Consider the following 113,733-nt stretch of genomic DNA (forward strand, 5'->3'; position numbering starts at 1 on the left):
CGATCACGTTGGAGACCTGTCATGCGGTCGAGGTGCTGCACGAGGCGTTCACGCGCCATGGCACACCAGAAATTGTGAATACTGATCAAGGTAGCCAGTTTACGGCACAGACATTCGTGCAGGCGGTCAAGGATCGGGGCTGTCACTTCAGCATGGACGGGCGCGGAGCCTGGCGAGACAATGTATTCGTCGAACGCCTGTGGAAATCAGTGAAATACGAGCGGGTGTATTTACATGCCTACGACTCCGTCACGGAAGCCAGGCAGTCGATCATGCAATACTTGGATTGGTACAATCGAGCGAGACCCCATTCGAGCCTGGACCGGCAAACACCGGATGAGGCCTATGCCGTGATGCTGCCGACGGGTAGACTGGCAGCGTGAGAGTCAGCAGAGACTCCACTTAAAAAACTCTGGCTACTGTTCAAACGAATGGGGCCACTTCTGTCGTCCCCTGGAAACGGTCTATCCGATGCTCTATTTCGATTGTCTCTTTGTGAAATCGCGGCATGACGGAGCCGTCAAAACCAAAGCGGTCTATGTGGCGTTGGGCGTCACCTTAGCGGGGGAAAAAGAACTCTTAGGTCTCTGGGTCAGTGAGACCGAAGGCGCCACATTCTGGTTGGCGGTCTTTACGGATCTCCAACACCGAGGTGTCACCGATTGCTTCGTGGCCTGCGTCGATGGGTTAACGGGGTTGCCCGAGACGTTGGAGACAATCTTTCCACGCACCCAGGTGCAGCTCTGCATTGTGCATACAGTCCGACAATCCTTGCGGTATGTGGTGTGGCGCCAGCGGCGTGCCGTGGCCCGGGATCTGCGAGCCATTTATGGAGCGCCGACGGTCACGGAAGCCGAAGCGGCCTTGGAGCGCGTTGCCCTGACGTGGGATGCGCACTATCCTACGATCAGCACGAGTTGGCGGCGAGACTGGGCGCGGCTCACGGTCTTTTTTGACTATCCTCCAGCCATTCGCAAAGTCCTGTTTACCACGAATGCCATTGAATCCTGGATGATTCGTGACGGAACACGTTCAAAAAGCGTGGGGCGCTTCCCACGGATGACGCGATCCTCACAGTCCTTTATCTGGGCCTGCAGCGCATTGCCAAGCAATGGACCGCCCCAATTCTGGAGTGGAAACGGGCACTCAATCAATTTGCATGATCGTAGAAAACCGTGTGCCTACCAGTGATTAACCACAATCAGTTACACGGAAAACTTGACATGCCCCGTTTCGCCGGTTCACGAGGCGGTGACCCACGACGGCCCGACTGCGAATAAAACGAGGATCGGCTCAGGCCCCATTCCTGACAGACCCGGACCACACCATACGGACGCTGCGTGGAAGGCGACGGGGTATGGCTCATCGCGTCGACCTCCCGGTAGCTAAAGGGGCGCCACCTCGCAACCGTTGAACCGCTTCCCGCGACAGTTCCAGCCGCATCGTCAGATCTCCGACTAAGGCCTTCAGCCGCGCGAGTTCGTCGTCGCGGCCATCGGCAGCCCGACTCTTCAAGGCCGCTTGGCCACTCGCGATGAACTGGTCTCGCCACTCCGACAGTTTCGCAGCCGTGATCCCCGCGCCACGGGAGACCAGATCCAGATCGTCACCACGCAGTACGCGGAGCACGACCTCCATCTTCTTGCGCGAGGAAAACCGGCCTCGCTCCGTTTTCGTCTTCGCCATGGACACCTCCGTTCATCAGGGGGCAGTATGCCCCAATGGAGTGTCCAAGGAAATCGTGGGGCGGAGGAAACCACTGTTGCAGACAATGGAGGCGCAGCATGCGTTCGACACCTACCGGCGGACGCCCCGGCCCCCCGGCTTTGGGATAGACCGGCTCGATCACCGCGACCAATTCCCCCCACGGAACCACACAATTCATCTCATTGAGAAACTGCTCACGGCAGGGAGCTTGCGATACTGCTCGAAGGGGACTTTCGCAAAGGTCTGTTGGTGCATGGGCGCATCTCCTGTTCAGTCCTGCGCTACCCTTAGCACATCGCGAAAGAGGAATAAATCAGACCTTCCTTAGGTTCAAGACATCTACATTTTCAAATCGAGCTCACCTTCGACAGTGTCAAAGAAATCAGGTACATCCAAAACAAGTAAAACTAAACGACCACTTACCACATTGTCCGAAGGTACGGGACCCCCTCTGTCTTCGTAAGTCGTTCCCAATGCAAGTCTGAAAAACAAGGACCTTGTGTAGCTTCGGTAAACTTAATCCCATTGTGCTCCGCATTCCACTCCATAATCTTTACGTTCTCCTGATCATCAAGAATAACGTCCCACCCTATACATCGTGCGTACGGCACTCTCTTATGAAGAGTGGTCACAAGCCTACGACAGGCATCGTATGCTGGGATGAACTTCCCCTGAAACTTCACTCCACTTACAGGATGATGCTCAATCTCTAGCCAATCTGTAGTAAAGCCAACGTCATTGAAGGCTCCACTTTTGATGTCTATTGGTATCTTTATATTACTGTCAGACCGAACGTGAGTATCGGTACCGCTACTGAATCTCAAGTAACAAGCCCTAAGCGACGCTGTTCCGTCATCCTCAAGAACGGTCGTCATTCTCAACGTCGCGACGGACTCCTTCACAAACTCTTCAAACACCTTGTGCTGATTTATAACGTACTGAAACAATCCATTACCGAGAAGATAAATCCTCCTGAGATCAAACGACTCTCGGTCGAAAAAGAAAATCCCTTTACCCTTTTCCGAATTGTTGAGTTTGTATACAATCCTCTCTTGCCCAGCAAATAACTTCTCTTTAACAGACTCGGGCCGGAGTACCTGATACTCAGTGTCGAAGAACACACCATTCGAATACGAAAGAATATCAGGAAAATTGTTGTTGGCAAAAATCGTGGAGTGCAATGACTTTAGGCCCGCTACTTTTCCGTACACACCTTTAAGCCTAGGAACTACAACAGAGCCATAGAAGTCATCTGGTATCCACCCCTCTTTAAAGCAACCGGCAATGGCCGAATAAACGTACAGCCACGCTGCAAAGTGACGGTGCCCGAAGACATCTACTGAATAGTCATCGCAATTCTTCACTATTTGCCGAGGCAAAGGCCCCTTAGCTTTCTCTATGCTCTTCAACACCCTCCTCGCCTCTATCGCATGATTATGATAATAGCGATAGCCCAGCAGTGGTCTTAGAGCAGACTGAACCAACGACTCAAGATTGATTGGCATCGAAAATCTCTCAGAACAACCAAGAACTTGGCTTCACCGAGGCTACTATACTGCCAGAATTGCCGGACCCCTCGCGCAGAACCGACCTATACATGGTCAGAATTCGATGCGCTGCTTCCTCTAAGCTAAGATGAATAACCTTCTCACGCCCATTGCTCCTCTGCCTAGTTCGTAAAATATTCACTATGGCTTTTCCGAACTCCTTTGGATCTCGCGAGACTATGGACGACGGATATACACCAGTAAGCCGTTCTGGAACATCACCGACAGGCGTAGAGACCACAGGAAGGTTGCAGGCAAGAGCTTCCTTCACCATATTGGGTGAGCCTTCTGCTATGCTACAACAGAGCGCAACATCAGCTGCCTGATAGAACAAAGGCATTCGTGCTGGGTCCACATTTGATATCACAATGAGTTCTGCGTTTGGGAGATAAGAACGAACAACCCTCATCGATGCCTGAGCTAAATCAATGCCTTTGCGTTTTGCATCATCTCCGGCATTGACTATGTCAATAGGACTCTCCTGGTTCCACCCTAGTTTTTCTCGGGCTTCCCTCTGTGGCCCAGGCACAAATAGGTTGAAATCGATTCCGTTCGGAATGACAACTGCTCGGTTTTTTCGCCACCACAAAGCCTGACGGAGCTGTTCACTCTTACAGATCAAACCATCCGCGCGAAGCGCGGCGATGTTTGAGAGCAGGATACTAAAGAGTTTTCGCAAGGAAACCGCCGAACCTCTCAGCAAGTCACTCCCGCAATAAGAAACGACGGTTGGCTTTCCTGCCGACGCAGCTACGATACCTACAACCGATCCATATTGACCATGAACGAGATCAGGTGCGACTCTGCGGACTTCTCGACGTAGCTCAAACCATTTAGAGAGAACATCAATAGGAGAGTGACTGGCACCTATATCAAATGTACTTATTCGGACCCCCGCTTGTTTCAAAGAAGCAACCTGGCGATCAACAAAGATGCCAAACCAAGGCGAGCGCTTCTTTGCCTCTACGTAGTTAGTCACCATCAGCACATGGAGAGATTCCTTATCACTCTTGAGGTCCGGCATATCTGGTTCCTACATATCTAAGCTACCCGCTCAAACGTTAGCTTAATCCGATTAAGGCTTACTCCGCATGAATTCTTTGAATGATATCCTTTGACACCACGAACATGCCCCACCCACAGAACTCATTGTCTAGAAAAATTTCTTGGCGATGAGTTACTAGTTGCAATCGCACCGGGTATCTTAGACCGGTCCCCAACCATCCCATCTTTCCAGCCTGCAGCCCTGTAGGCGGCCAGTGTTTCTGAGACAAGCCTCTCTAGCGTGAACTCTCGTATCGCGTGTGCTCGAGCAAATGCCCCCATACTCAAGCATAGTTCATTATCACCAAGTAGGAGAGATACACGCTCTGCAAACATCGCCTCATCGTCCTGAGCTACCACAAATCCAGTTTTGCCATCTTCCACAAGATATGGGATCTCACCCGTTCGCATCGCAACGACAGGAAGCCCGCAGGCCATCGCCTCCATCACAACATTGGGGCACCCTTCACTTTCTGAAGTATGAATCAGAAACTTAGCCCCACTCAAGAAGGCCGCTATATCATGAACTGCCCCTCGAAACTCAACGATCCGAGAAACCTCAAGCTCATCTGCGAGTTTGGCGAGAGCAGGACGCAACGGGCCATCGCCAGCAATCTGAAAACGTATATTCTCACCCAAGACACTTTTCAGGTCTCGAGCCACTCTAAGTAGACGGTCCCAACGCTTGACCCGTGTCAACGATCCGATTGCTCCCACATAACCTCTCTTCTCAGTAACTTCACTCACACACTTGAACAAGTTAAGGTCGAGCGCGTTGCGGACGATGACGATGTGCCTGGACGTAAAGAGACTCAAGGCCCGATTTACCGCATCAGCCGATGGGGTACTGTTAATTATATGATAGGCGGGCCACTTTGCATTTAGAAGCCGTTTGACACCTCCACGTCTGTGCCTGTGTGGAGTATATTCGCTGCGTCGAGAGCCTATCGCCAGTGTTTTGGTCGCCCATGCCGCATAGGCTGCAGCAAAGTTGGTATAGAAATCGTACGCATGAATAACTTCCGGCTTTAGTTGCCCCGTCAACACTCTAAGGGCTTTCAATTTAGACAGAGAAGACCACTCGGGAGGAAATCCGTACAGGGGGATTTTCAGTGTTTGGATGTCTTTATAGTACTTGTCGTTGCGATTGAGGTTCCAGACAACGACGGCAGGACAATATCGGACATGATCCAGATTTGAGAGAAGATAATAGAGCTGTCGCTCCAACCCGCCAAGGCTAAGTTGCCCGACGACATACAGCAATCGACAGGGAGTCGGCATCTGTAACTGGGGATTAATTTGGTCTGCCGATGAGTGAATAACCATCGAACCGCTTGCTTTCCTGGCTCTAGCAATTACAGGATACATTCTTATTGAAGATTAACCCATCCTCAATTGCAGATGTGCACACACTAGAGCTAGTTCAGCAAAGTCTGATTCACAGTAACTCTCCGCTTCTGGATCTGCATACAATAAACTCCAGTAAAGAAAGTATCTATCGTTTTGTTAGAACGAGTCATGCCGAATGAGTCCATTCAATGCACCTCTATGAATAGCTTGAGCTATACTCAACGAGGCGATGATGTACGACTACCCTCAACGGCCGACACAACACCAGTCGGCCATATCCATTTCCGAGCACCAACGAATAGGCCAAGGCCACACGCAAACGATTTCTCATAAAAACCATGCGTTGTCAGCAACCATAGACTAAGTGAGACCAGAATCCCAACCAGCGCGAGTGCAAGCTCATCACGTGCACACTGTAATGGAATTGAACGATAGACATTCCAAACGATTAACAGAAACATCAAGAGTCCAAGGATTCCCCAGTAGATCGTGATCTGAAACAGTGAGTTGTGTGCGCCATATACAACCGCAACACCATTATGTTCTTTACTAAACCCCTTCTCAAATCCCCACTTGTTATGGTAATTCCCCGCACCAACTCCACTCACAACATATTCTGGTAGCCGGTTGAGTGCTCGAGTATAAATCCGCGCACGACCCTCCATTTTCCCGTCTTCCGACTGATCAGTTGAGAACGCCATACGCGACCAAACCGCATCAGGAACGATTGCATAAATACCCAAGCTGAGAATGGCAACGAATACTATGGCCGTTCCGTGTTTCGTCCCGCAAGCATGAAGAATCGACGCAAATGACACGAGGCTAATCACTGCAGCCCCTCTTGACATCGGCAAGAACGCCGCAATGAGGCAAAAGATAGCTATTCCCAGCAGTAAGAAACGCCTTGAACTGCCAACTACAGCCATGGCAAAAGCCACAACTGCTCCTTGAGTGCAGGTGAAGGCTAATGAGTTAATATTGGTTTCCAAGCCACTATCGGCAAATGCTGATTCGCGGACGTTTGTGGCCTCCTGGAAGTTTGCTGTTCCCCCCATTTGCTGTATCGCTCCGTACGAGGTCAAGAAGAGGTACAAAGATACCCACAAGGCAGCCGCAATATATCCGTACAGACCAACTGTCAACGCTAGCCGATCTCTGCATAATACCGCCAGACAAACTGCCCCTCCAATCATCTGTGCGAATCGTGTTATACCGCCATAGTTAGATAGTGGGCTCGAAAACTCCAGAAAAGCGCTGACGCCGATGAACACATAAGCCGCAAAAAAACTGGGATGAAGCCATATTTGACCCAAGACACGAGGGCGACTCACAACGGTATAAGCGGCAAGCGCACCAAAGAGAAGAAAGCTAGCACTCATCCCTGCCACTGGAGGAATATTATTCTGCAGTGGTATGAGGACTACCGTGACAAAAATCAATGCCTGTTCTACCCAACTCGTAGGGAGTCTGGGCGAGGTGTGCTGACCCCCAAAAGGCACCTCACTTACTGGCATTCTTTGGTCCCATCCCACGGATCGCTCAATCATAAGACAACAGACAACTCATGTACCACTATCCGTCGACCGATCACAGTGCTGCGTGACAGAGGTAAATGTCATGCATTCTCGGAGCAGGCTGTCGAGTTTTCTTGAAATGACCGCCCATGAACAACCCTCAATATGCATTGGTTTAGGAACCTGTCCTTGAACCACATCATCAAGGAACGGGGCCATCTTTTGAAGTTCGCTCCCCCTAAAACTCTTCACCAATCCGGTGGAGGCAGTAATCGTGATGGCATCACTTCCCATAGAAGCAATAAGAAGAACAGGCGTTGCCAACCCGATAGCTTCAAATATCTTCCCCGTCACAATTCCTTTGTCCTCAAGTGTTTCCTCTTCAGCCACTGATGTAATCACTATCGCAAGGTTCGCTCCTTTGACAGCCGATAGCGCTTGTTCTCTCGTAACTCTTCCGTGAAGAACAATACGATCCGACAAACCAAACCGATCTGCCTGTTCGCGAACATGTTGATCGTTCGCGCCATAGTAGTGAAAATACCACTCTTTTGCATTTCCACGAGGGGATTCTCTGAAGATCTTCAATGCCGCGAAGAATGGTGAAATAGTGCGTTTGGGAGGGTAGAAGATACCCGTATAGACGAAGGCGCAATGCCCAAAATCGTGCGACCTAACTGCGGCCATCTCATCGACGTCGTACCCATTCGTCACGACATGCAGTTTTAAGCCAATACCAAACCGTTGATTCAACGCATCCCCCCAAGAGGGCGAGACGATCGTGACCGCTGCGCAGTCCTCAAGAAGACTTGCCTCCCTTCGGGCAGCACCCAATTGGTGCTCACGATCGGCATGAGGATTTCCAGTCCAAGGATCGCGATAATCAAGCACATAGGGTCTGCTGAGCCGTTCAGAAAGACGCTTAGCTAAACTAAACGCCGAAAATGGCTGACCAGTTGCAAAAATGAGGTCCACGTCATCAGCAGTCAAATCCGAGCAGGCTCGTTCCGCAGGCCTTATCCAGCCAATATGTTTGTCAATCCCTAAGTTCCTTGAAATGACTCGGCAGAGCCCTCCTGCTAACCTACCAAGGTTCCGATCCCAACACTTTAGATAATTTGGTGCGAGACACCGCCATCGGTGGCCTGTCATGATCCGCTTGATACCCTCATGTTCCAACTCAATCACTTTCTCAGGATCTTCCACATTTCGCAATAAGACTGGATCAGGAACTACCACTGTCACATCCCAGCCAAGTCTGGTAAGATGAATTACAATATTCCAGGCTCTGACACTTCCTGGTGTCTTGGCCGGTGGAAACGGAAACGCAAGAAAGAGCAGCTTCGGGCGTCGCCCGGTAGTAACAATATCGCCGTCGAGTTTGTCAGCCGAAGTTGTGCAGTTCTTTCTTCCCATAACGTTGCTCACCGCCACTTTTCCCCGAGCTTGAGGTCCCAGCTGTCCGGCTGCAACTTTATCCCTCCGGCTGCGGGCGTGAAGGTGAGTTCTCCAAAGTATATTTCTCCATCAATGTTGTATAAATCCACGCGCACAAAATCGAACGGTGCCGACAGTCGTGATGCGACGGACTTCATGTCATCAAAATTCTTGGGCTTTGGCATGTGCGGTCGCAGTGCGTCCTCTCGGTAATACAGATCGAGCAAATTCCATTCCGTGTCAAAGAAGGAGTTGATGTTGTCACGTGCATGATTGCCCACTTGAATCACCTCGGGACGCCCGCCAAAACACCAGAATCGATAGTCCAGAGGACATTCACCGTCTTGATTTGTTAGGAATTCCTCGATCAGCACCCTCGGTTTGATGTGATAATATTGATATTCTCGATTCGCCCAGTAGAAATTTGTTTTCAACCATTTTGCCACTCGGTCCCTTATCTCAGTTCGAACAACCGCTCCGTTGACCACAATAACCTGGTGGCAGGCGTGATTGGACTTGATCACATACTCTGTCGGCAGTGAATCAAACGGGATCTCGTTCGGGTCTTCTCCGTGCCACAAGAGCTTGATCAAATACTGCTCCCCTACCTTGTTTGCTACATAGGCTCTCACCGAATACTTATCCGCCAGGGTTGTAAAATCAGGATGTTGTCCTCGGTTTATGGCTATCATTCTTCCCAACAGCTTTTCGGTAAATCTTCGCGGATTCGACCTATCCAAAGGTTTCCCGTGCAAACGAGCGTATTTTCCCAGAAGAAAGGCCTCACCTTCGGAGCGACGCATCAATCTTCGCTTGACGCTTCGTACCTTGTCCAACACATAGTGCACCCAGGTGCCTCGTAACTTGTCTCGGAGAACGGTGACTCCGGTTGGGCTGACAGAATGGTCCATTCCGAATACCTCCTACCTTAAACCACCCCATCCATGCATTAGAACATCGCCATTGCCATACATCTAGCGTGTTCCCATTTTGAGCGCGGCGAATTGTTCTTCGTAGGGAGAGCCAAGTCTATGACAGATCGAACCGGCTATTTTATGGACTAAGATCCCCCAATCGACCTGTTTCGCGATGCTACGTCGCTTTTCGATCTGATCGATCGAGATGGCGTCTGGTGCCAGACAAGCAGCCAGTGCTTGCGACCACTCCTCCGCTGTATCTGCCAGCTTGATGACGTGCGAAAAGTCCAGCAGCGATCGAATCGCTCTTCCTACCACGGGCTTTCCTCCGGCCAGATATTCATGCAGTTTGAGCGGATAGATGTATTTCGTATAATCGTTCATTTTGTATGGGAGCAAGCAGACGTCCATGTGTTGAGGGTAGGCACAGACAATTTCCGTTGGTTTGTGCCCAAGAAAATGCACGTTCGGCAATTTCGACAGTTCATCCACCAGCGGCGCTTCCGCTTTTAGACTATTTCTTGGCCCAACGAAGACAAAGGACCATTCAACATGGCGCGTGGCCAATCCCAGCAGAAGCTTCAAATCCAGCTGGGCCTTGATGACCCCAACATAGCCGACTCTGGGATGGGGAATCGCTCGTAAGTCAGCCGGCTCCTCCTGTTGCGTCGCAAATGCCTGATAGTTCACACCATTGGGAACAAGGAGTGTATTGGGATTAAAGTGCCCTTTGCGCTCCAGCAACGCCGGAGAATGAATAAACACTTGATCCACCCGCTTGATCAGCCTGATTTCTTGATCAGTCAACGGCAGCTCCGACGGTGAAAATGAATACTCGTCAACGATATGATAACAGCTCAGGTCATATGCATCGCTATTCAAGACAGCGTCGAAGTGTGGACGCCAAAGATAGAAGACAATGGTCCTGCAACCCCGAAGACGAAGTACGGTCGCAGCACGACGACCCCGTTCTACCGCGGTCCAGGAGGCCAGCCAGGCAGGTCGGCCGATTTGAGGCAGCCATCTTTCCGGCTGATGCACAGCAAAACCCTGCGGCAAGTCTTTCGGACGATGGAAGGGGTCTATCGATCTTTTTCCACCAACTCCGATCTCTCTCCAGCCAAGGGCAGGTTCCGCCCAGACAACATGAAAATACTCCGAGAGGCGAGTCAGCACCTGGTGCCGTGACAGCCAGGGCCCGCCCCATGCTTCCGGTACAAACGCGACCACACCGACGTCTGGAAAGAGCGGGGAAGATCGCCCTGTTCGCTCTCCTGCATGCTCAATAGCCTGGTAAATAACTTCAGCCATTTATAACTACTTCGAGCTTAGGTACAAGCTCGATGCCCCTTGCTATTTCAGATGAGTCCGGTGCAGACAAAAGACTACGAGGTGAACCACCCCCTGGTCTTATCTATTCCTGAAATTGAATTCATAGGCGACATTCAGGAATCCTCTCACTAAACCTGTCTCCCTGCATCGAAATGATGCCTATCGCTCACATTGGGTTCTCACAGGTGAGGGAATTTATGTAGGTTCCGCGTCAGATATATCGGTGTGTATCCTGAAAGATGAGAAGGTATAGAGTACCCATACTGTTCCGCTTCGGACGCATTCAAACCTCGGAAATTTCCCTAGCCATCGGAGACATGCTCTAATGCCTGCGCTCAAAGACGAAATCGCAGGTTTGGACTGTGAATCTTTTTTACTAGATGATCGACCGTTTTCTTGGGATTGAACAGGTAATCCATGGCCTTAGAACACACCGCCATGGTCAATCTTGATATGCTCAGCGGGTACCCTATGCTTTTCATTTTTTGCCGGTGAAATGCCCAGAACTCCTTTTCTCTGCACGCGAACACCGAGACGGCCAGGTATTGATAGTACATAGCCAAATAACGTTTTAGACAGGCCTCCAGTTCTGCTGGACTCAACACAGCAGGCCCGAACTTCATCAGTCGATCGATACGATTCGGCGCAAAGGTGTTATACCGCTTCGAAACCGTTACTTCTGATCCCTCTCGTTTTCTGATGTAGGTTAAGACTTGGTGAACAAAGCCAAAATCCCACTTACTCAGGATCTTCAGACATACCTCGGAATCACAGTGAGGATTGGACTCGTCGTAAAATGACTCCGAAGCCCGAACAAGATCGGACCGAAATAAGATCGCCGTCGGAGTTCCAAACACATACAGGTTACCTAACAGCGTTTGTCTGCAGATGTCCCGACCTGGTATCACGCTCTCCCTATACGGTATACCATCCCACTTCACGCTGTTCCCAGCCAATCCGTATGCGCCGACGACGGCAACTGTCGGATGGGCTTCGGCCAATTCAACCATTTTCATGATACATTCAGGAAAAATCCAATCATCTGCATACACGACTTTACAATACTTGCTGCTCACGGAAATTTGGCGCATGGCGATATTGCCGTTCGCATCGCAACCGACGAATTCCTGGTTGTTGTGGATCCGGATCCGTTTGTCTCGCTTGGCATAGGATTCGGCGATTTCAAGGGTCCGGTCGGTGCTACAGTTATTGACAATGCAGTATTCCCAATTTTGATAGGTTTGTGCCAATACGCTTTCTATGCACTCGGCGAGAAACTCTTCACAATTATAAACAGGCGTAAGCACGCTCACGAGAGGTTGCAACTCCGGCTTCATATCTTCACCCTTCTATGAACGATGAAAGAGATACACAGGGCAATGGATCTGCTGGAAGCACAGCGGTTCAGACACTCTCAAGCCACCCTATTATCTATGGTTGAGCAGTGGCCAGTTTGGGCTGGTCGCTCTCAGAATTCAACACAGTACTCCAGTCCAAGCGTGGCCTGACGACGCCTCTGAGTTTTCCCGCAAAGTCGACGCGCGCCGAGTCCCCTTCACCACTATCGACGACAGTAAACGCAACGACTTGTTTTTCGTAGAACTGTTTAATCTTCGGTTCAACAGTCTCAAGGTAGGCACTCACGAACATGGTCCCTTCTGCCAGATAATTTCCCGGGATCCAGGCCGTGCTTTTGTAACGACCCTGCGGCCTGACTTGCCCACGCCACCTTGGATCATATTCAATCGAGTCAATAAGGCACACTCCCTCATCATTCCATAACTCCATGGCAGGCAGGAACTTATAGCCAGGCTTGAGCACTTCATACTCCATCTCGAGCCCAACCGGCCTTCGGATATCAAACGCCTCCTCAGACCGACCATCGCTGGTACAAACTCGCACGGCCCGTAATCTAGCCACTTCGCCTCCAGGGGCCTTGAGCGGGTCCGTCCATTCACGAGAGGATATGGTCCCGAGCTCTGAGTGCAAATAGGCATTCACCACCTCGTGGGAATTCCCGTCTTGACATAGCTTCCCATCCTCCAACAAGATCGCTCGCTGGCACAGCCGCGTGACGGCCGGCATATTGTGACTCACGAAGAAAATCGTGCGCCCTTCCTTGGCTACGCCTTCCATTTTTCCTAGGCACTTCCTCTGGAAGGCAGCATCTCCGACCGCCAACACCTCATCGACAATTAGTATTTCCGGGTTCAAATGAGCTGCCACCGCAAACGCCAATCGCAAGGTCATGCCGCTCGAGTACCGCTTCACCGGCGTGTCGAGAAACTGCTCCACTTCGGCAAAGGCGACGATTTCATCCAACTTGCGAGTGATCTCGGCCCGTTTCATCCCCAGAATGGTCCCATTCAGATAAATATTCTCACGTCCGGTGAGTTCGTTGTGAAAACCTGTCCCGACCTCAAGAAGTGCCGCCACGCGCCCATCCAGCTCTATCCGACCGCTAGTCGGTTCCGTAATACGAGACAGCAGTTTGAGTAACGTGCTCTTCCCCGCACCATTACGGCCTACGATTCCAACCGTTTCACCACGTTTCACATCGAACGAAACGTCCTGCAGGGCCCAAAAGAGGTTTGATTCTACCTCCGGCTTAGAAGGTTCCCCTGATCCACCATTCCTCATCTGCGATATATGCCCGTTCCGGCTCCACAACGATTTCAAGCCCGCCATCAGGTGATCACGCAAGGTATTGTGATGCTTTCGCCTAGCACCGATTCTGTACTGTTTTGAGAGTCCCTCGACACGAATTGCGATATCGCTCATAACGTTTACTTTACACTGATGTTAAACGGTCAGGTTGAGATTAAAAGATACGAACCGCATTAGAAAACGGTCCGACGGGGTCTCGAGGACCATCGTACTCGCCTAGATTATGTCCGCAAATTGACGTTCCATTTTTCTGAAATACACTAGACCCGCAGCGATCACCGCAAATAATACGACAATGCTCTCCATCATCACCACTGGATCCGGAGAGGTTCGTCCCAACAGAGCCCAGCGAAAGCCTTCAACGACCCCTACCATCGGATTGAGACCATACAGCCATTTCCACTGGTCCGGTACGAGACTGACCGGGTACACAATCGGTGTCAAATACATCCAAATCTGTATTACGAAGGGAATGGCGTGGCCGACGTCTCGATACTTCACATGCAGAGCGGACGTAAAAAAACATAACCCCATGGCCGTGAACATCGCCAGAAGAATGAAGGCTGGTAGCGTGATCACCTTCCAGGTAAGCGGAATTCCGGCATAGAACAGCAAGCCGAACAACAGTGTCAAGGACAATGCAAAGTCGACCAACGGCGATACGACCGTGGCGAGGGGAAGCCATAACCTTGGGAAATAAATCTTGCCGACTATCCTACCATTTGCAACCACGCTTTTCCCGCGCGGCTCACGGCTTGAGAAAAATACATCCAAGGGAGTAGGGCGGTGAGCGAAAACACCGGATACCATATGCCGTCAGAGGGCACTTTTGCCATTTTCCCAAAGACCGCAGTAAAGATGAGCATCGCAATCAACGGTTGCAGCACCACCCACGCGATGCCGATCGCAGTCTGTTTATAGCGGACTGTGATGTCTCGCCAGATCAGAACGTACCCCAACTCGCGATATTCCCAGAGCTCAGACCAGTTCATATCGAACCGGCTGCTCCGTTTCTCAATAATGAGTTTCCGTCTGGATGGGGCGATGGTCGCTTCTGCTTGAGCCTGTGAACTCACGGTCTACTCCCTGTCATCTAGTCCCATGCTTCTATTTCTAGTGAGTCCAATGCGATCGAGAGCGTCAGCCCTACTTGATGACGCGAGAGTTGGTATTGCAGTTCCGGCCGATCTACATCGATGTTCCTGAATTGATACAAGATCTGGGCGATAATGGTTCTCGTCACCTTATAGCTGAGACCTGACGAGGCAGTAAGAAAACTAAACGAACTATCCGTGTTGGGGAACAGTTCGTTTAAGGCATATCCGACACTCCCTTTGACGCTAAGTCGCTCATAGACCCTGTGGCTGATTCCCACCCGTGCAAGGTTACTGATCATTGCCCCCCCTTGCAAAAACCCGATGGGCCTACCTGCCCGTGAAAGAGTGAGAGCGAGGACAGTGTCTCGTTCGACTTTCGTGCGAGCCTCAAAAGAACCCGAGGGAAATGTCCGTCCGACTGGTTCGGCAAACGTGAGGCCTCCCCGAACAGTGAAACCCCACTCCTGCAATTGCTTGGTATAATCCCCTTCCAACGATATCAGATTCGTACTAACCGTCCTGCCGCCACCAGCAGAACGAGTCTGTGTAAAGAAGGTCTGCCGATATATGGCTGCGATGCTGTCGTTTCTCGTCAGTTGATATCGAGGTCCTCCGAACCACGTGTGCGTGATCGTATTGAACAAATTGCTCTCTAGGACGTCCTGCCCTCCCTGAATTCTACCGAAATGCCTGATTCCGAACGTATAGCCTCCTTCAAGAATGAGATCTCGAGACACAGGATACTTCCCCTCGATCCCCGTCGTATTGATGAATTGGTTGGACCGAAATGAGTTGACGCCTCGAAAGAAAATGTCGTCCTCTTGCAACGCAGCCCTTACCCCACCAAGAACTGCAGGAGGGTCGGGGCTATATCGTAATGATTCGATGACGCGCAAACTTGCTCCTCTGACATACTGATCAACCCATCGATCCAGATTGATGGAACCGCTGATGTTCGTCGCGAAAAAATTGCGAGTTGTATTCTCCACATAAGCATTGAACGTTCCTATCGCCGTGAGAGACGCATCAAAATCGCGACTCTCGTGTAGCACCTGTGCCCCTCCACCTACGATCGTCAGAAAATCATAGAGCTGTAAACCCGGACCTAGCAGGGCGGCCGGCCTATTCCAGATATTGGAATCGTATCGTCCTGTGAGGGTCGCCAAGGGGACAATCTTTGTTTCCGCATCGACCGCCGCTGGTTGCACGGCTCCGAAAATAAGTCCGGCCAGAAAGGTGACCCAACACAATCTTTTAAAATCAGCGCACCTACAGGTCCACACTAGAGTCACCCAATCCCTTCCCAATAAGGCAAGCACACGGAAGACAATCGGCCCCACACCGATCGAACCAACCCGCCGCCTGCCTGAATATTTGAGAAACTAGATCCACCGGTATATCAAACGCTCTGCGCAGCCATGACTCGTTCATCACGGTACGACGAGCGTATCTCCGGAGGTCAAGACAATGTTCCCTGGTTCACCGCGACCGCGGACGAGGTCATCATACCGCAGAGGAATGTGGATCTCTTGACGCTTGTGGCCCGGGCTTTCGATCACTCGCACAACCTGCAATCTATTCTTACTCGCATAGTTTGTAAATCCTCCGGCCATGGAAATAGCCTGGAGCACCGTCACGTAAGACTTGAGCTGATATTTACCAGGTTTCGCGACTTCCCCCAAGACAAACACCGCATAGCTGTTGAGCTCCTTGACATTCACAGATACCGAGGGATTCTGGATATAGCCTTTGAGTCGCTCGGTGATCTGCGCAGCCAACGCTTCAGCTGTGAGCCCTGCCGCCTGAACATCTCCAATAATAGGCATTGATACGTACCCGTCCGGTCGTATCAAGGTGACGCGGGAGAGATCCGGGTTCTTCCACACATTGATCTCTATTTGGTCTTCAGAGCCGAGAAGAAATTCAGTCGGAACGTCGGACGCCTTGTACTCTCTCGACGTCACCGGCCCCATGCACCCCGCTTGAACAATGGCGATGCCTAGTACCAGCCCAAGGGTCACTGTCTTTTTCATCGACAAGGTAAGCATTCTCGCAGAGAGTACCCTGTTTTTCACTGCACTCCTTTCCGGTATCCCCTACCGACCAGGGAAGACCACCATCGACTCGCTTGGCACAACAAGCGTATCCCCAGGCTTGAGCTCAAAATTGTCACCGATCCCGCTCCGGAGCACGATATCGTCATAACTTGCCGTAAACCGTTTCATACCTGGAGCTGTTTCAATAAATCGAAAAATGACGATTTGATTTCGTGCGGCCGTCTCCTTAAAGCCTCCCGCGATGGTGATGCCTTGCAAGAGCGTCGTTTTGCTCTTCAGTGGATACTTCCCCGGATTCGCAACCTCGCCGAGCAAAAAGATATTTGAGCTGTTGACTTGATTCAAGCTGATCGCGACGACGGGGTTTTGAACATATTCTTTTAACTTGACGGTCATTTCATCAGCCAGCTGCGTAGGCGTTTTCCCCACCGCCACGATGTCTCGAATGATCGGCATGGAGATCCTTCCATCAGGACGGACTTGCAGCTGTTTTGAGAGATCCGGATTCCTCCACACAGTAATATCCAACACGTCCTCGGCCCCGATAATGTATTCGTTGCTGACCGCGTTTGACAGCTTCTCGACCAATGGTACGGTCCCCGCTGGCTCCTTACTCACCTGTGCCGCCACTTTTTCCCCTTGATTTGCCGCCACCATAGGAATTGCACTCAGATCATCAGTCGGTTTACCTGGCACTAGAGGGAGACGCGTTTCACACACCCCATAGCTCCAATTGATCCCCAGGGACATTACAAGACCGATTGTGCACAGGGTGCATTTCATAGTGTTGACTCCTTCTCTAGTCGTGGCACCCACGCTACTCATTTACCACACTACTCAACTTTCTATTTTGAATCAACATGGGATCTATTTCAGGCTTCTTGTCGAGCGATCTGCGGGCGATCTTTTCCCCCTTGCCCCGTCCCCACCGCTACCTCGCTGATTTCACCGAGGGAAGAATCGTCAAGTTCACCTCTGGGTGGGGGCTGGTTCCCCGAACTGCTTCAAAATAGCGTTGTTGAATCGCACCAAGTATCGGTGATTTCTCGGATAATGGTAGTCCCTCAATCGATGAGGCTACGGTAATTTCGCATAGTGTTCCACAAAGACCGATCTCATCTGCAATCAACAATTCTGTTCGATCGATGGGTCGTCGGACGAACTTGATGTGCATTGATTGAGCCAACAATTCCACGATATCGAGCGTAATGCTTTCGAGTGCTCCCTCTGTAGCCGGTGGGGTAAAAACGGTCTCGTCCCGCACCATCAGCAAGCACGAACCAGTCGCCTCAGCCACGCGACCGGATTGGTTCAACAATACCATATCCTCATAGCCTAACGGCCTTCCTTCGATTCTTGCCAGACGGGAAACCTGGTAATTGCTACCCGTCTTGATGCGGGCAGGTAAAGCGACATCGCTGCTACGCCTCCAGGTACTCATCCCAAGTCGTATCGCCGACGGCAGCTTTTTCTCCTGGTGATAGGCCGTGACGACAAGATCCGATACGGTATTTTCTCCCCAATGTCCGTCTGTCACAAAAAGCGTCGTACGGGCCCACATATCTTTTTCTGGAGCGGCTAATGCTCCGACCAATTGATCGATCGCTCCAAGATACTCCTCGAAACTGAGCTCAAACGGAATATGAAGTAGGCGAGCAGAGCGCTTCAGTCGCTCATAGTGCTGCCGCACCATGACGATTTTGAATTGTCCATCCGTCTGCCAGTACCCCTTAAGTCCTTCAAACACGTTTAGCCCACGTATCGACGCTTCACATCCGATGTGCAGCGTCGCTTCGTTCCAGGGAACGAGCCTCCTATTCATGAATGCGAATGTGGGCCTCTGCAATTGTGCCACGTTTTCCTCCTCTAGTTTTTCTCTCCAAGAGCATCAGCAAACCGCACCCCAATGTAAAACACGGGACACGCTTGAGAGGCGCCGATAGGTCAAAACGCCAACCTCTCGCTAGGTGTCTACGCTTCGAGTAACGGCACACTCGCGCAAAAGTCCCACCCGCTCCAATTCAATCGCGGCCGCATGAAGATGACGGAATGGAATGTCCGCACGCTCGGCAATATCGAGCAAGGTCGCACTTCCATCCGACCCATTTAGTGTCCATAGCATGGCCAACTCCCTGGACTGTTTCTCCTGGTGCCCTGCCACGGCCCGATACAAACCCCGACGCCCAAGCTGCGGTTCGCACTTCGGGTTCTGATTGACGTACATCCGATTCTCCTCCAACAATTGGAGCGTTTCTAGGCATCGGTCATACGACTCAATCAACGATTCAGCCTTCACAAAATCCAGGTTGTCCGCAGACGAGTGGTATTCCGGATATTCGCCATGCGGAGTCCGCATGAAACACCCGATGGGTAGGTTAAAAGCCGGAGAACAATACTGGCGCTCGTCATACCCATACGGGAAAAAATCTATGATGGTAGATGGCCTTTCAGAATGCTTTAACACATGTGCCATCGCCCGATCGATCTCCGCATCACCTCGACGGCTCTTCTTATACGTGATATGTCCGCCATCGCCCACTCCTGTCAGGACTAATCCGTGCTTAACACGAGATATTCGCTCTTCATTCTGCGCCAGCCACGTAATCGACCCAATTGTCCCTGGAATAAAGAGAAAGCGATATGAATATCGTCTTTGGCAAGCAGCCATCGTTTCCGCAAGCTTCACTGCCACTGTGATACCGGACAAATTGTCGTTACATAGCGAGGGATGGCATACATGACATGAGATGAGAATCTCATCAGGAAGCTCACCTTGTAAATACACCTCGCCATATGTGAGCGAGCCAGGCTGAAGATACGAATCGATGACGACCTCATACTCGCCATCAGGCAATCGTTCCAAATCTGCGTGTCGAAGGCAAAATCCCCAGTTCTCTTTGTAGTAGGATGTTCGATATGGAATCCACTCTGGATGGTCGGGCAGCGTGAATAAATGAGGCTTCAGCTCCGTCAGGGACATCTTTTTTCTCACCGGTGTGCTGTAGCTCATCAGATGTAAATTGTGTTCTTTAAAGTCAATGACTCTCTTTCCTTCCTTGTTCAGGACGTAGGCATCCGATACGTTCCACTCCAAGGGAACCGTCCAATCAAACACATTCGTTCCACTGGAAACCTCTCGCATTTCAAGCGGGATGCACTTTTGGATCAAGCGAAGAGTTTCTCTGACCCCTTCACCCGTGATGCTTCGACATATCGGGTAGAGCGCAGCCATCAGATCATGCATCGTTCGCTCCAATTCTCTCCGTTCTAAAACAGTCTCAGAAGTTAGTGAAAGTCATATCTGGATGGAACATCTACGGTAAATGCTGGCCATGCTCGATCCTTCTCCGACATGACCAGAATGGGTTCAGGCCAGACGATCTGGAACGCGGGATCATCCCATCGAAATCCTCGAGCACTAGCAGGATTATGAAACTCCGACATATGGTATGACACTTCGCTATTGTCTGCGAGCGTGAGAAACCCATGGGCAAACTGTTTTGGGATATAGATTGTCCTATGATTGTCCGCCGACAGGGTAACGCCCACATGCTGACGATACGTCGGTGAGTGCGGTCGTAAGTCCACGATCACATCGTAAATCGCACCCATCGTACACCGGACCAATTTGATTTCTTCGCTCGGGAACGCTTGGTAATGCATCCCCCGGAACGTGCCTCTTCGCCTGTTCACAGAAATGCTCGATTGCACCCAGGTTCCCTCAAGTCCGTTAGCTTCAAACTCCTCCTGGCACCATGTCCTCGCAAACAATCCGCGCTCGTCTCGTATCGGCTCCAGGTCGATGAGAAAGGCCCCCTTCAGCGAGGTTTCGGCGAATATCATGTGTACACTTTGACTTCGGGTATCGGGACGACGAACTTTCCGCCCCACTCGCGAATATGGCTCATTTGCTCCATAATCTCCTCCCGGATATTCCACGGTAAAATCAGTAAATAATCCGGCTGTGCTTCTCGAATCCGTTCGGGACCATAGATTGGAATGCGCACACCAGGGAGAAAGTGTCCTTGCTTGTGCGGGCTGCGATCGACGGTGCAATTGATAAGATCCGTCCGCACACCACAGTAGTTCAGCAGCGTGTTCCCTTTCGCCGGCGCCCCGTAACCGACAACCTGCTTTCCCTCCTGCTTCGCAGAGATCAAGAATGACAGAAGTTTTCGTTTCGTTGCCTCAACCTGAGGACCAAACGAGAGATAATGGTCGAAACGTCCGAACCCTAACGCCTCTTCTCGGGATTTCAACTCCTTCGCACGCTGTCCGATTGGCTTCGAGGCATCGTCCTGATGCGCCGCATAGATACGTAGTGACCCACCATGTGTTGACAACTCCTCCACGTCAAATAGTTTCATCCCATGTCGAGCGAAAACCTGCTCAACCGCCAGGAACGAAAAATAGGAGAAATGCTCGTGATAAATCGTGTCGAATTGATTCTGTTCCATCAACTGAAGCAGATGCGGAAATTCCATCGTGATCAATCCACGAGTCTTCAACAAAAGCTTGAGGCCTCCGACAAAATCATTGAGATCAGGGACATGAGCCAACACATTGTTCCCGATGATCAGATCCGCTGCCCATCCTTCTGCAACGATATCACGCGCTGCTTTCTCCCCAAAGAACGCCACTTTGGTAGTAATTCCATTGGTTTTCGCCACTTCGGCCACGTTCGCCGCGGGCTCGACTCCAAGAGCCGGAATACCCCGAGCCACAAAGTTCTGCAACAGATATCCATCGTTGCTGGCGATCTCAACTACTCTGGAGTCTCGCCCCAACGAGAAGCGTTCGACGATCATGTCGACATACAGCTTCGCATGAGCCAGCCATGAGTCCGAAAAAGAGGAGAAGTATGCATAGTCTGAAAAAATATCGTGTGGGGTCGAGAACTCTTCCAGTTGCACCAGAAGGCACTGTCCACAGACGTACACGTGCAGAGGATAGAACGGTTCCATGCGATTGCGTTGCTCAGACTTGATATAGGAGTTTGCCAACGGAGACATGCCGAGATCAACGAAGGTTTGTTCAAGCGTTGAACCACATGACCGACAGCGCGACCGTCCCATGTACATGCCGTCTTTTCTCATCATTAATCTCCAACGTCCCGATTTCGTTCCAATATGACCACCGGCGCCCCTTTTACAAACCCGTCCGGTCTTCCCATACAAGACTATTTGTCAGTTGCCCGCTTTCCCGCAACCTTTTCAAGGTGACAAGCCGTATATATTCACCTGTCCGAAATTCGGGATCATTAAATTTCATGGCCGTGAGCCCAGTGCGAAGATCCTGCACGGCGGACTCAAGATCTACCTCAGGCAGAAAACCTTGGGCCAGCTTCGAGAACTTGTCAAAACTCACCCGATAGGACCGTTTATCTGGCTGCGCATCTTTATTGATCGACACCGCGACATCCGGAACAACTTTGGCCACTGCCTGGGCCAGATCCCTGACCTGATAGTTCCACCCATCACTTCCCACATTGATCGTCAGATAGGCCCCTCCATCCCGATGGTCGCGCTGTACGGCCCAATCAATCGCGCGAGCCATGTCCTTGACGTGAATCAACGGACGCCACGGTGTCCCATCGCTCAAGATATTGATACGTTTCGACACGATGGCGCTCGCCACGAAATCGTTCAGGACAAGGTCCAATCGCAACCGGTCACTCATCCCGCACGCCGTGGAGAACCGAAGACAAGTGGTCGTGAAGGTCTCTGAGGCAAGTTCGGCAAGGTCTTGCTCGGTTTTCACCTTCGATTTCGCATACGCGGTGAGCGGATTCAGCATGTCCTCTTCACGTCGTGCCCCGCCCTCGGCAAATCCGTATACGCTACAGCTAGATGCAAACACGAATTTGGAAGCCCCTGCCCGCTTAGCCTTTCGAGCCAACTCGATGCTGGCCTTGTAATTGATATCGATCGTGACATCCTCGAAGCTTGCCCCCATGGGATCATTGGAGATCGCACAGAGGTGGACCACCGCATCGACGCCACGCAGAACTTCATCAGGCACGGATCGGATATCCCCGAAAAATTGCACATCGGCTCGGCTCTCAGGGAAGTGCGAGGCACCCGTCAGGCAATGCGCAAAAAACCCTGCGTCGTATCCGACTAACTCTGCAGCCCGATGTGAATGCCGCAGGTGGCGCAACACCACCGGCCCGACATACCCCATATTCCCTGTGATGAGAACCTTCATGATGGCTCCTTTAGCTCAAGATATCCTTGATTCGCTAGCACCCATAGCCGGAGAATGTAATCCTAGAGTTAAAGCCTCGCGATATCCCGTACAGCCTATGCATTGATCATTTATTACTCCTCGGCACGAAATCCATTTCAAGCTTCCGATTTCTGACATCGACAAGTTTGGCTCGACTTCCAGGTTTCCGCCACAGTGAGTTGACCGCCCAAGAATGGATTCTTCAAATCCGGAACAGGATTGATGCTCATTCGAATCGACCCGAACGGCTCACTCGAATAAAAGTACAATCTCTTGGATTAGGAGAATCCTATGCCGGTCGGTAAATCCATAGTCGAGGGCAATACCCTCCGCCTAGAGTCCAAATGCGTTAACGACATAGCCGGCGTGATACGCGCTTTGGGCCGTCGTTACACACCTAATGGATGATCGAAGATATCGGACCCCGCAATGCATTGGAACACCTTCGACGACTGCATCGTTCTTCATTGCCTCCAACATTAACATAAAGATTGCCCGTTGGAATTGCTGGCGAAGACAACGCGCGCGCAGGTGCACGCGCGCGCAGGTGCACGGCCTTTCCTGAGAAGCTCATTGGATCCAGCATTATCGGGCTTATCCTTTCCCACTACCAATTTCCCGCCATTTGTCGACAGAAGAAATGATTCTCCTGTTGCAATACTTAGGTCAGTAGACGGTTTCCACTCCATGCGAACTTTACCTTGAGACTACCGGAGGAATAACAGAACCTGCGCACGAGATACCGCTCTTGCGGGCACCTGCAGACATGCCGCATTCTACTGCTTTTCAACGAGGAGTTACGGAGGCGTTACGACACGTCCGTCGAGGTCCTCTCTCAATATTTACCCCAATTTACACCACCGCCGGTGGTGACAAAACCTGAGACGATAGCACCACTACCACACTTTCCATGGCGCCTTTCCTGACTGCCAGAGATCCTCTAAATAGACTTTTTCCTTCAAAGTATCCATACAGGACCAAAATCGCTCATGCCGATAGCCCGTCAGTTGATTTTCTTTCGTAAGTCGTTCGAGCGGCTCTTTCTCCCACACCGTTTCATCACCTTTGATATATTCAAGAGTCTTACGATCGAGGACATAGAACCCTCCGTTGATCCAGCCTTCATCGCCATGAGGTTTTTCACGAAAAGCGACAATGCGATCATGATCGAACTCCAGCCGTCCAAACCTCGCAGGAGGCAAAACCGTTGTCACCGTAGCCAATCTACCCTGTGACTCATGGAACTTGATCGTAGCCTTGATGTCCACATCTGAGACCCCGTCTCCGTATGTAAACAAGAAGGTCTTATCGTGCTCAAGCCATTTCTTGAGCTGCTTAAGACGGCCCCCTGTCTGAGTATGTAGACCGGTATCCACGAGATGGACCGTCCAATCTTCATGCTGTTTCCCATCATGAATTGTCGTCTTCCCGCTTCCAAGATCGACCGAAATATCTTTATTGAAGGCGTAAAAGTTAAGGAAGTATTCCTTAATCATTTCTCCCTTGTAACCGAGGGCAATAATGAACTCCTTCACGCCCTGGGCTGCATAGATCTTCATGATATGCCACAGAATCGGCTTCCCTCCGATTTCGACCATGGGTTTAGGCCGCAGTGAGGTCTCTTCGGATAGCCGAGTTCCCATTCCTCCTGCAAGAATTACTGCTTTCATGCCGCTTTCTCCCACCTCAGGTCAAAATATCTGACAGAAGCTACTCTTTCAATACCATCGGCTATCTAATGTAGGGCGAGCCGCTAAATATTCGAGAAAACTTGGCTCATGCTGCTAAGTACGGGACAAGCTGGTCAATGTCTACCACAGCTCTCGCCTGGAGGGCGAGAGCATGGAGAAGAACCATAGCTCTTTGGCGCCCTGGCAATTCGCGCATGAAAACGGCTTCAAGCCCTGCTAGCGGCCCCTCTTTGATCTGAACAGGCTGACCACTATTTAATTTTAGTTCCTTCGCTTCATCAATGGCATAAACGCTCGAGTCTGTGATTCTACTTCTAATGGCATCGATTACCGCAGGACTAACCTCCACCGGACCTGAGCCGAACTCCACTATTTTTTGGACTCCCCTAGCATAAGTCACCATACGATAGTGTTCTGACATATTGATTCTAACGAACAAGTATCCAGGAAAGAGAGGCGTAACGACCATTCTTGATTTGCGGCGGATAATCTTTCGTTCTTGTAACAACGGCAAGAAACATCCCACACCTAAGCGGCCAATATTTAGCGAAGCTTGCTTTTCCTGGTTTGGCTTCGTACAAACTACATACCAATGCATCTCGCAGCTACTCAATTTTCCTGAGATGGCATCGTACATGCTAGAGCTCCTCATTATATAATATAACGGAGTGAAACGCTCTCACAGGCTACCGCCATCCTGGTACATACCAGGTTCTCCTCTTGAAAAATTTCATACTCACTTAACCAAGAGACTATATCTATACAGCGTCATTGTCTCGGCTACGACAATGCTGTCTCCACACTCGGACTGACGCTTAGGAGATACTCTGGCGTGGAGTTTGCTTCTCTTCGTAAGGCCTGATACCCATGACGAGTATCTCATCTTTGGATACGCGCTTAATCCTAAGAGGCTTCATGATTCTCAGCGCCACCTGCTTTTCAGTTTTATAAGTACCCCTTCAACTTTACATTCTCCGTTTGATACTGACTTGATATTAAAAATAATAGGACTCAGGAAGGTCTCACCAATCAGCGAATGGTATATTGGTTAGGTATAAAATTCATTGAATCCTTCTACACCTATTGCGAACCAACATCGGCGCGGAAATAAAGTAGATACCTATAACATTACAAAATCAAAACATGAACCTCAGACCGACGAAGTGCATTACATTACCATTTGACTTTCCGAACGGCAGTCTTCTGATCCACCGAACCTCTGCAAGCGTTGGTGTCTCAGCAATTGCTACAGGTGTTGGCACGTGGATTTTCAGCACCTGCTCGATGGCTGGGGTCTGATCCATCAGGATCAACATACCACCGCTACTAATATTCAGTGACAATGCTCTCCCGCCCTTTGCCCTACAACTATTACCACCCTGCTCGGAAGATATCATTTCATACGGGATCGGCCTCAGTAGCGCCACCCGTTCATTGTGATTTTTATGACTATCCCCTATTGCCCATTCCCAATCCGTTGACGTCACGTCGATCCTCCTAACATAAAATAGCTTTGCATTTTCCATGGTTCATCTGGTTCGATTGCCACATAAGCACAACTCAAACCTACGCTTTGCCAGCTTGGACAACAAATTCAGATTCCGTGGTGAATAATATGAGTCGCTATTGGAATCAACAATACCGATGATGTAGGACGCTCTCTCAAAGGTATTATGTTGACTCCCTCGAAAGGGTTAGGTACTATCACGGTATCCTATGAGAAAAGATCCTGGTTGTCCTGATTCAAGTTGCTGATCGATATTCACTCCTGATTCTGCAGCAAGATTATGGGGTAGGCTTAGATATGACCGACTTGCCTAAAGGTATCGACCAAACGGATGCGCTTGCTGATCAGAGAGCAGGGTCGGGTATTGTAGTGCTTTCAGCGTCCATGCAACTTCTGCATATGAATCGGCAAGCTGCAGAGCTTGCGAAGAAGATCAACGCTGCCGAGCATGGCGGTAACACTGCGGTCTCAGCACGAGGAGTTCTCCCAACAGCTATGACTGAACTCTGCGCAGAAATCATCAAGGCCCTTCATATACGAACAGAGGCCAAAGATTGGGAACAATTCGAACTCAAACGCGTAACGGGCGATCCTAATCAGCCAATCCTCCTAAGAGGGTTCGGCTTGCCCGATCGAGGAGGCGTTCAGTACGCCAGGTTGGTAGTTACGATGGAAGAGTTGGGGCGAAAACAAAACTTGAACACGGAACATGCGCGAGAACGGTTCCAGTTAACAAATCGTGAGCAGTCTGTCGTTGAACATTTAGCGAAAGGGTGGACTAATAAAGAGATTGCTAATGCCCTCCAAATCACAGAACAAACCGTAAAGGAACACATCAAACATATCATGCGAAAAACCAACGCCACAACTCGAACAGGGATTCTTGTCCAAATCTTTAACTCGTAGTCCTTAACACAAACACGCTTTCCTACCACACTTCTCCACTTACGCTGACTGTGTCAATAACACGACAGTGAGTCACGATTACCACATTTTTCAAGCAGTAAGCTGATCAGTATATCAATTTTTTTCTTTTAATTTGTGCAGATACATATCTGGCCCATTACTTGCTTTAATACGCCCTCATATTAGGGAGATCGTGATGATAAAACCTACAGTTAATGCCAGAGAATGTCTCGTACACGGGCTACTTGGTGTGGGAATGGCAATACTTGTCGCTGGTTGTACGAGCGGCCTCTCAACCCAAGTTACGGAATCAGCTAATAGTGGGTTTATGTCATTGTGGAACACCTATGCCGATTGCAGGTCAACTTCAGATTTTGGCCAAGCGGTCTCAGACTTGGAACAGCTTCGTTCAGCCAGTGGGGAGGGCCCGGTGGCTCATGAAGGATTCGTCCTTCCTCTGCCCACCCGTCTTGAACGCTTAGTGTCCAATCCAGCCAGTCGGGTCGCTGTTGATGTCGAGGCTATGGTTTCTGCCTGTGCTCTACACGCTGGAGAGCTTGCCCTGGATCAAGGAGATATCGATAGTGCGCGTGACTTCTTTGTTTCGGTTATCACCTTGCACAAAGAAGAAAATTCTTATTACGTGCTAAAGGCCAAGACTCTACTTGGGAAACTTGGCCATGGGGTTAATGTTTCATTTAACACTCACTAGGAGGTTGTCCGGATAGTCATGAAGATCATCTTGATGAATTCCTAGGCGATCAAAATACTGATCATACCGTACGACAAATACCCCCAGCGGGTGTGAGGTTTCCGTAACCGATACAAGCTCCTCTTCGACCGTTATCTCGATCTTCGTCTCCATCACTAAAATTGAGAATCGCATGACCTCTCGGCAAGGATTTTGTGTCGTTTGGCTTCGGTATCTAGGCTATACCAATGTCACACGATGCCTCAACGCAGACAGCTCCATTGCCAATACTGTAACAATATCGGCCAGGCCACCGGTCTTTGCATACGGAACAGCTTCTGAGGTTGCCATCACGATATGCCGCCTCTTCCGCCTTACGATTTCTTTGGACTATCAAGTGATAGTGAGTCCGGGTAGAATTTTAATCGGAAGAACTAGGGCTTGAACGTTTCATCAAGCCTGGTCTTAAACCGGTCTTCATAGGACCAGGCCTTAGCAAGAGCGTGTAACTCCTCAGGCTTGAGTTTTTCCTTGTAGACAAGACGCTCATCGAGAAATACCAGCAGCCATCCACGATCGGGATAGGCGAAATAGACACCTTCGCCAGCATGGACACCAGCTTTCCACCCCTTTGGCGCTTCTCCATGAGCTACACGCGACTGAGGAATTACGCTGAAATCAGGCATCACAAAAAAGTAGGAGAATTCATTATGATAGAGAGGAGGAGTGCCCCACGTGCTGACGACCGCTTCCGTCGTGATTTGATCCAGCACCAGGTTCTCAGCCTGCACGAAACGCTGTTGCTCCTCCAACGTGGGCATACCTGTACATCCGACGAAGAGCACGAGCACCAAGGAACCACAGAGTCTCAACCTCTTTCTCCAGCTGATATCTATAGTTCCCATGCCGTATATCCTCACATAAGCCGTTTGGATTTTGCTTCCACCGGTTTAATCGGTTGACAGACATCGCACTGGCACAGCGTCCTCAGCAAATCATAGGAATAAATACCCGTATCATGGCCGTCACTCCACTTAAATTGGAATGCATACCGGCCGACCGGCTGAATGTCCTGAAGCATGATCAAGAGCGGGACATCTTCAGGTGTCAGACGGCGTGCTCCGGTCCATTCATCGACACAAGCAGCACAGGGGCAACGCTGGCGCAAATAGCGAACCGGGTAAATCCCCTGGTGCCCGTCACTCCACCGAATCCCCAGGACTCCTTTGTCGTGCCATTCCATATCTCGCGGCTCTACTGCGTGAACGGTCATACTTCCCTCTTCGATTATCCTCTCAAGCTCATCCCGGCAAGGCAACGGACAAAAAGTTCACAGGTGGCAGCCGTTTACCAACTACGACCGTCATGTACCCCTCAATCGCCTCCTCAACCTCACGCCTCACCTGCCCCGTAGCCCGCAACCGAGTGAGGATAGCAGGTGTTAGCCGAATGGCTTGTTGAAGAAACGATAGGCCTCCTCGAGAAAGCGCGACACATCGCACACGTTGGTGTGCCGCACAGATCTGACATACAAGCCCTCCAGCACTAGGTGAAAATTGAGGCTCGCCGACCAGATAGCTCTTCCCACAGGTGGCACAACGCTCAGTCTGAGGTCGAAACCCAGTTAATCCCAGCAACCGTATTTGAAAGAGCAAGGCCGTAAAGGAAGGGTCATCGCTTTTCTGAAGCGATACGAGCCCCTGCTCCAGCGTATCAAAGAGAGGAGGGTCCGGATCTCCATCTGGAGTAATAGCCGAAACGACGTTGACCATTCGTGCTGCTGAATCCATTAAGCGAAGATCCTCTCGCAAGCCCTGCGAGGACCTGACAAGGTCGACATGTGAGATTCTGAACAGTGAGTCGCCATTCTTTACAAACAGATTCAAACGACACAGGCTGAATGGTTCAAGGGCAGCGCCGAAGCGGCTCTTCTGACGGCGGGCACCACGAGCGACCCCTCGTATCTTTCCCATGTTCTTGGAATAGCATGTAACGATCCTGTCGGCATCTCCCCACCTTTGACTCTTCAAGATGATCGCCGTCGTTTTTACGAGAGCCACACTGGTTCCCCTACGCTCCAATACGGAAACAGCCTGACCACGTGCATGCCGTCTTTACCGGAGATGCTCCAAGAAAAGTGTGGCCAAGGTTAGATAGATCGTAATTCCGGTAATATCATTGGCCGTCGTGACAAAAGGGCCGGCCGCTATTGCAGGATCGACCCCCATCCGTTTCAAGGCAATCGGCATAATCGTCGCCATACTCGTCGATACCAAAAAGGCAATGATCAGGGACGTTCCGACAACCATACCCAAAAAGCCTTGCTGCAAGACCCACCCAACCAGCGTCAAGGTGACTCCGCAAGCCAGACCCATGACCAAACCAATCTTCGCTTCACGAAAGAAGACCGGCCACACATGGCTAAGTTCAACCGTACCGGTGGCCAACCCCCGAATAATCAGAGTCGAGGACTGCAAGCCAACATTGCCACCCATCGCGGCAATGACAGGAATAAAACTCACGATCGCCACAACTTCCTGGATCGTATACCGGAAATACCAGAGAATGGCGCCGGACAAGAGGCTGCCGATGAGATTCGTGAAAAGCCATGGAAGTCGGAGCTTCGCGGAGCCAAAACTCGACGGCTTCGACGTCGGATCCTCTTCGATCGCGCCGGCCATCTTCAACATATCCTCAGTCGCTTCTTCCCGAATAACGTCGACGACGTCGTCGACGGTAATGATGCCCACGAGCTTGCTGTCCCGCTCGACGACGGGAATGGCCAGCAAGTTATAGCTGGCGACTTGGCGGGCCACCTCCTCTTGGTCCATATCGATCGCAACGCTCATGACCTCACGGGTCATAATATTCTTGAGCGGTGTCGTCGGAGGAACCGTGAGAAGCTGCCGGAGCGAAAGGACACCGACTAGATGATCATCCTTATCCGTCACATAGATATAGAAGACCATTTCCGCATCGGTCGCCTGTTGCAACCGGCGAATAGCTTCCTGCGCCGTCGTATCCTCCGCCAAGGAAAAAAATTCCGTGGTCATGATGGCGCCGGCCGTATCTTTCGGATATTTAAGGATGTCGGCGACTTCGGTCGAATCCTCAGCCTTCATCAAAGCGAGGATTTCATTACTACGGTCTTCTGGGAGAAACCCAAGGATATACGCCACATCGTCAGGGCCAAGATCCTTCAATAACCACGCGATATCAGAATGGAGCAGATCGGCAACCACCTGCTGAATGCTTTCACCGTCGAGCTCACTCAACACTTGGCCCCGCTTACCTTCGCCTCGAACCAGCTCAAAGACCTCTCGCTTTTCCTTGGGCGATGAGAGATGCGTGACGGCTTTTGCGATATCAGCGGGGTGCATGCGCCCCAACATCCTGGAAAGATTCGTGATCGCTCCCCGGCGCAACAACTTCTGGACCGATTGAATCACAATGTCTGACTTCGTCTGCCCACGATCAGACTGATCACGCAAGACTTCCCGCAACACATCGCGCTCAGACACGCGAGTGCGTTGTTCCGGCGTGCGTGGCTGTATCGGTTGTTCCGTCGGCTGCATACTCCCTTAATACCCCAACTGCACCAGCGTCTGTTCATTCTCGCGCCAGGATTTTCGGACTTTCACCCACAACTCAAGAAACACTTTCATGCCGAATACTCGCTCCATATCGATTCGTGCCTGAGTCCCGATCGCCTTCAGTCGCTCTCCTTGTTTTCCGATCAAGATTCCCTTCTGCGTTTCACGCTCCACCAGGATCGAAGCTTGTATCTTGGCCAGCTTCCCCTCCTCAACAAACGAGTCGATCTCGACGGCTACGGCATGCGGAACCTCTTCCTCAGTTTCTTGCAACACCTTCTCCCGAATCATTTCAGCTGCCAGCGTCCTCATGGTCTGGTCGGTCACGACATCGTCGTCATACGCACCGTCTCCCGAAGGAAGATAGGGCACGGTGACAGCAAGTAACCGATCAATATTGTCATCTTTCATTGCCGAAACCGGCACAACCTCAGTCCAGGCGTAGAGCTTGCCGTAACGATCGAGAACCGGAAGCAGCTTGTGCCGATTCACGAGATCAACTTTTGTCACGACTAGGATCACCGGCTTGGACCGTTTGGCCAGAGCCTCTTTCATATACTTGATGGCCGCCATATCTCCTGGCCCCGGCAGACTTGTCGCTTCCATGAGCATGTAGAGGAGATCGGCCTCCTCCAATGTCTCGACGGTGGTTCGCACCATCCGCCGGTTGAGCAAGTGCTCCGGCTTATGCAGACCCGGCGTATCCAGAAAGGCGATTTGTGCCCCCTCAACATGCACGAGCCCCATAATTCTGGTCCTCGTGGTTTGAGGCTTACTCGAGACGATCGATATTTTCTCACCCAACAAATGATTGAGCAGGGTCGACTTCCCCACATTGGACCGTCCAATGATGGCAACTGTTCCGAACTTCATGGTTTAGGATAAGCTCCCGATTTCTTTTCTGAACCTGGCACGAGCTGATACACTGTCTCACCCTTCCGCACATACCCCAATTGCTCCCGAGCCAGCTGCTCAATCTTAGCCGGGTCATGCTGCAAACGGTGGATATCGCTTTGCAGCTCGACGTTTTCTCTACGCAAGGTCGAAAGCTCTTGCTCCAAACCCCTAGCCTGTTCGCGCATAGATAGGTACCGCGTGAGGCCCATTTCTCCTGAAAACAACGCCACCAACAGCCAGACGCAACCGGCAACACCGCCCACCTGAACGATGGTGAGGACACGACGCTGCCACTCCAGCCATTGACGGCCACGATTCCGCTTGATAGTCATCTGGTGATCCACCGATTGAGCAGCAACTACGCTCTGACAGGTACGGCCTCTCGCCCCCGATACAGAGAGGTTGTTCCTAGCTCTTCTTCGATTCGAAGCAACTGGTTATACTTTGCCACACGATCCGTTCGAGATAACGATCCAGTCTTAATCAATCCGCTGTTCGTCGCGACCGCGATGTCCGCGATCGTCGTATCCTCTGTTTCACCAGACCGGTGTGAAATGATCGCCGTGTACCCGGACCGTTTGGCAAGTTCGATGGCGTCCAAGGTTTCAGTCAGTGTCCCGATCTGATTGAGCTTAATCAGAATCGAGTTTCCGATTCCTTCCTTGATGCCTTTGGAAAAAATCTCTACGTTAGTCACAAAGATGTCGTCACCGACCAGCTGTACCCGCTTGCCCAACTTTTCGGTGAGCATCTTCCATCCCTTCCAATCCAGTTCGCTTAACCCATCCTCAATCGAGAGGATCGGATAGCGATCCAGTAACGCACTGTAGTAACTGATCATTTCATCCGACGAACGCTCTGAGTTTTCCTCTGCTTCAAGGACATACCGCCCCTTGTCATAAAACTCGCTTGCTGCGCAGTCCAATGCGAGTGCGATATCACGACCTGGCTTGTAGCCGACCTCCTCGATCGCCTGAGAGATCAAACTCAGCGCCTCTTCATTGGACTGGAGATCCGGGGCAAATCCACCCTCATCTCCTACGGCCGTGTTGAGCCCTTTCTTCTTTAAGAGTGCCTTCAACGAGTGAAAGACTTCGGTCGCCATGCGGAGAGCATCGCTAAATCGACTCGCCCCCACGGGCATGATCATGAACTCTTGGAGATCCAACCGATTGTCGGCATGGGCTCCGCCATTGATGATGTTCATCAGCGGGACCGGAAGTACTCGCGCGTTGGTCCCACCTAAGTAGCGATACAGCGGCTGCCCTGTTTCATTCGCCGAAGCCTTTGCCACAGCCAACGATACCCCTAAAATTGCATTTGCTCCCAGCTTCCCCTTTGTCTTCGTTCCATCCAGCGCAATCATGGCCCGATCGATGCCGGCTTGATCAAACGCTTCTTTTCCCAACAGTTTCGGTGCAATGACCTTGCTGATATTGGCCACCGCCTTAGAGACGCCCTTTCCCATCCAACGCTTCTTATCACCGTCACGGAGTTCAATCGCTTCCTTTTCACCAGTTGAAGCACCGGACGGCACTGCAGCTCGCCCCTTCGCGCCGCTTTCAAGCGTGACCTCCGCTTCAATGGTTGGATTACCCCGCGAATCGATGATTTGTCTGCCTCGAATTTCTCTGATTACGCTCATACCTCTTCTCCCCCTGCATTCATTTGGCTACGCATCCAACCCAGTGCTTTCGTCTACGAGCTTCTTCCTGAGCAACTCATTCACCTTCCCTGGATTCGCCTTCCCTCCGCTCGCCTTCATCACCTGCCCTACCAGAAAACCAAGAACTTGGTGTTTCCCTTCCTTGAACTGGGCGACTTGTGCCGGACTCTTTGCCAACACTTCGTCGATCACCTTCCCCAGTGCCCCTTCGTCGGAAACCTGCGTCAGGCCTTTCTCTTGCACAATCTGCTCCGGCGACATTTCACTTGTATAGAGTTCCGGAAATAGGTCCCGGGCAACTTTTAAACTGATCGTACCCTTGTCTACCAGTTGTAGGAGATCGACAAGTCGTTCAGGGCTCACAGGCGAAGCGGCAATATCTGTCCCAGAGTTATTCAACTCTCTCGTCAGCTCCCCCATCACCCAGTTGCTCACGGTTTTGGGCTGATTGAACTGCGACACGCACGTTTCAAAATAGTCCGCCATCGCCCTCGAGGCCGTCAACACCCCTCCATCGTACTCCGGGAGTCCATACTGCTCGACGAATCGGCGCATGCGTACAACCGGCAATTCCGGCAACGATGATCGACACCCATCAACCCATGCCGGTTCCAACTTCAGCGGTACGAGATCTGGGTCCGGAAAATACCGATAGTCATGGGCTTCTTCCTTGGATCGCATGACCGCAGTTTCACCCCGCTCGATATTCCATAACCTGGTTTCCTGGTAGATTTTCCCACCACCACGTAAGACCTTGGTCTGCCGTTTGATCTCATACTCCACGGCATCCTTCACATACTTGAACGAGTTGATGTTCTTCAGCTCGACTTTTGTGCCAAACTCTTTTTGTCCAACCGGACGGAGCGAGACGTTGGGCTCGCACCGAAAATTTCCCTCTTCCATATTGCCGTCACAGACCTCAAGGTACATCAAGATGTCCCTCAGACCTTTGAGATACGAGACCACCTCGTCAGCCGACCGCATATCGGGTTCTGTCACGATCTCCAACAATGGGGTGCCGGCACGATTCAAATCCACTCGGCTCCCTCCAGCACCCGTCTCATGGACATTTTTCCCGGCATCCTCCTCGAGATGGGCCCGGCGGATGCGAACGCGTTTAGTCCCTTCGGCACCAGTAATTTCAATCCAACCATGTTGGCAGATGGGGGACTCGTACTGGGAGATTTGGTACCCCTTCGGCAAATCAGGATAGAAGTAGTTCTTCCTGGCGAACTGGTTGTTCGCGGTAATCGTGCAGTTCAACGCCAGCCCTGCTCGAACCGCCATTTCCACTGCCATTCGATTGATAACCGGTAGACTCCCAGGTAAACCGAGACACACCGGGCATGTCTGACTGTTGGCTGATAAGCCGAACGTCGTCGCACACCCACAGAACATTTTTGACTTAGTCCGCAGCTGTGCATGCACTTCGACCCCGATTACCGTTTCGTAGGTCACCCTCGTTCTGCTCCTTCATCCTGGGCATGTCCCCGCTCCCGCCTCATCGCCTCTCGCCCGGCATCGAATGCCTCCCGAAGGACTGATCGTTTCGTCTCAACAAAGTCTTTGCCCTGATCGACAACGTCTTCAAACGCCTCACCGGCTCGACCCGCGAGGTCACGAAGATCATGCTCTGCACGGCGCGCATACCTCCGAAGCTGATCACGTGATTCATCCCCGGACTGCGGGGCCAACAGCAATGCAGCCACCGCACCCATCGCCGCCCCGCTTAGAAATGCCAATAACACTGCCGCTGATGTTCCTCGATCATCCGCCATTATGAGTCCCTCCTTCATGTTTCATGCGTTCACGCACGACGTGAGTTGCCGCCTTGAAACCAGCCACCATGCTCGCGACATTGTTGAGCAGCGTCCCGCTCGATCCACGAACGACATTATGAACCTGTTGGACCGATTCACCGACCTCGCCCACTGCATGCAGGAGAACTGCGGCATGGTCGATTCCATCACGAGCCTGATTCGTCACCTCGTTCAAGTTCTGGGTCATCGACCGGAGTTCCGCCACGAGACCCGGCACTTCGACGTTCAACTTTGCAAGCAGCTGTTCGGACTCAGCGACGGTTTTCCGGACTTGCATCAACACCGGCACCAAACACCCGACCAGTACGGCAAAAGCCACGGCCACGAGCAGCACGGCGATCTCAACAGTGGTCATAGTTGGCATTCCTCCTGCTCTCTTCTTTCTTCAGTGCCATTCTTGCGTATCCTCACTCGCTCCGTTTCCTACCGTATTGTAGGCTTCTTCTGATACCATTGTGCCTATTGTTCATAGGCATGTGCCGCCCGGAGCACAGTCTCTTCCTCAAAGGCCCGCCCGATCAGTTGTAACCCGATCGGCAGTCCTGCTCTACTGAACCCGCAGGGTAGTGAAATTGCCGGCAGCCCTGCTAAATTGACGGAAATTGTGAAAATATCAGAGAGATACATCTGCAATGGATCTTCGCTCTTTTCTCCCAGCTTGAATGCCGGCGTTGGTGCTGTCGGGGTGACGATGACATCGACTTCCTTGAACGCGGCTTCAAAATCCTGACAGACTAACGTTCGGACGGCTTGGGCCTTCCCATAGTACGCATCGTAATACCCGGCACTGAGCACATAGGTTCCCAGCATAATCCGCCGCTTCACTTCCGGCCCAAACCCCTCCTGCCTCGTCTTGATGTACAGATCGAGCAGGTCTTTGGTTTCCTTCGCACGAAACCCGAATTTGACGCCGTCGAAACGGGCAAGATTGGAGCTGGCTTCCGCCGTCGCCACCACGTAGTAGACCGCCACAGCAGCATCAGTCCTTGGCAACCGAATCTCCTTCACCTCTGCACCAAGGTGGCTCAACTCCTCGATCGCAGACCGGACCGCACGATCGACCTCCGGATCAAGCCCTTCGGCGAAAAACTCCACCGGCACGCCGACTCTCAGGCGTTTGAGATCCCGTTTCTGCAGCGCCTTCAGATAGTCCGGCACAGGCCGATTAATCGACGTAGAATCTAGTGGATCATGCCCGGCGATGGCTCCAAGCAGGAATGCCGCATCGGATACATTTTTCGTGATCGGTCCGATTTGATCCAATGAGGAGGCAAACGCCACCAACCCATATCGAGACACCCGTCCATAGGTTGGTTTCAATCCTACGACCCCACAGAAAGCTGCAGGCTGTCTAATGGAACCTCCGGTATCCGAACCAAGCGCGGCCACGCATTCCTCTGCCGCAACGGCCGCCGCGGAGCCCCCACTTGATCCACCTGGGACGCACTGGAGATTCCAAGGATTCCGACTAGGACCAAATGCAGAATTTTCCGTCGAGGATCCCATCGCAAACTCATCGAGATTCGTCTTTCCCAATAGCACGTAGTCCTGTGCCCGTAACCTGTTGATGACCGTGGCGTCGTACGGCGGCACAAAGTTCTGCAGCATGCGAGAGCTGCACGTCGTGGGAACTCCGTCCGTGCAAATGTTGTCCTTGACAGCCAAAGGCATCCCGCTGAGCGGCACGGTCCTTCTCCAACCCTTGAGCTTCCGATCTAAGGCCTCAGCTTGTTCAGACGCCGCTTCTCGTGTTTGCGTCACGAAGGCCTTCACCTTCGGCTCTACCTGGCTGATACGAAGAGAATAGGCCCGTACGATCTCCGTCGCCGTGACTTCTCCCGCTGCAAATTTTCGCTGAAGGTCAATGAGGGTTAGTTTATGAAGAGACATGAATCGTTCGCTCTCAACACAGATGGTGAGTGGGGGCAAGACGGACGGTCAAACAACCTTGCCTGGTTCGGTCTATCAGTTCACGGTCACAATTCGGTTTTTCTCATTCACTCTGACGATTTTTGGTGCGTGTTTCTTAATTTCTTCTTCCCCATAATACTCGTAACAGAAGATGATGATTTGGTCTCCCACTGCCGCTTTTCTTGCCGTTGGTCCGTTTAGAATGATCTCTCCCTTTCCTCGTGCCCCGTTGATCGCATACGTCATGAAGCGCTCACCGTTATTCAAATTAGAGCAGACAATCGCTTCGTACGGGAGGATGCCGGCCGCTTCCATCAAATCTTGGTCGATCGTCAAGCTTCCTTCATATTCGAGATGCGCACCCGTGACAGTCGCACGGTGAATTTTTGAACGCAGCATTTGTCGAAACATCGATCCCTCTCGTCATTCGTCAAACTTCGCTTGGCCTTTCGAGGCTTCCATTCGGAAAAACAGTCGTTTGACGGTTAACGCTCCTCTAAAATTTTAGGTACAACGAACCCATCTGCCTCAGATTCCGGCGCATTCGCCAGAGCTTTATCCGAAGGCAGAGACGGGCGTATGACATCTTCGCGAAAAATATTCACTTGCCCCATGACGGTTACGGTCGGCTCGACTCCCGTCGTATCACACTGATTCAACTTGTCGACATGCGTCAGAATCTGACTCAATTGTTGGGCAAAGGTGTCCTTCTCCGCAGACGTCACGGCCAATCGTGCCAATTGCGCCACCTTCTCAACGTCCTGTTGCGTGATCTCCATCGTCGGACTTTCTTACCTCACCTCGCCCCTACTCGACGGTAACACTCTTCGCGAGGTTGCGCGGTTGATCCACATCCGCTCCTCGAAGCACTGCGATATGATAGGCCAAGAGCTGAAGCGGAATCGTAAACAAAATCGGGGAAATCAGTGGATGGGTATCCGGCACAGTGAAGATCGCATCCGCAATCTTGCCCAGCTCTCGCTCCCCCTCGGCTACCAGCGCGATGACCGGCGCATGGCGCGCTTTGACTTCCATCAGATTACTGACCGTCTTGTCGTAGAGCCGATCCCGTGGCACCAACACCACAACCGGCATATCTCTGTCGATCAGCGCGATCGGCCCATGTTTCATTTCTCCAGCCGCATAGCCTTCAGCATGAATATACGAGATTTCTTTCAGCTTCAGTGAACCTTCCAGCGCAATGGGGTAGTTGATGCCACGCCCCAAAAATAGAAAGTTCCGCTTCTTGTAATAGCGCTTGGCGATCGCCACAATCTCCGCCTCTCGCTGGAGCACGCTCTCCACCAATACCGGAAGGCGGACCAACCGGTCCAACCAGGCCTTGCCATCAGCCTCCTTCATCACATTACGAACTCGGGCAAAATGCAAGGCTAATAAATAGAGTGCGGTCAATTGCGCCGTGAAGGCTTTGGTGGACGCGACTCCGATTTCAGGGCCGCAATGGGTGTACAGCACTCCGTCCGACTCACGCGCCAATGTGCTCCCTACCACGTTGACGATGGAGACGACGCGCGCCCCCTTTCCCTTCGCCTCCCGCGCAGCGGCCAAGGTGTCGGCCGTCTCACCGGACTGAGAAATCGTGATGAATAAATCATTCTTCCCAACCAGCGGATCGCGGTACCGAAACTCACTGCCGATGTCGACCTGCACGGGAGTGCGGACCATTTCCTCAAACAAATACTTACCCACCTGCCCCGCATGCCAGGATGTCCCGCAGGCGACGATCCAAATCCGCTCCATCGAAGCGAACTCAGCAGGAGTCAACCCGATATCAGGTAAATCCGCTTCACCGGTTTCATAGGAGTACCGTCCACGCATCGTATCAAGAATCGTCTGAGGTTGTTCGTGAATTTCTTTCAGCATGAAGTGGGGATAGCCGCTCTTCTCTGCCGCCGACGCATCCCACGTGATGGTCGACGACTTGCGCGCAACCGCGTGACCGTCGGCATCGCTGAGGTCTACGCCATACTGAGTCACAACCGCGACATCCCCTTCTTCAAGATAGGTCACGTCTCTTGTATGGGCGAGCATGGCCATGACATCCGATGCAACGTAGGACGCGTCTTTTGTTCGACCGACCACCAGAGGACAACCCGACCGCGCAGCGATCAATGTGCCAGGTTCTCGTTCCGAAATGACGGCCAACGCGTAACTCCCTCGGACATCTTTCGTGGCTAATCGAACCGCCTCGGCCAACGAGCCTCCTCGCTGAAGGTACTTATCGATCAGATGCGCCACGACCTCGGTATCCGTTTCCGACACGAACTTGTATCCATCTTTTTCCAGCTGCTGCTTCAACTGCTGATAGTTCTCAATAATTCCATTGTGAACCAGCACACAGCCTTTCGACCGATGGGGATGGGCATTCTGTTCCGACGGCTTTCCATGCGTTGCCCATCGGGTGTGACCGATACCGACCGTTCCCTTCAACTCGTTGGTCTTGAGCGAATTCTGGAGGTTCACCAGCTTCCCTACACTCCGCCTGACGGCAATCTTCCGGCCCTGCAGAACCGCGACACCCGATGAATCGTACCCGCGGTATTCCAATTTCGACAGACCACCGATCAGGATCGGCACAGCCTCTTGATTCCCAACGTATCCGATGATTCCACACATAGGTCGTCTCTCCGAGATCAGATTGAACGGATAGGCGGACGGGTGGTTCCAACACCCCTCCTACTCACCTTTTCGCTGACTTCGCTCGTCCCTTCTTCGTCCGAGGTACTACCTTCTTAGCTGTCGCCTTCGAGATCTCATCAATACGTGCAGACTTTCCATTCGATGCCCCGATAGCCAGCACGGCACGCCGTTTAGCCACCCATCCGACTCTATTCACTTGCGCCACACGGGCGATCGCCAAGGAATCAGGTGGTACGTCCTGGGTGACTGTCGTTCCCGCCGCCACCACCGATCCCTCTCCGACCGTGACGGGCGCAATGAGCTGCGTATCGCTGCCCAGGAATACATTCTTGCCGATCACCGTTTTATGCTTGCGCATGCCGTCATAGTTACACGTAATGGTACCGGCCCCGATATTGACACCTTCAGCGATCGTGGCATCACCCAAATAACTCAGGTGGTTAGCCTTTGACCCTTCCCCTAATTCAGTCTTCTTCATCTCAACAAAATTGCCCACCTTCGCTTTCCGTCGCACCACGACACCCGGACGGAGATGGACGAATGGCCCGAGATGAGCCTCATCGTCGACATGGGATTCACACAGCACACAATGGTCGAGAATCTCTACGTCATTTCCAATTACACAATCCGAAATACGGACACCGGAACGAATGGTCGTTCCCTCCCCAATCACCGTCTTTCCTTCCAGTGTCACGTTCGGATAGAGCACCGAATCCTTCCCGATGGTCACGCCGGCATCAAGCCATACTGAACGAGGATCTCGCATTGTCACGCCGGCATCAAGCCAGCGCTCGCAAATCTGCTGCCGGACAACCCGTTCGGCAGCCGCCAACTGTTGTCGCGTGTTGACCCCCAAACCTTCATCCGGGTCTTGAAGGGTCACTGCGGCGACACGCCGACCTTGCGCCTCCGCCATGTGCACGATGTCGGTCAAGTAGAACTCCCCCTGTGCATTATCAGGCTCGAGTTTGTCCAGAGCATCGAAAAGAAACTCTCCGGATACGACATACGTGCCCACGTTAATTTCATGTGTGGCTTGCTCATCTGGAGTGGCATCTCGATCTTCGACAATCTTGAGCACATCGGGAGGGGCGACCGAGCCATGAGGGCCATTGGACTCCCGACGAATGACTCGGCCATATCCGGTGGGATCGTCAAGTTTCGCCGTCAGGAGGGTGACCGTCGCATTCTGTGACTGATGAGCCCGCAAGAGCTCGCGTGCAGTCTGTTCCGTTAACAACGGTGTATCACCGTTAAGAATGAGGTACTGCGTCGGCCTTGTGGCTTTCTCATCCACGAACACAGGGCGGCTTTGCATCACGGCATGCCCAGTCCCACGCTGCTTCGCCTGTTCGACAATATGTAGCCGCTCGGCCCCCGGTCTCCCAACCACACCCGCTTCAATGACCTGCTGAACCCGGTCCGCCTGATGCCCGACCACCACCGCAATGCGATGCCCTGCCAGTCGTAATGCCACATCGACCGCATAAAGTACCATCGCCTGCCCCGCGACACGATGGAGAACTTTAGCGTAATTGGAGTTCATCCGCTTGCCCAGACCAGCCGCCATCACAATAACCCCAAGGCCAGGAATAGATTGGGAAGGCTTCTGGTGATTTGTTGCGTGTTTCATGTCACGCTCCCTACGTGAGAATATCTTCGCAAGAACAGGGGGCGACTCAATCAGCCGATCGGCACACCGACATCCGGCTGTTTAATCTGACTCCACTTTGCTTCAGGGTTGAGCGCCGATGCGATGGTGCCAGAGGGCGTATACAGGCCGCCTGAGACGATCAGCTTCATCGCTTCCTCAATGCTGATATCAACGGACGTTACTTCCCGTTCCGGCACGAGCAAAAAATAACCGGACGTCGGATTAGGCGACGTCGGTACATAGACATGGACCAACGCATCTTGCCCCAGCGCCGTGGTTTCGCCCTTCGTCATCCCCGTCACGAATGCGAAGCAATAATGACCGTTCTTAGGGAATTGGATCAAAACCACACGGCGATAGGACCCTCGCTCCGAAAAAGAAAGAATATCCATCATAGACTTGAGAGTAGAATAAATCCCGCGGACGAGAGGCAGCTTGGTAAGCCAATCCTCCCAATGCCCGACAATCTGGCGCCCAATAAAATTCGCCGCAAACAACCCGACAAAAAAGATGAGCAGAATGAGGGTCACGATGCCTAATCCCGGGATGTAGTGGTCCGGGACTAATTCCGCCATGGCATCACCTAAAATGCCATCAAGCGCGGTAAAGAGCGTCTTCAGGATCAGAATCGTACCCCAGATGGGAATGACAACGAGCAGTCCCGTCAGAAAGTACCGTCGTAGAGCGGTCTTAAGCATGAATCACCGACACCCAGCCAATGGGAAGAGATTGGATGTTTCATCTTACAGAGTTCCGGACAGACCTCGCAAGCGTTTTATTGTAATTTTCAATGGGTTAGGAGGTCAGTTCGGCCATGTTTCAAAACGGTATTGGTCTTGCTATTCACAATGGGCTGACATAGGATCGTCGTCATTTTTGAAGGACGCGACGAGGTATTCGTATGCCGAGTGCCGCCCGACAATCACCGGGCATGTTCATTACTCTGGAAGGGGGTGAGGGAAGCGGGAAGACGACACAGGCCCGCAGGCTCTGTGCGTGCCTCACCAACCATGGATACACGGTGCTCCGTACACGCGAACCAGGAGGAACCTTTCTCGCTGAACAAGTTCGCACCATCCTCCTCGACCAGCACAAGGAATCCATCGCTTCGGAAACAGAAGCGTTGCTCATTCTGGCAGCCAGGCGTCAGCATGTCGATCATGTCATCAAGCCTGCCCTCGCACAAGGAAAGACCGTGGTGTGCGATCGATTCTCCGACTCAACGATGGCCTACCAGGGGTACGGGCGTGGGTTGGACCTACGAATCCTCCGCACGATGAATCATTGGGCGACCGGAGGGTTGGTCCCCCATCTCACCTTGCTCTTCGACGTTTCCGTTCCCGTGGGACTGCGGAGAAGGCGAGGCCAAAGCTCCACGCAAAATCGATTGGATCGAGAAGCCGAACGGTTCCACAGGAAGGTCCGCGCAGGATTTCAGACGCTCGCGAAAAAAGAGCATCGGCGGATCAGACTGATTGACGCATCCTCCTCGATTGAATCGGTCGAACGTACAGTCGAAGATCTCGTTACCAACTGGCTAAAAACCCATCGTTTCCCAAAACCACATCGCCCTTAGGATACATGCCCTTCGCTGAGATCATAGGACACGAACACCCCATCAGCATACTCCAGGCAAGTATGCGTAATGGGCGCCTGGCCCATGCCTATCTCTTCCACGGCGAGGCCCGGATCGGAAAGTGGATGACTGCCCTACGGCTAGCCCAGGCCTTGAACTGTGAAGAACCGAGCACCCTGGACAATTCCGACAGCTGTGGCCACTGTCGATCCTGCTTGCAAATCGCGACTCGGACTCACCCTGACTGTTTCGTGATCGAACCGGACCCCGAATCATCAACACCGCAAATCAAAATTGAGCAGGTCCGAGAGATCGAACAGCAATTCATCTATCGACCACTCCTCGGGGAACGGAAGATCTGTCTGATCGACGAAGCCGATCGTTTGACCATCGGTGCAGCCAATGCACTGCTCAAGACTTTGGAAGAACCACCTGGGCATGGACTTTTTATCCTTGTGACCAGCCGACCACATGCACTTCCGATCACCATCCGATCACGCTGTCACGCACTCCGCTTTACCGCCCCGGCCCTGACACAAGTCGAAGCGGCAGTGATACTCACACGTGAGCTTCCGCCGAGTGATGCCCATTTCCTGGCCGTCCTTGCTGATGGACGCATAGGAGAAGCGCTCAAAACCAACGTTGCCGAGGTTCGGACACGACAACACGAATGGCTCACATTGGTGAAGCCACAGTCTTTGGCATCAAGCACGGCTATCCTCTTAGCAGCCGAGAGTCTAGCCAAGTCCGACCGCGGAGAGGAAACGCTCATCTGGCTCACGCGATGGATCCGCGATCTTGCCATCCTCATCATCGGTGGAGACCGAGACCAGATTCTTCATCTCGACCAGCTCGCCGACTTGCAGCACTACGCCCAGCGGGCGGACATCGACCAGCTTGTGACTCTTTTGAGTGACATCGAGCGAACCCGGCAGCAAGCCACGCGGCATCTGAATATGCAGATGGCTCTCGAAACGACCCTTCTTCGTTTGCGTGAAGCGCTCGGCCTCGTCTCAACCGGTGTCTCCGCCTAGAAATCGACGTACTCAACCTGATATCTTGCCCTCGCAATGGCGAAGGACAACAATTTTTACATCACGACGCCGATCTACTATGTGAACGACGTTCCGCATATCGGCCACGCCTACACCACAGTGGCAGCCGACGTGCTGGCTCGTTATTGGCGGCTGCGCGGACGCGAGGTATTCTTTCTCACCGGCCTTGATGAACATGGCCAAAAGGTCCAGCAAGCGGCAACCAAGGCCGGTATCGATCCGCAGACACACTGCGACAAATTGGCACCGCAATTTGAGAACCTCTGGAAGAAGCTGACTATCTCGAATAGTGCCTTTATCCGAACAACAGACCCGCAACACGAATCCGTTGTTCAGCGATACCTAAAACAACTCTATGACCAGAACCTGATCTACAAAGATTCCTATACCGGCTGGTACTGCACATTCGACGAACGGTTCTGGACTGAAAAAGATGTCGAGAACGGAGTCTGTCCCGACTGCAAACGCCCCGTCGAGCAGCTCAGCGAACACAATTACTTCTTCAAGATGGGGCAATACCAAGACCAACTGCTCGACCATATTAAGAAAAACCCATCGTTCATCAGGCCTGAATCACGCCGAAATGAAGTCCTAGGATTTCTGCAAACTCAGAAACTCGGTGACCTTTCGATCTCGAGACCGAAATCGCGACTCTCCTGGGGTATCGAACTACCATTTGATACCAACTATGTGACCTATGTTTGGTTCGACGCGCTCGCGAACTACATCTCTGCCCTCGAGTACAAATTGGCCACTCCATCCGTTGAACAGTATTGGCCTGCTTCCGTCCATCTCGTCGGCAAAGACATTCTCACAACCCATGCTGTCTATTGGTCTGCCATGCTAATGGCACTCAAGCTCCCACTTCCGGAGAAGATCTTTGCCCACGGCTGGTGGACGGTCGACGGCGAGAAGATGTCGAAAAGCCGCGGCAACGTTGTCGATCCGAACAAAATAGTCGACGAATTCGGCGCGGATGCATTTCGATATTTCTTATTGCGCGAAGTGCCGTTTGGCCAAGATGGGGATTTCTCACAGGGCGCCATGATCACCCGCGTCAATAGCGACCTTGCCAATGGGTTGGGTAATCTCCTCAGCCGGACGCTGACGCTGATTGAACGAACCCAGGCAGGACAAGTACCAGCCCCTGAGACAATCGGGCCACTAGAGCAAGAGTTGCAGGGGGCTGCAGTGGGACTCTTGAACGAAACACTCCCGCACTATTTCGAACAGCTGGAGTTCAATCGAGCCCTCGAATCGATTTGGCAAGTTGTCCAGCTGGCGAATCAGTACGTCGACAAGACCGCACCATGGACGTTGGCAAAGACTGATCGCGATGCCGCACAACTCAAAACCGTCCTCTACACCATGGCAGAGACACTCCGCTGCCTCAGCTTGGCAGCCTATCCCATTATCCCCAAGAGCGTGCAATCACTCTGTACCCAACTTGGCCTCTCCGTTGATTTCGCCAACCCGTTACTAAAACACAAGATTGAATGGGGCGGCCTGAAACCAGGCACCACCATCCACAAAGGCCAGTCACTTTTCCCACGTATTGAAAAACAACCAGGAGCGAGACCCGTGACCGAACTATCTGTTCCTTCACAGCCGACGGCTGCTACTCCTACGCCCTCAGCACCCCAAGTACCGTCCGCTACACCACAGATCACCATCGACGAATTCATAAAGATTCAGCTCAAGACGGCAAAGGTACTCTCCGCCGAACGGGTGCCGAAGTCGGAGAAGTTGATTAAGTTGCAGGTCTCCGTCGGCACAGAGCAACGCCAGATCGTCGCCGGAATCGGAAAGAAGTACGAGCTGGATGCGCTGATCGGCAAGACAATCGTGATTGTGGCGAATCTGAGGCCGGCCAAGCTCATGGGTATCGAATCACAGGGGATGGTACTTGCAGCAGGAGACGCTGACGTCCGAGGGCTGCTCACCGTCTTGGAAGAAGTCGATCCAGGCACGAAGGTGAAATGACGCGATTATCCCCCCTCTCACGTACACTCATCCTCTCACTCTTTCAGTTTTCCAGCCTTCTGACTCCAGCCAACAGCCAAATACTTCCCCACATACCCCTCAACGGGCCTCAACCAACGACAGTCGTTGTCCGCGTCGTCGCTCACGGAGCCATGGTGTTGGGACAAGAGGTCGGCGGAGCACGTATCACCATCACCGATGTAGAAACTGGCTCAATTTTAGCAACTGGTTTGCAACAGGGGGAGGCTGGTGATCAGAATCAAGTCATGCGTACTCCTCGCGTGATGGAAGAACCCATCTATAGCTCTCGTCCCTCCGCCGCTTTTACCACCACCTTGCAGCTACAAAAACCGACAGTGGTGGAAATTGCGGCCGAAGGGCCCTTGGCTTACCCCGCCTCATCGCAACGCACCAGCAAGACCCTCCTCTTGGTACCAGGTGAGGACCTCGCCAACGACGGTATTGTCCTCCACCTCTATGGCTATCTCGTCCATATTGAACACCCTACCCCACACAAGCCATTGATTGCCAAAGACGATGTCAAGCTGCGGGTATCGATCAGAACTCTGTCCGGTTCCCTCATCCGTCCCTATGGCGATTGGGACTCCAGGAAGATACGAATTTATGGAGAGGTGTTGATCGGTGACCGAGTCATAGAACGACTGCAGATGTTCTACGATGAGAGGAGTCGAACGTTTGAAGCACCCTTCTTTGTGCCACCATCAGGAGACGCTCCCGGCAGCCTCACGCTGCGCGTCATCGCAGCCGACCTCTCAACCGGCAATTCAGGAATGGACCAGGCCAACTATCCCGTGTTGAGCGAACGCGTTTCTTCAACGCCGTCGCGGTGAGCAATATCCTCACATTATCATCCTATGTCCTCGATTCAGTGATCGATTCCACCAGGAAACCGATTTATGGAACGGATTTAGCATGACGTCCATAAATGGCTCTCGACAGTGAGTCCAGCTTTATCGACTCTGGTGCATTCTCAGCTGTATCGAGGCACTGTGGCTCATTGGTTATCGTTACTGGTCGACCGGATGGGACGAAACTGAACGGGATACCATCGCGTCCGGACAGTGGATACCCGTTCTCATTTCCTTACGTCTTCATGGAGAGTCCACATGAGCCGACAGGATCCTCACCAGGTCATTCGCACATGATGGGAAAGGACTGTGATGGGGCCACTCTATTTGTCCACAGAAGGAATGCCGGATGCAGAACAGATGTTGCTCTCTATGATTTTCTCATTTGCCAGCGACCGGCTGACACGAGATTGGACCATACGGCAAGGTAGTGACAGCCATGTCGTGATTTACGATTTCACCAATCCTCGGGCTCGGTTAGCTTGGGAACGAAACCGAGCCTCGACACATCCCATTCCTGTGGTACTTTCAGAAGACCCCATCCCGAATCTGCAGTGGGTTCTCCAAAAGCCCCTTCGAACGCAAAGTCTTGTTCCGTTCCTCAACCAGCTATCTGAATGGATGGACAGCCAGGGTATCCAGCAGTCTGAGGCATCGTCTACATCTCCGCCTCAAGATGACACATTCAGCTCGCTGAAGAAACGCCTGGTACAGGTTGTTTCTTCCCGCTTCTCTCAAGGAGGCAATCTCCACGACTTGAAACTCATCATTGTCGGCAATGTGGCCGCAGGAAAATCTACCGCCATACGCACGATCAGTGACATTCGGCCGGTCAATACCGACGTGTCCGCTTCAGACTCGGTCTCGATCTTGAAGCCCAGGACAACGGTAGCAATGGATTATGGTGAGCTGTCCATCGGGGGAGGGAGAACGCTTCGACTGTACGGCACACCCGGCCAACGGCGGTTTGATTTCATGAGCAAGATCCTCTGCCGCGGAGCATTAGGCCTCGTCGTGTTGATCGATAATCGTGTAAAAGCTCCACTGGCTGAGCTAGATTACTACTCGGCTCTATTCTCCGACTTGGTCGATCAATCAGCGATGGTGGTTGGTGTAACCCATCGCGACCAAGCCCCGGAACCCGGATTAGATCGGTATGAATGGCGTCTTAAAGCCTTCCACAAGCCATGGCCGGTATTCTCCGTTGATCCACGAAACAAATCCGATGTCATCACACTACTTGATGCATTAGTCACAATGCTCGAATATCCACAAGGACGAATGTGGGAGGACTTCAGCCATGAGCATTCTCATCGTCGATGACTCATTGATCGATCGAAGCTTGACGGAAGGGATTCTCCACAAGTCCGGATATCCTGATACGATCACCATGGATTCCGCACATGCTGCATACGCGTACTTGGAGCAGGAATCGCGTCATCCGGAGTCGCCCACGGTCGACCTGATTCTCATGGACATCATGATGCCGAGAATCAACGGGCTTGCAGCTTGTCGATCGATCAAGGCTGATCCACGACTGGCGGATATCCCTTTGGTCATGGTGACCGCCAACACGGACGAGGAGAGTCTGCGACAGGCATTTGCCGCAGGTGCAATCGACTACATCAGAAAGCCGATCCTGGCCGTTGAACTGGTTGCGCGCGTCTTCACGATTCTGACGATGCAAACCGAGATGACCATGCGGAAACGCCGGGAGCGGGACCTGGCAGCAGCCATGCAAGAGATCAAAGCGTTGCGCGGCTGTGCGCCCATCTGCGCTTCATGCAAACGCATTCAGGGTCCAGGGGGAAAATGGGAAACCCTTGAAGAGTTTGTGAAGACCCATTCCGATTTCCGCATCGATGACGCACTGTGTCAGTATTGTGTCGAACACTGGCAACACGATCACACAGCAGCCTAGCCGCCACTGTGCGATCTCGACGCTGTCACCTGATTGATCTCCCTACCCACCAAGATAAGCTCCTGACCACACCCTGCGTTGAGATAGTGAACTAGCATACCCTGGTTTTTCCTCCTCTCTCTCCACTCGCCATGCGGACTTCCCAGAATATAAACATTCGGCAAGGCTTGCCGCGTCGCATGGCCCATGCGAAACTGTCAGCCATGACGGCCTTGCCCTCATATTCACATCTCCGATCACGGCTTCAACTTGCCCTCGCCATCAATGCCGTGATCATCACGGCCGAATTTTTCGGAGGTTGGCTGCTTGACAGTATCAGCCTCATGAGCGATGCGAGTCACAATCTCGTCGACCAGGGTTCGCTGTTCCTCGCCCTTTATGCTCATCTCCTGACGGCGCGCCCTGCTTCTGAAACCCGAACCTTCGGCTATCACCGCGCCGGCATCCTTGCCGCATTTCTCAACAGCTTCATCCTGTTGTTAACCGCGGTTGGGATTGCCATCGTCGGCATGAAGCGACTTCTGCACCCGGTTCCTGTCGACGGCACATGGGTTATGGCCGTGGCCGCCGTCAGTTTTGTGGCCAATCTCGGCATCGCCCTGCTGCTCCAGCATGGAGCGAAGGACGATCTGAATATCCGAGGTGCATTCTGGCACATGCTGGGAGACGCCTGGGTGTCGCTCGGAGTCATCATCAGCGGCGGGGCGATTCTCCTCACAGGCTGGACTATTCTGGACCCGCTCATCAGCTTGCTGATCGTCGGGGTCATTCTCCGAGGAGCTTGGCCGATCTTTAAAGAATCGATGGATGTCCTGTTGGAATCGACTCCTCCAGGTATCAGCGTCTCTCACATCGCAACGACCATGGAGTCGATTCCCGGCGTCAAGAACGTACATGATCTCCACATCTGGGCTGTCGAGCCTCGCCTCGTCATGTTGACCAGCCATGTCATGATCGAACCGCATTGCACTCCACTCGAGCTACTGCAACTGATCCAAAACCGGATCACCACAGACTTCGGCATCAAACACATGACCATTCAACTGGAAACCGAATGCAGTGAGACCGACGACATACACTGCGACCTGCGGAAACTGACAGAACAGCACAAGGACGCTCATTCCCTCGTACACCATCACTAGCCTCTTCTGATTTCGATTGGTGATCGCAAAGGACGGAGATAGACACCTTCGGCGGACCGCCGAGGAGTGTCGCCGTCCGACCGATGTGGCACGACAATGTTTCGCAAAAGAGAACCGAGGCAGGGTTCAATTCGAAGCGTTTACTGATGGACAGCGTCTGAGGAAGGATTACCAGAACCGGAAAGGACCGGAGTCTAAATGCACGAACCTCGAACGCTTATAAAAGCCAACCCCTCCGTATCGTAATTCCAATGCTGCCTGACGAAGCTGCTTCGGGTGCACACCTTCGATCATCAGATCAATAGCCTGCCCCTGCATATGGAGGCTGTTTCTGGCAGCATGCCCACCTTTCCGCACGAGGATGGCATTGTATTCGGGAGACCGGAAACCTGAAATAAAATGGATGTCCCTTTTAGTCCCAAGTTGTTTCTGCACCAAATTCACATGCTCCAACACACGGACGTCGATAGCCCCGACCTCGCCCGAGTGATGACAGCGCATCAGATAATTCACATCGTCCAGCGCCTCAAGGTCGTAGTTACCCGCCTCGTCGCGATAGGTCACGTCCAACCATTCGTCCGTCCACGCATTCACCAATGTCAGCCGTCCCTCGGGAAGCTCACGTGCCTGAACCGGCGGTGGACCAATGAACCGTCCGCTGAGCAGCAAGCTTCCTACCACAGACGCCTGCAGAAATGCGCGGCGAGTCCAGACCCATTTGGACCTATCGGCACTATTCACAGGAACACTCCTTACTTGGGTGGAGAAAGTTCACCACGGTGGGTGGTGTCGGTCTGACGCTTGTAACAAAAAAACAATTATGGGGTCAACCCAAAATTCTTTCTTCCATCCGGCGTTCACAGCCCCCGTCGCATTCCCAAAAGATGTCGAGACGGCTTCCGTTGCCTGGACTCAAGACAAAAAAGACTCCGAGGTACTACGTCATGGATGGAGCTGATCGGCCCCATCCTGCATTCATCGTTTGTACGTACCACTAGATATCCTTTATTGCTAGACAGTATCGAGCCCCATCGGTATGATCAACGCGTATCCTTAGAAGAACTATGGCAACTATTCTAGTCATTGATGATGAACCATCCATCCGAGGACTTCTCAAAGAGGTCCTAGAAAAGGCGGGGCACCGCGTGCTTCAGGCTGAGGATGGGCGCAAAGGATTGACGCTCTATCAGCAGGAACCGGTCGATCTTGTCATCATGGATTTGTTGATGCCTGAGACCGACGGCCTGGAAGCCACCCTGCAGCTCACCCGGGAATATCTCGACGCCAAAGTGATTGCGATTACAGGCGCTCAAGGCGACCAGAACTTCTTGGATGTCGCCAAACTCTTCGGCGCTCGACGCGCGTTTGAAAAGCCGTTCGACATCAACAAGCTGCTTGAAGCAGTAGAAGAAGAACTCGCTGCTTAGACACCTGGAAGTCGTTCACTCCCCTGTCTCAGCCTATTCATCGACGCCAGCTTAGGCCAGATTGTATCCGCTGAAACATCCTGCCGTGACTCTCGGCGGCCGACTTGATACCAACACCGATCCCGGATGTGATCCAGGATATATTGGCTCGATCACGCTCTCTGTGCGATGATCGTACATGGACCGTAATTCACCACAAAGGATCGCACTCTTCACAGGACTAAAACAAGACAAGCGCATACTGATCTGGTTTGGGATTTTCGTCCTCGCGCTCGCACCCATGTTCCCTGTGAGTAATTTCGTCGGACACGCGCACTGGGAGCACGTCCGGTGGATTCCCTTTCAGGGTTTCTCCTGGTCCAAAAACATGCTCAAGGACATTATCACCAACACCCTGTGGTTCATGCCGTTCGGGTACCTGCTCCACAACCAACTGAATTGGAATTCACGCTCTCGTTGGACTATTGCTGCAATTATCACCATCGCAGGCGGCGTCTCACTTTCCAACGAACTCTTCCAAGTCTTCTGCCACAGTCGCTACCCATCGATGACGGATGTCGCGTGTAATGTGGCTGGCGCGGGTCTTGGTAGCTACTGTGCCGTGAAATGGCCGTATGAGAAGTGCTACGGAGCCGTGAGCAGCTATTTCACGAGCCGTTCAGAGCTCTCCTAACCGTTCGATCAACTCCAACCACTGGACACATCGGAAATCTGGTTCGTTCAGGAGCGCCTCTCTCCCGTTCCCGGTCTTGTGTTCAGTGTTTTTCGAGCCAGCCCCCGCATCATGGTTGGGTCAGCATACCCCACCTCACTCAGCGCATCCATGAGGTGAATCCCTTTTGACGCCACCAATTCCTTCGCCTTTGCAGAGTTCTTCACACTGAATCGTGCAACAGCCGGCTGACTATTCACGATCTGGCACGCCAACAGCTCTCCGTTGACATCGAGGGTACCACCCTGTTCGATCAACATCTTGGCCTGCGTGACTGTGATGCCATGGAGCTCAGCGAACTCCTGTAACCCTCCGGTTTCGACCAGCCGGCCATCCGGCATGATACAAAGTCGTTTAAAATGCGGGGACCAGTCCTTGCGAAAATCGATGTACTTGATGTCGCCACCCTTGGCGACGGCGTGATCTAACGTCCGATAGTCCAACCCCAAATTCTTCTGCTCAAGCTTAGCCTTCAGCTCACCGGGCAATGTTTTGCGAAAGACCTCCAGCGCGGCATCAAGAAAAGGAACGACTTTGGTTCGTACCACTTGTTCAGCCTCTGCAAATTGTATGAGATCTAACGTCCATGTTTGTTTAGGCGCTTGGCCGGAGGAATCCATCCAGCAAGCAAACAATCCCCGAGTGAGCAGCCCTCCGACCTCTGGATACACATACGTCCCACCCTCGGTCAGCAACGCCGTCATCGTCTCGAGCGGCACCTCATAACTTTCTGAAAGAATCTTGGCGTGGGCCGGGAGATCCTCCGGCTCCGTCATCGCACAGACCGTCACATTCCCTGGAGCATCAAACTCAGAATAATCTTCGACGATGTTGTAGAGCACCGTTCGCTTGGGCTTGTCGTTCTTCTTTTTAATCTTAAACATACGCGCAATCCGTCGTTCGTATCCCGTCGCAGGAAACGTTCAGCCAAAAACCTCTTCCGCTTCATGCTTCATGAAGGGCGCTTCACGTGGTGATACGGCGGCAACAGTTGCAGTCTTTGATCTTCGACCGGTCCGCCGATCGTGAAATGATAGAGCGATTGAAGAGCGCTATTCGTAATACCAACGATTTCGTGGACTGGATCGTCGAAGAAACAACCGATCCCCGTTGCTCGAACCCGCGCTTCCTCGGCCTCCAAGTACAACACCTGTCCGAGCAAGCCCGCTTCCCAAAACATGCGTGGATACCACCAAGCACCTTGTTCCCGCAAGGTGCCCTCAAACTCAGCCAACATCCCGAGCGAAAACGCACTGTCACCGGCAATGTCTTGATGGCAACTCACCTGTGCCGCTATTTTTCTCGCATCGCCTTCGAGCAGCCAATAGAGGGGAAGCCCTTCCGGGCAACCAGGTGCGATCGTCCAATTGAGTTCTGGATTCATGGCCTGCTGAACGAACGCAACTTTCTTATAATTTCGCACAAAGCAGTACAACCCGGGCGTCAACCCATCCACACGGTGAACGAAAATCAGGAGATGAATCGCTGGATCATAGGGCCAGACATCCCACGGCATCGGACGTTCCGGCTGTGGCAGGTCGGCTCGTGGCATGACCCGCTCCATCATGTGAAAAAAGGTGGCTGCAGAAATTGATGTCTTGCCGTCAAACGCCACAGCGCTTCGGCGCTGGCGAATAATCTGGCCGGCCGATGGGCCGGCATCGATTGTCGCTCGTGAAGCGTGAAGCGTATCGGGTTCAGAAAAGGCCTGTGGGGGAAGGAAAATCATTCCTGTATCAGCCTGTCGTTTCCATGAAGCCTCGGCCGCCGCATCGATGATGTTCCAATGCACGCCATGCTCCTGACTTAATTGATTCGCCTTCCCATGCCAGGTTCCGCAGGCCAATTCTTTGACAATGGCCGAATCAATGAACAACGGCATCTTTGAATATTCGCGCTTCACGAACGACGCTTCACACTTCACGTTGTCAGATGGCCAGACCACCGCCAAACAGTCCGGATGCTCCAACTCAGCTTCTCCAAAGTCTTCCTTGCGATCGGTCCCAAGTAACATCGCCACCGTGTCTTGATCCACTCCATCCAACAACGCCATGTTCCAACCCAGCGTGGCGGCTGCGAATCGAGATGATCCGATTGCATGACCGACATCGTGGTTGCAGTAGCGAAACGCTCGCTCACCATATTTCCAGGCTTCGCGCCAATGAACCGAGGTGAGTCCGAAGAGAAAGGCCCCAGGAGGAAATGGAGCCAGCAAATGAGCAACTGCTTCTTCTGAAAACTCGGCACGCAATTCCAACCCATGTTCTTTCGGCGCATAATGATAGAGACCTGTTGCCAGGTTGAGTCCATCGATCTTTGGCACAACAATGTAGCCTTCCGTCGGATGGAGATTGCCGGACGACGGATTACTCCTGAGTGCCCATTCCGATTCACCCGCCTTCTTCCAGGCTGATAAGGCAAGGGCGAATTCGAAGAAACGGGACAACGTGCTCAAGCTGACAGGCTGACAGGGAACGGCTCCTCGTTCATAAATCTCGTCGTAAGCGGGGGTCAGCGGCGCTTCATCCAACTTGAGTAGTGGAAGTGGGAAAAGCTCAGCTCCCTCAAACCGCCGAAACGGATCAGGTTGATTCGCCCAATCAAGATACCCCAGTGAACGGGCATAACGATTGAAATGATGCTTGGTCCTCATATGGTAGTGGATGACTTTGTCAACCGGATCGATGGAAGCTGTTTGAGCAGGGACATCTGAGGCTGGTGTTTTGTTTTCCATAACAAGAGCCGCAGTCTACAGATCAGCGGAGAGGAAAGTAAATGCGGTGAATACGGTAACTATTGTTTAAATTCGAGCAACTAGATACTGTCTGCCTATGGCCTCAACGACCTCCAGCAAGAAACGATTCATAGACATTCACGTAAGCGGCTGCGTACGAAAACATCAAAAACTGCCTCGCAAGCTTCTTTTGGGCTCGACAGTGCGTGATGCGATAAAGAAAGCTGGTGGGTTCCGAAAAGAGCCATATCCTCCATCAGGAATTATTTCTATTAGGAGCAAGAGACTACGAGACGGGAAGTACTACTGCAGGAGGAGATTCAACTATAAAAGATGGCCCAAACTTCTCTCTTTGACGCTAATGGAGGGAGACATGGTAGTTGTACAGTACGATGTTTCACTCGGCGGGAATCGGGTCATTCCTACTGGATTATTTATTTGATGGAAGTCGCTCGATTGCCTTGTTGGGATTATATTAAACAGCTTATGCGCTTTGACCCCACCCTTGCCGCGCAAGAAGCCAAAGCCACATTACGTACCAGTAAAAGAAGCCTTGGGCGAAACCTGCTCAACTGATGTACAATTTGACCTATTGATGGAGGCACCCCATGAGTGAAGTCGAGCAACTTGAACAGCGGGTTTCTAATCTTCGTCCCAAAGATTTGGCGCAATTCCGGGCGTGGTTCCTGGAGTTCGATGCCCACATGTGGGACGAGCAAATCGAGGCTGATCTCAAAGCCGGCAAGCTGGACGCACTAATTGCCGAAGGCCGTGCTGAATTCAAGCGAGGCAACTCCCAGACTTTGTGAAACATTACGCCTCGTCACGGTTCTGGACCGCATACCATGCTCTTCCTCAAGATGCTCGCGCCTTGGCAGATAAGAACTTCGCGCTCCTAAAAGAAAATTCTCGGCATCCTTCTCTACACCTATAAACGCATCGGCGAATTGTGGTCGGTACGAGTCGGCGACCACTATCGAGCCCTAGGCTTGGACGCTCCGGATGGGATACAGTGGATCTGGATCGGAACCCATGCCGACTACGACAAGATGCTTGACCGAAGTTGATACCTCTTATGCGCTTTGATCCTGCCCTTGCTGCTCAAGAAGCGTTTTACCAAGCTGAGGCTGAACTCGGCTCGGACTGGGACCACGCCGTTGAGCTCGAAGAAACATTTTCTTCCAATGCCGGTGCGACCGCGCGTGAAGCCTACGAAGGTCTGCTTGCCCTTGCCCAACAGTATCCCAACGCCCATTCCTTCCAGGCTTTCTGCATCTACATTACCTGGCAGCAGGTGACGGAGGAGACGATCGCACGGCACTTTGAGACAGGCCTGAAGCTGTGTGAGGCCTATCTCGTGAATCGTGAAGCGCGAACCGAGCGAGATGTTGGACAGATCGAAGAGCTGTACGGATCTTTTCGGGCTGGGTTAGGCCTGGAAGAACAAGATGAGCTACAGATTGAATTTAAGCGTGACACGCCAAAGGGCGGCGACTGACCCAAGCCATATCTCGTGATGCGTCGTTCGTCTCTCGCTCATGAGTTCCAAGTTTCACGTTCAACGTTTCAAGTTGTGCAGAAACCCAAAATCTCAAACATGAAACTTGAAACCGCTGACCGATACGCTTCACGCTCGCCTCGCTGAGGCGAAGCGGGCTTCACGGACAACAAATCCCATGTCGGACGACGATAAACATCGGGCCAGGATTTTTCTTCATCGCGGAGACCTCGTTCAGGCCCGCGCTGCCTGGGAAGCGGCGGTGGCCGATGATCGAACAGTCGTCAATCAGCATGCGCTTTCGGCTTCCCTTGGAAACCTCGGCAATACCTACGCGCTCATGAATGAGTTTTCCCGTGCGGAAGACTGCTATCGAGAAGTGCTCCAGATCCAACGGACTGAGCACAACCTCACGGCCGTAGCCCACACCCTGGTCAACCTCGGCAATCTTCATATCGCGTCCGATCATCCCGAAAAAGCGCATCCCTACTATCTTGAAGCCATGGATCTTTTGCGCCAGCTCCAAGACAACCGAGGACTCGGGATTCTTTACAATAACCTCGCACTTCAAGAGGCCCGAGACGGCCAATGGGACCAGGCTGTGGCATCATTTAAACAGGCCCTCGATCATCATCGCACGGTGGGCAACGAAGAAGGACTGGCCGTCACATATAGCCAACTCGGCAAGTGCTATCTCGATCAAGAAGATCTCCTCAGAGCCGAGCGTTGCCTCAACAACGCCTCTGAACACTACATCAAGCTCGGCAACGAACCGGCTGAAGCCGCAGTCCTCCGCCTCCTCACAACAATCTACGAGACACGTCAGGATTACACTTCTGCGCTACGATGTCTCGAGCGTGTGGTTGCGCTCGATCAGCGCTATGCGTTGCCTGAGTTGCAGGCTGATTCAGACCATCTCTCACACCTCAAGTCCAGCAAATAGCCTGGCCTTCAATTGCCCCCGATCCTTCTCCCACAGGCATTTCCTAGAATCTCCGCGAACTCCTGGACAGAATTTCGTCCTCTGCTACGCTTTGAAGCATCGCGTCTGGACAGCTCTTGATCAAGTTTCACCCGACATGAGCCGACAAGGTAGTGACGTGGAGACAGCATGGACTATTGCGTTCGCATCTTCGCTGCCATAGCGCTCGGCACCGTTCTGACAGTATCCAGCGTCCAGGCCGGGGATGTCGTCCCGACCATTACGGTCGGGACACAAGAGGTTGGCATCACGGCCGGCTATATGTTCTCGCACCGGCTCACAGAACTGCATAAGACCAAACAGCACGGACCGGCCGTCATGCCGTCGTGGATGATGACGATCACCGATCCCATCGGCGACAGCTGGTATCGTGGACAAGTCTCGCTCGGAGCGGAGATGGTGTACTTAGAGTTTCGAGAGCCGCTGGTGACGCATGGCATCGGATTCACACCGAGGATCAAATATACGTTCGTCGCTTTGGGGCGTCTTCGACCCTATATGGAATTCGCCGGTGGGCCGTTCTGGACGGATCTTGGCGGGCGCATTCGTGAACAAGCCAATGAGTTCAACTTCGTGCTCCTCGGGGGAGTCGGCGTATCATGGTTTCTGACCCCGCAACTTGCCGTCAACGCCGGCTACCGCTTCCATCATATCTCCAACGCCGGGACGGCATTCCCGAATCTTGGGCTGAATGCAAGCCTGCCATTTGGTGGCTTCTCATTTTATTTCTGAGGAGACAACAATCATGACGAGATACACCTTTCGCTGGGCGATCATAGGCTTCATGGGAGTCGTCTTGGGTCTGTCGATCGGATGCGCTCGATCAATCGAGGTGGCGCCCGCCTCTATGGAATCACAAGCCGCTATCACCCACTCCCTCCCCAGCAACGAGCGGGTTCCCTTGGTCATGAATTCGTTTCACCTCTCGCGAAACGGAGCACCGCAAGATCCCTCGACCGAAGCAGAGCGTCGCATTCTCAACAGAATGCAGGATACCAGTCTCTTTTCGACACTGATTCCACTCGGCGGACAGTCTGATTCGCTCGGCGAGAAAACCGTCTCTGCGCGCATCACGATGAACGAAGCCATCGAGCCGCACCCCTGGATGGCCGCGTTCAAAGGCATCATCATCGGCGGCTCCATGTTTCTCCTTTCACCTTTCATCGATCTTGAATATGATTATGCAGCCACTGTCGGTCTTGAGCTTGCGCGGTGGGACGGCCAGGTCACACGGTATGAAGCCAACTCTTCCGGTACAGTCCGGTATAATTTGTTCGGCGCCACCCCGGTTATGATCGATGAGCTGAAGGGACATGTCATCGAGGCCTGTCTCACTGACTTAACCAGCCAACTCGTTCGGGACACCACGCAATACATGGCCAGCAGCGCCCCAGCCCCACAGTCCGGCATCCGCACAGTAACCGTGAAATCGCGGAGGCCATCGACCACACAGCCTACTCTGTCCATTGTTCCCACGACCACGCCAAGACCCTAGACAATCTTACACCCCCGATCCGACTCTCCCATCTGGCCGATCCCGCTGCTCCAATGCTATAGTACCGTTCAAACATCGGAGTCATGCATCATGAACATTGACGCTTTTCGCCAGATGGTTGCCAAAAATCCGAAAGGTTTCCTGGGGCGCTATGGGCTTGGCAACAAGATCCTTCAAGAGAATGGGAGTGTGGAAGAGGCCATTGAGCATCTGACGGTCGCCACGCAACTGGATCCGACCCATGCGGCTTCTCATCTGGCCCTGGGACGGGCATTGGTCCAACTAGGACGAAACGCCGATGCCAAACCGGTTCTGACCGCCGGGATCGATGCCGTCCTTTCGGGACGATCCAATGGAGGGAAGGATCTCGTGCCGGACATGCAGGAGCTGTTGCGCTCCCTTGGGTGAAGAATTCACTATGGAGAGTAAGGAGTGACCACGTGAACCTCGACGATGCCAGAAAACGTATTGAATCAGCCGTCACGCAATATGGGCAACATGCGGCTCCAGCCATTGACCTCGTCATGGCCGAAGTTCGTTCTGATATGGGGGCCGGCGCCTTCAACGAACTGGTGGATGAGTTTGATCTTGAGTTGATGTATAACATCGCCCCCATGGAATCAGACCACTCCACTAGTTGAGTAGATTTTCTCTGCACCCGTTGTCATTCGTGGCCTCCACACACTTCTCACTATGCCGTTGATCTGGGCTGCCGTCTCAGGACATGGATTCGGCCACGCCGCACAAGTCGTACCGGTACTCAATGCATTAGGCCGTCTCGTTCCGAATCTTCGCGTTCTCCTTCGGACCACTGTCCCTGCCTCATTCTTCACGGATCGTCTCACGATGCCCTGGGAAATGAGTGCTGCGCAGCAGGACATCGGTTGCATTCAAAACGGCCCCATGACGATCGACGTGGAAGCGACCTGGCACGAACATGAGCGATTCCACAAGACCTGGAACGGTCGCCTTCAAACTGAGGTTGACGCCATGCGGGCCGCCGCTCCGGATCTTGTCTTGGCCGATACTCCGTACTTGGCTCTGGCAGCGGGAAAGACCGCCGGCATTGCCACCGTCGCACTCGTCAGTCTGACGTGGGACCTGGTCCTATCCGAGTACGAGCCTCCTCCATCGATCGACGGACGGGCACTCATCCAGTCGATCCGACAAGCCTATCGTGAGGCTGATCTCGCACTACGAATTACGCCGGCTCCTACCATGACGGTCTTCAACAAGTTGATCGACATTGGCCCGATCGCCGAGCCGGCTCCTTCAGCGCGTGAACAACTCACCGAGCTGCTGAAGCTGAGGCCCGGAGAACGCGCGGTCCTCATCGGATTCGGAGGAATTCCCCTTGATGCGCTCCCATTTGAAACAGTGGAATCACTTCCCGGCTACCGCTTCCTCTTCGACGGCTCCATCCCATCGACAAGCAGGCGATTCGTCTCTACCAAGTCCTTGCCGTTTTCGTTTAAAACCTTGCTGGCCTCCGTCGATATCGTCATGACCAAACCGGGCTACGGGACATTGGTGGAAGCGGTGGCACTGCAGACACCTCTGGTCTATGTGCGACGGTACAACTTTGCCGATGAACAACCGCTGGTGGATTATCTGCGCCAGTATGGACGAGGAGTAGAACTGTCGATGCCCAATTTCGAATCAGGCCAATGGGATCTGACACTTATCAAGGCCATCGAGATGCCTGCGCTTCAGACCGATCCACCTCCGCCCACTGGGGCAACAGAAGCCGCAGGCCGTATCGCACCATACTTTCTGGATGGTAGGAAATAAGATGTGCGTATCCTAATTCTCTGCATCAGAATCTTTGACGGCATCAGTACCCGCATCATCACATTTCTGTTTCGTATTCAGCAGCTGCTGACCGGTGTGCTCCCGGCCGTCGCGTCCCCCGACGAGCTCACTCGTTATCTTCAGGCCCACTATGGGCACACCTATCACAATGCGCCGGCTCAATACCCAGAGTACTCCCCTATCTGGGCACTCGAACCATGGGAAGAAGACGTATTGGCCCACCATATGGGCAGGCCTGGCATGGTCTTAGTTCTAGGGACCGGTGTGGGACGCGAATCCATCGCCATTGCGCAACAAGGCTATCGTGTGGTGGGCCTCGAACTGCATTTCGAGGCCTTGCACTGGGCCATCCAGCGAGCAACTGCGCGGAGTGCGTCTGTCTGGTTTGTTCAGGCCAGTTTCTTGGCTATACCGGTGAGAGCCGGCAGTGTCGACTACGTCCTGTTGCCAAGTGTCATGTACAGCGCGATCCCTGGAAAACGTCAACGACAAACCTGGCTACAAAACATACGCACTTCCCTCAAGCCACAGGGACGGGCCATTTTGAACTTCATGGTTGATCGGGAGCCCGAAACGACGACCTACCGAGCGACGCTCGCGCTGGCCAGACAGATCATGAAGCTGCCCGGAGCCAACAAGAGTTACCAGCCGGGTGATACCTGCCATCAAAGTCATTTCCTTCATATCTTCAGAACCGAAGAAGAGCTCCGTTCGGAAGCGACCGAGACCGGCGCCACCATTCATGCACTCAACTGGGCCAATGGTTTCGTCATTTTGAGTTGGCCCACGTCTATCGATCCCCAATCCTGATCCCGTTCCGGGGTGCGACCACGAGCACGAAGAAAACCCCTGGAAGGTAGGCGATATATTTGGTATCCTCCCGACGATGTCGTCTTCTCCGGTCTACACGAAGCACTCCGATTTCGTCCAGCGAGAGGTCGCAGGCGAATGTATCCTCGTTCCAATCCGCCGGAAGCTGGCAGAGGCCAACAGCATCTACGTCCTGAACGAGACCGGTGCCGCCTTCTGGAATTCCATCGATGGGATACGCTCAACGCTGTCCATTGAACAGGAAATCGGTGACATCTACGATGTCGCTATGGAACAGCTGCATCACGACTTCGAGACCTTATTGGCAGATCTGCGCATGATCGGGGCTATTCAGGAGGTACCCACCCACGATGGTTCAGCGACGTAAGCTGGATCACCTGCCTGATCGCTTCCCCCTCGCCTGTCAATGGGAAGTCACCTGTCGTTGTAATCTGCATTGCATCATGTGCTACACGGACTGCTTCAATGAACCGGAGCGGATCCGACAAGAGCTGTCGACCGTCGAGGTGCTTCGCATTATGGAGGAACTCGCCGAAGCCGGCTGCCTGGAACTTTGCCTGACCGGCGGTGAACCGCTCGCACGTCCCGACTTTTTCCAGATCTATGAACGAGCGATCACACGAGGATTTCTGGTGACGCTGTTTACCAATGGGACCTTGATCACCGAGTCGATCGCCGACCGCTTGGCGGCGCTCCCTCCTCACCGAGTCGAAATCAGCTTACACGGGATAACGGAAACCACCTTCGAACAAGTCACGTTGGGGCGAGGATCGTTCCAGCGGTGTCGGCAAGCAATCGGCTGGTTGACCGAGCGGCGAATTCCTCTGACGCTCAAGTCGACAGCCTTGACGTTGAACCAACACGAGATTCTCCCCATCAAGCGCTATGTCGACACCATCGAATCCGTAGGCTACAAACTTGGTGAAGAGATTCGACCGGCACTTGATGGGTCCGGTGCTCCCTTTCAGTTTGCGCTTGCACCGGAGGCTCTCGACGAACTCCATCGTCAGGATACGCAGCTCTTACGCGAGGCCTGCCAAAAACAAGTCCCGGACACACGCCCCTGCCGCAGCGGGGTGCGACGATTTCACATCGACGCGTACGGCGTTCTCCAACTATGCTCAGGAAACCGTGCTCAGGGCTATGATCTGCGGAAGGGATCGTTCCAGGAAGGATTTTACGGCCACCTACCTTCCTTCGGCTGTCGATGGAAACACGAAGCCACGACCGATCTCCTCCGCCCCGAGGTCACGCATGTCTGATGCACGTAAGCTCCCCGCTATGGCCTACGGCGAATTCAGCCGACGGATACATACTCACGCCACAGACGCCCATCACGTCACGAACGCGCAGCTCGAATTGACATACCGATGCAACCTCCATTGCCGCCACTGCTATACCGATCCCTACAACAACAAGGACTGGATCGCTCAAGAGCTGTCCCTCTCCGAAATCACTCGACTGATCGATGACATGGCTCAACTCGGAATTCTCTGGTTGAACTTGACGGGAGGTGAGGTGTTTCAGCACCCTCGGTTTTGGGACATCTATGACCACGCCTATCACCGCGGGTTCCTGCTCCAACTCTATACCAACGGTACCCTGTTTACCGAGGCGATGGTGGCACGACTTCAGAATCGGCCTCCGTTTACGATCGACATTTCCTGCCATTCCATCGACGAATCCTCCTTCGATTGGTTCACGCAAGTACCTGGCTCCTTTCGAGCGTTTCGGCGCGGGCTGGAACTCCTTCGAACAGCCGATCTCCCCTTTACCCTAAAGACGAAAGGAATGAATTGGAACCGACAGGAGTTACCGGCGATCAAAGATTTTGTCGAGTCTTTCGGGCAACCGTTCAGTCTCACCACAGCGCTGTCACCCCGGCTCGACGGGGATCTGTCTTCCTTGTCGCACCGATTGACTCCCTCCGATGTAGCCATGGTGCAGGTGGAATTGATGGGAGGGGAGCCCTCCGAAGAGGAATGCCGGGTAGCCACGGAACTATTACAACGGCCCCCGGATCGACTCTACCGCTGCGGCTGCGGCACGAACACGATTCATATTAATGCGCGAGGAGAACTCGGCACCTGCACCATGCAGTATGAACGACGCTATTCGCTGCGGACCTATTCCCTTCGCGACGCGATCGAACGGCTCTTTACGGATATTGCATCCTTACGCTATCACCAGGACGTTCCCTGCAAAACCTGCGAGCTTCAGTCTTTCTGCGACAAGAAGCCGACAGAGGCACGTTGGGAATGCGGAAATCCCGAGTCACCGGTTCCTTACAATTGCGACGTCGCCTTAGCCCGTGCAGAAATGGCAACACAACAGACGCTGCTTCACCCCCTTGGTGTCTCTCGTGGTTGAACATCTAGCTGCTCTTTCTTCAGGAGGAATCTCGATATGAACGGCAAGAAACCCTATACGCCACCACAGCTCTACGAAGTCGTGCTGGACCAAGAGCAAGCTATTTTGGCCACCTGTAGCCTAGCCACCATGTCCATATCGGCCGCAGCAATGACGGGCTGCCGCCCTCCAACCGGATGTAGCAACTTCCCTGGTGCAACTCCGGCCGGCTGCAAGCGTTCACGTCTGCCGGTCATGTTCATGGGAAGGACATGCCACGACTCCGGTCCTCGGGCGTCGTAGGAGCACCATGGATCTGACTGTTCAGATTGGCGGCTACACGGTGCATGTTCACGAACCGGACAATCATCCCTGCCTCACTTGGCCGCTTCGCCCATTCGATAGATTTCTTACCCCTTCGATTCCGTCCCCGGATATGCAGGTCGACGTGACGGTGGTCTCTCCGCTCCCCGATCTTCCGGCAGGAGAGCTTCAATTCGATTCGTCGCACGGCTGTTGGACGCTCTTTGAATCGAAGACTGGACTGCTGTTCGAATCCCTTGACCCTAAAATTCTCCAACCACGGGTGCGGGCCTGTATTTCAGACGACTACCGTTCAGTGCAAGCATGGATTCTCCCCAATCTCTCGGATGGGCAGGTCGGATGGAGCCCTATGCAGCTCTTTAACCCACTCATCGAAGTCTGTTTATTGTCGCGCCTCGCTCGTGAAGGAGGATTTCTCTTGCATGCATCGGGCCTCTCATTGTGCGGGCAGGGCTATGTGTTCACCGGCCCGTCAGGGGCCGGCAAATCAACCATTGCGGAACTGTTCGCCGACCGAGGCGCCACGGTCCTGAGCGATGAGCGAGTTATTGTACGGATGCGGGACGACGGTTTTGTCCTGTTTGGCACGCCGTGGGTTGGGTCAGGGCAGTACGCCACGAACGCATCGGCGCCGATGACGGCGCTCTATTGTATTCAGCATGGGCAGGAGCGACACCGGATCGAGCCACTGACACCGTCCACGGTGGTGACCCGAATGCTCCAACAAGCGTTCCTTCCCCACTGGGATCGCTCCGGTGTAGAGACCACGCTGGATGTACTGACCTCGTTGACCACGGCCATGCCCTGCCGAAGCCTGGCCTTTCTGAACCAGCTCGACATCGTCGACTTCTTGCTCAGTTGCTCATCGGAGCTTCACACGGCCACCACATGAAACAGCTCGACGCCGACACATTCTTGGCCGAGTTATCCTGGAAGGCGCAACAACGACGCCATCCGGACAGCGTGACCTTTGAACTCACCTACGGCTGCAATTTGCGCTGCGTTCATTGCTTCAACCCGACCCATCGCGCCCTGTCGCATGAACTCACCACCCGAGAGATCCGAACAATCCTTGATCAATTGGCTGAACTCGGCATACTCACCGTAACGTTTACCGGTGGCGAGCTTGGCACTCGTCCGGACTTTCAGGAGATTTTCGGCCACACCCGACAGCTAGGGCTGGTGATTCAAATACTCACCAATGCCACACGGGTGACGTCCGAGTTCGTGCGCTTACTCCATGACGTCGGCACCGAACAGGCCTGCGTATCGATATACGGCGCGACGGCCGCCACGTATGAACGGATGACGGCCGTTGTGGGATCGTATGCCGCGTTTCGTCGTGGGCTCGCTCTTCTAGCCTCAAGCGCTGTCCCAATCGTCGTGCGCATGCCGGTCACCTCCCTCAACTACGAGGAGATTCACCTGTGCCGATCCATCGCCGAAGAATTGAGATGCAAATTTCAGTATACGTTTGATCTGACGCCGACCGTAACCGGAGACCTCACGCCACTCCAATACCGGCTTTCCGCCGAAACAAAGATCCGGCTTGATCAAGCCATGCTCCCTCAGTGGGGATCAGCGCCTGTCGAAGAATCCTGCCTGGCTGCCGACGGATTCATCGAATGCGCCTGTGGCCACACTCGGTTTGCCATTACACCCTACGGCGAGATGAATCTGTGCACAGCCTTTCCAATCCCTCAGTACGATCTGAAAACCGGTACGGTCAAGGAAGGATGGGAATACCTCAAACGAACCGTCGACGAGGCTCACCCGAATGATCGGTACGAATGTCCGACCTGTGATGTCAGATCCTACTGCCGGCAGGGACGGAACGATGCGTGGCTGGAAACCGGCGATATGAGCGTCTGCCTGCCCCACTATCAGGAATGGGCGAAACTGGAGCAGCGTACCCATGCCCTCCTCGACCCTCGACGACCTGCTTGAGGCCTATACTCAGGTCAGCATCAGAAATCGGGCGATCCTGGAAGAATTCACGCTGATCGCTCAACGGTTTCATCAACAAGAAATCGCCTTCATCGTCCTGAAAGGCGCGGATGTTCTTTCACGTCTCTACGGAGTCCGAGGGGCTCGCCCCCTCTCAGATGTCGACCTACTGGTCCACGAATCTGATTTGCCCGCCATCGACCGAGCACTTCGTCATCTCGGCTTCACCCAACAGATCGATGGTAATCCAGCCTATGCGTCAGCGGACGGAGCGCTTTCCCTCGATCTGATCACAACCCTGTGGTACCTCGATCAGCAAGAACTCGATTCAGTCTGGAGGCGTGCGCAGGTGAGATCCCTCGACGCCACGACTATTTCCTGCCTCGATACTGCCGATCTGCTGATCTATCTGACTGCGTACAGCGTCATCCATCGGGGGCATCTGTCCGCCTCCTTCGTGCATGACATGAAACTGCTCATCGAGAAGGAGAGGCCTGATTGGCCGGTGATCGTGGCACGAACCAGGCAGGCCACACTGCATGTATCTCTCTTTCATGGGCTGTCGCATGTCGTAAAAATCTTCCCCGCACTCCCCATTCCTGATAGCGTTCTGACGATGCTGGGTCCCACAAAGAGACAGGAGCGGATACTGGCCTGGCTGCTTCGGAGGCTGGTGACGACGGAGCCACTGCCTGAGGTCGGTCACCTTCTGTTATTTCTTACACAACCCCACAGCAATAAGATGGCTTGGCTCAAGCGTCGGCTATTCCCTTCAGCAACTTTCCTCTCCTACCGGTATGGTCCGGCAGGACAAATCCTACCCTGGAAGACGAGGCTCTCGCACTTCTATCACCTAACAACCGCTGCGCTTGATCTGATTCGACGGGTGCTTCATCGGCTCACCACCACACCAACCCGCGGTTCACGATGATCTCTCGCCTCCTCAGCCCATCACCAACCTCCACCCGTTTCTCAGCAGAGCGGTTACCTGAAGCCGTACACAGACTTGTCCTGCGGGAAGTGATGGCACCGATCATACAATCGGAAAGTATGGCTCCGACGATTCAAACGGGCGACGGCCTTGAACTTGAAGATGCGACCGACCTGCAGATCGGCGATGTTGTCGTGTACCGCCATGACCGGCTATTTATTTGCCACCGCATCCATGGCATCGAAGGCCATCGGCTTTTTCTGCGAGGAGACGCCGTTACCGGCGCTGACGAAGAGATCGACGTTCAGCAGGTCGTCGGACGGGTTGATTGTGTCGTCCGCAATGGGAAGCGTCTGGATGTTCGCCGGTCTCGTTTCTCACCCATGGGAAACCAGAATGATTCTGTATGGAGTGTGGCATGGACATGGAGTTCACAACGGGCAAGAGCTCCCATCTTGTTGTCCATCAATCGGATCGCTGGAGTTCCTGGCATCAATGGCCTGTTCCGTTTCATCCTACGCAGGCTGATGACCATCACCATTATGGAGCGAGTGGCGCTGCAGTCCCTCGACGGATATGTGGCAGGAGCCCGCGTTCATCTCGATCAACTTAGACACCACTTGTTGCATCCCATTGGCAGCGACACCCTACTTGTGATTCATATCGGTCCAGCCTATATTGGAATCTGTACGTTGGATCCCTGGCGTATGCAGATCCGCCCATTCCTGCACCCATTCACCACTGCGCTTGTCGTGGAAACGATTGCATCGTGCCATCCGGTCCAGCTCTCACCTCACTCGATCCGACGCGCAACAACGGCCGCTGAAAATCAATAACAATTCTTTTTTCGTACTCGTACGAACACGCCTTCTTTTTCGCGATTTCTTCGTGGCGCGCATTGAGGGTGCTATAGTTGTGACCTGTCATTGAACAACCGGGTCGATCGTCACCACTACCATTGCCATGGACTCAACTCTTTCGCACGCCGCATCTGCTATCGATCCGAAAATCGCCGCTCGAGCCGGCAAAGGCGATCACCTCGCCTTCAGCCGGCTCTACGACCAATCGAGCACCGTGCTCTTTAGCCTGGCTGTGCGAATCCTGGGGAACGGAGAAGATGCGGCAGAAGTCTTCCAAAGCGTGTACCTCGATGTATGGAGAAAAACCGTTCGGTATGACGTCGGACGAGGAACACCGATCGCCTGGCTGTTGACCCTGACGCGTAGTCGAGCCATCGAGCGATTGCGGACATCTCCATCCCGTGTTCGTCGTCAGGTCGGCTCCACTGATGAGGCACAGAGTGAGATAACGACCGGGCAGTTCGAATCGCCAGCCGATCAGGCGCTACGAACCGTGATCAGCACAACCTTGGCGGACCTGCCGCTGGCGCAACGGCACGCCATTGAATTGTCGTACTACGAAGGCCTCACGCCGGTAGAGATTGCCACGAGACTCGGTCAGCCACTAGACGCCGTCTCGGCCCGTATTAGACTGGGTATGTCGAAGCTACGCGAGTCATTACACACATACTGGGAACAGGACAAGTCGGCATGACGCATGAAGATCTAGAGGAAACTGTTCCGCTCTATGCGATCGGCGCATTAGAAAAAGCTGAACGGCAAGCCCTGGAAGCTCATCTGTTGTCTGGATGTATGCCTTGCCGTACCGCGCTCAAGGAGGTTCAAACGGTCACAATCTCTCTCCCATTTGCGCTGAACCTCGTCCCGCCTCCCCGCGCGTTGAAGACCAAGATCATGGGAGCACGCACTCAGGCGCCTCCGACCGAGACGGCTACTCACCCATCCGCCACACCCAGCCTGGAACCTGGCGAATGGATGAAACACCTCTTTCCTCCCACCTCCACCGCCACGACCTCGTTCGGCTTGGCGCTGGGGCTGGTTTTTGCTGGAATTCTTGGTCTGCTGATGTTTCAGGGTTGGAATTCACCCCCGCGCGTGACCGAAGATACAAGGACATTGACGGAACTGCAGATTCAGGTGGATACGGCCAATGCCCAGGTCACCACGCTCCAACAACAACTCGGCGAGCGAGAAGAATTACTGACGCAGACTCGGGAAGAGCTTCAGCGCCGAACGGAAGAGTTGGCAGAGGTCAAAGACCAGCTGATTCAACGTGAAGCGGAAGTGGATGATTTAAAGGCTCAGCTGGCTCAACCCAGTGGGCGTTCATCCCAGCTGCCATAAGCTCGTAGCCAGCTTGGCTTCCAACGACATCTTTCCCGACAACTCATGCGCCTTGGCCATGGCTCCTCCTGTCCCTGCCTCCAGCTCCTGTGCTAGCATACGGTGTGATCGTTACAGACTCCACACCATCTGATTCACTGCCACAGAACAACCAGGATGCTCCTTATATGGAGCTGGCCCTCCAACAGGCTAGGCTCGCTCCGCTGCTAGGAGAAGTCCCGATCGGCGCGGTACTGGTGCACCAGAACGAAGTGATCGCCGCTGCTCACAATTACCGGGAGCTATCACAAGACCCAACCGCCCATGCGGAGATGATCGTCATCCGCAAGGCTGCGGAGCAATTAAGGACATGGCGTCTCACCGACACGACTCTCTATGTAACGCTGGAGCCTTGTCCTATGTGCGCCGGAGCGATCATACAAGCTCGCATCACTCGGCTCGTGTTCGGCGCTTGGGATCCCAAAGCCGGGGCATGCGGATCGATCCTGAATATTCCGGCTGAACGTCGATTCAACCATCGCGTACAGGTAGCCGGAGGGTTATTCGAACAGGAGAGCCGAGCCCTCTTGCAGGAGTTTTTTCGCGCCAAAAGAAATAACGCGTCGGAGAAGCAGCGTCCACCAAATCCGATCACCTAAGATCACACACAATCGCAAAAATGGCACGTAAAAAGGGGACAGGCTACTTTTGTTGATGATGGCGTGGCCGACCGCGCGATCGCAGCGTGGACTCAAGCCCCATTGACGCCGCTATCCTGGCGATCCAATCAGCCGTGCCAAATGGTCGTTGACGGTTGACGCAGGTACGGAGCAGGTCCAGCTCGTCATGGTGCAGAGGATGCCCCAGCCACTGTGGGAGGTCGGCACGTTCTGAATCCGGCAATGGGGCTAGGAGTTTCGGATACCGGAGACTGGACCACAGCCACTCCCCTGCTTGCTCGACCAGTTTGGCCCGTACCGGATTGTTGAGCACATAGCGCAGCACCGTCAACAGATGCCCATCCTGCTGAATGGGAAAACTCTTGAAGCGGCCTTGCCACACATGCCCAAGACTCTTGTAATGCCGATGATAGCGGCGGACGTGACTGGTCATCCACCACTGCATAAAGGAACTGAGACCATCAACGGTCGTGGGTGCCACAACCACATGAAAATGATTCGGCATGAGGCAAAAGCCAAATAGGTCGATGGAGTGTCTCGCCTTAGCGGTGCCGAGCAGCTCAATGAAGGCGGCATAATCGGCATCCTTATGAAATACGGTGGCGCCCCCGTTTCCCCGGTTCAAGATGTGATAGGCATAGCCGATACTGTAGCCGCGAGGAATGCGAGGCATGGTCGCAACATGGTATGGCAAACGGGATGCGGGAGGCAATTAAAAGTAGCCTGTCCCCTTTTCTTCTCCCAGCAAGGAGATTGCTAGCTTGAGTTTCTTTAGCATTAAAAAGCGAGACGTAATTATTATTGTGGTTTTGATCACTGCGCTTTTCTCAGGATTACGCTTCTTTACCATCCAAAGCAACGCATACCAGAAAGCTGAGCAGTTTGCGAAGTCTAACTCGGACGTTCTCGAACTTGTTGGGCCGGTTTCGGAAGTGAACTGGAAGTTTTGGAGCGGATTTGATGTTAACTATGCAGGAAGTGGTGGTGAAGCTAGTTTTGTGTTTGAGCTGAAAGGCAGAAAAAGTGACGCAGTGTTGGATGTACGGATGAAACGCAAGGCTAACTCATGGAATGTTACTGAAGCATATGTCACCACGGATGCGCAGAAAGTTGTGTCAATCAAAGGAGAACAAACGGAGTGATTCTGTGTTCAAGAAGAGGAAATGGGGACAGCAACCGTCTTTGATGTCAAGAGTCGAGTTCAAAAGAAAGTAGGGACAGCTGAGTTGTCGATGACGGTCATGGATGAAAGAGAAATGGTGGGTGTGGTGGGAAGGTCGCATACGACCGAGCAGAGTGTGACCACGGATGCCAGCGGCAATTTTGTGTTCACCAATCCGCCCACGGGATCGCAAGTTCTGCTCATCGATGGGCCTTCGGCGCTCTATCCCGCCGACATGCCGGTGCAGATGACGATTCAGCCCGGCGTGGCGAACGTGGTGCCCTATCAGGTGTATCTCCACGAAGTGAGTCAGAACTATTTCCCGATTACGCCCGGCGCGCAGACCGTCATTTCGCCACCGGAGATTCCGGATTTGACCATGATCATCCCGGCCGGGACGACCATCATGGGGTGGGACGGCCAGCCCAATACAAAAGTCTCGATTACCCCGGTCCCGGTGGATCGCATCCCCGTGACCCCACCGCCGGCCCATCATCATGTCACGCAAACCTACATGTTCAACTTCGGTAAGCCGGGCGGGGGCTATCCCAGCCGACCGATTCCCGTCCTCGCCCCGAACGACCTGGGCGGCCTGCCGGGCGAGCGGGCCGAGTTCTGGTACTTCGACGAGTCGCCGACGCCCGATCCGAATGCCAATCAATGGAAGAAGTATGGCGAGCGGAATGAAAAGGGGACAGGCTACTTTTCCGTGAGAGTTTGAGTGCAATGTGGCCATAGCGGGATGTGCGAGTGAGTGGTGAGTGGCGATGAAAGATTGGTGATGAAGCCGATGATACTATCCAAACTTCTGACGGCTGTGGTCTGTGTGCTGATGCTCGGTGCTGTTGTGCCGACGCAGGCCGTTGCCGACCAGGCGCAATACATCTACGACGACGCGGGCCGCCTACGCGCCGTCATCGATCCCGCGAGTGATACCGCCATCTACGCCTACCTCTGACAATGTCAACCTGGTTGAACGCGTTGTCTGTCACGAGTCTCCGGTTCAGAGTCGGACGCACGGCGGGCGCGTCGTGGGTGACGGTGCGCGACATCGAGACTGGTGACAAACTGATGGACGGCTGGGTCGATCGCCAGGACACGTGCTTCCGCCATCGGAATCGGGCTGAGCACTGGCAGCCCTTCCTGCCGATAGACCGTCGCGAGCGCCGGGATGCCCCGAGATCGCTGCCCGGTGCCATAGGCTGGGGCGCGGGGAGTACCCGGGGCTGGGCCACTGCGGCGCCGTTCGCCCGTGGCGCGCCGCCGGAGGCGGGCGAGTTTTTCTTGGGTCGCGCGCGGGAGCGCATAGCGATAGGGGGCCCCGGTGCGGAGCACGTGCCAGGCGAGCGTGACGAGCTTACGGGCGGCCGCCACGATCGCAATACTCCGATTCTTGCGGCGCTGAAGTTTGCGGACAAAGGCCCCAAGGGGGCCGGGATGTCGGTCAAGATGTTGGGCCGCTTGGACCAGGAGCCACCGGACATGGCTAGCCCCCTGTTTCGTGATGTGGCCGGTATAACAGTGGTGCGCCGACTGCCGCACGGACGGAACCAGGCCCAGATAAGCGGCCAACTGTGCCGGAGTGGGAAAGCGGCTCACCTCCCCGATCGCCGCCAGCAGCGCGGTGGCGACCGCGACATCGATTCCGGGCAGCGTGAGCAAGAGCCGGACGCGAGGATCTTCTCCTGCCGCTTCGACTTGGGTCTGCTCCAGCGCGGTGAGTTCCTGGTCGACGGCGGCGAGCAGGCGACAATCGGCGTCCACCGCGGCGCGCTCGGCAGCGGGGAGCTCCACCGCCGCCAACCAGGCCACGCCGGCGCGGGAAAAGAGATCGGTGACGGGACAGGGCAGCAACAGCTGATGGAGCACACTGTGCAGGCGATTCTTCAGGCGCGTCCGTTCGGCCACCAGCACCGTGCGACGGGTGGTCAGTCGGCGGGCGGCCAACGTGGCCGGATCCGGAATCCACACCGGGGGCAGATAGGCACAGCGCAGCAACTGGGCCAAGACTTCGGCATCGACCCGATCCGTCTTGATCTTGGCCGTAGCGATCGCCCGCGTGCGAAGGGGGTTACTCACCACCAGCCGCGCTGGGGTCTGTTGCAGGATCGCGATGACCGCCCAGGTATTGGTGGTCGCTTCGACCGCGACGGCATCCTCGGCGGTGAGCTGGCTGGCCCAAGCCGTGAGGGTGGTGCGGGTCAACGGAAAGCGCTGGCGGCGACAAACGGTCCCGTGGGCATCCACCGTACACCCCACCACGACCGTCTTATGAATATCCAACCCAATAAACTGTGGCATCGGTCCTCCTTCCGGTATGAGCGCAGGCGACAGCATAGGGGTCCACTCGGCAACTACCTCTCCGGCCTCGCAGGCCACTCGGGTGGGCCGCAGGGGCGGTCAGATACGATCGCGAGCTCGCAGCTCATAGGCATACACGACCGGCCCCACGCGACGTGGTCCCCGCGCTCGCGTCGCCACCTCGCGTGCCCCAAACCCGATCCTACGTCTGTACGCGCGACCACGGTGCGTGGCAAGTGGGTGACTCCGTCGTCCTGTTGTCATACCCGATATGACGCTGTCTGGAATCTGCTCTCCATCACCCGCAACACGGGTGGCGTAGGCGCTCCGACCATCACGGCCTTCACGCCGAAAACCGGCAACGCGGGAACATCCGTCAACGTCTCACTGACTGGCACGAATCTCACTGGCGCCTCGCTCGCCACGAGTAATCCTGGCATCCTCGTCCGCAATGTGTGGCCACACCGACTTCACTCACCGCGATGTTCCAGATTTCGTATAGTGCTGCGTCCGGTGCTGCAGCCGCCACCGTGACGACGACCGGTTCGGCCACGACTTTGTTCTCCGTCAATGCCTCGGCACCGGTCCTCTCGACCCGGTCACCCGCATGGTGACGATGACCGGCAATGGCTTCAGCACGACCGCAGGCTTAAATCAAATCCGCTTCAACAGCGTGACTGCCACGACCTTATCAGCCACGGCCACCACGCTGACGACCCAAGTACCGAGTTGAGCCACGACTGGCCCAGTGACCGTGACAGTGGGTGGGTTGGTCTCGAATGGCGTGAATTTCACCGCGGCCGCTGCTGGTCCACCACCCACATTGACTTCAGTCTCACCGAATGTCGGCTCCGTCCAGGGAGGCCAACAATCGATCTTGACCGGCATGAACTTCGTGTCCGGGACCACGGTGAAGATCGGGAACAAATCAGCCAGCGTGCTGACACTGGTCTCCGCGACGACCATGATCGTCCAGGTGCCGGCCTCGGTACCAGGTCCGACCGATGCGGCAGTGACAAATCCCAACGGCGATGTGGTCATTCAGAACGGCTATATCTATCTCTCCGGCGTGCCGCTCGATGGCCCCTTCACCGGCTCATTTACGACCGGCAGCGGGAGCGATACAGTCTCGCTGACGGTGATGATCACCCCAGTCAACGGCGCGAACAACCTGCCGTTCAATACCTCGATCGTCCTGACCTTCTCCGATCCGATCAATCCGAACACGGTCAATGCAGCGACTGGGATCAGCGCGAGGGCCACGATCACGGCGACCTTCAGTGAATCGGTGAATCCGAACACAATCACGCCCACGACGTTCCAAGTCACTAGCGGCGGGGCCCCGATCGCCGGAGCCTATGCCTTCTCGATCAGACGATTTGTTGGACATGTCCAACACATCTGGGTACCGGGACAGGCACCGGCTGCGCCTGAGCCAGTCCCCTAGTCGCAAGTTGTTGCGACATATCCAACAGAGCATCGTCACGCTATGTAATTTGACCACCATCTACCTGGCAGGTTGTTGGACATGTCCAACAACCTGCCAAACTGAACTGTGCTACGACTAGGACAGGATAGAATGGAAGAATCTTGATCGTGGGAGATTCGAGAATGTTGGAGCTGGAGATCGCCTACTGTGTGGCCATGAAATAAGGCTGCCCCCTCCCCATCTGTGTCTGGAGAGGGGGTCACGACGGGAGATTACTGAAAAATGATCTGCTCGATCTGGCACTCCCGTGCCGGCACTTCTTCCTGTTTGCCATCTGCAAATTGCACGATCACATGATTAGACCGTTGTGGTGCATGCCGTAAATCAATCGTTCCGGATCGTTGCTGAAAGATGACGATCAACGACGGCATCGCCGTGACCGGTTTTGACTTTCTCTCCTGGTTTCCACTCTCACCTTGCGCATCGATGACATTCTCTTTTTGTAGACCCTTGAGCTCCGACGCTAAAGCCGACACGGTGGCTCTGGTGATGTCCTGCGCCTTGCCGCTCCACTGCTCAACTTCTTTGGGAAAGTCTTTGTGCAGGTTCCGTAAGTCGTAGAGGGTCTTGGCTGAGACACATTTCCCCGTCGCATAAATCTCTTCCATGCAGGCCGGCATATCGATCAATGCCAAATGGTTCGTGACCATGGATCGATTCACTCCAAGAATTTCTGCAATCTTGGCTTGTTTTTCCCCTTCGTCCATCTTCTTCTTGATAAATATCGCCAGCTCACGCGGCTTCAGATCTTCCCGTTGCAAGTTCTCGATGACCTGCTGATAATCGGTATGCGATCGATCGATGAAAGCAGGAATCGTGGTCTTGCCGACGGCCTTTGAAGCTCTGAGCCGGCGCGCCCCAAAATTCAAAATCCAGCGCTTCTGCTCGGTGGGATGGGGCCGGATCGAGATGGGCGTTTTCACGCCGTGGACTCTGACGCTCTGCTCTAATTCGTCCATGCTCGCCGCATCGAATTCTTGGCGAGGCTGAGCTGGATCCTCTTCAATGTCCTTGACTGGAATTTGAAGCGGCCGCCCTAAGACCTCAGCCGTCACCGTCCGTTCTTTGGCAACCGGATCTGGGGCTGGTGCGGTCCGATCAAGCGCGGTGAGATCCAACGTCGCGATCAGTGGTTTTTTCATTCCATCACCCCCATCGTATGAGCGACCTTTTGAAAGATCGGTTTGAGATGTAACCAGGCCTCGCGTGAGCTGGTTTTTTGTAGGGTCCAGATCGGCGCTCCCATGGCCTGGGCTTCAGCCATGGCCGTTCGCGACGGAATGGCGGCCATCCGCCCATCCTCGAGTCGAATGAACAACGAGGCAAAGGCCGTGCAGAGTTGATCGAAATTGGCTCGCTGAAACGGAGTCGGCTCCACCAGATTCGGCAGGAGCCCGATGAATCGAAGATCCTTGTTCAACGTACTTTGGATCTTCAAGACCTGCGCCCGCAGCGCGGCGATGCCGTCGACGGCTTCTTGATTCAGTTGAATCGGCGACAGCACGAAGTCCCCCACCACGAGTGAGGCGAGCACCCGGATATCCGGGTTGGGATTCGTATCGATGATGGCCACATCAAATCGGTCGTCCATCTCGTTAAGGAAGTGTTGGAGATTGTTCGCAAACTGGTTGTGATCTTCTTCCCGCCGCTCAAGTTTGAGCAGATCAGCATGGGACGGAATCACCACAAAGGTCCCGCCTTCAATGGTGGTGACCGGCTCGGTCAACAATTGATCTGCGGTGACGGCCGAGATGGTGGCCAGCTTTGAGGTGCCGATGTTTTTCGATGTGTTGCCCTGATGGTCCAAGTCGATGATCAAGACCCGTTTCTTGAGCATCTCCACGAGAAAGTACCCCAGTTGGCACGCGATCGCCGTTTTCCCGACGCCACCCTTCTGATTTGCCAACACTAACGTCTTCATCAACACCTCTCCTTCTTCACGAGCCCGTGAGTCCGCCTTTCTGCTGCTGAGATACTAAAATGTGGATACCGAACTTTGAGTAGAATGGAGTGTCTCATCGAGTAGGTTTTGGAAAGTTGTGACATCCTGCGTGTTTGAATGGAGCAGTATCCTAGGTGATGACAATTGTCAATCGTCTTGCTCCGAAGGTCCTGAAAATTTTCCCACTCGAGCCGTTCCGAACCTGGTTGTACCATCCTTCAGCGGTTGGGGACCTCGCTTGATGGATGGTGGCCATTGACATCTGCTCCGACACGGTATAATCAGCCTCCTGAGTTTCTACGAAATCACGGAGGTGTCAGGGATGAACCGTTGGAGGCTGAGCTAACCGTGAGATGGTTCGGACCATCTGTCCTCGTGGTCACAAGTTTCCTTCTTCTCAACTGTTCACTCGTGGAGTCGCCTAGAGAAGGACTCCCTTCAGGCTCCGCTCCCCCTGCCGAATCGGTACGTGCGGCGGTTGTGAGCACGGGCAATTACCTGGAAACGTGCCGAGAAAAAGGCGTCCCAATTCCACCCGATTGGACCATCTCCTCCTCAGAATGGAAAGGCCATGGCAACCTGCACACAATATTATTAACGCCGAACTCGCTCGATCAGACTCCGGTGGATGACACTTCGTTCGCGCGTGTCTGGTCCTATGCGTCACCGGATGTGCGAGGGGCCTGCATTGCCTTGGGAAGAAGTAGCGGGACGTTTCAGGTCATCTGTCAGAGTGCCATGACGGGACACGCCTGTTTTTTGAGCAACGACCCGAGCTCGCCGAGTACGAGGTGGAATCCTGAGACGGCTGAGGTTCCCATCGCTTCCCTCCGAGATCCGGTTCAGGGCTTTGCTCCTGACACCGTGGCCTGCACCGAATGCCATCGTGGCAATAACGCGTTTCTCTATGCACCCGACGATCCCACTTGGGCGACGGTACTGCGACCGGAACAACCCCGTCCGACTTTTACGACCAGAGTCGAGCAATCGTCTCATCAAGGACAACTCACGTTCGGATCCACTACCATGACCTATCCGCGCTTTATCCCCATCGGAGGGACCTCCATGGTGCTCACGAATCCGCGACCACCAGGTCCCGCATGTTCGGGCTCCTGCCATGAGTTGCACGGTACGATCTTGCGAAAGAACCATACGACAGAAGGCTACGTGAAGGCTCCGCGGCCTATGGGCCCTCAGTGCGCGGCCAATTCACCAGATGATGATCCGACGAGGAATTGCTATCAGCGGTAACTTATTGTTATCTAAGCATGAATTGATCTTTCGTTTGAAGCGCATGTAGAGTGAATCCATGCCGTCTTCCAGATCCAGCGCTCCTAAGAATTGGCGTCTGAACGCCATCATTGCGCGGTCGGTCGGTATTGTGGCTATCGCGCTCGGGTTCGTACTCGGCATGTACGGGCTGGATCATCCCGATTCCCATTGGCTCCGAACCGCCTTGGGGTTACTGGTGACCGGTATGGTGGCTCAAGGGTATGCGCTCTACTGTTCCATCAAGGTGATGCGGGAGCGGAACTCCTGACGTCTGATTCACCTGACTTTATTTTTCCTGTCGGCTGAATATCGTCACGAGATTGCGTTAGCGGAGGAAATGGCCAATTGATGGCGGTGGGTATCGACGCCGTGCTTGAATCGTGACACGAGCCCCTGCGCATTGAATCGCCACACGTGGATCTCGTCTGTTTCAACGACCTGTGCTCCCGTCGCACGAACCGTAAACTCCACATCGAGCAACACCACGACAACCTGTCCACCGTCGAGAAAGGTGTGCGGAAGGAAGCGCTTCATATCGATGGCGGCCAAACTTTGAAAAAACGCCGCGACGTTTTGGCGTCCCGTTCTTGGCTGCAGCCAGGGAACAGAGGTTGAGGAGTTCGAATACTCCCATTCCACATCCTCGGACAGCTTGGATAGGATCGCCTCGATTCGGCCCTCTCCAAATGAGGCGTATATCTCCTTGACCGTATCAAGCGGAGTCACCGCTTTCGCTCCCATGACATCTTCCACTTCGACATGATCAGAACGACGCATTCACGAATCCAGAAGCCGACAACCCATCGTGAGCCTCATTCCTTCACTGGCTTCTCGGATTTTGCAGCGGAGGAGAATTGGACTTCCGTGGCTGTGAACTTGCCGTCTTTCTCCGTTACATCGACCGCAACTCGATCGCCCACCTTCGGGATGTTCTCTTCACCCTCCTTTCCTCTATTTTTATATTTTGTCTCAGCGACGGTGCCGATTGAGACTGTTTGTCCTTCTTTTGTCAGCACCTGAATCTCAGCCGTGTCGAAGGCCGTAATCGTACCAAAGACATGCTTCGCTTTCCCATGCGCAGCGGCGATCCCAGGCACAAGTAAGGTCAGCAGCAGAACCAGTGTTCCTATTCCCTTTACGATGTTGGTCAACGTTCCACCTCGGTTAATGTTAATGATGGTGTGCGGAAGATGGCGGATCAGGCTCTTCTCCTTGCAGAAAACGATCGATCTGCTCCTGTTCTTCCAGCGCCATTGGACTCACGGGATTATACCTCTCCATCTCCTCAAGTTCCTGGCCGGCAATACGTGGGAGATGACGAATAAAGTGTACCAGTTTCCAACTATCGAGATCCGCTTCGGGACGATCCTTCCCCCACGCAGGCATGCCGGTAAATCGAATGCCGTTTTGGATCATGTAGAACAATTCTCCATCGGAAAAGGACTGCGTTTCAGGTTGAGTCAAATCAGGTGTTCTTGGATAAAAATTCTGACCGATCTGGGTCACGCCTCTTCCATCATTCCCATGACAGATTGCACAGTGGTCCGCGAAGTGAACCCGAGCTTCTGCGAGGACCTCATCCGAAGCGGGAACGGGGTTCGCCATCTGCCTCTGATCGTTAGGGATGGCCAGGTGTCTAAGCTGTCGCGCGATCATCACTTCCAGCTCCATCGGTTCTTCTTTCGCACTAAAATGTGATTGCAGGAGGAACCAGAGCAACACAACATTTCCGATCACGACGAGCATTGCCGTCGCGAACACCACCCAGACACCTTTGGTCATTATCGACGCTCCACCATTGCCTCTTCCTGCAAGAGTAAATCCCCTGATCTCTCTAAGTCTACCTCATGGCTGAGAGAAACCTAAGGAGTGAGATCTAGCTCCTACCTCCCGTGGCCTCAAACAAATGAAGACGAGGCAACTTTCACACGGGATGTCAGATGCTCTCTATCACCTACTGACCTCACCATAGGAAAGCACTCACGGTCTAGCACTGAACGGGTACGAGCCCTGGCACACAATAAGACACAGCACGAGGAGGCTCGCAGCCACAAGCCCCATCATGCACGTCTGCTCTATCGGTTAGACTAAACCTCGGTTGCGCACAACGTCAAGGAAGCGAATGAGGCCGTGTCAAAACTCCACATCGCGCCTCCTTTCCGTAGATACAATGTTCGTCAAACTCAGGAACGGAACGCTGAACTTGGAAGGAACCTTTCCGAGGGGATCAGAGTGGCAGGCGCTTCTTTCCTCTACCAAATTGGTCTGGGTACACGGTCCGACGTGAGGACAGAGACTTCACGACGCGACGACTGGAATGCGCTCTACGCTGATTCACAGGTCTTTTCCGGACCTCCGGGTCGGCCTGACCAGAAATTGGAGCAGCTCACCGTCCGTCGTTTTGGTCATTACCGTATGAGATCCTGACGAGGCTCGACGGCGCTGCCTCCACCCCTTGTACAAGAAGGCCGCGACCATCGTCGTCACCATCCCGCTGGCTACCCACCATGCGATCATGCACCCTCCTCAAGTTTCAGGCTCAATGCACCCCTCGCATCCCAATGATCCACGGATACGGGGTCTTACCATACACCAGATCGATGTGACACCGTCCTGTCCGAACGGATAGAGCCTATTGGACCGGATCAATGCTGCAACATGCTCACAGAGAAGAACCGCACCCCGAATCCGTTTATGTCACGAGAGGCCGACACCATCATGCTTTGACGCCTTCCACGATGCTCAGCGGACATTTCGTCGGGACAATTCGGGTGAGTTTCAGTCCAGCCGACGCAAACAACGCCGCGAATTCTTGTTTGGTGCGCTCACGGCCTCCGATAATCAGCATTTGTATGTCGAGCAACTTGCCCCAGCTTGGGTCGTTCCCGGCTGATACGACGTTGTCGACGACCAGGACTTTCCCCTTCTCATTCATCGCGGCTCGACAATTGGCGAGAATCTTGACGCACTCTTCATCGCTCCAATCATGAAGAATGTACTTCATGATGTAGGCGTCTCCCCCTTTAGGGACGTCTTCAAAGAAGTCCCCTGATTCAAGTCGACATCGTGAGGCGATACCTTTTGCGGTGATGTGCTTGTCGTTCTCGGCACGGGCAATGACAGCACTTTGATCGAACAAGATTCCCTTCACCGAAGGATTCGCCTTCAAGATCGCCGCAAGGAGACTGCCATGCCCGCCGCCGATGTCGACCACAGTCCGACCTTTAGGGAATTTATACGCGGTCGTGATCGCCGGATTTTCCGCCTGAGAAAGACTGGACATCGATTCACCAAACACCTCAAGATCCTCAGGATGGCGCTCAAGATACTGGAAGATCGGCATGCCATGTGCTTTCTGAAACGGCATGTCACCAGTCTTGACCCCCGAAAGTAACTCTTTCCAGCTATCCCACATCCAGGATTCGTTGATCATCACGGCCCAGGCATGCATGGAATGTGGCACGCCGGTTCGCAGCGTAGCGGCAAGCGGCGTAAGCTTGAATCGCCGACCTTTCGTTTCTGCAAAGATACCGAGGCTGGCAAGTGCACGAAGAAGGCGATAGAGGGATCCCGGCTGCACACCGGCGGCCGATGCCAAATCTTCGATACTCCGGGAACCGCCTTTTAGTAGATCAGCCAATCGAAGCTTTGCCGCAACATGCACGAGGCGAGACGCCCAATAGCCAATGGCGAGATTCCTCATGAGTTCAGGTGGTGACGGCTTCCTGGGCATACAGCGCTCCTTCAATTGTCTCGATCAGGTCCCATCTGATTCAGCATGTTCGGCCTACAACCTACCGGCCATACCTTCCTCGTGATTCGAAATCATGAAGGCGTAGCGAATCATGCTGGAGGAAGAGCACGGTGTCAAGACAGAACACGGTTCGGATGTAACCCGTTTTTGAGGAAAGGCTTGGCATGGCGATAGCACGAGATGCGTAACGTGGGAAGATGCGATCGCCTGTGGCTCACTTGAGTACAGGTAGTGAGTGATCTTCACTTCTAGAACGGCAACACGTTTTTCACGTCCTGCTGCAACCTGACTAGATCATATTTCAGAAGAAAATTGATCCTGAACCCCTCTCCCGACACATCGTTCTTGTTGACTCGCTGCCCCCACAGAAATCCTCCGCCGATCGTGATTCCTTCTGCGGGGCTATACATGAGATTACAATCGAGATACTGCGTTCTCTTGTAAGTATCAGCTGGAGACCCTTCCGTCGTATTGATCTGAAGAAACCCATAGGTCACGGTGGATCGCCACTGATCATTCCAGAAGTGTTGAATGGCCGCGTAGCCTCCGTACGCCGGCTGGGCGTTGAGAACTCCTGACGAGTCATAGCCTGCATCGAGGTTGAGATTCTTGGGGTCGATAAAATACCGTGAGATTCCCTCACCATAGACCGCCTGAAAGACGATATTGTCCCTGCCCCATACTCTCAGCAAGCCTGATGCCATCACCCCGTATCCGAACACATGGTCCGATTGCCCTGAACTCGTCACACCACCGACACGACGAAACAGTCCCGCCGTATTGAAGTGATAATCATCGGTTTCATACCGATAGCGCACCACAAAATCAGGGAGAGGGCTCGTCGAAGAAACAGGCTGAGTTGTTACGGGATTCACCGATGGAATGCCTGACGAAGGTTGTTCGGCTGACACAGATACGGTGTGACCAGTAGCCAGACGGTGCGTATATCGCACCTGCGGATTAAACTGGAAGATCCAGGAGTTCGGACCGTTGAAGTCTACGGTCTCAGGGATGACATCCGAATCGTGGAACGTCGTCCACGCTTGCCCGACCAGAATATTTCTCAGCTGGGCGTAGAAATGACGCAGACGAAACTCGGTGCGATTGCCGGGGCCGACGAAGTCGATCTCAACATAGGTCCGCAAGACATCCCATTGGGTATCGGTCCGAAATTCAAGACTGAGTCGAGAGGCCCGTGCGGCCATATTGTAATTTGACACGTCCAGGTTCGGCGTCGGTATCGACTCGGGGCGAAACTGGTTGACATTACCGAGTTGGCTGAAATCGTATATTGCATCGGTTCTGAGATAGCCTCCCATCCGCATCATGGTGTGAGAACCGAGGATGCGGAAGAATCCTCGAAAAGCTGGATCAAATGGAGCATTGTCCAGTCGAGCATCTGCGTATGCATCTTCCGTTACCAGCTCTCGTTCCCGGTCGATGGCAGGAACGACCGTGTTGGTCCCCGATGAGAGCGGCTCCGCAGGCTTCGATTCTTTTTGCTTGATGTCCTCGACTGATTGTTCCAGATGCTTGACCTTGGCTTTCAATGCCTCTATCTCCAACTGTTGCGGAGACGGTTCTGGACCGTGAACCTCGCCACGATGGTCCTGCGCCAACACCGAAGCCGACATGCAGATTGTGGCGAAGACGATGACGATCGCCTGTGTGATCAGCGATTGCCGGAAAAAGAGGTTCTGGCCTCCGATAAGATCATGTTTCACCATCGCCACGTTTTGCCGTTCACTGCCCATCGTGCTCTTCGCGCGAAAATTTCAGGAACTTCAAATATTTTCAGGTGCAAGCCAAGCGTTTGCTATCAAGAAACGCCGACCACTCACTCGCGCTTGCCCCGTTGGAGCATACAACAAATTGACCCGTGCAGGGCCGTCACCGAATGAGACAACGTCCTCATAATCTATCCAAGTCTTGTTCCGGATCACGGCTGTAGAGGGGATTTTTGCCACCGGGGAATCATTTTGCTGAACCAAGGTATCTTCCTAGTTCATGTATGCCCCTTCGTGGTTCATCATGAGTATGAAAGAAACAGAATGGATATGAGTTGATATTCCGTCTTCACCACCAAGGAGGACACGATGGACAAGGTTTGGCTGTATATCGGAGGGATGCTCATTGGCGCGGCCGCTATCGGCTACCTGGTTATCACTTTCGTACACAACACAGTTCCCCCTTATGCCTTTTAAGAAGATCACAGTAGCTGATCTCGTTGACTGATTCAGGCAACCGGTCCAGTGGAACGATCGGAAGGGCAAGATGCCAAGCTTTATGGCACGATCCTCCACACTCCAGATCCCCTGGAATTCTGCATGCAAGAGAGTGTATCGGAGCAAATGCAGAGAGAGGGGTAAGGAGGGTGTGTTCTTTGATACAACTACCGTGAATCTAACTGAATTCATGAGGCATGATGGAAACCGGGAAGTCTCCGGTTAGACATGTGCAAGAGAATATGACCCCGTCACGTGCCCATGCCCTATCTTACCCTGCATAAATTCTCGACACCTCCCGACCAGGAGCGGATCGCTCGCGACTGGAAACAGCGCGGCTACTCCTGCGATCTCTTCACCGATCCTCCCGACCGAGAGTGGAATGATTTCGTTCACACGACGAACGAACTCGTCACCGTCGTGGTTGGGAAGCTACGGCTGACCATCGGCGATGAAGAAATCGTTGCCGAGCCAGGCGACGAAGTGTTTATCCCGAACAACGTCCGCCACTCCGTGAAGAATATCGCGTCCTCTACGACACAGTGGCTCTATGGCTATGACTGAGGTGGAACCTTGGACGACGGAGCGCAGGTATTGATTCCGAACAACATGAACAACGGACAAAACCCCACCGCTCCGGTAAGCAGCAGGATGCCCCCGACGGCAAGAGCCGCATCTGCCATACCAGTCGAAAGACCCGCAAAGAGGCCGATCAAGATCGCCACTATTCCGATTCCGATCCGTATAGGCCGTTCAACTCCACCCACATTACACTTCATGATGACACCTCATTTTTAAACGGTTCTGACCGCAGAAGGGACTCCCCACAGACCTGCTCGTTGTCGAGCTATGCATCGCAACGATTTCATGACGTGATCTTTGCGGCAAGCACATCGACCTGTTCGATCTTCGGCGGTTCGGCCAACAGGTCGGCAGCCTTCGCCATCAGAGCCGCCGCAATTTGTCCACCAAGATGAGCCTTTCGACCTGCCTCATCGGCAAATGCATCGAAGATGCCGAATGTCGCCGGTCCCAACCGCAACGCGAACCAGACCACCGTCGCAGTCTCCTGATTGGCTAATGCCAGTCCACTTTCAAGAAAGCCGGCAACCTCGGCTTCCTTTCCCGGTTTCGCCTGCAATCGCACCAACAGTCCAACTTTGACCATGATATGCCTCCTGTTCAGAATGTGTGAGTCGTACCGTGCGCATTCTAGCGTCGCCATCCTGTAATGAGCTAGTGGCAGGAATGACAATTATGATACAGTTCTCGCCATGCGTCTTTGTATCCTGACGCTTCATGACGTCTTCGATACCGGATTGGCCGCCCTGCTCGACACCTTCAGCACGGCGAACACATTGGCGGAGTCCACCGGGACATCGCCGACGCGCTTCGAGGTGACGATCATCGGCGTCCGACCTCGCGTGCGCACAAGTCAAGGGCTGGCCGTACCAGTCCGGGCTGTGACACGACTTACGCGCCCTGATGTCGTCCTTGTCCCGGCCATCGGAGCGAAGATGCCGGAGACATTAGGCGTGGCATTGGAACGGCGAGACACGGCAGACGCACAAGCCCTGTTGCGCGATTGGTCTGCCGCCGGCACGCTCGTCGGGGCGGCCTGCACGAGCACGTTTATCCTTGCCGGGTCGTCCCTCCTCGACGGCCATCATGCCACGACGTCCTGGTGGCTCGCCCCGTTCTTCCGTGAGCGGTATCCGCGTGTCGTGCTCGACGAATCACGGATGATCGTTCCTGCCTCACGTTTAGTCACTGCCGGCGCTGCGCTGGCACACCTCGACCTGGCCTTATGGATCATACGTCGTCGCAGCCCGGCCCTGGCCACACTGACGGCTCGCTACCTCGTCGTTGACCCACGGCCATCGCAGGCAGCATTTGCCATCCCTGATCATCTCGCCCATGCCGATCCGTTTGTCGAGCGGTTCGAGCGGTGGGCACGTCGTCGGTTGGCCGACGGGTTTTCTCTCGATGATGCCGCTCGTGCCGTCGCCACGAGCCCACGGACGCTGACACGCCGCCTGCAATCCGTGATGGGGAAATCCCCGCTCGCATACTTTCAAGATCTTCGTGTCGAACGCGCGGTTCATCTTTTGAAGACAAGCAACAAGAGTGTTGATCAAATTGCCGTTCAGGTCGGCTACGCCAATGGGATCACGCTGCGAACACTCATCCGGCGCAAGGTCGGCCGTGGAGTACGTGAGCTGAGGGCAGGGACATGATCATACTCCGGATCAGCAAACAGCCTCATAGGGCACTTGTCGTGCGACCAACCCAGGTGTAGCCTTCTGTTTGGAATGATTCACGGATGAAAGAGAAGAAACGCCTTCCCACCGACGGTGGGCCAATCAAGTGGGCCAGCCCATTCGCTGAGCTGAATCGCGTGCCCCTGCCGGCGGCTTCGCCCAAGCCACCTGTTCCCGCTTCGAATACTCCAGTGTCGTCCACACCGAAGAAGAATCGCGGGCGCGTGGATATCCTTCGCCAGACGGCGCACCGTGGAGGCAAGACGGTTACGGTGGTCACGGGGTTCGTGGGAATCGGCCAGGCGGAAAAAGAAGCCCTTGCCCAACGGATGCAGAAAGCCTGTGGGGCAGGCGGAACGGTCAAGGAGGGACGGATCGAGGTCCAAGGCGATCAGCGTGAGACGGTCGCTCGTATTCTCACCGATGCGGGATTTCGCCCCGTCTTCGCCGGCGGATAAGGTTCACGAGTTCCCAAGCGGCGTGATACATCCTCCTGCTCTTCATGTTCCAAGACGATCCCGGTACAATGCCTCGTACGTGGTTAAGGAGACGTATGACTTCATCGCCTGTTCCCTTCTATATTCTCTGCGGCTCCCTCGGTGCCGGCAAGACCACATTGTTGATGCGGCTGCTGGAACATTGGAAAGCCCAAGGCCGACGAGCCGGCGTGCTGATGAACGAGGCCGGATCGGTCAGTATTGATGGTCCTCGCGCCGGGACACTCGCTGAGCAGGTGATGAACCTCGCCGGTGGCTGCGTCTGTTGCGATACCAAAGAAGATCTCTCGTGGGGCATTGCCCAGCTGGTGCGTGATCATGGATCAGATGTCTTGATTCTGGAATGTTCAGGGCTGGCCGACCCTGCTGAAGTGGTCGATGCGGTAACCGATGCATACACCGCGCGGTTGGCGGTTCTCGAACGGGTCATCGCGCTCTTGCATCCGGTCTCGACAGAAGAAAGCCACTCCAGCGCCTATGTGACGACACAAGCCATCCGGTGCGCCGACGAACTTATTCTGAATAAGCGAGACCTGTACGTCCCGGGTCACTGGGAGGGATTCCGTTCATCGATCATCGAGCAAAACCCCTATGCGCGGCTGTGGGAAACCTCCCACGCGCGACTCGATGCCGCTGCGTTATTGGCTCCACACTCCTCGATAAAGCCGACGGCTCCGACGAACGTGATGTTCGGGACGACGCGACCAACTTCCGTGCAACGGGCTGCCTACCATCCCATCGCGACCACCGTTCCGTTGCCAGGTCCGCTGAATCGCCGGCGTTTCTTGGCATGGATGAAGACGATCCCGAAACAACTGGAACGGGCAAAAGGATATTTCCGATTCGGTAAGGAACCGGAGCTGCAGGAATTCCAATACGCTTTACCAGGACAGTCTACGATTACACCGGTAACATTGTTGGATGAGCCCACGTCTGCGCTCGTGCTGATTGGTCGGGGATACGATGTCGATCGATTGCGAGGCGGCCTGTTAGCGACACTGGAGGAACCATCACCGCCGGAGTAAATCTCACGATCTGGCTTCAACTTTTCCAATAGGCGTGACGACCGACTCCAACTTCTTCCGGAACCTCGGCCATTGCAGCAGGGCCCACGCCGCTCCTCCGCCGATCACTCCTCCGAGCATCCACCCACCGAGGACGTCCGTCACATAATGCGCGCCGATAAACACGCGGGAGAAACCGACGAATGCCACAATGGGCCAGGTGATCCAGCCCGACCTGGGGTATAAGACGTGGAGGAATGCTGCGAGCGCTGCGGTATTGGCGGCGTGGTTCGATGGGAAACTGAACAACCCCCCACAGCCGCTCGCCTCGATCTTCACCGCGTCGGTGAGCGCCCGACAGGGTCGAACTCGTTCAAAGATCCATTTGAGCTGTCCACCAACGAAATCGGTGAGCCCGACGGCTGCTCCCAGAACCGGACCGCCCAACAGCGCCTCTCGTCGGTTGCTCCAGATCCAATAGGCGATGGCACAAGCACCCGGAAGATAGAGCGTGCTGCGATGTCCCAGTTGCAGGAAAAAGTCGTCCACGGCCGCTGACTGGCCTGCCAATCCGTTAATCGCCAGGAAGAGCGTTTCGTCCAGACTCATGCATGCGACGATACGGCCTTACTCCGCACGCGTCAAGCGTCAACTGATCTCTTACTCCTACCCCCACAAGACTTTATAACGACTGAGCAAGAGCTCTGAGTGTCGCTGAGGAAACAGAAGCAACCTACAAGTCTATCCGGAGTCCCCGTCCGTACCGATGATGATTTCCATTGTCCCTTCCGCTACCGATGGATCATGCACGAGCGAAGGATCAAATCCGATTGAATCGAACGCTCTCGCCATTTGCAGAGCGAACACCGGAACCTTCTCACGGTCTCGAACTCGGATTTCGAACCCATCGATGCCTCCGCTGAACACCCCACGATTCAGATGGATATCGATCCATCCGGCGTCTTTGAGAACACTCGACACTTCCTTTGCAAACTTTCCAGCTTCCTCATCACCCAGCACGGCGATGATTTTTACCGGCCCCTTGTGAATTGGTTTCAACGCTTGGTGTAACCGGGTGCGCTGCTGGTCCGAAATGGCCCTTCGCTCTTTGACTTTCATCAGTGCAATTTCCGCTTGAGCGGCACGCTCGTTCGCCGCCTTCATATCAGTCAATGCCTTGGCTGTATTCTTACGCACCAGTGCAGTCTCTTTCTTCGCTTCCTCCGACTGAGCCTCTGCGACTTTCACCAAGTCTTCTGCGCGAGCTGCTCGTTCACGAAAACCTGCCGCTTCAACTTCCAGTTTACCGGTACGCTCGTTTGCTACCGCCAAATCAGCCAGTGCTGATGCATAGTCCGATTCAACCCGCATCCGGGCTTCTTCTTTCGCATCACTGACCGTGAGCAACACCCACCAAGACACGCAGCCAAACAACGCACCAGCCGCGATACAAGCGACAGCCGTCTTTCTGATCCAATCCACAGATCGTGTTCGATGGGAGATCGCGTCGGAGAACGTTTCGGCTTTTGGCTCCTCTGCCGATCCCATCTCATTGTTCAAAGAATCGCCCTTGAAGGAGCGCCAACGCAACAAGCACCCCAGCAAGGCACCGGCCACAGTCATCCCTACAGCAACGACTCCTGCCCAGAATGCCCACGATTCGAGTGTGAACAGATCTATCTCACTCTGCATGGTTCTCGCCTTACCACTTCAACGATGAGACAGCCTTGCTCATGATAATCGTTGTGCGAGTAGATTACAAAGGTCCGTCTGAGGCGCCGGAACAGTGAAGGAACGTATGCGTGACCAGGCATACGCAGTCTAGAGGTCTTGGTGACAGGCAAGAATGACTGGGCGAATGGATCGCCTTCCCCTGGCTTTGATGATCGCGGCCAGGGTTACCGCGTGCGGAAATGAATTCTGACGGTCAGCTCGCCGTCCACCGGATCATCGCCGCTCATTTGTGGATCGAAGGTCCATTTGCCGAGTGCATGAACCCCAGCAGCGGTCAACTCACGATGCTTGCAGGGCTCCAGCACAACCACGCTGACCTTCGCCTGTTTGGACACCAAGAGACGAACCTTCATCCAATCATCGATCTCTTGACCATTGAGGGACGCAGGAATACCGGGCCAAGGCGTCGACTTGGCAACCGGGCCTAATTGCTGGTCCTTATTGAGCGTGAGTCCGTGAACATGTACCTCAGGCAGCTCAAGTACATCCTCCTCGTGATCGCTCTCATGCGTGGCCTCATCCCCCGCCGCTGCGAATGCAGCGGCGGGGCTCAGTAGCACACACAGCGCACAGACCGACACCATCTGTCTGATATTCAAAGGCATGGTCCCGTCCAATAGATTCATGAAGACACTGTATATATCAGAAGAACCATTGCCCGCGAAAGAAAAAGGACCGCGGCATGCCGGCATGGGACACACCGAGCCCAATACTCCCTTCGCCCTGGTTGATGAAATACTTTTGGTCCAACGCATTCACGATATCGAACCCGATCAAGAACTTCTGACCATGCCATGGCAATGGGATGACATGGCTGATCGAAAAGTTATAGATCGTGTAGGTCGGACTATGACTCGAGTTGGTCTTGGCGCCTTCTTCTGCCGTCCGCAGTCCTGACGCAAACAACACTTGCCCGGTAAGGGTGGTCCGCTCGAGCAACCGATAACTCAGGATTCCTGAGGCCGTCAGCGTCTGCTGGTGATCGCAATGGACACCGCTGCGGGAATTGATATCCACAAGTTCCTCTTCGTGCACCAGATTGTGCCCGGACTGCAAGCCATACCCCTTGCACTGTCCCCAGGCAATATTGGCACGACCCGTCAGATTTTCCATGAACCAGACTTTGAGGGCGGCGTCGGCACCCCTGGTCCACCCCCGTTCAAAAGCAATATAGTTCAGCAAGGGAGTCGAGCCTAACTGGTGTGCGTCCGAGAGATAATTGGCAAGCTTATAATACCCCGTGAGCTGGAGGGTCGCCCAATCCGTGAGGGCATGAACGCTGCCGATTTGAAAGTAATGGGCCCGCTCAGCCCGCGGAAGATTGTCGGTGGTCTCTTCCGGATGCGCTTTCGTGCCCTCTGTATTCAAGCCGGCCAAGGCAAGCCTCTCGAGATTCGGGGGGGTAAACATGCGTCCATAAAACGCGTGGAACGCATGGGCTGGATTATAGCGGTACGTGACACCGACTCGTGGGCTGATCTGCCCCTCGTTACGCTGATACTGGACGACATCGGCGCGAACACCGAGATTGAAAGTCCAGTGTTCGTTCGGCGTCCACTGATCCTGAATCCAGAACTCCTGTCGCCACCCGATAAGCCGATTGTCGCCGCCGGCGTTGATGACGCCTCCGGTCGGGTTTCCTATGCCATCATCGAGAAAGGTAAACAATCTCGTCTTGTTGATCGCCTGGGTCCGATCGATCTGGAACCCGGCCTTGATCAAGTGTTCCTTGCTGTGGACATAGGTGTAATCCATGCGCACGCCACCTGAATAGCCGATACGATCTTGGCTCCCGGCCGAGAAGGGTTCTTCTACCTCCGGCACATAGGCGAGAACATTCAACGGATCTGTCCGAAATGTCGCTCTGGTGTGACGGAAATACCCTGCCAAGCTGAAAAAGTTTCGGGTGTTGATATCGTGCCGCCACACCAGGTGGCCATATTGGTTATTTTCCTTCTGATTCTCATCTACCATTTGCGACGGCACCGGCGTAAATCCTCCGGGTAACAAGCCGAGAATCGTCGGATTCACTTCCAGTCCAGGGGACGTCGGAATCTGATATTTTGCGATGGAGTTCAAGAACAACAGGGTAATGTTATTGTTATTGTCGTACTGATAGTCGCCACGAAACATCGTCTGGTTTCGCTCACTCTGCCCGTGAAAAATGGAATGTCCAAGAGTCGGCGGCTCAATCCCTCGATTCGTCGCCGTATGGCTGTTGAAAAAATAATAGCGAAACTTCTCGCCGATCGTGCCTCCATACTCGAACGACGGGTTGATCGTTTTATTCGACCCGCCGAACATTTGGACCGACCCAAATCCAGGCTTCGTGCCGCTCTTCGTCGTGATGTCGATGAGCGCAGCCGTTTTATTTCCCACATTGGCCTCCATCCCCCCCAACACAATGTCGGCTCGCTCCCACGCCCGTGGCGAAATCACATCAGAAAACGTCGAGGAGACCGTGTCAGGAATCGGCACCCCATCGATCCTGAGCTGGAGATTCGCATGGTCCTGCCTGACATGGACCTGCTTCAACGATCCATAGGCCGCACCTGGGATCGTCAGTAGCACGTCGTGTAAGTCATTATTGTTGCCTCGCGGAAGAATATCGATGTCCTTCCGGCTGAGTGAGTAGGTCTCGCTGGACGCCTTGGTTTGAATAGGCGGTAAGGGAGACACCACTTCAAGCGACACCTCCTTCGTCAATGACAGCGTCAGTATCACCGGCTTGGGTGACTCCTCCCCCAGGGTCAACACAATGTATTCACTCCGATAGGTCTCTTGCACCGCGCTCACTGAATATGTCCCGCTCTCCGGCACTGAGAGCTTGAATTCACCGGCTTCATTTGAGACCGCGGATGACACAAGGTCACCGTCTTGATTTTTCACTTCGATCACGGCTTGCGGGACTCGCCGAAGATCTTGATTTTGGACAATCCCTGTGATCACTGGCGGCTGATCATTCGCTTGCGCCTGCGCGTCCAAATAGGCCACCCAAGCAGCGACGCAGGCGATCACGACAATTGCCTTCCGTAACAGACCCTTCACAAACGGGTACCTCATACTCATCCTCCTTCACAAGGCCGCAAGAAGAAAAAAGGCGGAAAGGACTAGACGCGCCCATACAGAGCGGCCTATTCCCCTATATCGATGCGTGGATGTGCGAGCTATCGAGAAGGGGGGGCACGGGAAGGACCGACCAGAGAAGGAGCTGCCGACAATATGATGGAATCACAAGGAAGTTGCTGTTCGCAGACCGACTCGCTAACGACCAATGTAGGAACATCATAATCAACCGAACCGGCCGTATGATGCTGGACCCATTGGCAGATATCCGTATCGGAGTGTTCATGGCCGTCCGAGTCAGCTGCAGCTAACTCGTGATGGACATCCTGAGCCACGGCAAACGGTGCCAAGCCGAGCATGGCAGAGATGAGCCCACTCACCACGCCCAAGCGGATCCATGAAGCCGCACGCTTAGAATCGGTCCCGAACAACCACATGGCGTTAGGATAAGAACCCATGTGTAAAATTGCAAGAACCCTCTGCCTTGGTATTAAATTCCTCCTGATTAACCATGACGTTAACTGGTCTGGACTTTTCTGCTATGATTCGTTAGATTAACTCCCCCTTCGGGCCGGTTCATTGTAGAACCATCCGTTGCGTGACCGTTCATGAATAGACCGATCGACAATCAACACGTTATTGAGATTAAGGCGCTCCCCTCCCCTCGCGCCATCAAGACGAAACTGCCTATCACGGATCAGGCCGGTGCCCTCGTTGTTGAAACCAGAGAAGCGATTCGCCGGATCCTCCATGGCCAAGACCGAGACCGACTCCTTGTCATCGTGGGCCCTTGCTCTATCCATGACCCCGAGGCCGCCTATGAATATGCCGCCAAGCTGAAGCCTGTTGCTGATGCCTTGCGCGACCGCTTTTTGATCGTGATGAGGACCTACTTTGAAAAACCGCGAACCACGGTTGGGTGGAAAGGTCTCATCAACGACCCTCGTCTTGATGGAACCTGTGACATCGCGACCGGGGTCGAATTAGCGAGGGCAATTCTCCTCAAGATCAATCAATCGGGGCTTCCCTGTGGAACGGAGTTGCTTGATCCCATCAGTCCTCAATACGTCGCCGACCTCATCAGTTGGGCGGCAATCGGTGCCCGAACCACTGAGAGTCAGACGCATCGAGAAATGGCCAGCGGTGTCTCCATGCCCGTCGGGTTCAAGAATGGGACCGAAGGCAGCTTTCAGGTGGCCGTCAATGCCATGATTTCTGCCCGTGCTCCCCATCACTTTGTCGGCATCAATGCCGACGGCCAAACGGCGATCATCAAGACCATGGGGAATCCTGATCGTCATATTGTGCTTCGCGGTGGAGGAGGGAGAACCAACTACGAAGCCGAACACGTGGCCCGAGCGGAGGCCGCCGTCGCCTGCGAAGGCATCGCACGACCGATCATGGTCGACTGTTCGCACGACAATTCTAGTAAGGATCATACCCGCCAAAGCTTGGTCGCCCATGAGGTTCTCCGACAGTTCCGCGAAGGCCGTCAGACCATCATGGGATTGATGCTTGAAAGCAACCTGAACCCCGGCAAACAGGCGTGGAAAGAAGGGGTGGCCCTTCAGCATGGTGTCTCCATTACCGATGCCTGTCTCGGCTGGAACGAAACCGAACAGTTATTGAATGAACTCGCCGCTGCCATCACACCCAAGCCCGTCTCTTAAACTTAATCCTCACCGACCATCAGATCCCTGTTCATTTCCACAGCGGTGACGACATGACTCCACGATTGGTGGACCATCAGGATGATGATGCCCGCACCCCAGATCACCGAGTCCGCCACCGAACATGTTCTTTAACGTGGCCGGTGGGGCCAGTGAATCCGCAGGCAGATCCGATAGGCCCGCCATATGCGCGGCCAGGTCAACTCCCGCCGAAAAAGACGACAGAATCCGCCTCAGTTCCGTTCCACAACGAGGACATGCCTCAACCGGAGGAGCATTCATCGATTGCCGAAATGCAAACCGTTTCGGACAGTACAGCGACTCCACGCAATACTCGGCCACATATTCATAGATGGGCATGACTCGCGTCCCTTCTCATCCTTGGCACCAAACTGAGATCCTCCTGTCTCTCTTCAGGACATTCTACGAACTCAACTTGTATTGAATCGGAATCCGCAGAACGATTCGCTCCCGCCCTAGCGGCTGGGAGAGGGTCAGAGGGCAGGATTCCTTTATGGCTTCAAGAGCGGCAAGATCCAGCACCTCATATCCGGACCCCATTGCCACAGAGGCATCAAGCAATTGGCCCTGTGCATTGATCACAGCCCGCACGATCACGCGTCCCTCCCACTGATTCATTCGAGCCTCATGCGGATAGCGCTTCATTTCTGACACACGACTCCAGAGCATCCGCATCAACCAGTTAAAATCAGCCCTTGCCTCTAATGTGCTTGCATTCGCGACGATTGAGGATTGCAACTTGGCTTGAGTGAACGGATCTGATGAACCGTCAACAAGGTGATCATCTGCACCGGCTGATTGAACATGGGAGGATTGAGGTTCTTGAGCCTCATCACCTACAGCGTTCTGTGATTCTTCTACGGTCTGAGGAAGCGACACCCTGTCACTCTTAGACGCTGCGGGGGGATCCTCTGCATCGCTCGGATTCGGCACAGGCACTACAACTTCAGATTGGGTTGTTCCGGGTCCTGCTTCAGATAGAACCGGCTCCCTGGCAGCTTCTGTCCTGGGAGTCACCGACTGAACAGACGGTGCAACTGCAGCAGACGTACCTATCGAGGTGGTAATTGCTGAACGTATTTGATTATCGGGCTGTGGCGACGCATCGATCGAGGTTAGGTCGCTCTTTGATGGCTGAGATTGGCTGACCAGGGAGACCTCCCACTGAAAGATCGGCTGCGACACGATCGCCGGCTGCGAAATCAGCCATAAACTTAGTCCCCAGAGAGCCGCATGCAGTGCGATGGAGAAACCCCAGCTCTGTATTATGGCCCCTGAATCGATTCTCTCCACTCCCCTGTTCATCACTACCGAGCCTTCATATCCAAACGGACAAGCCCCATCCACACCCCGGATCCGGCCAATCCGGCTCCAAACAGACACCAGAGAGACATCAACACCCGACGCAGATCGCAATGCTGTGAGAACCAGGCCACATCCCATCGATGCAACCCATCGAAGAGTCGGTGATAGAGTCGGCGGCTGAAATCCAGGCGTTCTACAACGGCACCAGTCCATACGTTGACCAGCACTCCTTTCGATTCAGGACCACTGGTCTCTACCTGCAGAAACGGTGACGCGGCTTCATCATCAGTCTTAGAACAGCTATTGAAATCGATTTCGACAGGCCTTGTGACTCTCAGTACCCCATCACCGAGTAGAGGGCTGGCCGCTGCCTTCACCACCTCATCCTGAAATGCTTCCCGCGGACTCTCATCTGGCTCCGCCATCGACAATATGGCTTGATGCGAGGGAGACGTGCGGGCCACAAGGTGGACGATGCCGTCCATCTTGATCAGTCGAATCTCTTTGACGGTCTCGTCCGCCAACCTCGCGGAGAAATCCGCCATGCTCTCAATATCACTCCGACTGAACCGCCCACCCATGAATCGCTCACGATCTTCTGCGTCGACCTTTCCATCAGAAAACCAGCGCCCATGGTCCATCGACAACCACCCACTCGCCATCCAGCAGCAAGCTGAAATGCCAGCGATCACACCCAGCACTCGATGAACCTTCCATCGGCCGGTGAAGAGACCAGACCAACCCTGTTTCACCCACTCTCGACCAAGGATCAGACCTCCAGCCACCACCGTCACTGTTCCGATCGCACTCGCCCACCAGACGACGTGGTCCCACCAGGCCCAGTGACGCCTGAGCCATGGCCAATACCACCAATGAATAACTGCTCCTATAAGATTCCACCGCCGCTCCTCTGCTGTCGTGTCTTGCACGACATCGCCGGTCACGCTTGAGACATACAGGACAGCACGGCGTTCTCCGGACAGCTGCACTTTCCATAATGGGCGATAGGGATCGAATCGCTGATGCACGGTCCAGACATCATGATCGATGAGCTCGACCACGTCGATCACGCGTCCGCCGGAAAATGGCTGCACGATGCGCTCGATCCCTTCCTGAGTAAACGGGGCGAGCAGGTCACCGCTGTCGGCAGAGAATGCCGTCAATAATCCATTGAGACTCTGCGCGACCACGACAGGCCGATCACCAACCAGCCGAAGCCTGAGAGACTCGATCCCATCAGGCCGCTCTAATTTCTCGACGAGGGAGGTAAATGAGACACAGCACTCTCTCGTGGGTAGCTCTCCGGCCGAGGAAAACCACTCCCCTTCTGTCAAACTCGGATAAGGCATCCATAGGAGGACCGCTCCTGAGAGAAACCAGAGCAGCAGCGCCGGTCCCAACACGAGGCCGAGCCATCGATGCACCATCCTAATTACCCCAACCTTTGCCATCGCCTAGAAGCGCGCGGTCAGCATGACTTCCATGGTCCGTGGCGCACCGAGCAGCACCTGACTCGGGTAGAACGGATCCGCCCAAATCGCATAGATCTTGTCCGCCAGATTCCGCCCACGGATGGTGAGGGTGAAATTCTTATAGGGAATCGAGACCCACACATCCGCGGTGGTGTAGCTGTGCAAACGCACCGCATTGGCGTTGTCTGCGAAACGCGGGCCCACATAGCGGAACGCCGCCCCCAGGTCGAACGGGATCACGAACGGGATCCGGTACTGACTCCAGAGATTTGCCACCGTCTGGGGGACGTTCGGCGGCCGATTGCCATCATGCGAGACCAGATTGCCGCCGGTCTGCTCGGAGAAGGCCTCAAACTCGGCCGACAGAAACGTCAGGTTCCCCTGGATCCGCCACGCGTCGGTCGGACGCACGGCGGCGCTCAACTCGAAGCCTTTCGAGGTTTGCCGCCCGACATTCTCCGCAGCCAGCAACGACGTTTGCGTCAGGATATTCTTGCGGAAGATGTCAAAGTAGGCCACGGTCCACTCGGCGCGATTGTTCCAGAGACTTTGCTTCAGGCCCACCTCCCACTGTGCTCCGGTGGCCAAATCGAAGTTCTCCGCCGCTCGTACAATGAAGAGGTTCGTGCCGACCGGATCCGCCGCCGTCGCATAGTGCCCGTACAACGTCAGCGTCGGGAGCAGGTCATACACAGCGCCGACTCGCCAGGTCACCGGCTGGAAATCTCGCTCAAAACTGGCCGCCTGGTTGAACACCCCCGCGTTGTTGAACAGCTTCCGATTGAGATCGATATGGTCGAACCGCATCCCACCGACCAGTTTCAACGAGTCCGTCACACTGAACTGGTTTTCGGCGAAGATGGCGCTCGTGGTGATGGTGGAGCGCTGTTCCGCCGAGACGATCGACCCAAACGAGCCGGACGGAAGCGCCAACGGATCAACACTGTCTCCTGAGCTGAAGAAACTCGGGCGATTCAGATGCAGGTGGCTGAAATCCACCCCGACGACGAACCGATTTTTGTGATCGAGGATCGGCTCGTTGACTTGCAGTTCCAGCCGATCGCCGAGAATATACTGGTCATGCTGGACAAAGAACCGATCCCGATCGATCAACTGCGTACCGATATTGAATTGGTACGTTTCGGCATTCTGCCAGTCTCGCCCGGCCCAATAGTAGTAGCCCTGGTTGCGGATCTGGATCGTGTCGGTCGGTTGCCAGTTTGCTTTCAGCTTGGCCCAGTAGGTCGTCGAACTCATGTTGGCATCGACGACATTGAAATTCTGACGGAAGAACCGCGCATCAGTGGTTTGGCCTGTTCGCGTGCTCACTACGTCAGGAATGGCTGAAGCACCGGCAAAGCTGCCGGGGACCAGCGGCGTGCCCCAATAGGGGACGCTGCGGTCATGACTGACGTCGAACGACACCTCGAAATTCAAGCGTGGCGTGACGTCATACAGCAGGGCGCTGGTCATATTCCAATAGGTGTACGGCGTGCGTTGAATGCCACTGAAGCTATCGGAAGTCTGGTAGCTCAGATCGACGCGATAGTGCAGGTTGTCCCAGCGCAGCGGTCCGCCACTGCCCGCCGCTGCGCGCAGTGTATTGAACGTGCCGTACGACAACAACGCGTCGACCGTGACCTGATCACTCCGCATCGGTCGCTTGGTCACGAAGTTGATCGCGCCGCCGAGCGCGCCTTCGCCGTAGAGAACCGAGGCAGGACCTTTGAGAATCTCAATGCGCTCGAGATTCCAGGTGTCGCGAGGGCGAGACGTCATCGACGCCGGTCCGGTCATTAGTCCGTCGTAGAGCAACCGGAGCTGATTATTGGTGAAGCCTCGCATGGAGAAATTGGCCGGATTGCCCGGGGAATCCCCCACGGTCACGCCGGTGGCGCCCTCCACCGCTTCGGAGATCGTTCGTAAGCCCCGCTCCTGCAACAACGTCTGATCCACGATTTCCACGCTGGCGGGGATTTCTCGAATCGACAACCCCAGCCGACTCGCCGACGGACTCGCTTGCTCTAAATGCAACGTGCCGGTGCCAGTAGTCTTAATCGCCTGATCACGAACCTCAACGACCGGCACTTCGACTTCCTGCGCGACTTCCTGCTCTATTTCAGTAGCCTCTGATATTTCAGCCCCCACAAGGGCGCTCGCAACGATGACTCCCACAACAAGGCCCCACAGACCAATACGACGCAACTGACCCACAGCAATCCTCCTTACACTCCGAGTAGTGATCCTGTGCTTCGCTCAGTAAACGGCTGCTGATAGAGTGCAGAAACCACTCTGCCGAACATCCGATTCCGACCAGCTGTGATACCTAGAAGAACGGATCTGGGGGACCACGGACAGAGGGCGTGAGAACAGCTGATGACTCGAAATACAATGGAGGGGATAGAGTGAAGGCAGCCGCAACATCGACAGGAACGACTTCGGTCTCACATGAAGCGAGCCCGGCTCCGGCCGCATGATCCAGCCAAGCATGGTCATCGAAGGTTGTATGGGCAGGATCGCCGGTCAGAATCCCCCACTCGTGATCGAGCAGCACGAATGGCAGCGGGAGCGCCAGCGCCAGATACGAGAGCAAGGCTCCGATGAACAGGATGCGATGGAGGCGTGCAGATATCACAAATGTGTTACCGTTTTTCCTTGTGCACCGCATGCTTCCGGCAGAAAGAACAATATTTCTTCACTTCGATCCGATCCGGATCATTTTTCTTATTCTTCGTCGTCCAATAGACCGACTTGCCCGGCGATTCGCAGCCAATACAGGCGACGGCAATCACTTCACGCATGATCAACCTCCTCGCTCCTCGCTAAATCTTTTCTCCGGCCGCCCGCATGTCTGAAAGCACTCGGGCCAGGCCTCGTTTGTCGATGATCTTCATGCCATGCGCAGAGACCGAGAGCGTGATCCAGCGGTTTTCATCCGGGAGAAAGTAGCGCTTCCGCTGCAGATTCGGCAGAAATCGCCGTCTCGTCTTGTTGTTGGCATGGCTCACGTTGTTTCCCGATACCGGCTTCTTCCCGGTCACCTGACAATAGTGTCCCATCCTTCCTCCTTGCAGTTGATCCGTTCCACCCGTTGTCCGTTAGGCGCTGGGGAGGTCGTCCACGCCGCCGCTCTCCCAGAGGGACAAGGCGATCTGGCAGCATCGACAGAGTTGCCAGATCTCTCCCGTCACCGCGCGCCGTTCCAAATCGTCCATCACTCGAATGCGGGCGATGACGTCACGGCCTTCACCTTGTTCGCGCAGATTGCAGAGCTCACAACCCAGCCCATCCGCTGCGTGAATCTCTTCGAGATCAAGCATCGGCTCAACCCTCTTCCTCCGGCAACAAGTCGTGCCGCTCTGAGCGTATGTGCCGCTTTTCCCACGTCAGCTTCTTGAATGGATCGCGAAAGGCACGCCACAGCTCTTCGTCCAGAGTAAGCTCCGCTCTGGTCAACAGGCAGGCATCCAGACGCAATTTCAAGTCGACGCGATCGATCTCTTCGCCGATGAAAGCCAGTTCAATCCGGCGATCCCCGAACTCGAGGTCCCACACCTTGCGCAGTTCTTGGAGCGCGGCTTCCTCCTTCGGCCAATGGTGATCTGCAATCGCCATCCACCACCGGCCCAACCGTTCATAGAGGCAGTTGGCACCGGCCTGCGACCACATGTAACAAGTCTTCGGTTGTGAGGCGACCCAGAAATAGCCTTTGGATCGCTGGACACCCGACCATTCCTCTTGCATCAACATCCAGAAGCGAAACGGATGGAACGGTCGTTTCGCCCGATAGACGAACGTTCCATCTTCATGCTCGTCTTCTGGCAGCCAGGCGCCGCTCAACAGATGCATCCACCCCGGTTGTAGGTCTTGTGCCGCACCTACGCGAGGACAGGAGGCCTTCAGGGACAAGGGATCGAGCCGGCCCTGAGCAGCCGTCACGCACATCGCATCGGGGTTGACCCGCCGAAGAAACCGCTCAAGACGCTGCCGCTCCGCCGGCGTCACGCGATCGCACTTGTTCAGCACGAGCGTCGTGCTGCATTCCAGTTGATCCGCAAGCAGTTCGGCGATGGTTCGCGCATCGTCTGGCCCCGTCCCAAGGCCACGCTCGTGGAGATTGTCTCCGGATTCGTAATCCTCCCAGAACCGCTCCGCATCGACGACCGTCACCAAATGGTCGAGACGCGCGACGGCCGACACAGCAGCCCCTTCGGCCCCATCCGCATCGAAGACATTGGTGATCAACAGCGGATCCGCACTACCGGAGTTTTCAATCACGATGGTGTCGTACCGCCCAAGTCCGGACAGGCGCACGATGGCTTCCGCGACATGCTGGCGCAACGAACAGCGGGGACACTCAGCCATTAACTCGACGAGTGCTTCGCCTCGAAGATAGTGCTTTCCGCCAAACAGATCGACCCCAGCCGTTAATCCACTCAGGTCGTTCGTGATGACCGCCGTCCGGGCCGGATTCAATTCTCTCGCGAGGCGATTCACAACGGTGGTCTTGCCCGACCCGAAGAAACCCGACACCGCGATAACGCTCAGCTTAGCCATCATCCACCCCCCCTGTAGTCCCCAGTCCATACATCGTGCGGAATACCTCAGGCCATCACAGCCGACTTCTGTCAGCATCCACATATCGGAGGATGATCGATTGCCTCTTGAACGGATGCAGTGGGATCAAGCCATTGGTGCTTGTGGCCTGCCCCGCACCCACACAGTGGAGATCGATCAATGCCGCCACCGTCTGACTAAAGATTCTCAAGCTGCCGGCGCCCAAGCGCGTACCGCCCAGACGTCCAGCCTCAACCCAGCGATACACCGTCCAGCGGCTCACATTCAGAATCTTCGCGGCTTCGTCCACGCGAAGCAGTCTCTCTGGCCGCAAATCGCCCATCGTATCCATGCTCAATCCTTCCTAATCCGCTGCGCTCGAATCTCTTAGGCGAATCCTACGTGATTGAATTTGTCCGAGCACTTCCCGATCTGGTTCGTGTTCGATATTTCTTATTGAATTTCTCGACTCGCCCTTCGGTGTCGATGATGCGCTGCGTCCCTGTGTACAACGGATGCGAGTACATCGAGGTTTCGACTTTGTAGATCGGATAGGTTCGGCCGTCTTCCCATACCGCCGTCTGATCAGTTTGCACCGTCGACATCATCATCCAACGTTTGTCGATCGCAACATCGTGAAAGATAACCGGGCGATAGCCCGTCGGATGGATACCAGGTTTCATCGCGCCTCCTTCCACTTCGCCACACAGACCTCCTACCAGCTTGACTTTCGCACCCCGGGAATCTGCCCCGTCAGCGCAAGTAGACGAAACTCGACCCGCGACAGGTCAAACTTCCCCATGTAGCCTCGGACCCGACCTGATATCGCGCAGCGATTGCGGACCCGGACCGGCGAAGAATTCCTCGGCAACTTCTGCAGCGCCTGCTGCGCTTCGTGTTTCTCCTCTTCACTGCTTGCTGCACTCTTGATCACCGCCTTCAACGACGCACGCCGTTCGGCATACTGCGCGACCAAGCGCTTGCGCTTTTCATTTCTCAATTGACTGCTGAGTTTCGCCATACACTCACCTCCCTAACTTCAAAAAATGGAGTTGTCTGTCTTGGCTACGTCACCATTCAGACTGCCGACCGAACGGCAACAGCGCCATGTGTCGTGCGCGCTTAATCGCTCGCGCGATCTCCCGCTGCCGCTGCTGACTATTCCCCGTCATGCGACGAGGCAAGATTCGCCCATTCTCCGTGATGAACCGGCACAACCATTCGACATTCTTCCAATCCACCGGTGTGGTAACGTCGATCACGCGACGCCGTCGCTCCTCAAACATACCTGGCTCCTTCGTTGACTTGACTCAGACCTGCTCTGTCGGTAGCGCCCAAACTCTTCGCCTGATCGTGACGCGTACCACGTGACGACACCGGACACTGAAGAGTCCGCGTACCTACGGAATCAGCACGATGGAATGAGATCAACCGAGAGCAGGTGGACCGCGAGACTGCAGAGCGGAATCCAGGAAAACCGAGAAGATTTGCGGCAATGAAATTGTTCGTGAACGTGACGGGACCAACACAGACGGCAGGACAGGCACCGTCCCAGACAGTCCTGAACTGGCGGCCCACTCCAACCACGCATGAATGTCGACATCGGAGTGATTCGTATCGCCTGCCTGTATGGCGGAGTAGTGGTCGATGAGGAGATAGGGCAGGGGCAGGGCCACCAGCACGTACAGCATCGTGACGGCGGCAATGAACATCACTCGAGTCAATTGGACCTGCATCCGTCTTGCCACTTCACTACACCAATCCATAACGCGCCTCGCATTTCAGCGCGCTCTCGTCGAATGCTTGTGATCCTAAGCCGACCCACTTCCCCTGTTGAACCGTGAAACATTGCGCACAGGTCTGGTCATAGAACGGCGATAGACCCATGATCCAATCTCGCGAAAACTCTCCTTGGTACTCCTTGGGAAGGAAGGCCATGAAGCCGGATGGTGGTGTCGAACCCTCAGACATCTCGACTCCTATTGATTCATCGACGGACCTGAGACGGTTCCCTTCAGTTCACGCACCTTCTCTGCCAAGCGCATGATGTGATGCGGCGTAATGTCGCGGAAGGACAGCATCGCATCCTCATGGCCAGCCTGCGCGCACATCGCCATCGTATAGCAATTCGTCCCGCCACGAACAATCTTCAAGGTTAGATTCGCCTGATGACAATGGACGCCGATGAAGAGACACGCATCGATCCGGTTGTGCCAGATCGTCAAGTTCGGATGGTTCGGATTGATTTCGACCTCCGGATTGATCTTCGGATACTTAGGTCGATAATCGGGCATGGGAATCAACATCGGTTTCTGATTCGGTCCCACACTCTCTTTCAACGTATTGAAGAGGTGGCGAATCGCTTTCGCCTTTTTCTCGGCCGTGGGCGTCCATGCCCATAACACCAGCGGCCCCGGAAAGATCGTCGGCACCTTGGCGATCAAGAATCGGCGGGCCGCCTCCTCCATCGCCTGCTCTTCGGGCACGATATACCCATGCACAATCGCTTCGCCTGGATTCGGCAATCGAATGCCCATACTGGCGGCTGCCGGCGGCAAAAAATGCTCAGGACCGGGGCGAACTTCGTATCTCATGTGGTCTTGTTCTCCAGCTATCTAATCGCAAATGATTTGCACTTACGGATCGCATAATACCCTGACCTACAGACAGTTGCAAGTCTCGTTTACAGCTTACGGCACATGGCGTGTACGACCGCTTGAGATCCGCTGTTCCATCGACTGGTACCTGTTACGCCGATTCCGGGCATGTCCGGTCCCTACTCCTTACGGCAGTCGACTGTGGTGAATGGCATGGGTTGCCCCTCAACGATCGGCATGGAAAAACTGGCGGCATGTTGATGGCCGCCGCCTCCATGGGCCTGCGCAATCCGCGAAACATCGGCGCCATCATCTCGAGAACGGAGGCTGACATACCACCGCCCCTCACGCTCGTACCACACGAGACAAAAAGGATAATCCAAAGCCAAGCGTTCGCCCAACTCGCTGCGGAGGATTGGACTGTGGACAGCCGGGACCGTCTCGCCTTCGAAGCGCACCATCACAGCAGTCCGTAGCAGTTTGTCGATAAACTGCTCCTGTGCTCGGAGAATCGCCCGTCCTTCCGTGACCAAACAGTCCTGCTGCAGCTCGCTCCACACATCAAAGTCAAACGAGTAGGATTCGATCGCCGCATTGATGGCCCGACTCTCTGGCAATTGCCAGTGATGCAGATCTTTATCCTGCACATACTGCAAGAGCCAAGGAGCAGACGTCCGATGCGCCCATTCCCATGCGAGCACGGCACCGGACTTGTCTTGTTCGTAATGCGTATAGGGCAAATCACCGAGCGCCTGTTTCGCCGAGACGTGATGATCGAGAATCGCCAATGCCGACGCCGTACGAGCCAATTGTTCGATGGTCGGACGAGCGTAGCTGAAATCGAGAATCACCAATCGTTTTCCCGCCAGACCATCAGGAGGGGGCTGACCATGCCGAGCCGTCACAAACCGAGCCGTCGAGCAACGCCTCCAGACCGCCCAGGCTGCGCCAAATCCATCAGGACAATCGGCATGGTAGAGAACCACCTCCGGTTCGAAAAACGGCAGCATGTCCTCTTGACCGGCTTTCATGACATGGTTACCCCTTTGGTTCGAAAACAGGTGGACCAGAAGCCAACAGCCTCGCGGCATCGAGCGCACCGTACGTCACAATCAAATCGGCACCGGCTCGGTGTATGGCACTGAGCGATTCCAACAACGCCTCTTCGTAGCTGAACAGACCGACTGCCGCGGCAGCCCTGAGCATGGCGTGCTCCCCGCTCACGTGATAGACCGCGACCGGAAGAGCAGAATGGCTCCGAACGAGAGACACAATGTCCAGATACGGCAAGCCAGGCTTTACCATCAGCCAATCAACACCCTCTGCTTCATCGAGCGCGATTTCCCGCAGAGCTTCTCGGTGATTTCCTGGGTCCATCTGATAGGTCCGTTTATCACCGATACGCGGCGCGCTCTCCAAGGCTTCGCGAAACGGTCCATAAAATGCCGAGGCATACTTCACGGCATAGCTGCAGATGCCGACCTGTGGATAACCGGCCCCATCCAACGCACGACGGATCACACCAACCCGCCCATCCATCATGTCTGAGGGAGCCACCAGATCCGCTCCGGCCTGCGCTTGGACCACGGCCATCTCCGCCAATAACGGAAGGGTCGCATCATTGTCGATCCGTCCATCAATCACCACCCCGTCATGCCCATCCGACGAATAGGGATCGAGCGCCACATCACTGAGGATCAGCAGATCCGGAGCCGCAGCCTTCAGGGCGCGGATCGCCCTCGCCATCAACCCGTCCCGGTTGCGACTCTCTTGCCCTCGCGGGTCCTTGAGGTGATCCGGCACCACCGGAAACAACGCGATACCGGCGAGGCCGGCGCACGCGGCTTCTGCAACCTGCTCGAGCGCCCGGTCGACCGAGACTCGTGCGCAGCCCGGCATGGAGGCTATCGGCGTCATCTGATCGACTCCCTCTTGCACAAACAGAGGCCATATCAGATGCTGTGTAGCGAGCCTATCGGCTGATCGCCTTGCCCGGAGCGCCGCTCGTGTACGATGGATCGGGGAGGATTCGCAGAGCGCTAGTGGAATCGGGTGAAGGCTCATCCCCAAGACTCCTTCACCAGCTGCATCAGACAGTCGACTGCCCCGGTCGTGAGCGGTTGGCCTTCCATCACGTTCGACCAGACTGCTTCCCACCGAATGACCGCCGGAGAAATCGTCAATCCCTTACTCTCCACGGCAGCCCGCATAGCCGATGTCGGCCACTCAACGACTTGATTCCATAACACCCGCATGGCCGGATTGATCCCTTCACCCCCAAGCATCGCGTGCAAAGCCGCCATACCCTCCAACGCCCAAATGTCGGGAAAGGATGGGCGAACCGGCACAAACACCCGATCGGCATCCCGCAGAATGCTCGTCGTCATGTCGGAGAGCGTCGGTGGCCCATCGACGACCATCCACTCGAATCTCGGTGCAAATCTGGCAACCTGGTCGTGCACGATCGGCTGAATCTGAGAGCGGGCCACGACGCGGAACTGTTCTCCCCAGCGGCTCGCCCATTCGCTTGCCGTGCCTTGCACATCCGCATCCAGCAACAGCACGCGAGCTCCCTGCTCCGCCAACGCCATCGCGGTCGCAATCGCCAGTGTCGTCTTTCCCGTGCCGCCCTTTTGGTGGAGAAACGCGACCGTGCGCATGGATCCCGCTCACGCGGCGCGTGGCCACCGATGTCGAATCCGTCCCCCGACGACGGTCATCATCACCCGCCCACGCAAACGCCATCCAGCAAACGGTGTATTCCGCCCTTTCGAGTAGAACTGGTCTGGCTCAACCACCCATTCACAGGCACGATCCACGAGGATAATGTCGGCTGATACCCCTGGCGCTAGCGTGCCACCCGGCAATCCCAACAAGCCGGCCGGTTTGCTGGTCAAACATTGCACGGCACGCTCCAGAGACAAGAGGCCCTGCTCGACGAGCCGTAGGGTCAGCGCCAGCGCCGTCTCCAATCCCACGATCCCGAACGGGGCACGCTCCATGCCCCACTGTTTTTCATACTCCGCGTGCGGGGCATGATCCGTGGCAATGATATCGATTGTGCCATCCGCCAATCCCTCAATCACCGCCGCACGATCCCGCTCACCCCGCAGCGGCGGATTCATCTTGGCATTCGGTCCTGATCGTCGCACGGCTTCGTCGGTCAGCGTAAAGTGATGTGGACAGGCCTCCGCCGTGACCGACCATCCCTCGGCCTTTGCACGGCGAATCGCTTCGATCGTGCCGACCGAACTCACATGCGCCACATGCAATCTGGCTCCGGTCTCCCCAGCCAAACGAATATCTCGTTCGACCATCCTGGTTTCAGACCGAGAAGGAATGGCCGGCCATCCCAGGGCGCGTGAGACCGGGCCTTCGTTCATACAGCCACAACCGGACAGACTGAGATCTTCACAATGATCAATGACCGGTAGATCGACCGCTGCCGCTCGCTCCATCGCCTGTCGCATCACCCCATCATCCATCACCGGTCGCCCGTCGTCTGACACCGCGACACAGCCCGCCTCTTTCAAGGCGCGGAATTCGGTCACCTCACGTCCAACCGACCCCTTGGTAATGGCTCCGATGGGATACACCTTGGCACGATCGGCTTCTCCGGACTTCTGCTTGATCAACTGCGTGACCGTCGGCTCATCGTTCACCGGCTTCGTGTTCGGCATGCAGCAGATCGAGGTGAAGCCCCCCGCCACGGCCGCCGCCGTGCCGGTGGCGATCGTTTCCTTATATTCAAAGCCTGGCTCGCGCAGATGGACATGGAGATCGATGAGTCCCGGCAACACCAGCAACCCCGTCACATCCAGGCACGCTGCCTCCCGGGGAGGAGACACATCCGGTGAGACCACCGCATCGATTACTCCATTTTTGATCCACACATCTGCTTCGCCGTCCCACCGACCCGGATCGAAGACCCAACCGCCTGCTAGGACAAGGACGACGGGTTCATCCGCCGTGTTTTGTTTATTGACCATCCGTCACCATCAGCACTAGACTGGGAGTATGAAATCAAAGCTATCCTTGCTCACGAAAGGAGTCCCGCGATGAATGCCCACCCCATCCATGAGCATCACGCCCACCAGCACGGAGCGAACTGCGGGCATCCGGCTATCGCCCATGACGACCACACCGATTATCTCCATGACGGCCATCTTCACCATCTGCATGGCGACCATGTCGATGAACATGTCCTGGCCGTCAGCTCAACGAACCCAGCTGCCTGCACACCGGCCCACGCCTGCGGCAGTCATGATTCCAGCCACCGGCACGGTGCCGGCTGCGGCCATGAGGCCGTGCCCCATGGCGATCACGTCGACTACTTCGTCGGCGGGCACCTGCATTTCGCCCATGGCGCGCATTGTGATGACCATGGGGTCTTACAACTCGCCTAGAAACTACTCGTCGCTACCGGTGTGGGGCGCCTGACTCAACGGCGTCCCGGGCACTCCGCTCAGCCGTAGCAGAAACCCGTCCACCTCTGCCGGTCGCATCTGATCGTGCGGGATTTCGACTTCGAGAAAAACCCCGTCCCGCAACGCGAAGAGCTCATGCGCGATGCGGTGATGGTCACCTACGCCAACTCCAAACGCCAACACAAAGGCCTCGAGACTATTCGGATCCGCACAACAGAGGGAGTAGCCTGAGGCTGGAACATTCGGATGGAAACGATCGACTTCCCGCCAATGCTCCTCGTGGTCCGCCGAGACGTGAACGATCCTCCATTCCGGAAGCTGCTCATGGCCACGCTCCTCAAGCTCCACAATCTGCGCAAGGTAGGCATGTTTTTGAATGTTTGGCAATGTCGAGACCACGACTAGACCTCGACGAAGTTCGTCGGCCGTGAGCGGCTTGTCGGCCAGCCTGGCGGCTGGAATGACGAACTCGGCGGTCAATCGCTCTCCGCGACGAGGCACGTGGCCCAGCAAGTGAATCCGATCGCTGCCGAGTTGCACGGTTCTCATCCTGTCATCCCTCGACTCCATTCCCTATTTTGAACCGTTTCCTCTTGCAGGCTGTTCAAAAATTTCGTCCCGCAAAGCTCATCGTGTGTCTCGTTGAGCCTCTCGTGTATTTCGCAATCGACGAGCGCTTCACGCGCAGGAGAGCGACACGATCGGTCTGCGCATAGCCGCTCCGGCAAAGACAGAAAATGCAGCTGACAGCATGATTAATGCGGCAACATGGTCAACATCGCGATAGTCACCATCCCCGCGATCATCATGGCAAACTGCCAGACCCCCTTGGCTGCCCCCATCCGCCCATGCAAACCAGGCACGAGGTCGGCCAAGCCGATATAGAGAAAGCTCGCAGCCGCCACACTGAGGGCATAGGGGACGATGGCCTCCGCATAGGCGAGGCCGCCGTAAGCAGCGACGACACCAACCAATGTCCCCATCCCCGAGAGCGTATTCCAGAAAAACGCTTTCCAGCGAGAGAAGCCACTTGACAGGAGAATCGTGAAATCGCTCAATTCTTGTGGTACTTCGTGCCCCAATACCGCGAGCGTTGTGACGAGACCAAGTCCTGGGGACGCCACACAGGCCGCGCCGATGGCGACGCCGTCCGCCATGTTGTGGACGGCGTCGCCGATCAAGATCAACATGCCAGCCTTTTTCTCCATCCCGTGGGCATGGTCGTGTTCATGGGGGTGATGGTGGTCTTCCGGAAACTCCCCGTGCGAATGTCGCCAGATCACCGTCCACTCCAGCACAAAAAACAGGATGAGACCAGCCAAGATCGACAACCCCACTTCGTAGATTGGAATATGTTCCAACGCTTCGGGGATCAGTCCAATGATCGCGGTGGCCAACATCGTACCCGTGGCATAACTCAGCAGATACGGCATCGCCCGATGCCGCCAGCCGTCGGGAATAAATAAGACGACGGCAGCGGGGAGCAGAGCCCCGAGGCTTCCGAGTAGACCCATCAGAATGACGAATCCCCAGGATGATTCGGCAGGAAGAGCCATCACGAGCGTTTCTTTTCCCGATAATCTGCATATCGCTGTTCACAGGAAGTACCCGAGGGATCTCCCAGGAACCGTGACCACTCACTATGGGTGGAAACATCGACACCCTCGGCTCGAGCTTCCCGCTGAAGGACAACCTGAAGGTCAAGGAGTAGGTCAGACTCGTCGATGTCGGCTCCTGAATCGGTCCGCAACTGGGAGAACAGCGCTTGGTAGATGCGCTTGAGTTCATCAAGTGAACAATCGAGGGCAAAGCGGCTCTGCTGTTTGGTGATGTGTGATTCCAACGGAGACATAGCGCTCCTCGATCTCTCTGTCTGTCCGTTCGTGCGCGATCGCGACCTGTCAGGCTGACAGCAGACAGGTCCGGAGTGTTCGATGACAGTGCGCGTGATTGTAATTTCGGCCGATCAATATCAGGGCCGGATCTGGTTCCTGTCGAAACCGAACCACGCCGATCCACCGTGTGACCGGGGAGGCATACTGAATCTCGTATAGCTCCTGCTCACCAGAAAACCGGCAGACCCCTTTGACCCGATCAAGGCCGACCGGAAGGTGGTCGAACCACTCGGTAAATCGACCTCGATGCAGCGGCCCGGCCAGGGGAATCGTCGTCACCATCGGATGCGCACGCGTCGATCCAAACGCCACATTTCCGACTCGTCGTTTGGGTCGCTGTTCGTACGGTCGGAGCAGCGACTTAGGGTCCACGGCCGCCTGCGACACCTGCCACAGCCTGGCGTGCCCCCTATCACGAACGATCGCCGTTCGAAATCGCTCCTGTTCCACAGCGGAGTAGAGATCTTGCTTGTTCACGATCACTTCGTCCGCATATTGCACCAAAGCTGTATAGCGTGAGCCAATGGGACGCCCGTCAGACGGAACGATCGGTTCGATGACCGCGATCACTTTCTCCAGCCGTACCAAAGCGAGACACACTGAGTCGGTCACGGCCTCGATGACTTCTTCGATGGCTGCGATTCCCGAGCACTCAAGCACCACCACATCGACCTCCTGTTGCTCTACAAGCTCGGCCAGGCCCTCTCCAATCCCGTCACGGGCATCGCAACAGACACAGCCTCCGGTGATGTTTCGGACTGCAGCGGCTGACCCGTCTGCATGAGCGCCATCCAGACTGATCGCACCGGCCTCGTTCATCAGGACGCCGACCCGCTTACCGGCACCGCACCAGAACGCGAGCAGCCGCATCAGCAACGTCGTCTTGCCAGCCCCCAGCGGACCGCAGATTACGTAGAGCGGGACCATGAGGGACCTCATCCTTGCAATACGACAAGATCTCTCCGGAAGCACCTTCCCACCGTTGTACAGCTGCTGGACTTTGGACGAAGCTTGCACTGCACGGTCATGATTCCATCCAGGTCTATCGAACTGTTTGGCATCGTAGAAAACGGAGATGCACCCCTGGCGGCTGCTTCGGCATGAACCGTCGCAGCCGCCAGCGACTCGGATGAACTAGTACGTAGTCCTTCCTGTGAACCGATTAAACGATCAGAATGAGGCCGCCATCTTGCGACGTGCCAAGCTCGCCAATCCAATTGGGCCACTGCCGAATAGCCATGCGGCAGCCGGCAGGGGCACTGGCGCAAAGTCCATATGAAAGGTTCCGGAGTTTTTCAGTGTTCCGTTCAAATCGATCAAGCGAAAGGCAGCGGAGTACCGCTCCTCCGTATCGTCCATGGTGAAGAATCCTGGCTGAAATGACAGGAGGTTCCCATCACCCAACTCATAGGTCTCTCCGATCGTCGAGAGAATAGACGTTCCTGTGTCATCCGCTACTTGAAGCCCGGGCGTCACCTCTACCAACTCCAAGGCCACATTGGTGTTGTCCAGCGCTCCCGCCCACCGATTGCCCGAACTCGTGAACAAAAAGTGTTCGAGCGTTCCCGGGCTGGCCGAGCTCAAGCTTTGCGTCGACTCCCATTGCAGATCGCTGTATTCCAACCCTGGCACAGCTTGACTGACCCATTTGCTGGCTTCCGCCCCCTGACCCGGGAATAAGGGCAACGGAGCCTGATTCGTGAAGGTCTCCGGAATGCGATTGTTCGTATTAGTGTTATTCACGGTTGGCGAGGCAGCCGGGCCGGAATAGCTCCAGGCCCCGATCCCATGATAGTGACTGTTGGCCGGATTGGTTTCGTCGGGATGCGCAAACAGAAACGTCAGTCGACCAAAGTTTGGATTTGAAAGACCGGCGTACGTGCCGCTCGAAATCGTCTCTTGACGATCAACCCCGATGTAGAACTCCACCAGGCTAGCCTGGGCCATACCGGCCCAACTGACCGTCGCACTGAGCACAGCTGTCCAGACCCATCTGATCGGCCACTGCTTCCATCTCACTCCCGTACCCTCTGATCTATCCATCGTATCCTCCAGGGTTGTTCTGAATAGCCCGACGAGCCCCATGCTTGTGGGTGTCAGCCCGCATTGAGCCAACCTCATGATGTAACTGACTACTCGTTTTTCACGCGTGATAACAGTTCCGTCAGATTGCACGGTTTATGGTTAATATCGAGCTGCGGAAGGATGATCTTCTCCACCCCTAACCGGCAGGCGCCTGTGCTGCCGGGAAGGAGAAACACGATCGTGTCGCCACAGACGCCGGCATCCGCCCTTGACTGGATCGTTGACGTACCAATCTCGCTGAAACTTAACCAACGAAAGAGTTCGCCAAATCCTGGGATGGGTTTGGTATACAGAGACCGAACAGCATCCGGTGTCACATCGCGCTGCGTCACGCCGGTTCCACCCGTCACGATGACGAATTCGACTTTTGGATCGGCAACCCAGCCGGCAATGATGCGACGAATGGTCTCATAGTCGTCCTTGCATAATTTACGATCAGCCAACCGGTGGCCAGCCAGGAGGATCCGCTCGACGATCAGATCGCCACTGCTATCGGTTTCAGGCGTTCGACTATCGGAGACTGTCAGCACCGCTACGGCCACCGAAACATCAGCCTTTGCCGTCATCGTTAGACCTCATGCTCCGATAGCTCGATCACCCGCGTTTTCACCAAACCCCGTTCGCCGAATGAGACGCGCCGACGCCAGGGAAG

General features: G+C 54.4%; 135 protein-coding genes (1 of these 135 only partly in view). 45 read left to right on the forward strand and 90 right to left on the reverse strand.

The genetic code is table 11. The features are described from left to right. Both IPM58_16920 and IPM58_16925 read left to right on the forward strand, forming a co-directional pair. Positions 1–383, forward strand: a 383-nt coding sequence (locus IPM58_16920) for a transposase family protein (protein ID MBK9308719.1), incomplete at its 5' end; no start/stop codon positions are given. Between the two features lie 88 nt (positions 384–471). Continuing rightward, on the forward strand, positions 472–1,191 hold the full coding sequence (locus tag IPM58_16925; GenBank protein ID MBK9308720.1) for an IS256 family transposase: 720 nt from the start codon (positions 472–474) through the stop codon (positions 1,189–1,191). 171 nt (positions 1,192–1,362) lie between these two features. Here the strand turns inward: IPM58_16925 and IPM58_16930 are convergent, their stop codons facing one another. The 23 genes from IPM58_16930 to IPM58_17040 all read right to left on the reverse strand — a co-directional run bounded on the left by IPM58_16930 (position 1,363) and on the right by IPM58_17040 (position 26,075). Beyond that, the gene (locus IPM58_16930) at positions 1,363–1,686 is read right to left on the reverse strand and encodes a helix-turn-helix domain-containing protein (protein MBK9308721.1); all 324 of its coding nucleotides are present in this window, start codon (positions 1,684–1,686) and stop codon (positions 1,363–1,365) included. Between the two features lie 440 nt (positions 1,687–2,126). Continuing rightward, positions 2,127–3,212 (reverse strand): hypothetical protein, encoded by a 1,086-nt coding sequence (locus IPM58_16935; GenBank protein ID MBK9308722.1) that lies wholly within the window; start codon positions 3,210–3,212, stop codon positions 2,127–2,129. Positions 3,213–3,222: 10 nt separating this feature from the next. Beyond that, on the reverse strand, positions 3,223–4,278 hold the full coding sequence (locus tag IPM58_16940) for a glycosyltransferase (protein ID MBK9308723.1): 1,056 nt from the start codon (positions 4,276–4,278) through the stop codon (positions 3,223–3,225). 122 nt (positions 4,279–4,400) lie between these two features. Continuing rightward, a complete protein-coding gene (locus IPM58_16945; protein MBK9308724.1) occupies positions 4,401–5,624 on the reverse strand; it encodes a glycosyltransferase family 4 protein in 1,224 nt (407 codons plus the stop codon). 242 nt (positions 5,625–5,866) lie between these two features. After that, complete coding sequence (locus IPM58_16950) at positions 5,867–7,195, reverse strand: O-antigen ligase family protein (GenBank protein ID MBK9308725.1); 1,329 nt, start codon at positions 7,193–7,195, stop codon at positions 5,867–5,869. 15 nt (positions 7,196–7,210) lie between these two features. Next, a complete protein-coding gene (locus tag IPM58_16955; protein ID MBK9308726.1) occupies positions 7,211–8,578 on the reverse strand; it encodes a glycosyltransferase in 1,368 nt (455 codons plus the stop codon). 8 nt (positions 8,579–8,586) lie between these two features. Next, positions 8,587–9,510 (reverse strand): hypothetical protein, encoded by a 924-nt coding sequence (locus tag IPM58_16960; GenBank protein MBK9308727.1) that lies wholly within the window; start codon positions 9,508–9,510, stop codon positions 8,587–8,589. Positions 9,511–9,573: 63 nt separating this feature from the next. After that, positions 9,574–10,827: a glycosyltransferase gene (locus tag IPM58_16965; GenBank protein MBK9308728.1), complete on the reverse strand. Its 1,254-nt coding sequence runs from the start codon at positions 10,825–10,827 to the stop codon at positions 9,574–9,576. A 356-nt stretch (positions 10,828–11,183) separates the two neighbouring features. Beyond that, complete coding sequence (locus tag IPM58_16970; protein MBK9308729.1) at positions 11,184–12,185, reverse strand: glycosyltransferase family 2 protein; 1,002 nt, start codon at positions 12,183–12,185, stop codon at positions 11,184–11,186. Positions 12,186–12,279: 94 nt separating this feature from the next. Continuing rightward, entirely contained in the window at positions 12,280–13,629 is a 1,350-nt protein-coding gene (locus tag IPM58_16975; GenBank protein MBK9308730.1) for an ATP-binding cassette domain-containing protein, read from the reverse strand. Positions 13,630–13,731: 102 nt separating this feature from the next. Then, complete coding sequence (locus tag IPM58_16980; GenBank protein MBK9308731.1) at positions 13,732–14,247, reverse strand: ABC transporter permease; 516 nt, start codon at positions 14,245–14,247, stop codon at positions 13,732–13,734. After that, positions 14,226–14,591, reverse strand: coding sequence for an ABC transporter permease (locus IPM58_16985; protein MBK9308732.1), 366 nt, complete (start codon positions 14,589–14,591; stop codon positions 14,226–14,228). Before IPM58_16985 ends, IPM58_16980 begins: the two co-directional genes overlap by 22 nt. 17 nt (positions 14,592–14,608) lie before the next feature. Then, positions 14,609–15,820, reverse strand: coding sequence for an outer membrane beta-barrel protein (locus IPM58_16990; GenBank protein ID MBK9308733.1), 1,212 nt, complete (start codon positions 15,818–15,820; stop codon positions 14,609–14,611). Between the two features lie 222 nt (positions 15,821–16,042). Beyond that, complete coding sequence (locus IPM58_16995) at positions 16,043–16,645, reverse strand: polysaccharide biosynthesis/export family protein (GenBank protein MBK9308734.1); 603 nt, start codon at positions 16,643–16,645, stop codon at positions 16,043–16,045. Between the two features lie 63 nt (positions 16,646–16,708). Further along, complete coding sequence (locus tag IPM58_17000; GenBank protein MBK9308735.1) at positions 16,709–17,452, reverse strand: polysaccharide biosynthesis/export family protein; 744 nt, start codon at positions 17,450–17,452, stop codon at positions 16,709–16,711. 148 nt (positions 17,453–17,600) lie between these two features. Next, positions 17,601–18,524 (reverse strand): aminotransferase class IV, encoded by a 924-nt coding sequence (locus IPM58_17005; protein ID MBK9308736.1) that lies wholly within the window; start codon positions 18,522–18,524, stop codon positions 17,601–17,603. A 108-nt stretch (positions 18,525–18,632) separates the two neighbouring features. Further along, the gene (locus IPM58_17010) at positions 18,633–19,913 is read right to left on the reverse strand and encodes a DUF4910 domain-containing protein (protein MBK9308737.1); all 1,281 of its coding nucleotides are present in this window, start codon (positions 19,911–19,913) and stop codon (positions 18,633–18,635) included. A 41-nt stretch (positions 19,914–19,954) separates the two neighbouring features. Then, positions 19,955–20,512, reverse strand: a complete 558-nt coding sequence (gene rfbC, locus IPM58_17015; GenBank protein MBK9308738.1) for a dTDP-4-dehydrorhamnose 3,5-epimerase — start codon at positions 20,510–20,512, stop codon at positions 19,955–19,957. Beyond that, complete coding sequence (locus IPM58_17020) at positions 20,509–21,744, reverse strand: class I SAM-dependent methyltransferase (GenBank protein ID MBK9308739.1); 1,236 nt, start codon at positions 21,742–21,744, stop codon at positions 20,509–20,511. The genes rfbC and IPM58_17020 overlap by 4 nt, the downstream gene beginning before the upstream one ends. A gap of 73 nt (positions 21,745–21,817) precedes the next feature. Further along, positions 21,818–22,876, reverse strand: coding sequence for an SDR family oxidoreductase (locus IPM58_17025; GenBank protein ID MBK9308740.1), 1,059 nt, complete (start codon positions 22,874–22,876; stop codon positions 21,818–21,820). A gap of 917 nt (positions 22,877–23,793) precedes the next feature. After that, positions 23,794–24,567, reverse strand: a complete 774-nt coding sequence (gene rfbF / locus IPM58_17030) for a glucose-1-phosphate cytidylyltransferase (GenBank protein MBK9308741.1) — start codon at positions 24,565–24,567, stop codon at positions 23,794–23,796. Positions 24,568–24,673: 106 nt separating this feature from the next. Further along, a complete protein-coding gene (locus IPM58_17035) occupies positions 24,674–25,225 on the reverse strand; it encodes a hypothetical protein (GenBank protein MBK9308742.1) in 552 nt (183 codons plus the stop codon). Positions 25,226–25,724: 499 nt separating this feature from the next. Beyond that, positions 25,725–26,075 carry a PilZ domain-containing protein gene (locus tag IPM58_17040; protein ID MBK9308743.1) on the reverse strand — a complete coding sequence of 117 codons (351 nt, stop codon included), beginning with the start codon at positions 26,073–26,075 and terminating at the stop codon, positions 25,725–25,727. 317 nt (positions 26,076–26,392) lie between these two features. Between IPM58_17040 and IPM58_17045 the strand changes: the two genes are divergently transcribed. Both IPM58_17045 and IPM58_17050 read left to right on the forward strand, forming a co-directional pair. Next, positions 26,393–27,001, forward strand: a complete 609-nt coding sequence (locus IPM58_17045) for a response regulator transcription factor (GenBank protein ID MBK9308744.1) — start codon at positions 26,393–26,395, stop codon at positions 26,999–27,001. Between the two features lie 196 nt (positions 27,002–27,197). Beyond that, positions 27,198–27,713, forward strand: coding sequence for a hypothetical protein (locus IPM58_17050; GenBank protein MBK9308745.1), 516 nt, complete (start codon positions 27,198–27,200; stop codon positions 27,711–27,713). On the opposite strand, the gene IPM58_17055 is transcribed toward IPM58_17050, so the two are convergent. The 18 genes from IPM58_17055 to IPM58_17140 all read right to left on the reverse strand — a co-directional run bounded on the left by IPM58_17055 (position 27,696) and on the right by IPM58_17140 (position 42,592). Beyond that, entirely contained in the window at positions 27,696–27,887 is a 192-nt protein-coding gene (locus IPM58_17055) for a hypothetical protein (protein ID MBK9308746.1), read from the reverse strand. The genes IPM58_17050 and IPM58_17055 overlap by 18 nt on opposite strands. Positions 27,888–27,932: 45 nt before the next feature. Further along, positions 27,933–28,043: a glycogen/starch synthase gene (locus IPM58_17060; GenBank protein ID MBK9308747.1), complete on the reverse strand. Its 111-nt coding sequence runs from the start codon at positions 28,041–28,043 to the stop codon at positions 27,933–27,935. 83 nt (positions 28,044–28,126) lie between these two features. Further along, positions 28,127–28,513, reverse strand: coding sequence for a hypothetical protein (locus IPM58_17065; protein ID MBK9308748.1), 387 nt, complete (start codon positions 28,511–28,513; stop codon positions 28,127–28,129). A gap of 95 nt (positions 28,514–28,608) precedes the next feature. Continuing rightward, positions 28,609–28,965, reverse strand: coding sequence for a DUF971 domain-containing protein (locus tag IPM58_17070; protein ID MBK9308749.1), 357 nt, complete (start codon positions 28,963–28,965; stop codon positions 28,609–28,611). Between the two features lie 28 nt (positions 28,966–28,993). Further along, entirely contained in the window at positions 28,994–29,752 is a 759-nt protein-coding gene (recO, locus tag IPM58_17075) for a DNA repair protein RecO (GenBank protein ID MBK9308750.1), read from the reverse strand. A 54-nt stretch (positions 29,753–29,806) separates the two neighbouring features. Continuing rightward, on the reverse strand, positions 29,807–31,144 hold the full coding sequence (gene mgtE / locus IPM58_17080) for a magnesium transporter (protein ID MBK9308751.1): 1,338 nt from the start codon (positions 31,142–31,144) through the stop codon (positions 29,807–29,809). Positions 31,145–31,273: 129 nt separating this feature from the next. After that, positions 31,274–32,158 carry a GTPase Era gene (era, locus tag IPM58_17085; protein MBK9308752.1) on the reverse strand — a complete coding sequence of 295 codons (885 nt, stop codon included), beginning with the start codon at positions 32,156–32,158 and terminating at the stop codon, positions 31,274–31,276. Next, positions 32,155–32,514, reverse strand: a complete 360-nt coding sequence (locus IPM58_17090; protein ID MBK9308753.1) for a septum formation initiator family protein — start codon at positions 32,512–32,514, stop codon at positions 32,155–32,157. The genes era and IPM58_17090 overlap by 4 nt, the downstream gene beginning before the upstream one ends. Before the next feature lie 26 nt (positions 32,515–32,540). Then, positions 32,541–33,827, reverse strand: a complete 1,287-nt coding sequence (gene eno, locus IPM58_17095) for a phosphopyruvate hydratase (protein MBK9308754.1) — start codon at positions 33,825–33,827, stop codon at positions 32,541–32,543. 27 nt (positions 33,828–33,854) lie between these two features. Continuing rightward, positions 33,855–35,306 (reverse strand): Asp-tRNA(Asn)/Glu-tRNA(Gln) amidotransferase subunit GatB, encoded by a 1,452-nt coding sequence (gatB, locus tag IPM58_17100; protein MBK9308755.1) that lies wholly within the window; start codon positions 35,304–35,306, stop codon positions 33,855–33,857. After that, entirely contained in the window at positions 35,303–35,626 is a 324-nt protein-coding gene (locus tag IPM58_17105) for a YtxH domain-containing protein (protein ID MBK9308756.1), read from the reverse strand. Before IPM58_17105 ends, gatB begins: the two co-directional genes overlap by 4 nt. Next, entirely contained in the window at positions 35,616–36,023 is a 408-nt protein-coding gene (locus tag IPM58_17110) for a DUF948 domain-containing protein (protein ID MBK9308757.1), read from the reverse strand. The genes IPM58_17105 and IPM58_17110 overlap by 11 nt, the downstream gene beginning before the upstream one ends. 104 nt (positions 36,024–36,127) lie before the next feature. Further along, entirely contained in the window at positions 36,128–37,558 is a 1,431-nt protein-coding gene (gene gatA / locus IPM58_17115) for an Asp-tRNA(Asn)/Glu-tRNA(Gln) amidotransferase subunit GatA (protein ID MBK9308758.1), read from the reverse strand. 75 nt (positions 37,559–37,633) lie between these two features. Next, positions 37,634–37,990, reverse strand: coding sequence for an aspartate 1-decarboxylase (locus tag IPM58_17120; protein MBK9308759.1), 357 nt, complete (start codon positions 37,988–37,990; stop codon positions 37,634–37,636). Between the two features lie 74 nt (positions 37,991–38,064). After that, the gene (gene gatC / locus IPM58_17125; GenBank protein ID MBK9308760.1) at positions 38,065–38,358 is read right to left on the reverse strand and encodes an Asp-tRNA(Asn)/Glu-tRNA(Gln) amidotransferase subunit GatC; all 294 of its coding nucleotides are present in this window, start codon (positions 38,356–38,358) and stop codon (positions 38,065–38,067) included. Between the two features lie 28 nt (positions 38,359–38,386). Continuing rightward, positions 38,387–40,216: a glutamine--fructose-6-phosphate transaminase (isomerizing) gene (glmS, locus tag IPM58_17130; protein ID MBK9308761.1), complete on the reverse strand. Its 1,830-nt coding sequence runs from the start codon at positions 40,214–40,216 to the stop codon at positions 38,387–38,389. Positions 40,217–40,280: 64 nt separating this feature from the next. After that, positions 40,281–41,873, reverse strand: coding sequence for a bifunctional UDP-N-acetylglucosamine diphosphorylase/glucosamine-1-phosphate N-acetyltransferase GlmU (gene glmU, locus IPM58_17135; GenBank protein ID MBK9308762.1), 1,593 nt, complete (start codon positions 41,871–41,873; stop codon positions 40,281–40,283). A 50-nt stretch (positions 41,874–41,923) separates the two neighbouring features. Continuing rightward, positions 41,924–42,592, reverse strand: a complete 669-nt coding sequence (locus tag IPM58_17140) for a DUF502 domain-containing protein (GenBank protein ID MBK9308763.1) — start codon at positions 42,590–42,592, stop codon at positions 41,924–41,926. A gap of 233 nt (positions 42,593–42,825) precedes the next feature. Between IPM58_17140 and IPM58_17145 the strand changes: the two genes are divergently transcribed. The 7 genes from IPM58_17145 (at position 42,826) to IPM58_17175 (ending at position 50,440) form a co-directional block, all read left to right on the forward strand. Further along, positions 42,826–43,470: a dTMP kinase gene (locus tag IPM58_17145; protein ID MBK9308764.1), complete on the forward strand. Its 645-nt coding sequence runs from the start codon at positions 42,826–42,828 to the stop codon at positions 43,468–43,470. A 62-nt stretch (positions 43,471–43,532) separates the two neighbouring features. Beyond that, the gene (gene holB / locus IPM58_17150; GenBank protein MBK9308765.1) at positions 43,533–44,504 is read left to right on the forward strand and encodes a DNA polymerase III subunit delta'; all 972 of its coding nucleotides are present in this window, start codon (positions 43,533–43,535) and stop codon (positions 44,502–44,504) included. 36 nt (positions 44,505–44,540) lie between these two features. Next, positions 44,541–46,508, forward strand: coding sequence for a methionine--tRNA ligase (gene metG, locus IPM58_17155; GenBank protein MBK9308766.1), 1,968 nt, complete (start codon positions 44,541–44,543; stop codon positions 46,506–46,508). Beyond that, a complete protein-coding gene (locus IPM58_17160; GenBank protein MBK9308767.1) occupies positions 46,505–47,359 on the forward strand; it encodes a hypothetical protein in 855 nt (284 codons plus the stop codon). Before metG ends, IPM58_17160 begins: the two co-directional genes overlap by 4 nt. A gap of 639 nt (positions 47,360–47,998) precedes the next feature. Beyond that, the gene (locus IPM58_17165; GenBank protein MBK9308768.1) at positions 47,999–48,700 is read left to right on the forward strand and encodes an ATP/GTP-binding protein; all 702 of its coding nucleotides are present in this window, start codon (positions 47,999–48,001) and stop codon (positions 48,698–48,700) included. Next, positions 48,678–49,298, forward strand: a complete 621-nt coding sequence (locus IPM58_17170) for a response regulator (GenBank protein MBK9308769.1) — start codon at positions 48,678–48,680, stop codon at positions 49,296–49,298. Before IPM58_17165 ends, IPM58_17170 begins: the two co-directional genes overlap by 23 nt. 179 nt (positions 49,299–49,477) lie before the next feature. Continuing rightward, a complete protein-coding gene (locus IPM58_17175; GenBank protein ID MBK9308770.1) occupies positions 49,478–50,440 on the forward strand; it encodes a cation transporter in 963 nt (320 codons plus the stop codon). A 168-nt stretch (positions 50,441–50,608) separates the two neighbouring features. Here IPM58_17175 and IPM58_17180 read toward each other — a convergent pair whose 3' ends face one another. Further along, on the reverse strand, positions 50,609–51,181 hold the full coding sequence (locus tag IPM58_17180; GenBank protein ID MBK9308771.1) for a DUF882 domain-containing protein: 573 nt from the start codon (positions 51,179–51,181) through the stop codon (positions 50,609–50,611). A gap of 323 nt (positions 51,182–51,504) precedes the next feature. Here IPM58_17180 and IPM58_17185 point away from each other — a divergent pair, with 323 nt between their 5' ends. Both IPM58_17185 and IPM58_17190 read left to right on the forward strand, forming a co-directional pair. Further along, positions 51,505–51,867, forward strand: a complete 363-nt coding sequence (locus tag IPM58_17185; GenBank protein MBK9308772.1) for a response regulator — start codon at positions 51,505–51,507, stop codon at positions 51,865–51,867. A gap of 178 nt (positions 51,868–52,045) precedes the next feature. After that, positions 52,046–52,540 carry a VanZ family protein gene (locus tag IPM58_17190; GenBank protein ID MBK9308773.1) on the forward strand — a complete coding sequence of 165 codons (495 nt, stop codon included), beginning with the start codon at positions 52,046–52,048 and terminating at the stop codon, positions 52,538–52,540. Between the two features lie 47 nt (positions 52,541–52,587). On the opposite strand, the gene IPM58_17195 is transcribed toward IPM58_17190, so the two are convergent. Together IPM58_17195 and IPM58_17200 are read right to left on the reverse strand one after the other, a co-directional pair. Continuing rightward, positions 52,588–53,463, reverse strand: coding sequence for a hypothetical protein (locus IPM58_17195; GenBank protein MBK9308774.1), 876 nt, complete (start codon positions 53,461–53,463; stop codon positions 52,588–52,590). A 68-nt stretch (positions 53,464–53,531) separates the two neighbouring features. Beyond that, the gene (locus IPM58_17200) at positions 53,532–55,313 is read right to left on the reverse strand and encodes a SagB/ThcOx family dehydrogenase (protein ID MBK9308775.1); all 1,782 of its coding nucleotides are present in this window, start codon (positions 55,311–55,313) and stop codon (positions 53,532–53,534) included. A gap of 608 nt (positions 55,314–55,921) precedes the next feature. On the opposite strand from IPM58_17200, the gene IPM58_17205 reads away from it, so the two are divergent. From IPM58_17205 to IPM58_17300, 20 genes are all read left to right on the forward strand, one after another. Further along, positions 55,922–56,122 carry a hypothetical protein gene (locus IPM58_17205; protein MBK9308776.1) on the forward strand — a complete coding sequence of 67 codons (201 nt, stop codon included), beginning with the start codon at positions 55,922–55,924 and terminating at the stop codon, positions 56,120–56,122. A 266-nt stretch (positions 56,123–56,388) separates the two neighbouring features. Next, positions 56,389–56,811 (forward strand): hypothetical protein, encoded by a 423-nt coding sequence (locus IPM58_17210; GenBank protein ID MBK9308777.1) that lies wholly within the window; start codon positions 56,389–56,391, stop codon positions 56,809–56,811. A gap of 178 nt (positions 56,812–56,989) precedes the next feature. Continuing rightward, positions 56,990–57,754, forward strand: a complete 765-nt coding sequence (locus IPM58_17215) for a tetratricopeptide repeat protein (protein MBK9308778.1) — start codon at positions 56,990–56,992, stop codon at positions 57,752–57,754. A gap of 168 nt (positions 57,755–57,922) precedes the next feature. Then, complete coding sequence (locus IPM58_17220) at positions 57,923–58,525, forward strand: acyloxyacyl hydrolase (protein ID MBK9308779.1); 603 nt, start codon at positions 57,923–57,925, stop codon at positions 58,523–58,525. Between the two features lie 13 nt (positions 58,526–58,538). Next, entirely contained in the window at positions 58,539–59,288 is a 750-nt protein-coding gene (locus IPM58_17225; protein MBK9308780.1) for a hypothetical protein, read from the forward strand. A 90-nt stretch (positions 59,289–59,378) separates the two neighbouring features. After that, positions 59,379–59,696 carry a tetratricopeptide repeat protein gene (locus IPM58_17230; GenBank protein ID MBK9308781.1) on the forward strand — a complete coding sequence of 106 codons (318 nt, stop codon included), beginning with the start codon at positions 59,379–59,381 and terminating at the stop codon, positions 59,694–59,696. A gap of 32 nt (positions 59,697–59,728) precedes the next feature. Beyond that, a complete protein-coding gene (locus tag IPM58_17235; GenBank protein MBK9308782.1) occupies positions 59,729–59,929 on the forward strand; it encodes a hypothetical protein in 201 nt (66 codons plus the stop codon). Between the two features lie 52 nt (positions 59,930–59,981). Further along, entirely contained in the window at positions 59,982–61,079 is a 1,098-nt protein-coding gene (locus tag IPM58_17240; protein MBK9308783.1) for a hypothetical protein, read from the forward strand. Between the two features lie 3 nt (positions 61,080–61,082). After that, entirely contained in the window at positions 61,083–61,910 is an 828-nt protein-coding gene (locus IPM58_17245; GenBank protein MBK9308784.1) for a class I SAM-dependent methyltransferase, read from the forward strand. A gap of 76 nt (positions 61,911–61,986) precedes the next feature. After that, positions 61,987–62,298 (forward strand): PqqD family protein, encoded by a 312-nt coding sequence (locus IPM58_17250; GenBank protein MBK9308785.1) that lies wholly within the window; start codon positions 61,987–61,989, stop codon positions 62,296–62,298. Next, positions 62,282–63,193, forward strand: a complete 912-nt coding sequence (locus tag IPM58_17255; protein ID MBK9308786.1) for a radical SAM protein — start codon at positions 62,282–62,284, stop codon at positions 63,191–63,193. Before IPM58_17250 ends, IPM58_17255 begins: the two co-directional genes overlap by 17 nt. Further along, on the forward strand, positions 63,186–64,301 hold the full coding sequence (locus IPM58_17260) for a radical SAM protein (GenBank protein ID MBK9308787.1): 1,116 nt from the start codon (positions 63,186–63,188) through the stop codon (positions 64,299–64,301). The genes IPM58_17255 and IPM58_17260 overlap by 8 nt, the downstream gene beginning before the upstream one ends. A 36-nt stretch (positions 64,302–64,337) precedes the next feature. Next, the gene (locus IPM58_17265) at positions 64,338–64,583 is read left to right on the forward strand and encodes a hypothetical protein (protein ID MBK9308788.1); all 246 of its coding nucleotides are present in this window, start codon (positions 64,338–64,340) and stop codon (positions 64,581–64,583) included. A 7-nt stretch (positions 64,584–64,590) separates the two neighbouring features. Further along, positions 64,591–65,496, forward strand: coding sequence for a hypothetical protein (locus tag IPM58_17270; protein MBK9308789.1), 906 nt, complete (start codon positions 64,591–64,593; stop codon positions 65,494–65,496). After that, positions 65,493–66,551 carry a radical SAM protein gene (locus IPM58_17275; GenBank protein ID MBK9308790.1) on the forward strand — a complete coding sequence of 353 codons (1,059 nt, stop codon included), beginning with the start codon at positions 65,493–65,495 and terminating at the stop codon, positions 66,549–66,551. Before IPM58_17270 ends, IPM58_17275 begins: the two co-directional genes overlap by 4 nt. Then, positions 66,520–67,482, forward strand: a complete 963-nt coding sequence (locus IPM58_17280) for a nucleotidyltransferase family protein (GenBank protein ID MBK9308791.1) — start codon at positions 66,520–66,522, stop codon at positions 67,480–67,482. The genes IPM58_17275 and IPM58_17280 overlap by 32 nt, the downstream gene beginning before the upstream one ends. Positions 67,483–67,574: 92 nt before the next feature. Further along, positions 67,575–68,318, forward strand: coding sequence for a S24/S26 family peptidase (locus IPM58_17285; GenBank protein MBK9308792.1), 744 nt, complete (start codon positions 67,575–67,577; stop codon positions 68,316–68,318). A gap of 127 nt (positions 68,319–68,445) precedes the next feature. Next, entirely contained in the window at positions 68,446–69,036 is a 591-nt protein-coding gene (locus IPM58_17290) for a sigma-70 family RNA polymerase sigma factor (protein MBK9308793.1), read from the forward strand. Then, the gene (locus IPM58_17295; protein ID MBK9308794.1) at positions 69,033–69,686 is read left to right on the forward strand and encodes a hypothetical protein; all 654 of its coding nucleotides are present in this window, start codon (positions 69,033–69,035) and stop codon (positions 69,684–69,686) included. Before IPM58_17290 ends, IPM58_17295 begins: the two co-directional genes overlap by 4 nt. A gap of 167 nt (positions 69,687–69,853) precedes the next feature. After that, the gene (locus IPM58_17300) at positions 69,854–70,324 is read left to right on the forward strand and encodes a nucleoside deaminase (protein MBK9308795.1); all 471 of its coding nucleotides are present in this window, start codon (positions 69,854–69,856) and stop codon (positions 70,322–70,324) included. Positions 70,325–70,367: 43 nt separating this feature from the next. Here the strand turns inward: IPM58_17300 and IPM58_17305 are convergent, their stop codons facing one another. Further along, positions 70,368–71,018 (reverse strand): transposase, encoded by a 651-nt coding sequence (locus IPM58_17305; protein MBK9308796.1) that lies wholly within the window; start codon positions 71,016–71,018, stop codon positions 70,368–70,370. An 88-nt stretch (positions 71,019–71,106) separates the two neighbouring features. On the opposite strand from IPM58_17305, the gene IPM58_17310 reads away from it, so the two are divergent. Genes IPM58_17310 through IPM58_17320 form a run of 3 tightly spaced genes read left to right on the forward strand, consistent with a single transcriptional unit; the run spans position 71,107 to position 72,465 of the window. After that, positions 71,107–71,487 carry a hypothetical protein gene (locus IPM58_17310; protein ID MBK9308797.1) on the forward strand — a complete coding sequence of 127 codons (381 nt, stop codon included), beginning with the start codon at positions 71,107–71,109 and terminating at the stop codon, positions 71,485–71,487. 21 nt (positions 71,488–71,508) lie between these two features. After that, on the forward strand, positions 71,509–72,228 hold the full coding sequence (locus tag IPM58_17315; protein ID MBK9308798.1) for a hypothetical protein: 720 nt from the start codon (positions 71,509–71,511) through the stop codon (positions 72,226–72,228). A gap of 60 nt (positions 72,229–72,288) precedes the next feature. Continuing rightward, positions 72,289–72,465, forward strand: a complete 177-nt coding sequence (locus tag IPM58_17320; protein ID MBK9308799.1) for an RHS repeat protein — start codon at positions 72,289–72,291, stop codon at positions 72,463–72,465. A gap of 5 nt (positions 72,466–72,470) precedes the next feature. Here IPM58_17320 and IPM58_17325 read toward each other — a convergent pair whose 3' ends face one another. The 3 genes from IPM58_17325 to IPM58_17335 all read right to left on the reverse strand — a co-directional run bounded on the left by IPM58_17325 (position 72,471) and on the right by IPM58_17335 (position 74,603). Further along, complete coding sequence (locus tag IPM58_17325) at positions 72,471–73,808, reverse strand: IS110 family transposase (protein ID MBK9308800.1); 1,338 nt, start codon at positions 73,806–73,808, stop codon at positions 72,471–72,473. Between the two features lie 403 nt (positions 73,809–74,211). After that, positions 74,212–74,361 carry a hypothetical protein gene (locus IPM58_17330; GenBank protein ID MBK9308801.1) on the reverse strand — a complete coding sequence of 50 codons (150 nt, stop codon included), beginning with the start codon at positions 74,359–74,361 and terminating at the stop codon, positions 74,212–74,214. Positions 74,362–74,462: 101 nt separating this feature from the next. Next, positions 74,463–74,603, reverse strand: a complete 141-nt coding sequence (locus tag IPM58_17335) for a hypothetical protein (GenBank protein MBK9308802.1) — start codon at positions 74,601–74,603, stop codon at positions 74,463–74,465. Here IPM58_17335 and IPM58_17340 point away from each other — a divergent pair. Next, positions 74,593–75,255 (forward strand): IPT/TIG domain-containing protein, encoded by a 663-nt coding sequence (locus tag IPM58_17340; protein MBK9308803.1) that lies wholly within the window; start codon positions 74,593–74,595, stop codon positions 75,253–75,255. The genes IPM58_17335 and IPM58_17340 overlap by 11 nt on opposite strands. Before the next feature lie 254 nt (positions 75,256–75,509). Here the strand turns inward: IPM58_17340 and IPM58_17345 are convergent, their stop codons facing one another. Next, a complete protein-coding gene (locus IPM58_17345) occupies positions 75,510–76,439 on the reverse strand; it encodes a ParB/RepB/Spo0J family partition protein (protein MBK9308804.1) in 930 nt (309 codons plus the stop codon). Then, complete coding sequence (locus tag IPM58_17350; protein ID MBK9308805.1) at positions 76,436–77,218, reverse strand: ParA family protein; 783 nt, start codon at positions 77,216–77,218, stop codon at positions 76,436–76,438. The genes IPM58_17345 and IPM58_17350 overlap by 4 nt, the downstream gene beginning before the upstream one ends. Positions 77,219–77,719: 501 nt before the next feature. Here IPM58_17350 and IPM58_17355 point away from each other — a divergent pair. Both IPM58_17355 and IPM58_17360 read left to right on the forward strand, forming a co-directional pair. Continuing rightward, positions 77,720–78,490: a hypothetical protein gene (locus IPM58_17355; protein ID MBK9308806.1), complete on the forward strand. Its 771-nt coding sequence runs from the start codon at positions 77,720–77,722 to the stop codon at positions 78,488–78,490. Positions 78,491–78,548: 58 nt separating this feature from the next. After that, on the forward strand, positions 78,549–78,779 hold the full coding sequence (locus IPM58_17360) for a hypothetical protein (GenBank protein MBK9308807.1): 231 nt from the start codon (positions 78,549–78,551) through the stop codon (positions 78,777–78,779). A gap of 44 nt (positions 78,780–78,823) precedes the next feature. On the opposite strand, the gene IPM58_17365 is transcribed toward IPM58_17360, so the two are convergent. The 6 genes from IPM58_17365 to IPM58_17390 form a co-directional block, all read right to left on the reverse strand. Then, a complete protein-coding gene (locus IPM58_17365; GenBank protein ID MBK9308808.1) occupies positions 78,824–79,288 on the reverse strand; it encodes a nuclear transport factor 2 family protein in 465 nt (154 codons plus the stop codon). A gap of 35 nt (positions 79,289–79,323) precedes the next feature. Then, entirely contained in the window at positions 79,324–79,662 is a 339-nt protein-coding gene (locus IPM58_17370; protein ID MBK9308809.1) for a hypothetical protein, read from the reverse strand. 19 nt (positions 79,663–79,681) lie between these two features. Beyond that, a complete protein-coding gene (locus tag IPM58_17375; protein MBK9308810.1) occupies positions 79,682–80,293 on the reverse strand; it encodes a c-type cytochrome in 612 nt (203 codons plus the stop codon). A 552-nt stretch (positions 80,294–80,845) separates the two neighbouring features. Beyond that, entirely contained in the window at positions 80,846–81,028 is a 183-nt protein-coding gene (locus tag IPM58_17380) for a hypothetical protein (protein MBK9308811.1), read from the reverse strand. A gap of 199 nt (positions 81,029–81,227) precedes the next feature. After that, positions 81,228–82,244, reverse strand: coding sequence for a methyltransferase (locus tag IPM58_17385; protein ID MBK9308812.1), 1,017 nt, complete (start codon positions 82,242–82,244; stop codon positions 81,228–81,230). 269 nt (positions 82,245–82,513) lie between these two features. Continuing rightward, positions 82,514–84,019, reverse strand: a complete 1,506-nt coding sequence (locus IPM58_17390) for a porin (GenBank protein ID MBK9308813.1) — start codon at positions 84,017–84,019, stop codon at positions 82,514–82,516. A 732-nt stretch (positions 84,020–84,751) separates the two neighbouring features. Here IPM58_17390 and IPM58_17395 point away from each other — a divergent pair. Beyond that, a complete protein-coding gene (locus tag IPM58_17395) occupies positions 84,752–85,054 on the forward strand; it encodes a cupin domain-containing protein (GenBank protein MBK9308814.1) in 303 nt (100 codons plus the stop codon). On the opposite strand, the gene IPM58_17400 is transcribed toward IPM58_17395, so the two are convergent. Continuing rightward, entirely contained in the window at positions 85,045–85,269 is a 225-nt protein-coding gene (locus tag IPM58_17400) for a DUF2892 domain-containing protein (GenBank protein MBK9308815.1), read from the reverse strand. The two genes, IPM58_17395 and IPM58_17400, sit on opposite strands and share 10 nt — an antisense overlap. A gap of 86 nt (positions 85,270–85,355) precedes the next feature. Beyond that, positions 85,356–85,658, reverse strand: coding sequence for an antibiotic biosynthesis monooxygenase (locus tag IPM58_17405; protein MBK9308816.1), 303 nt, complete (start codon positions 85,656–85,658; stop codon positions 85,356–85,358). A gap of 106 nt (positions 85,659–85,764) precedes the next feature. Here IPM58_17405 and IPM58_17410 point away from each other — a divergent pair, with 106 nt between their 5' ends. From IPM58_17410 to IPM58_17420, 3 genes are all read left to right on the forward strand, one after another. Then, on the forward strand, positions 85,765–86,727 hold the full coding sequence (locus tag IPM58_17410; GenBank protein MBK9308817.1) for a helix-turn-helix domain-containing protein: 963 nt from the start codon (positions 85,765–85,767) through the stop codon (positions 86,725–86,727). An 86-nt stretch (positions 86,728–86,813) separates the two neighbouring features. Next, positions 86,814–87,209: a translation initiation factor gene (locus IPM58_17415; GenBank protein MBK9308818.1), complete on the forward strand. Its 396-nt coding sequence runs from the start codon at positions 86,814–86,816 to the stop codon at positions 87,207–87,209. Positions 87,210–87,304: 95 nt separating this feature from the next. Then, positions 87,305–88,273, forward strand: a complete 969-nt coding sequence (locus IPM58_17420) for a GTP-binding protein (protein MBK9308819.1) — start codon at positions 87,305–87,307, stop codon at positions 88,271–88,273. A 3-nt stretch (positions 88,274–88,276) separates the two neighbouring features. Here IPM58_17420 and IPM58_17425 read toward each other — a convergent pair whose 3' ends face one another. The 5 genes from IPM58_17425 to IPM58_17445 form a co-directional block, all read right to left on the reverse strand. Further along, a complete protein-coding gene (locus IPM58_17425; GenBank protein ID MBK9308820.1) occupies positions 88,277–88,861 on the reverse strand; it encodes a phosphatase PAP2 family protein in 585 nt (194 codons plus the stop codon). Positions 88,862–88,993: 132 nt separating this feature from the next. Next, on the reverse strand, positions 88,994–89,944 hold the full coding sequence (locus IPM58_17430) for a hypothetical protein (protein MBK9308821.1): 951 nt from the start codon (positions 89,942–89,944) through the stop codon (positions 88,994–88,996). A 206-nt stretch (positions 89,945–90,150) separates the two neighbouring features. Next, entirely contained in the window at positions 90,151–90,612 is a 462-nt protein-coding gene (locus IPM58_17435; GenBank protein ID MBK9308822.1) for an energy transducer TonB, read from the reverse strand. A 16-nt stretch (positions 90,613–90,628) separates the two neighbouring features. Continuing rightward, positions 90,629–93,049: a TonB-dependent receptor gene (locus IPM58_17440; protein ID MBK9308823.1), complete on the reverse strand. Its 2,421-nt coding sequence runs from the start codon at positions 93,047–93,049 to the stop codon at positions 90,629–90,631. A 104-nt stretch (positions 93,050–93,153) separates the two neighbouring features. Continuing rightward, the gene (locus IPM58_17445) at positions 93,154–93,510 is read right to left on the reverse strand and encodes a hypothetical protein (protein ID MBK9308824.1); all 357 of its coding nucleotides are present in this window, start codon (positions 93,508–93,510) and stop codon (positions 93,154–93,156) included. Between the two features lie 150 nt (positions 93,511–93,660). On the opposite strand from IPM58_17445, the gene IPM58_17450 reads away from it, so the two are divergent. Next, positions 93,661–94,722, forward strand: a complete 1,062-nt coding sequence (locus tag IPM58_17450) for a 3-deoxy-7-phosphoheptulonate synthase (GenBank protein ID MBK9308825.1) — start codon at positions 93,661–93,663, stop codon at positions 94,720–94,722. A gap of 9 nt (positions 94,723–94,731) precedes the next feature. On the opposite strand, the gene IPM58_17455 is transcribed toward IPM58_17450, so the two are convergent. The 20 genes from IPM58_17455 to IPM58_17550 form a co-directional block, all read right to left on the reverse strand. After that, positions 94,732–95,082, reverse strand: coding sequence for a zinc ribbon domain-containing protein (locus IPM58_17455; GenBank protein ID MBK9308826.1), 351 nt, complete (start codon positions 95,080–95,082; stop codon positions 94,732–94,734). Between the two features lie 63 nt (positions 95,083–95,145). Then, positions 95,146–95,622 (reverse strand): energy transducer TonB, encoded by a 477-nt coding sequence (locus tag IPM58_17460; protein MBK9308827.1) that lies wholly within the window; start codon positions 95,620–95,622, stop codon positions 95,146–95,148. Positions 95,623–96,050: 428 nt separating this feature from the next. Further along, entirely contained in the window at positions 96,051–97,475 is a 1,425-nt protein-coding gene (locus tag IPM58_17465) for a hypothetical protein (GenBank protein MBK9308828.1), read from the reverse strand. A 27-nt stretch (positions 97,476–97,502) separates the two neighbouring features. Further along, positions 97,503–99,734 (reverse strand): TonB-dependent receptor, encoded by a 2,232-nt coding sequence (locus IPM58_17470; protein MBK9308829.1) that lies wholly within the window; start codon positions 99,732–99,734, stop codon positions 97,503–97,505. Between the two features lie 112 nt (positions 99,735–99,846). Continuing rightward, positions 99,847–100,155, reverse strand: a complete 309-nt coding sequence (locus IPM58_17475; protein MBK9308830.1) for a hypothetical protein — start codon at positions 100,153–100,155, stop codon at positions 99,847–99,849. A 7-nt stretch (positions 100,156–100,162) separates the two neighbouring features. Next, complete coding sequence (rpmG, locus tag IPM58_17480; protein MBK9308831.1) at positions 100,163–100,321, reverse strand: 50S ribosomal protein L33; 159 nt, start codon at positions 100,319–100,321, stop codon at positions 100,163–100,165. Positions 100,322–100,342: 21 nt separating this feature from the next. Further along, positions 100,343–100,579: a 50S ribosomal protein L28 gene (gene rpmB, locus IPM58_17485; GenBank protein MBK9308832.1), complete on the reverse strand. Its 237-nt coding sequence runs from the start codon at positions 100,577–100,579 to the stop codon at positions 100,343–100,345. Positions 100,580–100,618: 39 nt separating this feature from the next. Further along, positions 100,619–100,840: a hypothetical protein gene (locus IPM58_17490; protein MBK9308833.1), complete on the reverse strand. Its 222-nt coding sequence runs from the start codon at positions 100,838–100,840 to the stop codon at positions 100,619–100,621. A gap of 4 nt (positions 100,841–100,844) precedes the next feature. Continuing rightward, positions 100,845–102,080 (reverse strand): GTP-binding protein, encoded by a 1,236-nt coding sequence (locus IPM58_17495; protein ID MBK9308834.1) that lies wholly within the window; start codon positions 102,078–102,080, stop codon positions 100,845–100,847. 52 nt (positions 102,081–102,132) lie between these two features. Continuing rightward, the gene (locus IPM58_17500) at positions 102,133–102,420 is read right to left on the reverse strand and encodes a helix-turn-helix domain-containing protein (protein MBK9308835.1); all 288 of its coding nucleotides are present in this window, start codon (positions 102,418–102,420) and stop codon (positions 102,133–102,135) included. Positions 102,421–102,475: 55 nt separating this feature from the next. After that, entirely contained in the window at positions 102,476–102,760 is a 285-nt protein-coding gene (locus IPM58_17505; protein ID MBK9308836.1) for a type B 50S ribosomal protein L31, read from the reverse strand. 32 nt (positions 102,761–102,792) lie between these two features. Continuing rightward, the gene (rpsN, locus tag IPM58_17510; GenBank protein ID MBK9308837.1) at positions 102,793–103,098 is read right to left on the reverse strand and encodes a 30S ribosomal protein S14; all 306 of its coding nucleotides are present in this window, start codon (positions 103,096–103,098) and stop codon (positions 102,793–102,795) included. A 49-nt stretch (positions 103,099–103,147) separates the two neighbouring features. Continuing rightward, complete coding sequence (locus IPM58_17515) at positions 103,148–103,363, reverse strand: 30S ribosomal protein S18 (protein ID MBK9308838.1); 216 nt, start codon at positions 103,361–103,363, stop codon at positions 103,148–103,150. A gap of 141 nt (positions 103,364–103,504) precedes the next feature. Continuing rightward, positions 103,505–103,843: a hypothetical protein gene (locus IPM58_17520; GenBank protein MBK9308839.1), complete on the reverse strand. Its 339-nt coding sequence runs from the start codon at positions 103,841–103,843 to the stop codon at positions 103,505–103,507. After that, positions 103,830–104,048 (reverse strand): hypothetical protein, encoded by a 219-nt coding sequence (locus IPM58_17525; protein ID MBK9308840.1) that lies wholly within the window; start codon positions 104,046–104,048, stop codon positions 103,830–103,832. The genes IPM58_17520 and IPM58_17525 overlap by 14 nt, the downstream gene beginning before the upstream one ends. Positions 104,049–104,056: 8 nt before the next feature. After that, positions 104,057–104,614: a carbon monoxide dehydrogenase gene (locus IPM58_17530; GenBank protein MBK9308841.1), complete on the reverse strand. Its 558-nt coding sequence runs from the start codon at positions 104,612–104,614 to the stop codon at positions 104,057–104,059. A 239-nt stretch (positions 104,615–104,853) separates the two neighbouring features. Continuing rightward, a complete protein-coding gene (locus IPM58_17535) occupies positions 104,854–105,705 on the reverse strand; it encodes a phosphoesterase (protein ID MBK9308842.1) in 852 nt (283 codons plus the stop codon). Between the two features lie 7 nt (positions 105,706–105,712). After that, positions 105,713–106,738, reverse strand: a complete 1,026-nt coding sequence (hemB, locus tag IPM58_17540; GenBank protein MBK9308843.1) for a porphobilinogen synthase — start codon at positions 106,736–106,738, stop codon at positions 105,713–105,715. Then, entirely contained in the window at positions 106,735–107,334 is a 600-nt protein-coding gene (locus IPM58_17545; GenBank protein ID MBK9308844.1) for a ParA family protein, read from the reverse strand. The genes hemB and IPM58_17545 overlap by 4 nt, the downstream gene beginning before the upstream one ends. Positions 107,335–107,343: 9 nt before the next feature. Next, positions 107,344–108,663 carry a dihydroorotase gene (locus tag IPM58_17550; GenBank protein ID MBK9308845.1) on the reverse strand — a complete coding sequence of 440 codons (1,320 nt, stop codon included), beginning with the start codon at positions 108,661–108,663 and terminating at the stop codon, positions 107,344–107,346. A 69-nt stretch (positions 108,664–108,732) separates the two neighbouring features. Between IPM58_17550 and IPM58_17555 the strand changes: the two genes are divergently transcribed. Next, on the forward strand, positions 108,733–109,080 hold the full coding sequence (locus IPM58_17555) for a hypothetical protein (protein MBK9308846.1): 348 nt from the start codon (positions 108,733–108,735) through the stop codon (positions 109,078–109,080). Between the two features lie 3 nt (positions 109,081–109,083). Here IPM58_17555 and IPM58_17560 read toward each other — a convergent pair whose 3' ends face one another. The 7 genes from IPM58_17560 to IPM58_17590 form a co-directional block, all read right to left on the reverse strand. Then, positions 109,084–109,650 carry a hypothetical protein gene (locus IPM58_17560; protein ID MBK9308847.1) on the reverse strand — a complete coding sequence of 189 codons (567 nt, stop codon included), beginning with the start codon at positions 109,648–109,650 and terminating at the stop codon, positions 109,084–109,086. Positions 109,651–109,856: 206 nt separating this feature from the next. Continuing rightward, a complete protein-coding gene (locus IPM58_17565) occupies positions 109,857–110,657 on the reverse strand; it encodes a ZIP family metal transporter (protein ID MBK9308848.1) in 801 nt (266 codons plus the stop codon). Beyond that, positions 110,657–110,953 (reverse strand): hypothetical protein, encoded by a 297-nt coding sequence (locus IPM58_17570; GenBank protein ID MBK9308849.1) that lies wholly within the window; start codon positions 110,951–110,953, stop codon positions 110,657–110,659. Before IPM58_17570 ends, IPM58_17565 begins: the two co-directional genes overlap by 1 nt. Positions 110,954–111,002: 49 nt before the next feature. Beyond that, positions 111,003–111,923, reverse strand: a complete 921-nt coding sequence (locus tag IPM58_17575; GenBank protein ID MBK9308850.1) for a GTP-binding protein — start codon at positions 111,921–111,923, stop codon at positions 111,003–111,005. Between the two features lie 243 nt (positions 111,924–112,166). Further along, on the reverse strand, positions 112,167–113,039 hold the full coding sequence (locus tag IPM58_17580) for a VPLPA-CTERM sorting domain-containing protein (GenBank protein MBK9308851.1): 873 nt from the start codon (positions 113,037–113,039) through the stop codon (positions 112,167–112,169). Between the two features lie 89 nt (positions 113,040–113,128). Continuing rightward, positions 113,129–113,647 (reverse strand): molybdenum cofactor biosynthesis protein B, encoded by a 519-nt coding sequence (moaB, locus tag IPM58_17585; protein MBK9308852.1) that lies wholly within the window; start codon positions 113,645–113,647, stop codon positions 113,129–113,131. A gap of 2 nt (positions 113,648–113,649) precedes the next feature. Then, positions 113,650–113,733: the final stretch of a DUF3386 family protein gene (locus tag IPM58_17590; protein ID MBK9308853.1), read on the reverse strand. 624 nt of this gene lie beyond the right edge of the window; 84 of the gene's 708 nt are visible here — the last part of the coding sequence; its start codon lies off the right edge, out of view; the stop codon is at positions 113,650–113,652.

This window comes from Nitrospira sp. (assembly GCA_016715825.1).
Taxonomy (GTDB): domain Bacteria; phylum Nitrospirota; class Nitrospiria; order Nitrospirales; family Nitrospiraceae; genus Nitrospira_D.

Bases quoted from the DNA above. Each gene is read 5' to 3' on its own strand.
- IPM58_16925 (MBK9308720.1), top strand. From the start codon at position 472: ATGCTCTATTTCGATTGTCTCTTTGTGAAATCGCGGCATGACGGAGCC.
- IPM58_16930 (MBK9308721.1), bottom strand. From the start codon at position 1,686: ATGGCGAAGACGAAAACGGAGCGAGGCCGGTTTTCCTCGCGCAAGAAG.
- IPM58_16935 (MBK9308722.1), bottom strand. From the start codon at position 3,212: ATGCCAATCAATCTTGAGTCGTTGGTTCAGTCTGCTCTAAGACCACTG.
- IPM58_16940 (MBK9308723.1), bottom strand. From the start codon at position 4,278: ATGCCGGACCTCAAGAGTGATAAGGAATCTCTCCATGTGCTGATGGTG.
- IPM58_16945 (MBK9308724.1), bottom strand. From the start codon at position 5,624: ATGGTTATTCACTCATCGGCAGACCAAATTAATCCCCAGTTACAGATG.
- IPM58_16950 (MBK9308725.1), bottom strand. From the start codon at position 7,195: ATGATTGAGCGATCCGTGGGATGGGACCAAAGAATGCCAGTAAGTGAG.
- IPM58_16955 (MBK9308726.1), bottom strand. From the start codon at position 8,578: ATGGGAAGAAAGAACTGCACAACTTCGGCTGACAAACTCGACGGCGAT.
- IPM58_16960 (MBK9308727.1), bottom strand. From the start codon at position 9,510: ATGGACCATTCTGTCAGCCCAACCGGAGTCACCGTTCTCCGAGACAAG.
- IPM58_16965 (MBK9308728.1), bottom strand. From the start codon at position 10,827: ATGGCTGAAGTTATTTACCAGGCTATTGAGCATGCAGGAGAGCGAACA.
- IPM58_16970 (MBK9308729.1), bottom strand. From the start codon at position 12,185: ATGAAGCCGGAGTTGCAACCTCTCGTGAGCGTGCTTACGCCTGTTTAT.
- IPM58_16975 (MBK9308730.1), bottom strand. From the start codon at position 13,629: ATGAGCGATATCGCAATTCGTGTCGAGGGACTCTCAAAACAGTACAGA.
- IPM58_16995 (MBK9308734.1), bottom strand. From the start codon at position 16,645: ATGAAAAAGACAGTGACCCTTGGGCTGGTACTAGGCATCGCCATTGTT.
- IPM58_17000 (MBK9308735.1), bottom strand. From the start codon at position 17,452: ATGAAATGCACCCTGTGCACAATCGGTCTTGTAATGTCCCTGGGGATC.
- IPM58_17010 (MBK9308737.1), bottom strand. From the start codon at position 19,913: ATGCATGATCTGATGGCTGCGCTCTACCCGATATGTCGAAGCATCACG.
- rfbC (MBK9308738.1), bottom strand. From the start codon at position 20,512: ATGATATTCGCCGAAACCTCGCTGAAGGGGGCCTTTCTCATCGACCTG.
- IPM58_17020 (MBK9308739.1), bottom strand. From the start codon at position 21,744: ATGGGACGGTCGCGCTGTCGGTCATGTGGTTCAACGCTTGAACAAACC.
- IPM58_17025 (MBK9308740.1), bottom strand. From the start codon at position 22,876: ATGAAGGTTCTCATCACAGGGAATATGGGGTATGTCGGGCCGGTGGTG.
- rfbF (MBK9308741.1), bottom strand. From the start codon at position 24,567: ATGAAAGCAGTAATTCTTGCAGGAGGAATGGGAACTCGGCTATCCGAA.
- IPM58_17035 (MBK9308742.1), bottom strand. From the start codon at position 25,225: ATGTACGATGCCATCTCAGGAAAATTGAGTAGCTGCGAGATGCATTGG.
- IPM58_17045 (MBK9308744.1), top strand. From the start codon at position 26,393: ATGACCGACTTGCCTAAAGGTATCGACCAAACGGATGCGCTTGCTGAT.
- IPM58_17050 (MBK9308745.1), top strand. From the start codon at position 27,198: ATGATAAAACCTACAGTTAATGCCAGAGAATGTCTCGTACACGGGCTA.
- IPM58_17055 (MBK9308746.1), bottom strand. From the start codon at position 27,887: ATGCGATTCTCAATTTTAGTGATGGAGACGAAGATCGAGATAACGGTC.
- IPM58_17060 (MBK9308747.1), bottom strand. From the start codon at position 28,043: ATGGCAACCTCAGAAGCTGTTCCGTATGCAAAGACCGGTGGCCTGGCC.
- IPM58_17065 (MBK9308748.1), bottom strand. From the start codon at position 28,513: ATGCCCACGTTGGAGGAGCAACAGCGTTTCGTGCAGGCTGAGAACCTG.
- IPM58_17070 (MBK9308749.1), bottom strand. From the start codon at position 28,965: ATGACCGTTCACGCAGTAGAGCCGCGAGATATGGAATGGCACGACAAA.
- era (MBK9308752.1), bottom strand. From the start codon at position 32,158: ATGAAGTTCGGAACAGTTGCCATCATTGGACGGTCCAATGTGGGGAAG.
- IPM58_17090 (MBK9308753.1), bottom strand. From the start codon at position 32,514: ATGACTATCAAGCGGAATCGTGGCCGTCAATGGCTGGAGTGGCAGCGT.
- eno (MBK9308754.1), bottom strand. From the start codon at position 33,827: ATGAGCGTAATCAGAGAAATTCGAGGCAGACAAATCATCGATTCGCGG.
- IPM58_17105 (MBK9308756.1), bottom strand. From the start codon at position 35,626: ATGGCGGATGATCGAGGAACATCAGCGGCAGTGTTATTGGCATTTCTA.
- IPM58_17110 (MBK9308757.1), bottom strand. From the start codon at position 36,023: ATGACCACTGTTGAGATCGCCGTGCTGCTCGTGGCCGTGGCTTTTGCC.
- gatA (MBK9308758.1), bottom strand. From the start codon at position 37,558: ATGTCTCTTCATAAACTAACCCTCATTGACCTTCAGCGAAAATTTGCA.
- IPM58_17120 (MBK9308759.1), bottom strand. From the start codon at position 37,990: ATGTTTCGACAAATGCTGCGTTCAAAAATTCACCGTGCGACTGTCACG.
- gatC (MBK9308760.1), bottom strand. From the start codon at position 38,358: ATGGAGATCACGCAACAGGACGTTGAGAAGGTGGCGCAATTGGCACGA.
- glmS (MBK9308761.1), bottom strand. From the start codon at position 40,216: ATGTGTGGAATCATCGGATACGTTGGGAATCAAGAGGCTGTGCCGATC.
- glmU (MBK9308762.1), bottom strand. From the start codon at position 41,873: ATGAAACACGCAACAAATCACCAGAAGCCTTCCCAATCTATTCCTGGC.
- IPM58_17140 (MBK9308763.1), bottom strand. From the start codon at position 42,592: ATGCTTAAGACCGCTCTACGACGGTACTTTCTGACGGGACTGCTCGTT.
- IPM58_17145 (MBK9308764.1), top strand. From the start codon at position 42,826: ATGTTCATTACTCTGGAAGGGGGTGAGGGAAGCGGGAAGACGACACAG.
- holB (MBK9308765.1), top strand. From the start codon at position 43,533: ATGCGTAATGGGCGCCTGGCCCATGCCTATCTCTTCCACGGCGAGGCC.
- metG (MBK9308766.1), top strand. From the start codon at position 44,541: ATGGCGAAGGACAACAATTTTTACATCACGACGCCGATCTACTATGTG.
- IPM58_17160 (MBK9308767.1), top strand. From the start codon at position 46,505: ATGACGCGATTATCCCCCCTCTCACGTACACTCATCCTCTCACTCTTT.
- IPM58_17165 (MBK9308768.1), top strand. From the start codon at position 47,999: ATGGACAGCCAGGGTATCCAGCAGTCTGAGGCATCGTCTACATCTCCG.
- IPM58_17170 (MBK9308769.1), top strand. From the start codon at position 48,678: ATGAGCATTCTCATCGTCGATGACTCATTGATCGATCGAAGCTTGACG.
- IPM58_17175 (MBK9308770.1), top strand. From the start codon at position 49,478: ATGGCCCATGCGAAACTGTCAGCCATGACGGCCTTGCCCTCATATTCA.
- IPM58_17185 (MBK9308772.1), top strand. From the start codon at position 51,505: ATGGCAACTATTCTAGTCATTGATGATGAACCATCCATCCGAGGACTT.
- IPM58_17190 (MBK9308773.1), top strand. From the start codon at position 52,046: ATGGACCGTAATTCACCACAAAGGATCGCACTCTTCACAGGACTAAAA.
- IPM58_17195 (MBK9308774.1), bottom strand. From the start codon at position 53,463: ATGTTTAAGATTAAAAAGAAGAACGACAAGCCCAAGCGAACGGTGCTC.
- IPM58_17200 (MBK9308775.1), bottom strand. From the start codon at position 55,313: ATGGAAAACAAAACACCAGCCTCAGATGTCCCTGCTCAAACAGCTTCC.
- IPM58_17205 (MBK9308776.1), top strand. From the start codon at position 55,922: ATGAGTGAAGTCGAGCAACTTGAACAGCGGGTTTCTAATCTTCGTCCC.
- IPM58_17210 (MBK9308777.1), top strand. From the start codon at position 56,389: ATGCGCTTTGATCCTGCCCTTGCTGCTCAAGAAGCGTTTTACCAAGCT.
- IPM58_17215 (MBK9308778.1), top strand. From the start codon at position 56,990: ATGTCGGACGACGATAAACATCGGGCCAGGATTTTTCTTCATCGCGGA.
- IPM58_17220 (MBK9308779.1), top strand. From the start codon at position 57,923: ATGGACTATTGCGTTCGCATCTTCGCTGCCATAGCGCTCGGCACCGTT.
- IPM58_17225 (MBK9308780.1), top strand. From the start codon at position 58,539: ATGACGAGATACACCTTTCGCTGGGCGATCATAGGCTTCATGGGAGTC.
- IPM58_17230 (MBK9308781.1), top strand. From the start codon at position 59,379: ATGAACATTGACGCTTTTCGCCAGATGGTTGCCAAAAATCCGAAAGGT.
- IPM58_17240 (MBK9308783.1), top strand. From the start codon at position 59,982: ATGCCGTTGATCTGGGCTGCCGTCTCAGGACATGGATTCGGCCACGCC.
- IPM58_17250 (MBK9308785.1), top strand. From the start codon at position 61,987: ATGTCGTCTTCTCCGGTCTACACGAAGCACTCCGATTTCGTCCAGCGA.
- IPM58_17255 (MBK9308786.1), top strand. From the start codon at position 62,282: ATGGTTCAGCGACGTAAGCTGGATCACCTGCCTGATCGCTTCCCCCTC.
- IPM58_17260 (MBK9308787.1), top strand. From the start codon at position 63,186: ATGTCTGATGCACGTAAGCTCCCCGCTATGGCCTACGGCGAATTCAGC.
- IPM58_17265 (MBK9308788.1), top strand. From the start codon at position 64,338: ATGAACGGCAAGAAACCCTATACGCCACCACAGCTCTACGAAGTCGTG.
- IPM58_17270 (MBK9308789.1), top strand. From the start codon at position 64,591: ATGGATCTGACTGTTCAGATTGGCGGCTACACGGTGCATGTTCACGAA.
- IPM58_17275 (MBK9308790.1), top strand. From the start codon at position 65,493: ATGAAACAGCTCGACGCCGACACATTCTTGGCCGAGTTATCCTGGAAG.
- IPM58_17280 (MBK9308791.1), top strand. From the start codon at position 66,520: ATGCCCTCCTCGACCCTCGACGACCTGCTTGAGGCCTATACTCAGGTC.
- IPM58_17285 (MBK9308792.1), top strand. From the start codon at position 67,575: ATGGCACCGATCATACAATCGGAAAGTATGGCTCCGACGATTCAAACG.
- IPM58_17290 (MBK9308793.1), top strand. From the start codon at position 68,446: ATGGACTCAACTCTTTCGCACGCCGCATCTGCTATCGATCCGAAAATC.
- IPM58_17295 (MBK9308794.1), top strand. From the start codon at position 69,033: ATGACGCATGAAGATCTAGAGGAAACTGTTCCGCTCTATGCGATCGGC.
- IPM58_17300 (MBK9308795.1), top strand. From the start codon at position 69,854: ATGGAGCTGGCCCTCCAACAGGCTAGGCTCGCTCCGCTGCTAGGAGAA.
- IPM58_17305 (MBK9308796.1), bottom strand. From the start codon at position 71,018: ATGCCTCGCATTCCTCGCGGCTACAGTATCGGCTATGCCTATCACATC.
- IPM58_17315 (MBK9308798.1), top strand. From the start codon at position 71,509: ATGGGGACAGCAACCGTCTTTGATGTCAAGAGTCGAGTTCAAAAGAAA.
- IPM58_17320 (MBK9308799.1), top strand. From the start codon at position 72,289: ATGAAGCCGATGATACTATCCAAACTTCTGACGGCTGTGGTCTGTGTG.
- IPM58_17325 (MBK9308800.1), bottom strand. From the start codon at position 73,808: ATGCCACAGTTTATTGGGTTGGATATTCATAAGACGGTCGTGGTGGGG.
- IPM58_17345 (MBK9308804.1), bottom strand. From the start codon at position 76,439: ATGAAAAAACCACTGATCGCGACGTTGGATCTCACCGCGCTTGATCGG.
- IPM58_17350 (MBK9308805.1), bottom strand. From the start codon at position 77,218: ATGAAGACGTTAGTGTTGGCAAATCAGAAGGGTGGCGTCGGGAAAACG.
- IPM58_17360 (MBK9308807.1), top strand. From the start codon at position 78,549: ATGCCGTCTTCCAGATCCAGCGCTCCTAAGAATTGGCGTCTGAACGCC.
- IPM58_17365 (MBK9308808.1), bottom strand. From the start codon at position 79,288: ATGCGTCGTTCTGATCATGTCGAAGTGGAAGATGTCATGGGAGCGAAA.
- IPM58_17375 (MBK9308810.1), bottom strand. From the start codon at position 80,293: ATGACCAAAGGTGTCTGGGTGGTGTTCGCGACGGCAATGCTCGTCGTG.
- IPM58_17380 (MBK9308811.1), bottom strand. From the start codon at position 81,028: ATGATCGCATGGTGGGTAGCCAGCGGGATGGTGACGACGATGGTCGCG.
- IPM58_17385 (MBK9308812.1), bottom strand. From the start codon at position 82,244: ATGCCCAGGAAGCCGTCACCACCTGAACTCATGAGGAATCTCGCCATT.
- IPM58_17390 (MBK9308813.1), bottom strand. From the start codon at position 84,019: ATGGGCAGTGAACGGCAAAACGTGGCGATGGTGAAACATGATCTTATC.
- IPM58_17395 (MBK9308814.1), top strand. From the start codon at position 84,752: ATGCCCTATCTTACCCTGCATAAATTCTCGACACCTCCCGACCAGGAG.
- IPM58_17400 (MBK9308815.1), bottom strand. From the start codon at position 85,269: ATGAAGTGTAATGTGGGTGGAGTTGAACGGCCTATACGGATCGGAATC.
- IPM58_17405 (MBK9308816.1), bottom strand. From the start codon at position 85,658: ATGGTCAAAGTTGGACTGTTGGTGCGATTGCAGGCGAAACCGGGAAAG.
- IPM58_17410 (MBK9308817.1), top strand. From the start codon at position 85,765: ATGCGTCTTTGTATCCTGACGCTTCATGACGTCTTCGATACCGGATTG.
- IPM58_17415 (MBK9308818.1), top strand. From the start codon at position 86,814: ATGAAAGAGAAGAAACGCCTTCCCACCGACGGTGGGCCAATCAAGTGG.
- IPM58_17420 (MBK9308819.1), top strand. From the start codon at position 87,305: ATGACTTCATCGCCTGTTCCCTTCTATATTCTCTGCGGCTCCCTCGGT.
- IPM58_17425 (MBK9308820.1), bottom strand. From the start codon at position 88,861: ATGAGTCTGGACGAAACGCTCTTCCTGGCGATTAACGGATTGGCAGGC.
- IPM58_17430 (MBK9308821.1), bottom strand. From the start codon at position 89,944: ATGCAGAGTGAGATAGATCTGTTCACACTCGAATCGTGGGCATTCTGG.
- IPM58_17435 (MBK9308822.1), bottom strand. From the start codon at position 90,612: ATGAATCTATTGGACGGGACCATGCCTTTGAATATCAGACAGATGGTG.
- IPM58_17440 (MBK9308823.1), bottom strand. From the start codon at position 93,049: ATGAGGTACCCGTTTGTGAAGGGTCTGTTACGGAAGGCAATTGTCGTG.
- IPM58_17445 (MBK9308824.1), bottom strand. From the start codon at position 93,510: ATGGGTTCTTATCCTAACGCCATGTGGTTGTTCGGGACCGATTCTAAG.
- IPM58_17450 (MBK9308825.1), top strand. From the start codon at position 93,661: ATGAATAGACCGATCGACAATCAACACGTTATTGAGATTAAGGCGCTC.
- IPM58_17455 (MBK9308826.1), bottom strand. From the start codon at position 95,082: ATGCCCATCTATGAATATGTGGCCGAGTATTGCGTGGAGTCGCTGTAC.
- IPM58_17465 (MBK9308828.1), bottom strand. From the start codon at position 97,475: ATGGTGCATCGATGGCTCGGCCTCGTGTTGGGACCGGCGCTGCTGCTC.
- rpmG (MBK9308831.1), bottom strand. From the start codon at position 100,321: ATGCGTGAAGTGATTGCCGTCGCCTGTATTGGCTGCGAATCGCCGGGC.
- rpmB (MBK9308832.1), bottom strand. From the start codon at position 100,579: ATGGGACACTATTGTCAGGTGACCGGGAAGAAGCCGGTATCGGGAAAC.
- IPM58_17490 (MBK9308833.1), bottom strand. From the start codon at position 100,840: ATGCTTGATCTCGAAGAGATTCACGCAGCGGATGGGCTGGGTTGTGAG.
- IPM58_17495 (MBK9308834.1), bottom strand. From the start codon at position 102,080: ATGATGGCTAAGCTGAGCGTTATCGCGGTGTCGGGTTTCTTCGGGTCG.
- IPM58_17500 (MBK9308835.1), bottom strand. From the start codon at position 102,420: ATGGGCGATTTGCGGCCAGAGAGACTGCTTCGCGTGGACGAAGCCGCG.
- IPM58_17505 (MBK9308836.1), bottom strand. From the start codon at position 102,760: ATGAAACCTGGTATCCATCCGACGGGCTATCGCCCGGTTATCTTTCAC.
- rpsN (MBK9308837.1), bottom strand. From the start codon at position 103,098: ATGGCGAAACTCAGCAGTCAATTGAGAAATGAAAAGCGCAAGCGCTTG.
- IPM58_17515 (MBK9308838.1), bottom strand. From the start codon at position 103,363: ATGTTTGAGGAGCGACGGCGTCGCGTGATCGACGTTACCACACCGGTG.
- IPM58_17520 (MBK9308839.1), bottom strand. From the start codon at position 103,843: ATGGATTGGTGTAGTGAAGTGGCAAGACGGATGCAGGTCCAATTGACT.
- IPM58_17525 (MBK9308840.1), bottom strand. From the start codon at position 104,048: ATGTCTGAGGGTTCGACACCACCATCCGGCTTCATGGCCTTCCTTCCC.
- IPM58_17530 (MBK9308841.1), bottom strand. From the start codon at position 104,614: ATGGGCATTCGATTGCCGAATCCAGGCGAAGCGATTGTGCATGGGTAT.
- IPM58_17535 (MBK9308842.1), bottom strand. From the start codon at position 105,705: ATGAAAGCCGGTCAAGAGGACATGCTGCCGTTTTTCGAACCGGAGGTG.
- hemB (MBK9308843.1), bottom strand. From the start codon at position 106,738: ATGAGCCTTCACCCGATTCCACTAGCGCTCTGCGAATCCTCCCCGATC.
- IPM58_17545 (MBK9308844.1), bottom strand. From the start codon at position 107,334: ATGCGCACGGTCGCGTTTCTCCACCAAAAGGGCGGCACGGGAAAGACG.
- IPM58_17550 (MBK9308845.1), bottom strand. From the start codon at position 108,663: ATGGTCAATAAACAAAACACGGCGGATGAACCCGTCGTCCTTGTCCTA.
- IPM58_17555 (MBK9308846.1), top strand. From the start codon at position 108,733: ATGAATGCCCACCCCATCCATGAGCATCACGCCCACCAGCACGGAGCG.
- IPM58_17560 (MBK9308847.1), bottom strand. From the start codon at position 109,650: ATGAGAACCGTGCAACTCGGCAGCGATCGGATTCACTTGCTGGGCCAC.
- IPM58_17565 (MBK9308848.1), bottom strand. From the start codon at position 110,657: ATGGCTCTTCCTGCCGAATCATCCTGGGGATTCGTCATTCTGATGGGT.
- IPM58_17570 (MBK9308849.1), bottom strand. From the start codon at position 110,953: ATGTCTCCGTTGGAATCACACATCACCAAACAGCAGAGCCGCTTTGCC.
- IPM58_17575 (MBK9308850.1), bottom strand. From the start codon at position 111,923: ATGGTCCCGCTCTACGTAATCTGCGGTCCGCTGGGGGCTGGCAAGACG.
- IPM58_17580 (MBK9308851.1), bottom strand. From the start codon at position 113,039: ATGGATAGATCAGAGGGTACGGGAGTGAGATGGAAGCAGTGGCCGATC.
- moaB (MBK9308852.1), bottom strand. From the start codon at position 113,647: ATGACGGCAAAGGCTGATGTTTCGGTGGCCGTAGCGGTGCTGACAGTC.